Origin of the sequence: Pseudomonas sp. UMAB-40 (assembly GCF_900095275.1) — a bacterium.
In the GTDB taxonomy this organism is placed as follows: domain Bacteria; phylum Pseudomonadota; class Gammaproteobacteria; order Pseudomonadales; family Pseudomonadaceae; genus Aquipseudomonas; species Aquipseudomonas mandelii_B.
The window spans coordinates 168154-262058 of the sequence record NZ_LT607551.1; the positions used below are offsets into that span (position 1 = coordinate 168154).

85 protein-coding genes, 1 tRNA gene and 2 pseudogenes (1 of these 88 running past the window's edge) are annotated in these 93905 nt (G+C 60.1%); 44 read left to right on the forward strand and 44 right to left on the reverse strand.

The window, feature by feature from the left end:
• Positions 1-59: the 5' portion of an alpha/beta fold hydrolase gene (locus K0F88_RS00835; protein ID WP_219093287.1), read on the reverse strand. 916 nt of this gene lie to the left of the window's left edge; the window shows 59 of its 975 coding nt (coding positions 1-59); its start codon is at positions 57-59; the stop codon falls past the left edge of the window.
• Between the two features lie 71 nt (positions 60-130).
• The gene (locus K0F88_RS00840) at positions 131-1186 is read right to left on the reverse strand and encodes a YhcG family protein (RefSeq protein WP_219093290.1); all 1056 of its coding nucleotides are present in this window, start codon (positions 1184-1186) and stop codon (positions 131-133) included.
• A 262-nt stretch (positions 1187-1448) separates the two neighbouring features.
• On the opposite strand from K0F88_RS00840, the gene K0F88_RS00845 reads away from it, so the two are divergent.
• Positions 1449-1898 carry a carboxypeptidase regulatory-like domain-containing protein gene (locus tag K0F88_RS00845; protein ID WP_219093292.1) on the forward strand — a complete coding sequence of 150 codons (450 nt, stop codon included), beginning with the start codon at positions 1449-1451 and terminating at the stop codon, positions 1896-1898.
• Between the two features lie 37 nt (positions 1899-1935).
• Here K0F88_RS00845 and K0F88_RS00850 read toward each other — a convergent pair whose 3' ends face one another.
• From K0F88_RS00850 to K0F88_RS00875, 6 genes are all read right to left on the reverse strand, one after another.
• Entirely contained in the window at positions 1936-2397 is a 462-nt protein-coding gene (locus K0F88_RS00850; RefSeq protein ID WP_094469593.1) for a DUF4234 domain-containing protein, read from the reverse strand.
• Positions 2398-2730: 333 nt separating this feature from the next.
• Positions 2731-2806, reverse strand: a tRNA-Phe gene (locus K0F88_RS00855).
• A 103-nt stretch (positions 2807-2909) separates the two neighbouring features.
• Positions 2910-3182: an oxidative damage protection protein gene (locus K0F88_RS00860; protein ID WP_010464608.1), complete on the reverse strand. Its 273-nt coding sequence runs from the start codon at positions 3180-3182 to the stop codon at positions 2910-2912.
• A complete protein-coding gene (gene mutY / locus K0F88_RS00865) occupies positions 3179-4246 on the reverse strand; it encodes an A/G-specific adenine glycosylase (RefSeq protein ID WP_219093295.1) in 1068 nt (355 codons plus the stop codon). The genes K0F88_RS00860 and mutY overlap by 4 nt, the downstream gene beginning before the upstream one ends.
• Positions 4243-6474 carry an AsmA family protein gene (locus tag K0F88_RS00870; RefSeq protein WP_219093298.1) on the reverse strand — a complete coding sequence of 744 codons (2232 nt, stop codon included), beginning with the start codon at positions 6472-6474 and terminating at the stop codon, positions 4243-4245. The genes mutY and K0F88_RS00870 overlap by 4 nt, the downstream gene beginning before the upstream one ends.
• Positions 6475-6552: 78 nt before the next feature.
• Positions 6553-6957 carry an acetyl-CoA sensor PanZ family protein gene (locus K0F88_RS00875; protein ID WP_094469589.1) on the reverse strand — a complete coding sequence of 135 codons (405 nt, stop codon included), beginning with the start codon at positions 6955-6957 and terminating at the stop codon, positions 6553-6555.
• Positions 6958-7181: 224 nt separating this feature from the next.
• Between K0F88_RS00875 and K0F88_RS00880 the strand changes: the two genes are divergently transcribed.
• The 7 genes from K0F88_RS00880 to K0F88_RS00910 all read left to right on the forward strand — a co-directional run bounded on the left by K0F88_RS00880 (position 7182) and on the right by K0F88_RS00910 (position 13044).
• Positions 7182-8846, forward strand: coding sequence for an OFA family MFS transporter (locus K0F88_RS00880; RefSeq protein WP_219093300.1), 1665 nt, complete (start codon positions 7182-7184; stop codon positions 8844-8846).
• Positions 8847-9160: 314 nt separating this feature from the next.
• Positions 9161-9754, forward strand: a complete 594-nt coding sequence (gene hisB / locus K0F88_RS00885) for an imidazoleglycerol-phosphate dehydratase HisB (RefSeq protein ID WP_003218037.1) — start codon at positions 9161-9163, stop codon at positions 9752-9754.
• Positions 9754-10392 carry an imidazole glycerol phosphate synthase subunit HisH gene (gene hisH / locus K0F88_RS00890; RefSeq protein ID WP_090176778.1) on the forward strand — a complete coding sequence of 213 codons (639 nt, stop codon included), beginning with the start codon at positions 9754-9756 and terminating at the stop codon, positions 10390-10392. The genes hisB and hisH overlap by 1 nt, the downstream gene beginning before the upstream one ends.
• Complete coding sequence (locus tag K0F88_RS00895; protein ID WP_046045558.1) at positions 10393-10650, forward strand: DUF2164 domain-containing protein; 258 nt, start codon at positions 10393-10395, stop codon at positions 10648-10650.
• Between the two features lie 42 nt (positions 10651-10692).
• The gene (gene hisA, locus K0F88_RS00900) at positions 10693-11430 is read left to right on the forward strand and encodes a 1-(5-phosphoribosyl)-5-[(5-phosphoribosylamino)methylideneamino]imidazole-4-carboxamide isomerase (RefSeq protein WP_010464588.1); all 738 of its coding nucleotides are present in this window, start codon (positions 10693-10695) and stop codon (positions 11428-11430) included.
• A 9-nt stretch (positions 11431-11439) separates the two neighbouring features.
• A complete protein-coding gene (gene hisF, locus K0F88_RS00905; protein ID WP_007972752.1) occupies positions 11440-12210 on the forward strand; it encodes an imidazole glycerol phosphate synthase subunit HisF in 771 nt (256 codons plus the stop codon).
• Positions 12211-12288: 78 nt separating this feature from the next.
• Positions 12289-13044: an ABC transporter substrate-binding protein gene (locus tag K0F88_RS00910; RefSeq protein WP_094469586.1), complete on the forward strand. Its 756-nt coding sequence runs from the start codon at positions 12289-12291 to the stop codon at positions 13042-13044.
• A gap of 136 nt (positions 13045-13180) precedes the next feature.
• Here K0F88_RS00910 and K0F88_RS00915 read toward each other — a convergent pair whose 3' ends face one another.
• The 4 genes from K0F88_RS00915 to gpmI form a co-directional block, all read right to left on the reverse strand.
• Entirely contained in the window at positions 13181-13957 is a 777-nt protein-coding gene (locus K0F88_RS00915) for a divergent polysaccharide deacetylase family protein (RefSeq protein ID WP_219093301.1), read from the reverse strand.
• 1 nt (position 13958) lies between these two features.
• Positions 13959-15278: a S41 family peptidase gene (locus tag K0F88_RS00920; protein WP_219093304.1), complete on the reverse strand. Its 1320-nt coding sequence runs from the start codon at positions 15276-15278 to the stop codon at positions 13959-13961.
• A 34-nt stretch (positions 15279-15312) separates the two neighbouring features.
• Positions 15313-16611 (reverse strand): murein hydrolase activator EnvC, encoded by a 1299-nt coding sequence (locus K0F88_RS00925; protein WP_219093306.1) that lies wholly within the window; start codon positions 16609-16611, stop codon positions 15313-15315.
• Between the two features lie 253 nt (positions 16612-16864).
• The gene (gene gpmI, locus K0F88_RS00930) at positions 16865-18394 is read right to left on the reverse strand and encodes a 2,3-bisphosphoglycerate-independent phosphoglycerate mutase (RefSeq protein ID WP_219093309.1); all 1530 of its coding nucleotides are present in this window, start codon (positions 18392-18394) and stop codon (positions 16865-16867) included.
• A gap of 153 nt (positions 18395-18547) precedes the next feature.
• Between gpmI and K0F88_RS00935 the strand changes: the two genes are divergently transcribed.
• The 3 genes from K0F88_RS00935 to secB are packed head-to-tail and all read left to right on the forward strand — an operon-like array spanning position 18548 to position 19744.
• Positions 18548-18961, forward strand: coding sequence for a rhodanese-like domain-containing protein (locus K0F88_RS00935; RefSeq protein WP_219093311.1), 414 nt, complete (start codon positions 18548-18550; stop codon positions 18959-18961).
• A gap of 1 nt (position 18962) precedes the next feature.
• A complete protein-coding gene (grxC, locus tag K0F88_RS00940; protein WP_010464569.1) occupies positions 18963-19217 on the forward strand; it encodes a glutaredoxin 3 in 255 nt (84 codons plus the stop codon).
• A gap of 41 nt (positions 19218-19258) precedes the next feature.
• Positions 19259-19744, forward strand: coding sequence for a protein-export chaperone SecB (gene secB, locus K0F88_RS00945; RefSeq protein ID WP_131061261.1), 486 nt, complete (start codon positions 19259-19261; stop codon positions 19742-19744).
• A 130-nt stretch (positions 19745-19874) separates the two neighbouring features.
• Here secB and K0F88_RS00950 read toward each other — a convergent pair whose 3' ends face one another.
• The gene (locus K0F88_RS00950; RefSeq protein ID WP_219093312.1) at positions 19875-20330 is read right to left on the reverse strand and encodes a tRNA (cytidine(34)-2'-O)-methyltransferase; all 456 of its coding nucleotides are present in this window, start codon (positions 20328-20330) and stop codon (positions 19875-19877) included.
• Here K0F88_RS00950 and K0F88_RS00955 point away from each other — a divergent pair.
• Complete coding sequence (locus K0F88_RS00955) at positions 20329-20769, forward strand: hypothetical protein (RefSeq protein WP_094469578.1); 441 nt, start codon at positions 20329-20331, stop codon at positions 20767-20769. The genes K0F88_RS00950 and K0F88_RS00955 overlap by 2 nt on opposite strands.
• 633 nt (positions 20770-21402) lie before the next feature.
• On the opposite strand, the gene ntrC is transcribed toward K0F88_RS00955, so the two are convergent.
• The 5 genes from ntrC to glnA form a co-directional block, all read right to left on the reverse strand.
• Positions 21403-22839 (reverse strand): nitrogen regulation protein NR(I), encoded by a 1437-nt coding sequence (gene ntrC, locus K0F88_RS00960; protein WP_010464563.1) that lies wholly within the window; start codon positions 22837-22839, stop codon positions 21403-21405.
• Entirely contained in the window at positions 22836-23921 is a 1086-nt protein-coding gene (gene glnL / locus K0F88_RS00965; protein WP_010464561.1) for a nitrogen regulation protein NR(II), read from the reverse strand. Before glnL ends, ntrC begins: the two co-directional genes overlap by 4 nt.
• A gap of 231 nt (positions 23922-24152) precedes the next feature.
• Entirely contained in the window at positions 24153-24773 is a 621-nt protein-coding gene (locus K0F88_RS00970; protein ID WP_094469575.1) for a DUF4124 domain-containing protein, read from the reverse strand.
• Positions 24770-25279: a DUF4124 domain-containing protein gene (locus K0F88_RS00975; protein WP_094469574.1), complete on the reverse strand. Its 510-nt coding sequence runs from the start codon at positions 25277-25279 to the stop codon at positions 24770-24772. The genes K0F88_RS00970 and K0F88_RS00975 overlap by 4 nt, the downstream gene beginning before the upstream one ends.
• Before the next feature lie 300 nt (positions 25280-25579).
• On the reverse strand, positions 25580-26986 hold the full coding sequence (gene glnA / locus K0F88_RS00980; RefSeq protein ID WP_131061256.1) for a glutamate--ammonia ligase: 1407 nt from the start codon (positions 26984-26986) through the stop codon (positions 25580-25582).
• Positions 26987-27316: 330 nt separating this feature from the next.
• Here glnA and thiI point away from each other — a divergent pair, with 330 nt between their 5' ends.
• Both thiI and typA read left to right on the forward strand, forming a co-directional pair.
• Positions 27317-28771, forward strand: a complete 1455-nt coding sequence (thiI, locus tag K0F88_RS00985; protein ID WP_219093316.1) for a tRNA uracil 4-sulfurtransferase ThiI — start codon at positions 27317-27319, stop codon at positions 28769-28771.
• A gap of 139 nt (positions 28772-28910) precedes the next feature.
• A complete protein-coding gene (typA, locus tag K0F88_RS00990) occupies positions 28911-30731 on the forward strand; it encodes a translational GTPase TypA (protein WP_208670478.1) in 1821 nt (606 codons plus the stop codon).
• 214 nt (positions 30732-30945) lie between these two features.
• Here typA and K0F88_RS00995 read toward each other — a convergent pair whose 3' ends face one another.
• Positions 30946-31389, reverse strand: coding sequence for a YkgJ family cysteine cluster protein (locus tag K0F88_RS00995; protein ID WP_046045571.1), 444 nt, complete (start codon positions 31387-31389; stop codon positions 30946-30948).
• Positions 31390-31645: 256 nt separating this feature from the next.
• On the opposite strand from K0F88_RS00995, the gene K0F88_RS01000 reads away from it, so the two are divergent.
• The 5 genes from K0F88_RS01000 (at position 31646) to K0F88_RS01020 (ending at position 41234) form a co-directional block, all read left to right on the forward strand.
• Complete coding sequence (locus tag K0F88_RS01000) at positions 31646-34096, forward strand: glycogen/starch/alpha-glucan phosphorylase (protein WP_219093319.1); 2451 nt, start codon at positions 31646-31648, stop codon at positions 34094-34096.
• 271 nt (positions 34097-34367) lie between these two features.
• Positions 34368-37955 carry a DUF2339 domain-containing protein gene (locus K0F88_RS01005; protein WP_219093321.1) on the forward strand — a complete coding sequence of 1196 codons (3588 nt, stop codon included), beginning with the start codon at positions 34368-34370 and terminating at the stop codon, positions 37953-37955.
• Positions 37952-39325 carry a DUF3999 domain-containing protein gene (locus tag K0F88_RS01010; protein ID WP_219093324.1) on the forward strand — a complete coding sequence of 458 codons (1374 nt, stop codon included), beginning with the start codon at positions 37952-37954 and terminating at the stop codon, positions 39323-39325. Before K0F88_RS01005 ends, K0F88_RS01010 begins: the two co-directional genes overlap by 4 nt.
• 292 nt (positions 39326-39617) lie before the next feature.
• Positions 39618-40628, forward strand: a complete 1011-nt coding sequence (locus K0F88_RS01015) for a class 1 fructose-bisphosphatase (RefSeq protein WP_219093326.1) — start codon at positions 39618-39620, stop codon at positions 40626-40628.
• Between the two features lie 3 nt (positions 40629-40631).
• Positions 40632-41234 carry a DUF924 family protein gene (locus K0F88_RS01020; RefSeq protein WP_094469565.1) on the forward strand — a complete coding sequence of 201 codons (603 nt, stop codon included), beginning with the start codon at positions 40632-40634 and terminating at the stop codon, positions 41232-41234.
• Between the two features lie 133 nt (positions 41235-41367).
• On the opposite strand, the gene K0F88_RS32865 is transcribed toward K0F88_RS01020, so the two are convergent.
• The 3 genes and pseudogenes from K0F88_RS32865 to K0F88_RS01030 form a co-directional block, all read right to left on the reverse strand.
• Positions 41368-42132, reverse strand: a complete 765-nt coding sequence (locus tag K0F88_RS32865; protein WP_370694726.1) for a methyl-accepting chemotaxis protein — start codon at positions 42130-42132, stop codon at positions 41368-41370.
• Between the two features lie 93 nt (positions 42133-42225).
• Positions 42226-43260, reverse strand: a pseudogene (locus K0F88_RS32870) (cache domain-containing protein); the annotation flags it as partial.
• Positions 43261-43334: 74 nt separating this feature from the next.
• Complete coding sequence (locus K0F88_RS01030; protein ID WP_141213473.1) at positions 43335-43514, reverse strand: hypothetical protein; 180 nt, start codon at positions 43512-43514, stop codon at positions 43335-43337.
• Between the two features lie 31 nt (positions 43515-43545).
• Here K0F88_RS01030 and K0F88_RS01035 point away from each other — a divergent pair, with 31 nt between their 5' ends.
• Together K0F88_RS01035 and K0F88_RS01040 are read left to right on the forward strand one after the other, a co-directional pair.
• A complete protein-coding gene (locus K0F88_RS01035) occupies positions 43546-43800 on the forward strand; it encodes a hypothetical protein (protein ID WP_010464535.1) in 255 nt (84 codons plus the stop codon).
• A 31-nt stretch (positions 43801-43831) separates the two neighbouring features.
• Positions 43832-44401 carry a lipocalin family protein gene (locus K0F88_RS01040; protein ID WP_094469563.1) on the forward strand — a complete coding sequence of 190 codons (570 nt, stop codon included), beginning with the start codon at positions 43832-43834 and terminating at the stop codon, positions 44399-44401.
• 121 nt (positions 44402-44522) lie between these two features.
• Here the strand turns inward: K0F88_RS01040 and K0F88_RS01045 are convergent, their stop codons facing one another.
• Positions 44523-45887 (reverse strand): formimidoylglutamate deiminase, encoded by a 1365-nt coding sequence (locus tag K0F88_RS01045; RefSeq protein ID WP_219093331.1) that lies wholly within the window; start codon positions 45885-45887, stop codon positions 44523-44525.
• 146 nt (positions 45888-46033) lie between these two features.
• Here K0F88_RS01045 and hutC point away from each other — a divergent pair, with 146 nt between their 5' ends.
• The 20 genes from hutC to K0F88_RS01145 all read left to right on the forward strand — a co-directional run bounded on the left by hutC (position 46034) and on the right by K0F88_RS01145 (position 70612).
• Positions 46034-46744, forward strand: coding sequence for a histidine utilization repressor (gene hutC, locus K0F88_RS01050; protein ID WP_154505298.1), 711 nt, complete (start codon positions 46034-46036; stop codon positions 46742-46744).
• A complete protein-coding gene (locus K0F88_RS01055) occupies positions 46741-47310 on the forward strand; it encodes a HutD family protein (protein WP_219093333.1) in 570 nt (189 codons plus the stop codon). The genes hutC and K0F88_RS01055 overlap by 4 nt, the downstream gene beginning before the upstream one ends.
• Before the next feature lie 416 nt (positions 47311-47726).
• On the forward strand, positions 47727-49415 hold the full coding sequence (gene hutU, locus K0F88_RS01060) for a urocanate hydratase (RefSeq protein ID WP_219093335.1): 1689 nt from the start codon (positions 47727-47729) through the stop codon (positions 49413-49415).
• A 146-nt stretch (positions 49416-49561) separates the two neighbouring features.
• Entirely contained in the window at positions 49562-51034 is a 1473-nt protein-coding gene (locus K0F88_RS01065) for a cytosine permease (protein WP_219093338.1), read from the forward strand.
• A gap of 69 nt (positions 51035-51103) precedes the next feature.
• Positions 51104-52072: an ABC transporter substrate-binding protein gene (locus K0F88_RS01070; protein ID WP_219093340.1), complete on the forward strand. Its 969-nt coding sequence runs from the start codon at positions 51104-51106 to the stop codon at positions 52070-52072.
• A 70-nt stretch (positions 52073-52142) separates the two neighbouring features.
• A complete protein-coding gene (locus tag K0F88_RS01075) occupies positions 52143-52994 on the forward strand; it encodes a proline/glycine betaine ABC transporter permease (protein ID WP_010464518.1) in 852 nt (283 codons plus the stop codon).
• Positions 52991-53821, forward strand: a complete 831-nt coding sequence (locus K0F88_RS01080) for a glycine betaine/L-proline ABC transporter ATP-binding protein (protein WP_109627517.1) — start codon at positions 52991-52993, stop codon at positions 53819-53821. The genes K0F88_RS01075 and K0F88_RS01080 overlap by 4 nt, the downstream gene beginning before the upstream one ends.
• A 169-nt stretch (positions 53822-53990) precedes the next feature.
• Entirely contained in the window at positions 53991-55514 is a 1524-nt protein-coding gene (gene hutH, locus K0F88_RS01085) for a histidine ammonia-lyase (RefSeq protein ID WP_219093342.1), read from the forward strand.
• A 118-nt stretch (positions 55515-55632) separates the two neighbouring features.
• On the forward strand, positions 55633-57165 hold the full coding sequence (gene hutH, locus K0F88_RS01090) for a histidine ammonia-lyase (RefSeq protein ID WP_219093344.1): 1533 nt from the start codon (positions 55633-55635) through the stop codon (positions 57163-57165).
• 126 nt (positions 57166-57291) lie between these two features.
• Complete coding sequence (hutI, locus tag K0F88_RS01095) at positions 57292-58497, forward strand: imidazolonepropionase (RefSeq protein ID WP_219093346.1); 1206 nt, start codon at positions 57292-57294, stop codon at positions 58495-58497.
• Positions 58498-58507: 10 nt separating this feature from the next.
• Positions 58508-59311, forward strand: a complete 804-nt coding sequence (gene hutG / locus K0F88_RS01100) for an N-formylglutamate deformylase (protein WP_219093349.1) — start codon at positions 58508-58510, stop codon at positions 59309-59311.
• A gap of 265 nt (positions 59312-59576) precedes the next feature.
• Positions 59577-60533, forward strand: a complete 957-nt coding sequence (locus tag K0F88_RS01105) for a choline ABC transporter substrate-binding protein (RefSeq protein WP_219093351.1) — start codon at positions 59577-59579, stop codon at positions 60531-60533.
• A gap of 146 nt (positions 60534-60679) precedes the next feature.
• Positions 60680-61597: an alpha/beta hydrolase gene (locus K0F88_RS01110; RefSeq protein ID WP_219093353.1), complete on the forward strand. Its 918-nt coding sequence runs from the start codon at positions 60680-60682 to the stop codon at positions 61595-61597.
• A 105-nt stretch (positions 61598-61702) separates the two neighbouring features.
• Positions 61703-62674, forward strand: a complete 972-nt coding sequence (gene pip, locus K0F88_RS01115) for a prolyl aminopeptidase (RefSeq protein ID WP_219093355.1) — start codon at positions 61703-61705, stop codon at positions 62672-62674.
• Entirely contained in the window at positions 62671-63108 is a 438-nt protein-coding gene (gene dtd / locus K0F88_RS01120; RefSeq protein ID WP_094469548.1) for a D-aminoacyl-tRNA deacylase, read from the forward strand. Before pip ends, dtd begins: the two co-directional genes overlap by 4 nt.
• Before the next feature lie 276 nt (positions 63109-63384).
• The gene (locus tag K0F88_RS01125) at positions 63385-65208 is read left to right on the forward strand and encodes a glucan biosynthesis protein (RefSeq protein WP_219093357.1); all 1824 of its coding nucleotides are present in this window, start codon (positions 63385-63387) and stop codon (positions 65206-65208) included.
• Positions 65201-67771 carry a glucans biosynthesis glucosyltransferase MdoH gene (gene mdoH, locus K0F88_RS01130; protein WP_219093361.1) on the forward strand — a complete coding sequence of 857 codons (2571 nt, stop codon included), beginning with the start codon at positions 65201-65203 and terminating at the stop codon, positions 67769-67771. The genes K0F88_RS01125 and mdoH overlap by 8 nt, the downstream gene beginning before the upstream one ends.
• 192 nt (positions 67772-67963) lie before the next feature.
• The gene (locus K0F88_RS01135; RefSeq protein WP_219093363.1) at positions 67964-68761 is read left to right on the forward strand and encodes a transporter substrate-binding domain-containing protein; all 798 of its coding nucleotides are present in this window, start codon (positions 67964-67966) and stop codon (positions 68759-68761) included.
• A gap of 164 nt (positions 68762-68925) precedes the next feature.
• Positions 68926-69885: an amino acid ABC transporter permease gene (locus K0F88_RS01140; protein ID WP_219093365.1), complete on the forward strand. Its 960-nt coding sequence runs from the start codon at positions 68926-68928 to the stop codon at positions 69883-69885.
• Positions 69878-70612, forward strand: a complete 735-nt coding sequence (locus K0F88_RS01145; RefSeq protein WP_219093367.1) for an amino acid ABC transporter ATP-binding protein — start codon at positions 69878-69880, stop codon at positions 70610-70612. Before K0F88_RS01140 ends, K0F88_RS01145 begins: the two co-directional genes overlap by 8 nt.
• A 157-nt stretch (positions 70613-70769) precedes the next feature.
• On the opposite strand, the gene K0F88_RS32875 is transcribed toward K0F88_RS01145, so the two are convergent.
• The 11 genes and pseudogenes from K0F88_RS32875 to ubiE all read right to left on the reverse strand — a co-directional run bounded on the left by K0F88_RS32875 (position 70770) and on the right by ubiE (position 78961).
• Positions 70770-71642 carry a methyl-accepting chemotaxis protein gene (locus tag K0F88_RS32875; protein ID WP_374039696.1) on the reverse strand — a complete coding sequence of 291 codons (873 nt, stop codon included), beginning with the start codon at positions 71640-71642 and terminating at the stop codon, positions 70770-70772.
• A pseudogene (locus K0F88_RS32880) lies at positions 71628-72686 on the reverse strand (methyl-accepting chemotaxis protein); the annotation flags it as partial. The pseudogene K0F88_RS32880 and the gene K0F88_RS32875, both read right to left, overlap by 15 nt.
• Positions 72687-72887: 201 nt before the next feature.
• Positions 72888-73595: a 16S rRNA (uracil(1498)-N(3))-methyltransferase gene (locus K0F88_RS01155; RefSeq protein ID WP_219093372.1), complete on the reverse strand. Its 708-nt coding sequence runs from the start codon at positions 73593-73595 to the stop codon at positions 72888-72890.
• Positions 73592-74398, reverse strand: a complete 807-nt coding sequence (gene tatC, locus K0F88_RS01160; RefSeq protein ID WP_219093374.1) for a twin-arginine translocase subunit TatC — start codon at positions 74396-74398, stop codon at positions 73592-73594. Before tatC ends, K0F88_RS01155 begins: the two co-directional genes overlap by 4 nt.
• A complete protein-coding gene (gene tatB, locus K0F88_RS01165) occupies positions 74395-74844 on the reverse strand; it encodes a Sec-independent protein translocase protein TatB (protein ID WP_219093377.1) in 450 nt (149 codons plus the stop codon). The genes tatC and tatB overlap by 4 nt, the downstream gene beginning before the upstream one ends.
• Positions 74845-74854: 10 nt before the next feature.
• Positions 74855-75133, reverse strand: a complete 279-nt coding sequence (locus K0F88_RS01170) for a twin-arginine translocase TatA/TatE family subunit (RefSeq protein ID WP_010464483.1) — start codon at positions 75131-75133, stop codon at positions 74855-74857.
• 25 nt (positions 75134-75158) lie between these two features.
• Complete coding sequence (locus tag K0F88_RS01175) at positions 75159-75491, reverse strand: phosphoribosyl-ATP diphosphatase (RefSeq protein WP_008025232.1); 333 nt, start codon at positions 75489-75491, stop codon at positions 75159-75161.
• On the reverse strand, positions 75484-75885 hold the full coding sequence (gene hisI, locus K0F88_RS01180; protein WP_219093380.1) for a phosphoribosyl-AMP cyclohydrolase: 402 nt from the start codon (positions 75883-75885) through the stop codon (positions 75484-75486). The genes K0F88_RS01175 and hisI overlap by 8 nt, the downstream gene beginning before the upstream one ends.
• An 81-nt stretch (positions 75886-75966) precedes the next feature.
• The gene (gene ubiB / locus K0F88_RS01185; protein WP_219093382.1) at positions 75967-77571 is read right to left on the reverse strand and encodes a ubiquinone biosynthesis regulatory protein kinase UbiB; all 1605 of its coding nucleotides are present in this window, start codon (positions 77569-77571) and stop codon (positions 75967-75969) included.
• Complete coding sequence (locus K0F88_RS01190; RefSeq protein WP_090176626.1) at positions 77568-78191, reverse strand: SCP2 domain-containing protein; 624 nt, start codon at positions 78189-78191, stop codon at positions 77568-77570. The genes ubiB and K0F88_RS01190 overlap by 4 nt, the downstream gene beginning before the upstream one ends.
• Positions 78191-78961 (reverse strand): bifunctional demethylmenaquinone methyltransferase/2-methoxy-6-polyprenyl-1,4-benzoquinol methylase UbiE, encoded by a 771-nt coding sequence (gene ubiE, locus K0F88_RS01195; protein WP_007948968.1) that lies wholly within the window; start codon positions 78959-78961, stop codon positions 78191-78193. The genes K0F88_RS01190 and ubiE overlap by 1 nt, the downstream gene beginning before the upstream one ends.
• A 155-nt stretch (positions 78962-79116) precedes the next feature.
• Here ubiE and K0F88_RS01200 point away from each other — a divergent pair, with 155 nt between their 5' ends.
• The 3 genes from K0F88_RS01200 to K0F88_RS01210 all read left to right on the forward strand — a co-directional run bounded on the left by K0F88_RS01200 (position 79117) and on the right by K0F88_RS01210 (position 80959).
• Positions 79117-79392 carry a polyhydroxyalkanoic acid system family protein gene (locus K0F88_RS01200; protein ID WP_094469536.1) on the forward strand — a complete coding sequence of 92 codons (276 nt, stop codon included), beginning with the start codon at positions 79117-79119 and terminating at the stop codon, positions 79390-79392.
• Positions 79393-79641: 249 nt separating this feature from the next.
• Complete coding sequence (locus tag K0F88_RS01205; protein ID WP_219093384.1) at positions 79642-80064, forward strand: phasin family protein; 423 nt, start codon at positions 79642-79644, stop codon at positions 80062-80064.
• A 10-nt stretch (positions 80065-80074) separates the two neighbouring features.
• The gene (locus K0F88_RS01210; protein ID WP_219093387.1) at positions 80075-80959 is read left to right on the forward strand and encodes a phasin family protein; all 885 of its coding nucleotides are present in this window, start codon (positions 80075-80077) and stop codon (positions 80957-80959) included.
• 191 nt (positions 80960-81150) lie between these two features.
• Here K0F88_RS01210 and K0F88_RS01215 read toward each other — a convergent pair whose 3' ends face one another.
• From K0F88_RS01215 to K0F88_RS01260, 10 genes are all read right to left on the reverse strand, one after another.
• Positions 81151-81771 carry a TetR/AcrR family transcriptional regulator gene (locus K0F88_RS01215; protein ID WP_219093389.1) on the reverse strand — a complete coding sequence of 207 codons (621 nt, stop codon included), beginning with the start codon at positions 81769-81771 and terminating at the stop codon, positions 81151-81153.
• Positions 81772-81830: 59 nt separating this feature from the next.
• Positions 81831-83513 (reverse strand): class II poly(R)-hydroxyalkanoic acid synthase, encoded by a 1683-nt coding sequence (phaC, locus tag K0F88_RS01220; RefSeq protein ID WP_219093391.1) that lies wholly within the window; start codon positions 83511-83513, stop codon positions 81831-81833.
• A gap of 115 nt (positions 83514-83628) precedes the next feature.
• The gene (phaZ, locus tag K0F88_RS01225; RefSeq protein WP_219093393.1) at positions 83629-84483 is read right to left on the reverse strand and encodes a poly(3-hydroxyalkanoate) depolymerase; all 855 of its coding nucleotides are present in this window, start codon (positions 84481-84483) and stop codon (positions 83629-83631) included.
• Between the two features lie 147 nt (positions 84484-84630).
• On the reverse strand, positions 84631-86310 hold the full coding sequence (gene phaC, locus K0F88_RS01230; protein ID WP_219093396.1) for a class II poly(R)-hydroxyalkanoic acid synthase: 1680 nt from the start codon (positions 86308-86310) through the stop codon (positions 84631-84633).
• A 258-nt stretch (positions 86311-86568) separates the two neighbouring features.
• Positions 86569-86940, reverse strand: a complete 372-nt coding sequence (locus K0F88_RS01235; protein ID WP_219093399.1) for a gamma-butyrobetaine hydroxylase-like domain-containing protein — start codon at positions 86938-86940, stop codon at positions 86569-86571.
• 142 nt (positions 86941-87082) lie between these two features.
• The gene (hslU, locus tag K0F88_RS01240; RefSeq protein WP_219093401.1) at positions 87083-88420 is read right to left on the reverse strand and encodes an ATP-dependent protease ATPase subunit HslU; all 1338 of its coding nucleotides are present in this window, start codon (positions 88418-88420) and stop codon (positions 87083-87085) included.
• A gap of 55 nt (positions 88421-88475) precedes the next feature.
• The gene (hslV, locus tag K0F88_RS01245) at positions 88476-89006 is read right to left on the reverse strand and encodes an ATP-dependent protease subunit HslV (RefSeq protein WP_007899242.1); all 531 of its coding nucleotides are present in this window, start codon (positions 89004-89006) and stop codon (positions 88476-88478) included.
• A 220-nt stretch (positions 89007-89226) separates the two neighbouring features.
• A complete protein-coding gene (locus K0F88_RS01250) occupies positions 89227-89934 on the reverse strand; it encodes an SPOR domain-containing protein (RefSeq protein ID WP_219093402.1) in 708 nt (235 codons plus the stop codon).
• 1 nt (position 89935) lies between these two features.
• Positions 89936-91672, reverse strand: coding sequence for an arginine--tRNA ligase (argS, locus tag K0F88_RS01255; protein ID WP_219093404.1), 1737 nt, complete (start codon positions 91670-91672; stop codon positions 89936-89938).
• 238 nt (positions 91673-91910) lie between these two features.
• The coding region (locus tag K0F88_RS01260; protein ID WP_257605154.1) for a primosomal protein N' at positions 91911-93905 on the reverse strand (1995 nt) is incomplete at its 5' end.

Here is a 93905-nt window from a genome sequence, read left to right on the forward strand (position 1 = left end):
GTGGTCAGCGGCAATTCGATCTGAGTCGGTGACAGTGAAGGCATGTCCTGCAAATTCATCGGCTTTGGACCTTTGCGGGTAGTTGCCAACGATAGTCCTCACACCGCTTGTGAACAATGCGCCCGTCGTTTTACAACGTTCGATTGTGTTGTCGGTCCTCAAGCACGGCGCGTTCCCGATCCAGCTCCGCACGAAATTCCTCTTCGCTCGGCAATACCAGCTTGTACTTACTGGCGAACAGTTGCTCGTTGCCCTCCAGCACTGAATAGCGCACCACCGATTCATCTTTCTGAGCGCAGAGAATGATGCCGACGGTGGGGCCGTCCTCCGCTCCGCGTTTGAGGTCGTCGTACATCCGCACGTACATGTCCATCTGGCCGACATCCTGGTGGGTCAGTTCGCCGCGCTTTAGATCGAAGATAACGAAGCATTTGAGCAGGTAGTTGTAGAACACCAGGTCGATGTAGAAGTCTTTGCTGTCGGTGCTGATGCGTTGTTGGCGGGCGATGAAGGCAAAGCCTTTGCCCAGTTCAAGCAGGAAGGCTTGAAGCTGCTGGATCAGTGCTTGTTCGAGATCGGTTTCCTGGGTCAGGCCCGCGTCGGGCAGGCCCAGAAATTCCAGCATTACCGGATCCCTGATGAAATCTCTAGGGTGTGCGTTCATTTTCTGGATGTTGATTGCGGCTTCCTGTTTGACGGCGGGGCGGTCGCGACTTGCTAACAAACGTTCGTAGTACAGGGTGTTGATCTGGCGTTCCAGGGCGCGGGATGACCAGTTTTGTATGGCAGATTCGTACATGTACCAGTGACGGGCGTGTTCATTATCGACACGCAGTAGCCTGCGGTAGTGGGTCCAGCTCAATTCGGAACGCACTGCGTCCCAAATTGGAAAGGTCTGATAAAAGTCCCGCATATAGCGCAGGTTGCGTTCATCAAAACCTTTTCCAAATTGCGTAGTAAGAGTTTTGGCCAGTGTTGGAAGCAAGCGCTTGCCGTAGGCCGCCCGCCGAGCCCCTTCCTGCTCGAACTCGACAATATGCCGTCCAATCTGCCAGCACGTTTGCACCTGAACGGTATCGACCGCTCGCAGCACCTTCTGGCGTGCCTGACGTATCAATTCCCCAAGGTCTCCCACCAGAGAGGCGAGTTGGGGGTCTTTAGTGATTTCGGTTTTGACGATGCTCATGAAGTCTTCCGCAGCTGGAGGAACAGGCGAAAGAGGATGGCAAGAAAGTGCAGGGCGGCGATGCCGGGCGAAGCCCGGAAATCCGCAGGAAATACCGGATTCGTTTTGCAGGAGCAATCCGACTGGAATGCGTGCTTGAGGAATACAGCGTGTAGTCCGATTCGCAGTGAGCTCAAGTCCCAATCAATCTAAAACTTGAGCAATCAGCGAGAAATCTAAAAGGAGTAAAGATTGGGTTCTGTGGAGCCCGGGAGTCACCATCATGAAGTCCATCCATTCCCTAATGTTGCCTATCGCCACCGTCGGTGTGCTGATGTTTGCCGTCATGTCAGGGGCCGCGAGCCTTGAGCCCATCGACAGTTCAGGCGTACAGATTCAGCGGCAGGAACAGAACGGGATTACCTATTTGTCCGGCGGTATTGGCGAGGATGAAGCGAAGGCCATCCAGCAATCGAATGGCTATAACCTGCACATGACCTTCTCCATTGGAGCGGAGGGCAAATATGTACCGGATGTTGAATTGGTTATCCAGGGTGCTCAAGGTCAATCAGTACTGACACTCAGTCAGGCAGGGCCTCTGGTTTACGTCCAGTTACCGGCTGGCAAGTACACCGTGGTCGCCACCCGTAATGGTGAGGCAAAGCGCGACACGACAGATGTCGGCAGCGCTGGCGTGCGTAATCTGGTGTTCAACTGGAAGGGTGATGAGTGACGGTGGCAGTCCGTGGAGACTGCCCCTCGCCAGTTGATCAGGCTTGCGTCGTTTGGCCGCGCAGGATCAGTTGTTTACGCTGCTCTTCAGGCAAGTCGTTGATGCAGTAATTCACGTAAAAAATGTTCAGGAAGAAGGTGTAGAACCCGTTCATGCGCAGGTCGATTTTGTGCTCGTTGAGGGCGTATTCCGACAGCGCGTTTTTTGCCTTGAAGGCCCACACGATGTACAGCGCGTTCAATGCGATCAGCAGAATGCCGGAAAGTGAGTCGAACAACACGTCGCCCAGGTTCGACAACGCGCCGCTCCAGCCAAGGCAGACGGCGACCCAGATAATGTAAGTGTCGTCTGCCACTTTGATTTTCGTGGTTTCGTTGATCTTCTGGTTGCTCTTGTACAACCACAACAGCAAGTAGATCCCGGCGGTCGCAATCGACAGCAGGACCATGTTCAAGGTTTTGGTGTTGATCTTGTCTTTCAGTTCGTTGATGTCGGACATAACTGTTCCATGTTCAGGACTTTCGAGAAGGGAGCGTGCCTGGAAGGCTGGCTTCGTGTCGTCGAACAGGGAAGGGCAGTGTTTTGCGGGGAGGGGTGAAAAGCACGCACTCCTTGCGCTGTCTCTATCCTGTATCGACTGATTCGGATGCGGGGGCATCGGGATCAGTTGGCTTTATTCCATGCACGCGGAAAATCATAGCATGGTGCCATCATCAAGCCAGCGTACTAAAGAGTGATTGTTTTTCTGGCGTCTGTGCTGCGCTGGACCGTCGTTATCAAATCTCAGGCATAAAAAAAACCCTGAATCTTGCGATTCAGGGTTTTCGGTATTTGGTGCCCAGAGACGGAATCGAACCGCCGACACGGGGATTTTCAATCCCCTGCTCTACCGACTGAGCTATCTGGGCAACGGGGCGCATTAAACGGGTTTTTCAGGGGGTCGTCAAGCAAGTTTTCAAAAAAAATTTAACTATTACCGTCGCTTACGTTCCGACCCCCGATAAATCGGGATTATTCTGCCGGCGGAACGTAGCCGTCAGCCTTGGCGTATTCCTCGCCAGAGAAGTACTTGTCCATCTCGCCCTGAAGGTATTTGCGGTCTTCGGCGTTCATCATGTTCAGGCGCTTTTCGTTGATCAGCAGGGTCTGGTGTTTCTGCCAGTCGGCCCAGGCCTTGGCCGAGACGTGGTCAAAAATGTCCTGACCTTTGGCGCCCGGGAATGGAGCGCGCTCCAGGGCGGGCAATTCTTCTTTGTACTTGCGGCACATGATGGTGCGGGTCATGACAACTCTCCTGCGTTCAATACGGCGGCCGCGCGTTCGAGCAAGGTTTTGACCGGGGCGGCAAGGCCCAGGCGCGGCGGGGTGGCGAGGTTATACCAGAGCCAGTCGGCCTCGGCCACGTGATGGCCGGCCTCCTGGACCTGAACCAGCCAGGGTTCGATGGACAACTGAAAGTGGCTGAAGGTGTGGACCAGGCTCGGCAGCGCTTGTTGGCTGCCCAGTTCCAGCGAGTGTTGCGTGGCCAGATGTTGCAGGTCGTCGAGGTCATCGAGTTCCGGCAGGCTCCACAAACCGCCCCATAAGCCCGTAGAAGGCCGGCGATAAAGCAGAATCGCGCCTTGGCCGTTGGCGAGCATCGGCATCAACGTGCGCTTCTGTGGCACGGTCTTGCGCGGTTTGGGGATCGGGTAGCGGGTTTCCAGGCCGAGCATGTGCGCTTCGCAGCCCTTTTCCAGCGGGCACAGCAGGCAACTCGGTTTGCTGCGGGTGCAGAGCGTGGCGCCCAGATCCATCATCGCCTGGGTGTAGGCGTTGACCCGATCATGCGGCGTGAATCGCTCAGCGTTCGCCCACAGCTGTTTGGCGACCTTCGGCTCGCCCGGATATCCCTCTTGCGCGGTAAAGCGCGCCAGCACCCGTTTGACGTTGCCATCGAGGATCGGCGCCCGCAGGCCCATGCTCAGGCTGGCGATGGCGCCGGCCGTGGAAAGGCCGATGCCTGGCAGCTCGACAAGCTTTTCGACATCTCGGGGAAACTCGCCGCCGTACTCGGCCACGACAATCTTCGCGGTCTTCTGCAAATTGCGCGCGCGAGTGTAGTAACCGAGGCCGGTCCACAGGTGCAGCACTTCGTCTTCAGGCGCGGCGGCCAAGGCCTCGACCGTCGGCAACGAAGCCATGAAGCGGTCGAAGTAATTCAGCACGGTGCTGACCTGGGTTTGCTGCAGCATGATCTCCGAGACCCACACCCGATACGGCGTGATGCCTTGTTGCCAAGGCAAATCGTGACGGCCGTGGCGGTCGTACCAGTCCAGCACCGCCGTTGAAAACTGCTCGGCTTTCATCGCTTGAACAGCCCCTTCAACGCATTTTTCAGTTCAGGGCTGACCTTGTCGCCAAGCTTTTCGTCGATTTTTTCGCTGAGTTTGTCGCCCGCCAGTTTGCTCGCGACCTGGCCCATGCGTTCGTTATCGAGACGGCACGCCTTGGCGCCCAGTTCCAGCGGGCCACGGCAGCGCAGCGGCCACTCGATGCCGACGAACTTCTCGCCGACCTGGCAGGCCGGGTCTGGCATGTCGCTCTTGTCGCCTTCGACGACGATGCCCACGCGGTAATCCATGCCCAGCACCCGCAGGTCGACGTCGCCGTCACCCTTCACGGTCATGCCCGGGATGCGCACTTTCAGGTCCGGGTTGCTGGCCACGCCGTTGCGCAAGGTCAGGTTGCCCTTGAGCTCCTGGAACGGTGTGTCCTTGCCCCGTGGCTCGCCGCTCAGGGATTTGCGGTTCAGGGTGGCGATACCTTTGCACAGCTGTTGCTCAAGATTGGCATTGAGCAGCACGCCGTTATTGATGACGAAACTGGCGTTGCCGTTGAGGCTGTCGATCAGTGCTTGCTGGCTATTGCCGCTGCCGGTCAACGCGCTGTTGAGCGTCACCAGGCCTTTGACCGGCGGATTCTTCCCTTGGCTTTCGAGGATTTTTTCCACCGGCACTTTGGTGATACGCGTCTGCATGTTCAGCGCCGGCACTTCCTGGCGCACGTCCAGGGTGCCCTTGGCTTCGAAGTTGCCGCCGTACAGGTCGCCGCGCAGGTCCTCCAGGGTCAGCAGGCCGCCCTGGCCGGAAGCCTTGAGCGCTGCGTTCTGGATCGGCAGCTTATCGAGGGTCAACTGGCCGAAGGTCAGGTCGGCCTGCACGTCGAGCTTGCTCAAGCGTTCTACCGGCAACAGGCGTTCGGTGCTCCATGCGGTTTTGGTTGGTGCGTTCGGTAGCGGTGTGCTGCCGGCGCCTGCCATGGCATCGGCTTCGGTGCTGGCGACTTCGGCCTGACGCACTTGCGTCGCGCTACTGGCTTCGGCGGATTTCGGTGGCAGGTAACGGTCGACGTTGAAGGTGTCAGCCTTGAGGGCTGCGCGTAGCGATTGCTTGGCGAAGTCCTCGACAGCGATGCGGCCGCTGAAGGTGCTGTCGTCGACTTTCAGGTTGAGGTTGTCGAGCGACAGGCTGGAAGGCGTGCCCGCCAGGCGGCTGACCAGTTCGACTTTGCTCAGGCTGCCTTCGGCCATGGCCGGGAGTTTCTGGCCAATGCTGTCGACGAATTTCGCCAGGTCGAACTGGGCGATCGAAAGGCCGCCGCTGATTTGCGGCGTCTTGTCGAGGTCGTTGACCTTCAGTTCGCCCAGTGCGCGCAATTGGTTGGCAGAGATCTTGATGCCGGTCCATTCGGCGACGTTCGCGGCTTTATCCAGCAGCAACTGGCCTTGGGCAGCGAAGGTCATGGTCTTGCCTTGCAGCGGATCGCCGGCGACTTCGCCGGAGAGCTTCATGTCCTCGAATTTGTAGCGCTGCAAGGCGCGTTCGAAACGCAACTCGCCATTGAGCTCGGTGCGTACACGCAAGACCGGCTGATTGGTGCCGAGGAACGCGGTGAGTTTGACCGGAATGTTGGTCGAGTCGTGGACCGGGCCGGTACTCAGCTGAATGCTTTCGGCGCTGAACTGCTTGCCGGTCTTCTCGTCGTTGTATTCAACGCGCGCGTTGTTGACGGTCAGGCTGTCGATATCCAGGCGAATCGGCTGGGCCGGTTTTTCCGCCTGGGCGGTGGTGGCCGGCGCAGGTGCAGGTTCGCCAGCAGTGGCCGGTGGCGTGGCCGGGGTGGCTGGCGCCGGGGCCTTGCCGATGTCTTCCCAATTGCCGTGGCCGTCCTTGTCGCGGTTCAGGCGCAGGTTAAGGCCTTCGACGCGCACGTCACTCATCTGCACTTCGCGGCGCAGCAGCGGCAGCACGCGCACGGACAGGCCAAGCATCTGCAAGTCGGCAAACGGTTCGGTGGGTTTGGCCAGGGTCGCGACACTGGCTTCGTGCAATTCCAGGCCAAGCCACGGGAACAGGCTCCAACCGATATCGCCATTGAGCGTCAGCTCGATGTGGGCCTTGTCGCGGGCAATCTGGCGAATCTCGTCTTTATAGTCGTTGGGATCGAAGAGGTGGGTCAGGGCAAAGCCCAGCGCCACAATGATCAGCAACAGCCCGAGAAGTACCAGACCCAGGATTTTGCCGAACGCTTTCATGGGCGAGTCCTTGTAGTTAGTCGAATTCGAAATTTAGCCGGGGAGTATAGCGCTCCGAAGCGGACGACCGGTCAGCGATCACGCCGGCAGCACATCCAGCGGCACTTTCAGCTTGGCGGCCAGTGCCTGAGCTTCGAGATGCCCGGCGGGCGCCAGCAGACGCAATGTCACGCCCGATTGCGACGCCATTTTCTGCGCTTCTTTCACCAAGCGCTCGGCAACGCCACGACGACGGGTAATTTTTCGCACGCATAGTTGGGACAAGTGCCAAACATCAGTTTGCCTCTGCAAACGAGCCGCTCCGAGCAACCGGTCATTGAAGCGTCCAGCGATCAGCGAACCATCGCCCAGGCAGCCTTCGATCAGCTGCAACTCCCCTGAAAACGGGGCGAACAGCCATTCCGGGGCGTCGCGGTAAATTTTTTGCAGGTCTTGCTGATCCTGATAAGTGGCTTCGTGCAGCAGCTCGACTATGATCGGCATGGCGGTTCCTTCAGTGGTACGAGAACAGATGACTTACATAAAGGTGATATCACTTTGGTTTTTCTGTCACGTACAGATGGTAACCTCTGCCAGTTCGTCCGTCCTTCTGCGACGTGATGTCGCGCCAAAATGGAGCTTCACCCTGAAAAAGACAGTCATGCGTGCGCATAAGGCTGGGGGCGAAGAGTGGCTGGCGAACCATACTAATAATTGGGGGATACACAATGACCACGAGCATCACGGCGGACGGCTTCAAAGCCGATCAGCCCGGGTTCCTGTCCAAGGAACGCATCATCGCCAAGCCCGGTTTCAACCGTTGGCTGGTACCACCGGCCGCACTGGCCATCCACCTGTGCATCGGCATGGCCTACGGCTTTTCGGTGTTCTGGTTGCCACTGTCCAAGGCTTTGGGCGTGACCAAGGCGGTAGCCTGCGCGCCGGACATGAGCTTCATCTCGCAAGTGTTCTCGTCGCAATGTGACTGGCCGATCTCGATGCTCGGCTGGATCTACACCCTGTTCTTCATCTTCCTCGGCTGCTCGGCAGCGATCTGGGGCGGCTGGCTGGAACACGCCGGACCTCGCAAGGCTGGCGTTGTATCGGCGCTGTGCTGGTGTGGCGGTCTGCTGATCTCGGCGCTGGGGATTTACACCCACCAGATTTGGCTGATGTGGATCGGCTCCGGGGTCATTGGTGGTATCGGCCTGGGGTTGGGTTACATCTCGCCGGTGTCGACCTTGATCAAGTGGTTCCCGGACAAGCGCGGCATGGCGACCGGCATGGCGATCATGGGCTTTGGTGGTGGCGCGATGGTCGGTGCTCCGCTGGCCGCAGCCCTGATGGGCCACTTCGCTTCGGCAGACAGCGTCGGCGTATGGCAGAGCTTCCTGGTGATGGCCGCCATCTACTTCGTGTTCATGATCGGTGGCGCACTGTCCTACCGCGTGCCGCCAACCGGCTGGAAACCTGAAGGCTGGACCGCTCCGGCGAAAAAAGCTTCGAACGCGATGATCACTCACCGTCACGTTCACGTGAATGTGGCGTGGAAAACCCCGCAATTCCGTCTGGTGTGGCTGGTGCTGTGCCTGAACGTGTCGGCGGGTATCGGCATCCTGGGTATGGCTTCGCCGCTGTTGCAGGAAGTGTTCGGCGGTAAATTGATCGGTGTTGACCTGCCATTCGGTCAGCTGGACGCCGGGCAACTGGCTTCTATCGCGGCGATTGCGGCCGGTTTCACCGGTTTGCTGAGCCTGTTCAACATTGGTGGTCGGTTCTTCTGGGCTTCCTTCTCGGATTACCTGGGCCGTAAAAACACCTATTTCGTGTTCTTCGCCCTGGGCTTTGCCCTGTACGCGTTGATCCCGAACCTCGGTCACCTGGGCAACGTTGCGCTGTTCGTGGCGGCGTTCTGCATCATCCTGTCGATGTACGGCGGTGGTTTTGCGACCGTGCCGGCTTACCTCGCGGACCTGTTCGGTACGCAAATGGTCGGCGCGATCCACGGTCGTCTGCTGACGGCATGGGCGGCGGCGGGCGTGTTGGGTCCGGTGTTGGTGAACTACATTCGTGAGTATCAGTTGAGCATCGGCGTTGAACGCGCAGCGGCTTACGACATCACCTTGTACATCCTCGCGGGCCTGCTGGTGCTGGGTTTCCTGTGCAACCTGATGGTTCGCCCGGTGGCCGACAAGTACTTCATGACCGACGCCGAACTGGCCGCCGAACAGGCGCTGGGCCACGACAAGGGTGCTGATGCCAGCACCGTGCTGGAGTGGAAAGCGGCGCCGGGCACCAAGCCGTTGGCGATTGCTGCGTGGCTGGTGGTGGGTATTCCGTTGGCGTGGGGTGTTTGGGTGACCTTGCAGAAAACGGCAGTGTTGTTCCACTAAGGTGCAGGCATAGCTGATCTGAAGCCTTCAGATCAGCCAGTGACAACACCAAACCCTGTGGGAGCGGGCTTGCCCGCGAAGGCGTCAGGTCAAACAACATTGATGTTGTGTGTGCCGGCCTCTTCGCGGGCAAGCCCGCTCCCACATGGGCTCCACAAGACTTCAGATTTTCATTTTTCCGGCTTGTATGGACATGTCTATCCCCGACAACACTGGGTTCTGTCCGTCAGTCATATCACCTCCCGTGTTTCTGTTTCGCGCCCGCGCCCCTATAATGGCTGCCTTTTTCGCCCAATGATTTTGCGGAGCTGGTGATGGCCGAACGTAAGGCGTCAGTCGAGCGCGACACTCTGGAAACCCAGATCAAAGCCTCGATCAACCTGGATGGCACCGGAAAGGCCCGATTTGATATCGGTGTTCCTTTTCTTGAGCACATGCTGGACCAGATCGCCCGTCACGGGCTGATCGACCTGGATATTGTCAGCAAAGGCGACCTGCATATCGACGACCACCACACCGTGGAAGACGTCGGTATCACCTTGGGTCAGGCCTTCGCCAAAGCTATCGGCGACAAAAAAGGCATCCGTCGTTACGGTCACGCCTACGTGCCGCTGGATGAAGCGCTGTCGCGCGTGGTGATCGACTTCTCCGGCCGTCCTGGCCTGCAGATGCATGTTCCCTACACTCGCGCCACCGTTGGCGGCTTCGACGTTGACCTGTTCCAGGAATTCTTCCAGGGCTTCGTCAACCATGCGCTGGTCAGCCTGCACATCGACAACCTGCGTGGCACCAACACCCACCACCAGATCGAAACCGTGTTCAAGGCTTTCGGCCGCGCCCTGCGCATGGCTGTAGAGCTCGATGACCGGATGGCCGGTCAGATGCCGTCGACCAAAGGCGTTCTGTAATGCAGACGGTCGCGGTTATCGATTACGGCATGGGAAACCTGCACTCGGTGGCCAAGGCCCTCGAGCACGTCGGTGCCGGCAAGGTCCTGATCACCAGCGATGCCGATGTGATACGCGAGGCCGACCGGGTGGTTTTCCCCGGCGTCGGCGCGATTCGCGATTGCATGGCGGAGATCCGTCGCCTGGGCTTCGACTCGCTGGTGCGCGAAGTCAGCCAGGACCGTCCGTTCCTCGGCATCTGCGTCGGCATGCAAGCCTTGCTCGACAGCAGTGAAGAGAACGACGGCGTTGACTGCATCGGCCTGTTCCCGGGTGCGGTGAAGTTCTTCGGCAAAGACCTGCATGAAGACGGCGAACACCTGAAAGTCCCGCACATGGGCTGGAACGAAGTGAAGCAGACGGTGAGTCACCCGCTGTGGCACAACATTCCGGACCTGGCGCGTTTCTACTTCGTGCACAGCTACTACATCGCCGCCGGTAATGCGCGGCAGGTGGTCGGTGGCGGTCACTACGGTGTCGATTTCGCTGCGGCGCTGGCCGATGGCTCGCGTTTCGCCGTGCAGTTCCACCCGGAGAAGAGCCATACCCATGGCCTGCAATTGCTGCAGAACTTCGCTGCGTGGGATGGTCGCTGGTAAATGGCTGCCAAGAAAAAGCCGCCGATCCTGACCCTCACTCCCGAACAGGAGAACGAGGCCAATCACAAGATCAAACGCTTCATGGAAGATCGCTTCGAACTGGACCTGGGTTCGTTCGAAGCGGCTGAAATCCTTGAGCTGTTTACCCGCGAAATTGCGCCGCACTATTACAACAGGGCGATTTTCGATGTGCAGACGCACCTCAAAGAGAGGTTCGAGAGCATCGAAAGCGACCTGTGGGCGCTCGAGAAAAACTGATTTCCGAGCGAAGCTGAACACTCGAATTTGAAGGTTTGCCAGATGCTGATTATTCCCGCTATCGATCTTAAAGACGGTGCCTGTGTTCGTCTGCGCCAGGGCCGCATGGAAGATTCCACGGTGTTCTCCGATGACCCGGTGAGCATGGCTGCCAAGTGGGTGGAGGGCGGTTGCCGTCGTCTGCATCTGGTCGACCTGAACGGCGCCTTCGAAGGCCAGCCGGTCAACGGCGAAGTGGTCACCGCGATCGCCAAGCGCTACCCGAACCTGCCGATCCAGATCGGTGGCGGTATTCGTTCCCTGGAAACCATCGAGCACTACGTCAAAGCCGGCGTGAGCTACGTGATCATCGGCACCAAAGCCGTGAAAGATCCGGCCTTCGTCGCTGAAGCCTGCCGCGCGTTCCCGGGCAAAGTGATCGTCGGTCTGGATGCCAAAGACGGTTTCGTCGCCACCGACGGCTGGGCGGAAATCAGCACCATTCAGGTGATCGACCTGGCCAAGCAATTCGAAGCCGACGGCGTGTCCGCGATCGTTTATACCGACATCGCCAAAGACGGCATGATGCAGGGCTGCAACGTACCGTTCACCGCTGCCCTGGCCGCTGCCACGCGCATTCCGGTCATCGCTTCCGGCGGTATTCACAACCTCGGTGACATCAAGTCGCTGCTCGACGCCAAGGCGCCGGGCATCATCGGCGCGATCACCGGCCGGGCGATCTACGAAGGCACCCTTGATGTCGCTGAAGCGCAAGCTTTCTGCGATTCGTACAAAGGCTGAGGACTGACCATGGCGCTGGCCAAACGCATCATCCCTTGCCTGGACGTGGACAACGGCCGGGTGGTCAAGGGCGTCAAGTTCGAGAACATTCGTGATGCCGGCGATCCGGTGGAAATCGCCCGTCGCTACGACGAGCAAGGCGCCGACGAGATTACCTTTCTCGACATCACCGCCAGCGTCGACGGTCGCGACACCACGCTGCACACCGTCGAGCGCATGGCCAGCCAGGTGTTCATCCCGCTGACCGTGGGCGGTGGCGTGCGCACCGTGCAGGACATTCGCAACTTGCTGAATGCCGGCGCGGACAAGGTTTCGATCAACACTGCAGCCGTGTTCAACCCGGAATTCGTCGGCGAAGCGGCCCAGCATTTTGGCTCGCAGTGCATCGTCGTCGCTATCGACGCCAAGAAGGTTTCCGGCCCGGGCGAAACCCCGCGCTGGGAGATTTTCACCCACGGCGGTCGCAAACCGACCGGCCTCGACGCCGTTGAGTGGGCGAAGAAGATGGAAGGCCTGGGTGCCGGTGAAATCCTCCTGACCAGCATGGACCAGGACGGCATGAAGAACGGCTTCGACCTGGGCGTCACTCGCGCCATCAGCGATGCGCTGGGTATCCCGGTGATTGCCTCCGGCGGTGTCGGCAACCTGCAGCATTTGGCCGACGGCATCATCGAAGGTCACGCCAGCGCAGTATTGGCGGCGAGTATTTTCCACTTCGGCGAATACACCGTGCAGGAAGCCAAGGCCTACATGGCGCATCGCGGGATCGTGATGCGCTAAACAAATCCATGCAGGCCAGTGGACAGCATGGCGGGCTCAAGGCACTCTTGGGCACGCCATGGATTTCGGTAGCCCGACATGATCAAACGCCTTCTTCTTGTCCTCGCCAGCGCTTCTCTGTTGCTCATCAATGGAGTCCACGCTGAAGAAAGTCCCGACACCGACCTGGTGCTGCTCACGGAAAACTTCCCGCCATACAACATGGCGAAGAACGGCAAGAACTTCGCTCAGGACGAGAACATCAATGGCATCGCCGTGGACATCGTCCGTGAGATGTTCAAACGTGCCGACGTCACCTACAGCCTGACACTGCGCTTCCCTTGGGAGCGAATCTACAAACTCGCCCTCGAGAAACCCGGTTACGGCGTTTTCGTGATGGCGCGCTTGCCGGATCGCGAGAAGCTGTTCAAGTGGGTCGGTCCGATTGGCCCGGATGACTGGATCATGCTGGCCAAGGCTGACAGCAAGATCAGCCTGGAGACTCTGGATCAGGCGCGCAAATACAAGATTGGCGCGTACAAGGGCGATGCGATTGCCGAGACGCTGGCCAAACAAGGGTTGAAGCCCATTGTGGTGCTGCGCGATCAGGACAACGCAAAGAAGCTGGTGAATGGTCAGATTGATTTGTGGGCCACGGGCGATCCGGCCGGACGCTATCTGGCGCGTCAGGAAGGCGTGAACGGGCTGAAGACGGTGTTGCGGTTCAATAGCGCCGAACTCTATCTGGCCTTGAACAAAGATGTGCCGGATGAAGTGGTGGCCAAGCTACAAGCCGCGCTGGATCAGCTGCGCAAGGAAGGCGTGGTTGACGAGATCATGGCGCGGTATCTCTAGCCGCCCACCATGCCCGAGCTACCACCGCCCCCTGTAGGAACCGGCTTGCTGGCGAAGCGGTCTCAACTCTTGCATTGATCGCACTGCTGCCATCGCCAGCAAGCCGGCTCCTACAGGGGTTAGGTGGTGTCGCTGATTACCGGTACACGCCATCCTTACCGTGAGCAGCCGTTGCGCGATTGCTGCGCACGCTGATCATCTGCTTGATATCAATCCAGTCAATGCCCTGAGCTTTCAGCTTTGGCAACTCCCTCTCAAGCACCGCCAACGTCTGTGGATACGGATGCCCGATCATCACCGCCGAGCCCTGTTTGCGTGCCAGGCTGATCGCCGTCTGTAGCTGCGTAAAAATCGCCGCCTCAGTGCGCTCATCATCCAGAAACACATCCCGCGAAACGCTCGCCAAGCCAATCTTCTGCGCCTCGGCCGCTGCGACGGTCTGCGCGCTGGTGCGGCTGTCGACGAAGAGCTTGTGCCGGCGTTGCAAGTCCGCCATCAACCAGGCCATGGCCGGTTGTTGAGCGGTCATGCGACTGCCCATATGGTTGTTGATGCCGGCGGTATAAGGCACGACCTTGAACGCCGCGTTCAGGCGTTTCTCAAGTTCGTCGATGGGCAAGTCGGGATGCCAGGCGAACGGGCCGGTGGCCGGGTCCATGGGCATGTGCAGGATGACGATCTTGCCAGCGCGATGGGCTTCGCGGGCGAATTCGGTGGCGTGGGGCGTGTCGGGCATGATCGCCGCGGTCACCGGGCCGGGCAGGGCCAGCACGCGACGATCCCGGGGCAGGTTCTGCCCCAGGTCATCGATGATCAGCGTGAGATAGGCTTTCTGAGGCGCTGGCGTGGCGGGGGGCGCGTGAGCAACACCCGCCAGACCGCACAGCAGGCCGATCAAGAACCGCAGGCGCACCTCAGCGACCGGAGGTGATGCTCAGCCCTTTAAGCAGGCTCAGCGCCTGGGCCAGTTGGTAATCGTCATCCTGTGGCATTGCCTTGGCTTTGCCACTGGAGCCGGTCGGTTTGTCGGCGCCGCCGTTGCCATTGCCCAGGTGACCCTGCAGGTCGGCTTCCTTGAAGTATTCGCCGTCCTGCTCGTTGGTGATCTTGGCCTTGCGCACTTCGATGTCCGGGACGATGCCCTGGGCCTGGATCGAGCGGCCGTTCGGCGTGTAGTACAGCGCCGTGGTGATCTTCAGTGCGCGATCGTTGTTCAGTGGCAGCACGGTTTGTACCGAGCCTTTGCCGAAACTGGTGGTGCCCATGACCACTGCGCGTTTCTGATCCTGCAAGGCGCCGGCGACAATTTCCGAAGCCGAGGCGCTGCCGCCGTTGATCAGCACAACCATTGGCACGGCTTCGCTTTCGTCTTTGCCGGTGGCAGAGAAGCGCAGCTCGGAGTTGGCGATGCGGCCCTTGGTGTAAACGATCAGGCCCTTGGTGATGAAGTGGTCGACCACTTCCACCGCCGATTGCAACACGCCGCCCGGGTTGTTGCGCAGGTCGAGAATGATGCCGTTGAGCTTCTTGCCATTGTCCTTGCGCAACTTGGCCAGGGCCTTGGAGACTTCTTCGCCGGTCTTGACCTGGAACTGGGTGATGCGGATGTAGCCGTAGCCCGACTCCAGCAACTGCGCCTTGACGCTCTTCACTTGAATGATCGCGCGGGACAGGGTTACGTCGAACGGTGTACCGCCGTCGCGCACCAGGGTCAGGGTGATTTTCTGGCCGATCTTGCCGCGCATCTTGTCCACGGCTTCGGTCATGCTCTGGCCGCGAGTCGGCTGGCCGTTGATCTTGACGATGAAGTCGCCAGCCTGAATGCCAGCCTTGGAGGCCGGGGTGTCATCGATGGGCGACACCACTTTGATGAAACCGTCTTCGGCACCGACTTCGATGCCCAGGCCACCGAATTCGCCGCTGGTGCTTTCCTGCAATTCAGCGAAGTCTTCCGGGCCCAGGTAGGCGGAGTGCGGATCGAGGTTGCTGAGCATGCCCTTGATGGCGTTTTCCAGCAGGGTCTTGTCGTCCACCGGCTCGACATAGGCTGCCTTGATCCGATCCATGACCTCGGCAAAGGTGCGCAACTCTTCCAGAGGCAACGGCGCCTTGGTGGTCGCAGCAGTGCCCGCAGGCGCGACCGCCGGGGCCGGTTGAGCGGCGAACGCCAGAGGCGCGCCGATCACCAGGGCGATCGTCAGGGCCAGCGAGGTAAGGCGGGACAAATGCAGCATGTCGAACGAACTCCTAATGTAGGTGACTCAACGCCTATCCTTGCGCGCGGCACCATTGCGCCGGATCACTCGGGTGACCCTGCTGACGAATAGCGAAATACAGCGCTGGTGTGTCCTGCCCGCCACTGTTGCCAACAGTGGAGATGGACTCACCGGCTTTTACTACGTCACCCGCAGACTTGAGCAGCGTCTGGTTGTGACCATAAAGACTCAAAAAACCGTTGCCATGGTCAAGAATCACCAGCAGCCCGGCACCGCGCAACCAGTCGGCGAACACCACGCGACCGCCATGCACGGCGTGCACCTGGCTGCCGGCGGAGGCGCTGATCATCACGCCGTCCCACTTGGTACGGGCGTCGTCGCCACGGGATTCACCGAAGCGTGCCAGCAGTCGACCATCCACGGGCCACGGAAGTTTTCCCCGGCTTGAAGCAAAGGCGCCGCCAAAGGTCTCGCCTGAACTTGAAACCAGAGCGCCGGGTGTCGATTTAACCGGTTTGCGTGGGGCGTCGGTGGTCTCTGCGTCTGCAGCCGCCTGGGCCTCACGTAAACGCTTTTTTTCGGCTTCCTGCTGGGCGATGAGCGCTTTTTGTCGCGCCTCTTCAGCCTCTCGAGCCTGGCGGGCCAGGGTTTCTTCGATGGTTTTAAGGACTTTAGACAGGTCTGCCTGATCCTGCTCGCGGGCGGCCAGCTTCTGGTCGCGCGCCTTCACGTCGTCGCTTAACTTGGCCAGGACCTGCTGGCGCTCCTTGCGAACCTTGTCGAGTTCGTCGCGCTGGCTGTCGAGGCTGCTCTTCTGCACCAGCAATTGTGCCTGTTGCAGGGCGATGTCTTTTTCGACGTTGGCCAGTTGGCGCAGGGTTTCGTTGAAATTCTTCAGCTGCTCCAGGCGGGCCTGGCTCAGGTAGTCGTAATAGGTGAGGGTTCGGGCGAACTTTTCCGGATTCTGCTGGTTCAGCAGGAGCTTCAAGTACTCCTGACGGCCGTTCTGATAGGCCGCACGGGCCTGAATGGCGATCAGTCGTTGCTGTTCAGTGCGCGCGCTCTGGAGTTTTTTTTTCTCACCATCGAGTCGCTGCAGCTCGGATTCGCTTTTCTTCAGCTCTTTTTGCAGGGCTTCGACCTGCTTCTCGAGCTTGCCCATCTCGGTCTCGGTGCCCTTGAGGTCTTTCTGCACACCGGATTTTTCTTCCTGCAGCTTGCCCAGCAGTTTTTTCAGCTCGGCAATGTCCTGACGCGTGGCGTCCAACTGTTGTTGGGTTTGCGCGCGCTCGTCAGCGAAGGCCGGTTGGAGCAGGCAAGTCAGAGCAAGGGCTATCAGGACGCGAAGCATAGAGGCGGGCGACACCAGGGAAAGGGACGGCCTAGTATGCCCGCCAAGCGTCGCAAAAAAAACGCCCAATTGGGGTTGTGTGATAACCGGGCTGGGAAGCGAGGGTAATTAATCTTTGAAACCACCAAAAACCACTGTGGGAGCGAGCTTGCTCGCGATGGCGTCTTAACATTCAACATTAATGTTGGCTGTCAGATTGCTATCGCGAGCAAGCTCGCTCCCACAGGGTTTTGGCGGTGTTTGAACGGTCGGATTACACCAGAATCGACGTGCCGGTCATTTCAGAGGGTTTTTCCATCCCCAGCAACATCAGCATCGTCGGTGCCACATCCGCCAGCACGCCGCCATCACGCACCTTGTAATCACGCTTACCGACATAAATGAACGGCACCGGCTCGGTAGTGTGAGCGGTGTGCGCCTGACCGGTGGAGGCATCGGACATTTGCTCGACATTACCGTGGTCGGCGGTAATCAGCGCTTCGCCGCCGACCTTTTCCAGCGCTTCGACGATGCGGCCAACGCACAGGTCCAGGCATTCAACGGCTTTCACCGCCGCATCAAACACGCCGCTGTGGCCGACCATATCGCCGTTGGCGTAGTTGACCACGATCACGTCATAACGCTGGTTTTCAATGGCGTCGACGATGCGGTCGGTGACTTCCGGGGCACTCATCTCGGGCTGCAAGTCATAGGTGGCGACTTTCGGCGACGGGATCAGGATGCGTTCTTCGCCCGGGAACGGTTCTTCGCGACCGCCGGAGAAGAAGAAGGTCACGTGGGCGTATTTCTCGGTTTCGGCGATGCGCAGCTGGGTCTTGCCGTTTTTCGCCAGGTAATCGCCCAGCACGTTGTCCAGGCTGCCGGCGGCAAAGGCTGATGGCGCGGGAATGCTGGCGGCGTATTGGGTCAACATCACGAAACCGGCCAGTTTCGGCTGGCGCGCACGTTCGAATTCCTTGAAACCGTCTTCGACGAACACGCGGGTCAGTTCCCGGGCGCGGTCGGCGCGGAAGTTCATGAAGATCACGGCGTCGCCGTCTTCGACTTTCACGGGCTCGCCGATGGAAGTGGCTTTGACGAATTCGTCGCTCTCGCCACGCTCATAGGCCGCTTGCAGCCCTTCCTGTGCGGTGGCGGCGTTGAACTCGCCATTGCCGTCGACAATCAGGTTGTAGGCCTGGGACACGCGGTCCCAACGGTTGTCACGGTCCATGGCGAAATAACGGCCGACGATGCTGGCGATCCGGCCTTTGCCCAACGCCTGGAAAGTCGCGTCGAGCAGTTCGATGGACGACTGGGCGCTTTTCGGCGGTGTATCGCGGCCGTCGAGGAAAGCGTGCAGGTAGATTTTCTCAGCGCCGCGCTTGTAGGCCAGTTCAGCCATGGCGACCAGGTGATCCTGGTGGCTGTGAACGCCGCCATCGGACAGCAGACCCATGAAATGCACGGCCTTGCCGGCAGCCACCGCTTTATCCACCGCGGCGCAGATGGTCGGGTTCTCGAAAAACTCGCCGTCACGGATCGATTTGGTCACGCGAGTAAAGTCTTGATACACCACGCGACCGGCGCCCAGGTTCATGTGGCCGACTTCGGAGTTGCCCATCTGGCCGTCCGGCAGGCCGACGTCCATGCCGCTGCCCGAGATCAGGCCGTTCGGCACAGTGGCCCACAAGCGGTCCAGTACGGGCTTCTTCGCCGCAAACACGGCGTTGGATTCAGGGCTCTCACTGTGACCGAAGCCGTCGAGAATAATCAGGACCAAAGGTTTAGGCGTGGTAGTCATGGATTCCACTCGTGGCTGAATTAAAAGAGGGCGATGGAAAAGGGAGTGGCAGTTTAAAGCGAAGTTCCGGCCACGTCACCGCCGGACGGGGTTTGGCCCACCATAGTGGCTGTGTATACTGGCCGACATTTTAACGCCCTGGAACCTCCTTCGATGGTTGCTCACCTGATTGAATTTGCCACTAACCACTATCTGCTCGTCGGTATCTTCGTCGTACTGCTGGCGTTGCTGATCGCTTATCAGATGCAAGGCGGCGGCCGCAGCCTGAGCACCGGTGAACTGACCGGCCTGGTCAACAAGGACGCAGGCGTTGTGATCGACATCCGTCCGGTCAAGGATTTCGCCGCCGGTCACATTGTCGGCGCGTTGAATATCCCCCACGACAAGCTGACCGCTCGCATTGCCGAACTGGAAAAGCACAAGGCCAAGACCATCATTCTGGTCGATGCCATGGGCCAGACCGCCGGCACTCACGCCCGCGAACTGATGAAATCCGGCTTCACCGCCGCCAAGCTGTCCGGCGGTATTTCCAGCTGGAAAGGCGACAACCTGCCGCTGGTGAAGTGATATGAGCAACGTCGTCGTCTATTCCAGCGATTACTGCCCTTACTGTTCGCGAGCCAAGTACCTGCTCGAGAACAAAGGCGTGGCCTTCGAAGAGATCAAGGTCGATGGCAAGCCGCAGGTGCGTGCCGCCATGGCCCAGAAGGCCGGACGGACGTCCGTGCCGCAGATCTGGATCGGCGAGCGCCACATTGGTGGCTGTGATGATTTGTTTGCCCTTGAGCGCGCCGGCAAGCTCGACGCCATGCTCAAGGCCTGAATGCCTTCCCTATAAGACCCCAAGATCAGAAAGGATCTGAGATGACTGACCAACAGAACACTGCAGCTAGCGAAGAAGACACCGCACCGCAATTCTCCTTGCAGCGCATCTATGTACGTGACTTGTCGTTCGAAGCCCCGAAAAGCCCGGCGATCTTCCGCCAGCAGTGGGAGCCAAGCGTCGGTCTGGATCTGAACACTCGTCAAAAGGCGCTGGAAGGCGACTTCCACGAAGTCGTGCTGACCTTGTCCGTGACCGTGAAAAACGGTGACGAAGTGGCGTTCATCGCTGAAGTGCAACAGGCCGGGATCTTCCTGATCAAGAACCTGGACGACGCGTCGATGAGCCACACCCTCGGCGCGTTCTGCCCGAATATCCTGTTCCCTTACGCTCGCGAAACCCTGGACAGCCTGGTGACCCGCGGCTCGTTCCCGGCCCTGATGCTGGCTCCGGTGAACTTCGACGCGCTGTACGCACAAGAACTGCAACGCATGCAGGCGGCTGGCGAGACTCCAACCGTTCAATAAGCGGTCCTGAGTCAAAGCAAGTCCAATGTGGGAGCGGGCTTGCTCGCGAAAGCGGTGTAACAGTCAACGATGATGTTGAATGTTATGGCCTCTTCGCGAGCAAGCCCGCTCCCACATTTGTTATGCGGTGTTACTTGAAGCCGAGCTGGCGCCAGCCTTCGTAGACGGCGACCGCCACGGTGTTCGACAGGTTCAGGCTGCGGCAGCCTTCACGCATCGGCAAGCGCAGGCGTTGTTCGCCGGGCAGGGTATCGAGCACTTCCGCCGGCAAGCCGCGGCTTTCCGGGCCGAACAGGAACGCGTCGCCCTCGGCGAAACTGGCATCGTGGAACGGACGCGAGCCCTTGGTGGTGAACGCGAACAGCCGAGGATGGCCGAGGCTTTCCAGGCAGCTGGCGAGGTCCGCGTGGCGTTGCAGGGTGGCATACTCGTGGTAGTCGAGACCGGCCCGGCGCAGGCGCTTGTCGTCCATCTCGAAGCCCAGCGGTTCGATCAAATGCAGGTGGCAGCCACTGTTGGCGCACAGCCTGATAACGTTGCCGGTATTCGGCGGAATTTCTGGTTGAAAGAGGATGACGTGAAACATGCACGGCTCCGAAGGTAAAGATGAGCGGCATTCTACGCCGCCCATCGACCCACGTTCGAAACTATTACCGCGGGTAATGGGTTCGCTGGCGATTGTCGGACTGATGGTGGGGCTGATGATCGGTCGCCTGACCACGCCTGACCCCAGCGAATTGCAACAGGTCGAGGTGACGGACGATGGGCTGGTGGTGTGGTTCAACAACGAACCCAAATCCCATGGCGAATTCGTGGACGGCAGCCTCGCGCTGCTGTTCGAGGCGCAAGGCAAGGCGCAGAAAGGTCAGCTCAAGCTCAACGACAAGGTCGTGAACTGGCGGACGCGCTTGAGTGATGGGGGGTTGTTACTGACGGTAGTGGCGGCCCGGCCACTGCAGGGCGAGTGGACCGGTAGCGAGGTCGATGACCGCTGGCGACTGGAGATCCATCTCCGGGAGCAATAAAAGAGGGAATCCCCGGCCTGCCTGTACCAAGGTTCCCAAAACGGCAGGGCTCGCGCATGGCGTCGAGCCCGGTGTAAAGAAGGACCCCCTGACCTGCCTGTATCAAGGGCCCCAAAACTGGAGGGGCTCGTCGCGAGTGCGGTGTGAGCCCGATGTAAAGAGGGGAATCCCCGGCCTGCCTGTACCAAGGTCCCCGAAACCGGGTAGTGAACTGAATCACTGAATGGACTATTGCAGGGGGCGTGCCAGGTTTTAACAAGTTGAAACAGAAAGCTGCGCTGGAATGCCGAAAGCCCCGTATTACGGGGCTTTCGTGTTTTTTCGATCAGGGTTCGATTGTGAACTCGGGCGGGGGTTTGAAGCGGTTTGCGTGCGCGATTGCAGTTCACGATGCATTACGGCGGTGCACGGAGGGGCTCGCGGTGCATCCTGGAAATGGGACTGATCTTGAATCGACCCCTCACCCTAACCCTCTCCCTGAGGGAGAGGGGACTGACCGAGGTGTTCTTGGAGTTACATCGACCTGAACAATCAAGTCGAACTCAGGATATGAAAGGCCCCCGATTTGCTCCCTTTCCCCCTCTCCCCTGTGGGGAGAGGGCTGGGGTGAGGGGTGGTTCTCAAGGCAAACGATTAACCCTCTTCCCCCTCATCATCATCCCCGCCATCAACCTTCATCCCCAATTCCTTGATCTTGCGCGTCAGGGTATTACGCCCCCAACCCAGCAAGACCGCCGCATCGCGACGTCGCCCGGCGGTGTGTTTCAGGGCGGTTTCGATCATGATCCGCTCGAACGCCGGCACGGCGCTGTCGAGCAAACTTGATTGACCGCGGGCCAACGCCTGGTCCGCCCACTGACGCAACGCTTGCTCCCAATTGGTCACCGGCGCCGAATCCTGCGGCAGGCTCAGCAGTTCCGGCGGCAGGTCGCTGATGTGCACTTCGCGACCCGAAGCCATCACCGTAATCCAGCGGCAGGTGTTCTCCAGCTGACGGACGTTGCCGCCCCACGGCAGGTTCTTCAGGTATTCCTCGGTTTCGCTTTTCAGCAGCTTCGGTTCCACCGCCAGTTCTTGCGCGGCGCGGCTGAGAAAGTGCTTGGCCAGGGTCGGGATGTCTTCGCGACGGTCCGACAGCCGTGGAATGTGGATGCGGATCACGTTGAGGCGGTGGAACAAGTCCTCACGGAATTTCCCGGCGTGCACCAGGGTTTCCAGGTTCTGGTGCGTCGCAGCGATGATGCGCACATCGACCTTCACCGGCGTATGACCGCCGACGCGATAGAACTCGCCGTCGGCCAGTACGCGCAGCAAGCGGGTCTGGGTATCCGCTGGCATGTCGCCGATTTCATCGAGGAACAGCGTGCCGCCGTCCGCCTGCTCAAAGCGTCCGCGACGCAGGTTGGCTGCGCCGGTGAACGCGCCTTTCTCATGGCCGAACAGCTCGGATTCCATCAGGTCTTTTGGGATCGCCGCCATGTTCAGCGCGATGAACGGCGACGCTGCCCGTGGACTGTGGCGGTGCAGGGCGTGGGCCACCAATTCTTTACCGGTACCGGATTCGCCATTGATCAGCACGGTAATGTTGGAGTGGCTCAAGCGCCCGATGGCGCGAAACACTTCCTGCATCGCCGGCGCTTCGCCGATGATTTCCGGGGTGCGGGTCAAGGCGACCGGGACTTCCAGGCCTTGCTGTTCCTGAGCGTGCTGGTTCGCACGTTTGACCAGTGAAACGGCTTCGTCGACGTCGAACGGTTTTGGCAGGTATTCAAACGCGCCGCCCTGATAGGACGCGACAGCGCTGTCCAGATCGGAGTGCGCAGTCATGATGATCACTGGCAACCGTGGGTGTTGTTCGCGAATCCGCGCCAGAAGGTCCAGGCCGCTGGCACCCGGCATGCGGATGTCAGAGATGATCACATCCGGCTGCTGGCGCGCCAGGCGGCTCATCACGCCATCGGCGCTGTCGAAGCTTTGCGTGGTCATGCCTTCTTGCTGCAAGGCTTTTTCCAGGACCCAACGGATAGAACGGTCGTCATCGACGATCCACACGGTTTCACTACGGCTCATGTCGATGTGGCTCCTTGTTCCAGGGGCAGAAAGATCGAGAAAGTGGTGTGGCCTGGGTGGCTGTCACATTCGATCAGGCCCTGGTGCTGGCTGATGATGTTCTGGGTAATGGCCAAGCCGAGCCCGGTACCGTCCGGGCGGCCGCTGACCATGGGAAAGAAGATGGTTTCTTGCAGGTCCGCAGGAATGCCGGGGCCGTTGTCGATGATTTCGATCTTGGTCACCAGGCGATGGCGCACGTGGCCAATGGTGAACTGGCGCATGGCGCGGGTGCGCAGGCTGATGCGGCCCAGGCGCAGCTCGTTCTGGCTGCTGATGGCCTGCATCGCGTTGCGCACGATGTTCAGCACGGCCTGGATCATTTGTTCACGGTCGATCAAGACGTCGGGAATGCTCGGATCGTAGTCGCGCACCAAAGTAATGCAGCCCTGACTTTCGGCCTCGACCAGATGACAGACACGCTCCAGCACCTCGTGGACGTTGCACATGGCCAGCGACGGCAACTTGTTGGAGCCGAGCATGCGATCCACGAGGTTTCGCAGGCGGTCGGCTTCTTCAATGATGACGTTGGTGTAATCGCGCAGGCTTTCTTCCGGCAGTTCACGGGCGAGCAGTTGAGCCGCACCGCGAATCCCGCCCAGCGGATTCTTGATCTCGTGAGCGAGGCCGCGCACCAGCATTTTGCTGGTCTCCTGCTTCGACAGCTGCGCCTCTTCCTTGGTGATCCGCAGCAAGCGGTCACGGGGGTGGACTTCCAGCAGCAGCATCGTGGCGCCGTTGGCCAGGATTGGCGTCACCGCATAGTCGACGGTCAGCGTCTGGCCGGTGAGGGCGGTCAGCATCGCTTCGCGCTTGGTGAACGGGTGCGCCTGCTCGACCGCCTGGCGCAAGGAATTCAGCGCTTCGGTGGATTCGGTGAACAACTCGCTGATGAACTGCCCATGGCTACGCTGACCGCTGATGGCCAGGAGCATCTCCGCCGCCGGGTTCATGTACTCAAGGCGCAATTCGGCGTCGAGCAGAATGGTAGCGGTAGTCAGATTGTCGAGAAGCAGACGATGCAGTGCGTCACTGATGGTCATGTAGGACCTCTTTTGGAGCAGGGCATGCGCGTGAATAACGCGCCGATACGAGGAAAATGCAAAAACCAAACCAAGGCTCCGAAAAGAAGCGTTTAAAGCCTGAAACGGGCGTTTGACGCTCGTTTGCGTGGCGTTCTGCCAGCTTTCGCGGGTACTTTCGAACCAAAATGGGTTGAGATGTGGGAACGGTGCAACCGATTGCACCAATATAGTGCGCAAAGCTGAACGGCGTTAGAAGAAACGCAGGAAGGGATTTTTTTCTTCCTCGGGTTTGTCTTTGAGCGGACATTCCGGCCGTTGGCCGAAGTCGGTGAGGGCGCAGGGTTTGACTTTGCGCTTCTGCGCGAGGGAGATGCGCAGCATCTGGAAGGGTTGATTGGCCGTGCGTTCTACGATGCGGCCTTGTTCGTCGAGGATTTCCACGGACAGGTTGTGGCTGCCGCGGTCGATATTGCTCAGGGCAAACACCGGACTGAGGCCGGGCTCGGCGGTGGGTTGGCCGTCGAGCAGCAATCGGTAGCGGTGCCCTCGTTGCAGGCCGGGTTCATTGGTGACACTGACGATCAGCTCACCGGCATTGCTACGGACCGTAGCGTCCGGTTCCGGGACCAGCACGCGGAGCATGTCGTAATGGAACAATGGTTTGTCTTCGGTTATTTGCGAAGCAATCAATGGCGCCGCACTGGTGGGGTTGGCGGACATGCGATTGCTCGTCGCCAGCGGCACACGCTTGGCGTTGCCTGAGCCTGGCCGGTCGGTGTAAACCCGGTTGCCCTGAGCGTCGACGTAGGTGAACACCTCTGCTGTGACCGGCAGCGCGACGAGACAGGCGATCAGCAGCCACGTCCTCATCGCTTGTGCACCCGTTGCACGGTAAATGTCACCGTCGGGCTTTGCTGGACGATGTTCTCGCCATCGATCACCTGCACCGCCAGGCTGTGTTCGCCACGGTCGATGTTCACCAGTTGCAGGATCGGCACGTTGCTCGATTGCCCATAGGGTTGGCCATCAAGCAACAACCTGAGCAGATGCGGCGCGTGCAGGCGCGGTTTGATCATGACGCTGACCGTGAACGTGCCGTTGTTGGCGCGCAGGGCTTCGTCGGTGGGCAAACCGGTCAACTCCAGCACCTCATAGGCGCTACGCGGCTGCTCTCGGTGGCCGGCTTCGGCAGCGGGCGCAGGCGGTGCCTGGGGCGCAACGCTGTTGAGCGGTGGCAAATCGACCGGCTGCGCCTTGACGCCATCGGGCGGTTGATTGCTGTAGGCGGTGTTGCCGGAGGCGTCGGTGTACTTATAGATCTGCGCTGCGGCGGGCAGGGCGATCAGCAGCCACATCAAAAGAAATCCACGACCCATAAAATCAACCAGAAACGAAAGCGTTGGGGTGCAGCATAGGTCAGGGGCGGGGGTTGTCCCAAGTTGTAAACATTTGGGCATGATTTACAGAGATCCCCCAGACACCACAAAACCCTTGTGGGAGCGGGCTTGCTCGCGAAAGCGGAGTGTCAGCCACCATCAATGCAAGCTGACACACTGCATTCGCGAGCAAGCCCGCTCCCACATTGGTACTGCGTCGATTTCTGGATTGCAGGCACAAAAAAGGCCTCCCGAAGGAGGCCTCTTTTTTGTCACGCCGCGAACCGCAGCGCTACCGGATCAGCAGCTGTAGTACAGCTCATATTCCAGTGGGTGTACGAAGGTGCGGACCTTGATTTCTTCTTCGCTTTTCAGAGCGATGTAAGCGTCGATGAAGTCATCGGAGAACACGCCGCCTTTGGTCAGGAATGCGCGACCTTTGTCCAGCTCTTCCAGGGCTTCTTTCAGGCTGCCGCAAACTTGTGGGATCTCTTTCGCCTCTTCAGGCGGCAGGTCGTACAGGTTTTTGTCAGCTGCATCGCCAGGGTGGATCTTGTTCTGGATGCCGTCCAGGCCGGCCATTACCAGGGCAGCGAAGGCCAGGTACGGGTTGGCTGCTGGATCCGGGAAGCGGGCTTCGATACGGCGAGCGCGAGGGCTGGACACGTAAGGAATACGGATCGAAGCGGAACGGTTGCGAGCCGAGTAGGCCAGCATTACCGGAGCTTCGAAACCTGGGACCAGACGCTTGTAGGAGTTGGTCGACGGGTTGGTGAAGCCGTTCAGCGCCTTGCCGTGCTTGATGATGCCGCCGATGAAGTACAGGGCGGTGTCGGACAGGCCGGCATAGCCTTCGCCAGCGAAGGTGTTCTTGCCATCTTTGGCGATGGACAGGTGAACGTGCATACCCGAACCGTTATCGCCGTACAGTGGCTTAGGCATGAAGGTCGCGGTGCGGCCGTAAGCCACAGCGACGTTGTGTACGCAGTACTTCAGGGTCTGAACTTCGTCAGCCTTGGCAACCAGGGTGTTGAACTTCACACCGATTTCGTTCTGGCCGGCAGTTGCCACTTCGTGGTGGTGAACTTCGATGACCAGGCCCATTTCTTCCATGGCGTTGCACATGGAGGTACGGATTTCGTGGTCGTGGTCAAACGGTGGAACCGGGAAGTAGCCGCCTTTGATACCTGGACGGTGGCCGTGGTTGCCGCCTTCGATGTCCTGGTCGGACATCCACGAACCTTGTTCGGAGAAGATTTTGAACATCGAGCCGGAAATGTCGGACTTGAATTTCACTTGGTCGAAGATGAAGAACTCAGGCTCCGGGCCAACGAAAACGGTATCGCCGATACCGGTCGACTTCAGGTATTCCTCGGCACGCTTGGCGATCGCACGTGGGTCGCGATCGTAGCCTTGCATGGTCGAAGGCTCGATTACATCGCAAACGATGATCAGCGTTGGGTCTTCGGTGAACGGGTCGAGAACGGCAGTGCTGTCGTCCGGCAGCAGGATCATGTCGGAAGCTTCGATGCCTTTCCAGCCAGCAATGGAGGAACCGTCGAACATTTTGCCTTCTTCGAAGAAAGCTTCATCCAGCGCGTCGCGAGCCGGCATGGTCACGTGGTGCTGAGTGCCTTTGGTGTCCGTGAAGCGCAGATCAATCCACTTGACGTCATGATCTTTGATGAGTTGAACCGACTTCGACATAGTGTCCTCCGGGTGGCTTCGGGCTTAGTAGTGGATGCCCTTAGAATGTGGGTGATGCCGGCGCGAATACTCTGCCATGGCAACCTGCCTCACAAGGGAGCAAATTGCATGCCAGTGCCCCACCATGGGTTTTTTGCCCCAATATCACGCTTATAAAGGCACAAAGCATCTGTAAGCGGAAAATCTCGCCCTACAATGTAGCGTTAAAATCAACAAATGACCTGTTTTGGTGCGCGAAAAACCTTCTGCACATTAACTGGTTAAACCTTGAGCAATTTCCGCTATAATCCGCGCCCCCCTTTTTCGGCTGGCCCAGCGCGCGCTGTTTTCATGAAACTAATCGTAAAAGTCTTCCCCGAGATCACCATCAAGAGCCGCCCGGTACGGATGCGTTTCATCCGCCAGTTGGCCAAAAACATCCGTACCGTGCTCCGCGACCTGGACCCGGCTGTGGTGGTGAACGGTGTGTGGGACAATCTCGAGCTGGAAACCCGCGTCAGTGAGCCCAAAGCCCTGAAGGAGATGACCGAGCACCTGAGCTGCATGCCGGGCATCGCGCATTTCCTGCAAGTCGACGAATACCCGTTGGGCGATTTCGACGACATCGTCGCCAAGTGCAAGCAGCACTTCGGCGAGGCGCTGGCCGGGAAGATCTTTTCGGTGCGCTGCAAGCGGGCCGGCAAGCATGAATTCACCTCGATGGACGTCGAGAAATACGTCGGCAGCCAACTGCGTCGTCAGTGCGGTGCCGCCGGAATCTCGCTGAAAGAGCCGGAAATTGAAGTTCGCATCGAAATTCGCGACAAACGGTTGTTCGTGATCCACAGCCAGCACAACAGCATCGGCGGATATCCGCTGGGTGCCCTGGAACAGACGCTTGTGCTGATGTCCGGTGGCTTCGATTCCACCGTTGCTGCTTACCAGATCATGCGCCGCGGCCTGATGAGCCATTTCTGCTTCTTTAATCTGGGCGGACGGGCCCATGAACTGGGCGTCATGGAAGTCGCGCACTTCATCTGGAAGAAGTACGGCAGCTCCCAACGCGTGTTATTTGTCAGTGTGCCGTTCGAGGAAGTACTGGGAGAAATTCTCGGGAAAGTCGATAACAGTCATATGGGTGTAGTTTTGAAGCGTATGATGTTGCGCGCTGCTTCCCGTATTGCCGATCGGCTGGACATTGATGCGCTGGTTACCGGCGAGGCGATTTCCCAGGTGTCGAGCCAGACACTGCCGAACCTGTCCGTGATCGACTGCGTGACCGACAAGCTGGTCTTGCGTCCGCTGATCGCCAGTCACAAGCAGGACATCATCGACCTGGCCAACGAAATCGGTACGGCCGACTTCGCCAAGCACATGCCGGAATATTGCGGGGTCATCTCGGTGAACCCCAAGACCCACGCCAAGCGTCCGCGCGTGGAGTACGAAGAACAACAGTTCGACATGGCAGTACTTGAGCGTGCGCTCGAGAACGCCAAACTGGTGCCGATCGATCGCGTGATCGACGAATTGGGCCAGGACTTGCAGATCGAAGAAGTCAGCGAAGCGCTGGCTGGTCAGATCGTCATCGATATCCGTCACCCGGATGCCGCTGAAGACGACCCGCTGGGCCTTGCTGGCATTGAGGTACAAGCGATGCCGTTTTATGCATTGAACGCTCGTTTCAAGGAACTGGACCCTACTCGCCAGTACCTGCTGTATTGCGACAAAGGCGTGATGAGTCGCCTGCATGCCCACCATTTGCTCAGTGAGGGGCATGCCAATGTGCGCGTTTATCGACCGAGCTAAGAGCCCGGGGCTGTATGCCTGTGGCCTGCGTCACCGGCCCCCCGACTCTGCCGTCAAGCTGTAACGGCAAGGCCTGACTCTACTGTAAATCGCTGCCAAGACTTGTCAGCACACCGAATCCTCTGATCGAGATACACAAGTGATCGAAAATCTACGCAACATCGCCATCATTGCTCACGTTGACCATGGTAAGACCACCCTGGTAGACAAACTCTTGCGTCAATCCGGCACCCTGGAGCGCAACGAGCTCAACGACGAGCGCGTGATGGACTCCAACGACCAGGAGAAAGAGCGCGGTATTACCATTCTGGCGAAAAACACCGCCATCAACTGGAACGGCCACCACATCAACATCGTGGACACCCCGGGCCACGCCGACTTCGGTGGCGAAGTTGAACGCGTAATGTCGATGGTTGACTCCGTTCTGCTGCTGGTTGACGCTCAAGACGGCCCTATGCCGCAAACCCGTTTCGTGACCAAGAAGGCTTTCGAAGCCGGCCTGCGTCCAATCGTGGTCATCAACAAAGTTGACCGTCCAGGCGCGCGTCCGGACTGGGTTCTGGATCAGATCTTCGACCTGTTCGACAACCTGGGTGCTACCGAAGAGCAGCTGGACTTCAAAGTCGTCTACGCCTCGGCCCTGAACGGCATTGCCGGTCTGGAACACACCGACATGGCTGAAGACATGACCCCGCTGTACCAGGCGATCATTGACCACGTGCCGGCTCCAAAAGTCGACCGTGACGGTCCGTTCCAGATGCAAATCTCGGCACTGGACTACAACAGCTTCCTGGGTGTTATCGGCGTTGGCCGTATCGCCCGTGGTCGCGTCAAGCCGAACACTCAAGTTGTGGCGATCGACGCCGACGGCAAGCGCCGTAACGGTCGTATCCTGAAGCTGATGGGTCACCACGGTCTGCACCGTATCGACGTTGACGAAGCAGCTGCCGGCGACATCGTCTGCATCAGCGGCTTCGACCAGCTGTTCATCTCCGACACTCTGTGCGACCCACTGAACGTCGAAGCGATGAAGCCGCTGACCGTTGACGAACCAACCGTTTCCATGACCTTCCAGGTTAACGACTCGCCGTTCTGCGGTCGTGAAGGCAAGTTCGTCACCAGCCGGAACATCAAAGAGCGTCTGGACAAAGAACTGCTCTACAACGTTGCTCTGCGCGTTGAAGAAGGCGACTCCGCCGACAAGTTCAAAGTCTCCGGCCGTGGTGAGTTGCACCTCTCGGTACTGATCGAAACCATGCGTCGCGAAGGCTTCGAAATGGGTGTTGGTCGTCCGGAAGTGATCATCCGCATGGTTGACGGCGTGAAGCACGAACCGTACGAAAACGTGACCATCGACCTGCCAGAAGAATCGCAAGGTTCGATCATGGAACAGATCGGTATCCGTAAAGGCGACCTGACCAACATGGTTCCGGATGGCAAGGGCCGTGTGCGCCTTGAGTACAACATCCCGGCTCGTGGCTTGATCGGTTTCCGTAACGAGTTCCTGACCCTGACCTCCGGTGCAGGCATCCTGACCTCGATCTTCGACCGTTACGACGTGATGAAGTCCGGCGACATGTCCGGCCGTCAGAACGGCGTGCTGGTTTCGGTTGCTACTGGTAAGGCTCTGACTTACTCGCTGGAAACCCTGCAAGCTCGCGGCAAACTGTTCCTGGGTCACGGTGAAGACGTGTACGAAGGTCAAATCGTCGGCATCAACAGCCGCGACAACGACCTGGGCGTCAACCCAACCAAAGGCAAGAAGCTCGACAACATGCGTGCTTCGGGTAAAGACGAAACCATCGCTCTGGTTCCGCCTATCCGTTTCACCCTGGAGCAAGCTCTGGAATTCGTTCAAGAAGACGAATTGTGCGAAGTCACTCCTAAGTCCATCCGTCTTCGTAAGAAGATCCTGGGCGAAAGCGAGCGTACCCGCGCTGCCAAGAAAGCCGGTAACTGAGTCTCGACTTAGTTAGCTGCTAAAAAAACGCCCCCGACCGCAAGGTCGGGGGCGTTTTTGTTTGTCTGGGGTTTGATGTTGTCTGGGCCGGCGCCATCGCGGGCAAGCCCGCTCCCACAGTGTCCGAGTCGTGCTCGAATCTGGTGTCACCCACAATAAACTGTGGGAGCGGGCTTGCCCGCGATGGCGTCCTGTCAGCCAGCGAGATTGCGGATCAGAATTTTTCGAGGGTACGACGGCTCTCGCTGCTCTCACGTGCCACTTCTTTGGGCTTGTAAGCGCAATACCCCGGCCGTGGCCCGATTTTCGGGTGATTGCGGCAAGTGTCCGGGCGCTTTTCATAAATAGTGCACAGACGGCTCTTACGATCCAGGTACAGGCAATCGTTGTTGCTCATGCGCTGGAGGGTGAAGATCTCGGACTTCTGGTTGTAACGCTCGACGATCCCTTCCTTCTGCAAGCGCTTGGCGATGTTCTTCGGCGGCTCGCCGCGCTCGAACTCGTCGACGATGCCGATGCGGATCAAGTCCTTGATCTTGACCTCGACCGGCAGCGTGCAGCAGCTGGATACACACGAGCCGCACATCGGCGCAGAATATTTGGCCCAGGTATCGAGGCGATCGATCTCCGCGGCGGCGATCAGGTTGGACTTCATCATCGGTTGTTACCAGCGTGTGCATCAGGGCGCGCGATCATACCGGGACTGGTGGATTTTTGAACAACCTTTCGCCAGATTTTTTCTCCTTCGCCCAAATAACACCGTTAATCCGGCACGGCCCCTGCATTGATTCAGGTACATGACAATGTAATGCCGGCCTATCTCGCACTATCAGGAAAAACTGCCGAACCAGAGCCCCCACGGCCTGTCAGACCGTCTAGGCTCAACAACTCCACGCTCGCTCGAGGTCCTATCGATGACTCAAGAACCACTTGTTCGCGAAGCAGAGGTGGCCGCATTTCGCGATGCCGTCTTGACCAAGCTCACCTACGCGGTGGGTAAAGACCCGGATCACGCCTTCGACCATGACTGGTTTGAAGCCATTGCGTTGGCCGCGCGCGATCACATGGTCGAGCACTGGATGGATCACACCCGGCAGATTTACCGCAAAGGTCAGAAACGGGTTTACTACCTCTCCCTGGAATTTCTCATCGGCCGGCTGCTCTACGACAGCCTGAGCAATCTTGGACTGCTCGACGTCGCCCGCGAAGCGCTGACCGAACTCGGCGTCGACCTGGAGCGCATCCGCCTGCTGGAGCCCGACGCGGCGCTGGGCAACGGCGGCCTCGGTCGTCTGGCGGCGTGCTTCATGGAAAGCATGTCGACCCTCGGCATCGCTGGCCACGGCTACGGCATTCGTTATGAACACGGTTTGTTCCGCCAGGCCATCGTCGACGGCTGGCAGCAGGAACAGACCGAACACTGGCTGGATTTCGGCAACCCGTGGGAATTTGAACGGCCTGAAGTCGTTTACCCGATCGGCTTCGGCGGCAGTGTCGAAACCGTCACCGATGAAAACGGCAAGTCCAAGCAAGTCTGGTCCCCGGTGGAAACCGTGCGGGCCATTGCTTACGACACGCCGGTGGTCGGCTGGCGCGGGGCAAGCGTCAATACGCTGCGCCTGTGGCGTGCCCGGGCCATGGAAGATTTGCACCTGGAGCGCTTTAACGCCGGTGATCACTTGGGCGCCGTGGCCGAAGTCGCCCGGGCGGAAAGTATCTCCCGCGTGCTCTACCCGGCGGACAGCACCGAAGCCGGCCAGGAACTGCGCCTGCGCCAGGAATACTTCTTTGTCGCCGCGTCCTTGCAGGATTTGCTGCGCCGCCATCGCAACATGCACACTTCGGTCCTGACCCTGGGCGACCACGCGGCGATCCAGCTCAACGACACGCACCCCTCGATTGCGGTGGCCGAACTGATGCGTCAGCTCGTCGACGTCTACGACGTGGCATGGGATGCCGCGTGGCAAGTCACCGTCGACACGCTCTCGTACACCAACCACACGCTGTTGCCGGAAGCCCTGGAAACCTGGCCGGTCGGTCTGATGGAGCGGATGCTGCCGCGGCACATGCAGATCATTTATCAGATCAACGCCCAGCACATCGACTCGCTGCGCGCCAAAGGCATTCACGACTTCGACGTATTGCGCGCGGTGTCGCTGATCGAAGAGGACAACGGCCGTCGGGTGCGCATGGGCAACCTCGCATTCCTCGGTTCCCACAGCGTCAACGGTGTGTCCGCACTGCACACGCAACTGATGCGCAAAACCGTGTTCTCCGAACTGCACAAGCTCTATCCGGAGCGGATCAACAACAAGACCAACGGCATCACCTTCCGCCGCTGGCTTTACCAGGCCAACCCCGAGCTGACGTCGATGATGGTCGATGCCCTCGGCCCGGACCTGTTGGACAACGCTGAAGCACGCCTGAAGGAACTGGAGCCGTTTGCCGAGAAAGCTGCATTCCGCAAAGCCTTCGCCGAGCAGCGGCTGCACAGCAAGAAGGCCTTGGCGTACCTGATTCATGAACGACTGGGGATCGCAGTCAACCCGGCGGCGATGTTCGATGTGCAGGTCAAACGGATCCACGAATACAAACGCCAGTTGCTCAACCTGATGCACACCGTGGCGCTGTACCAGGCGATTCGCGCCGAGCCGGAAATCGATTGGGTGCCGCGGGTGAAAATCTTCGCCGGCAAGGCGGCGGCCAGTTATCACCAGGCCAAGTTGATCATCAAGTTGACCAACGACATCGCCCGGGTGGTGAACAACGACCCGACGGTGCGCGGTTTGCTCAAAGTGGTGTTCCTGCCCAACTACAACGTCAGCCTGGCGGAAAGCATCATTCCGGCGGCGGATTTGTCGGAGCAGATTTCCACCGCGGGCTTTGAAGCCTCGGGCACCAGCAACATGAAGTTCGGCCTCAACGGTGCGCTGACCATCGGCACCCTCGATGGCGCCAACGTCGAAATGTGCGAGTTCATCGGCCCCGAGCACATGTTCATCTTCGGCCTCAGTGCTCAGCAGGTTGAAGCGCGCAAGCAGAACCATGAGTTCAATGCCACGCCGGACATTGCCGCGTCCCATCGACTTAACGACGTGCTGCAAGCGATTCGCGGCGGGGTGTTCTCGCCGGATGATCCGTCCCGTTACGCAGGCTTGATCGACTCACTGATCGACTACGACCGCTTCCTGGTCTGCGCCGATTTCGATTCCTATTGGGACGCGCAGATGCGCGTGGAAGCCCATTGGCACGATTCGCAAGCCTGGTGGCGTTCGGCGGTGTTGAACACTTCCCGGATGGGCTGGTTCTCGTCCGACCGGACCATTCGCGAGTACGCCACGGATATCTGGAAGGCATTGGAGTAACTTTTAGCAATAATTGCGAGCAAGGCCCGACGGTTGTTGGGCCTGATCGATATACTAAGCCCCAGTTTCACCGGGCAGCAGGCACTGGCAATCCAATGTGGGAGCGAGCCTGCTCGCGAAAGCGGTCTGACATTCAACCTCGATGCTGAATGTCATGGCCCCTTCGCGAGCAGGCTCGCTCCCACAGGTTTGTGTGGTTTCACACTAGACTCAGCCAGAGGCTGCTTTACCCGGATTCGCCCCGCAGCGGGGCCGCTTAGGGATATCGACCATGCAATGGATGTTCATGCTGATTGGGCTGGTGCTGGGCTGGATACTCGACGAGTCATTCAGCGATGCGCTGTTGGGTGCGTTGCTCGGGTTGGGTATTGGCCAAGCCATTCGTATCGGCCGCCTGGATTCACAAGCGGCCGAGCAGCGTCGTCTGCTGGAGCAGGCTCAGGTTGCGCTGAATGGCGTGCAGCAACGCCTGGCATTGCTGGAGGTGCCTGGCGTCACAACGCCTGAAACCAGCGAGCCGGTTGCCAGCGAAGCCGCCCCGTCGCCTGACTTCACCCTCGATGACATTCCTGTCGAAACCCCGGAGCTGATCTGGGACCTCCCGCCCGAACTCGAGCCGATGGCCGCAACGGCAGCGCAAACCAGCCGTCCGCTGCCCGACGATGCCTGGAAACCTGAGCCGGTCACTCGCGAACCGCAACAACCCGCCGTCCCTCGCGGCCCGAATTTTATCGAGCGCGCCATCAGTGGTGCACGCAACTGGCTGTTCGGCGGCAACACCGTCCTGCGGGTCGGCGTGGTGTTGTTGTTCCTCGGTCTGGCGTTCTTGCTGCGTTATGCCACTGAAGGCATGGTGGTGCCGATCGAACTGCGGTACGCCGGGGTCGCGGCGGCTGCGTTGGGTTTGCTCGGTCTGGGTTGGTGGCTCAGGACACGCAACAGCAACTACGCGCTGATGCTGCAAGGCACCGGGATCGCCGTGTTGTACCTGACGGTGTTTGCCGCAATGCGCCTGCACCCGTTGCTCGATCCAGCCGCCGCGCTGGGCCTGCTGGTCGCGGTCACGGTGTTCTCGGCGATTCTCGCCATTACCCAGGATGCGTTGGGCCTGGCCGCTGCCGCTGCACTCGGTGGCTTCGCGGCGCCGATCCTGACCTCCACCGGTGCCGGCAACCACGTCGCGCTGTTCAGCTACTTCGCCTTGCTCAACGCCGGCATCCTCGCCATCGCCTGGTTCAAGGCCTGGCGACTGCTGAACCTGATCGGTTTCGTCGGCACCTTCGGCATCGGTTTCGCCTGGGGCTTGCGCTCCTACACGCCGGAATTGCTGTGGAGCACCGAGCCGTTCCTGATGCTGTTCTTCCTGATGTACCTGGCCATCGGCCTGCTGTTTGCCCGGCGCAAGCTCCTGGAAATGAGCGACGCCCCCGAGGACGACAGCCGCGAGGCGTTGCTGCGCTGGTCGGCGCGCAAGGGTGATTACGTCGACGGCACGATGCTGTTCGGACCGCCGCTGGTGGGCTTCGGATTGCAGTTCGCACTGGTTCAGCATCTGGAGTTCGCCGCTGCGTTCAGTGCCTTGGCGTTGGGCATGATCTACATGGGACTGGCCCGGTTGCTGATGGGCGGTCGTGCATTGCTGCTCGCCGAAACCTGCCTGGCGCTGGGCGTGATCTTCGCCAGCCTCGCGATTCCGCTGGGGCTCGACGCTCGCTGGACGGCCGCCGCCTGGGCCGTCGAGGGCGCGGGGATTTTCTGGCTCGGCCTGCGTCAGCAACGACCGCTGGCTCGTGCGTTTGCCTTGCTGCTGCAACTGGGCTCGGCCATCGCGTTTGTCAGCGAATTGCGCATCGGCGACGGCAGTTTGCTCGACGGCGCTCCGCTGGGCGCGTTGATGCTCGGCGTGGCGTTGTTGTTCAGCTTCTATCAATTGCGCAAAGCCTTGCCCGAACAGACATCGGAATGGGAGCGCAAAGGGCTGCCGGTATTGGCCTGCCTGGGCCTGACCTTCCTCTATCTGCTGGCGCCGTTGTTCTTCCTGACCCACGGCACCGCAATCAGTTGGGCGCTGGCGGGGTTGGCGACGTTGTTTGTCGGTCTGCGTCTGCAATCACGCACGTTCCTGTTCACCGCGTTCGCTGTGCAATTGCTTGGCGGTGCGTTGTTCCTGTTGCGGTTGCAAGGTTCGAGTGGTGAGTCCGGCGCGGTGTTCAGCGCGGGTTGGAGCGGCTTGCTCAGCGCCTCCCTGATCGGCTTGGCGCTAATTGCCGGCATGTTGCTCGCCGCGCGTGACGAGATGGTGCGCAGCGATGTTCGATTGTTGCGCGGCTTGTCGGTGGTGTTGCTCGCCGGTCTGGTGCTGATCAATCTGGCGGTGCTGTTCGTGCTGCCGTGGCAGACTGCGAGTGCGGTGTGGGCGGCCAGTGGCTTGTTCATCATTTGGTTGAGTCTGTATCTGAAGCAGCGCGTGAGTTTTGTCTTCGGCCTGTTGTTGCAGGTGATTGGCGGCGCAGCGTTCCTGTTCGCCGGGCCGGACCTGCTCGGACCACTGGCCAGCGAAGGGTTGAAGCCACTGGCCCACAGCGGCTTCTGGACGCCGCTGGTGTTAGGCCTGGCCGCGATGGTCGGGGCCTGGCGCTTGCAACTCGGCAACCATGCCTCGGCATTTGATGTGCTGAGCTTGCAGCGTTTGTCCGAAGTGCTGCTGGTGTGGGGCGCGGGATGGTGGGCGCTGGCGTGGATCAGTGAAATGCTGCGTTTTGCACCGTTGAATCTGCAAGCGACCTTGCTGCTGGCGGTTGCCGCAGTGAGCGTGGCGCTGTGGACAGTGTTGGCGTTGCGCCTGAAATGGCCGTTGCTCGGCCTGCTTTGCACCTTGCTGATTCCCGCTGCCGGTCTGGTCCTGCTCGCCGCATGGCACTCGCGTTATCACCCGGCCGCCGATTTCGGTTGGCTGGTCTGGGCAGCGGTGTTCGTCGTGCATTTCATCTCCCTGCGACGCCTGGCGCCGATGTTGCCGGCGCGTGCCCTGAGCACCGCCCATGTGCTCGGCTGCTGGCTGTTGATCGGTGTGCTGGCGCTGGAGCTGCGTTACGGTTTGCTGTTGTTGTCCGAGCAGTACAACGCCTGGCGCTGGCTGGGTTGGGCGATTCTGCCGAGTCTGTACCTGGTGCTGATGGCGGCGCCGCGCAACTGGCCGTGGCCCGTTTCGGCTTATCCACGCGAATACCGTTTCTTCGCGGCGGCACCGTTGGCGGTGCTGATGCTCGGATGGTTCTGGCTGGCGAATAGCGTCAGCGACGGCACGGCTGAGCCTTTGCCCTATGTGCCGCTGGTCAATCCGCTGGAGCTGGGGCTGCTGTTTGCGCTGTTCGGTGTCTACGTCTGGTCCCGCAGCGCCGTGACGCAACTGTCGATCCGCAAGGACTACGTCGCCCATGCCACGCAATTGATCGCCGGAGTCTCGCTGTTCGTCTTCTTCACCGCGCTGGTGATGCGCACCGCTCACCATTGGGGCGGCGTGCCGTTCGAGCTGGATGCGTTGCTTGAATCCATGCTCGTGCAGGCTGGCCTGTCCATCGTCTGGACCTTGATGGCGCTGAGTCTGATGATCGGCGGCCATCTGCGTCACCGTCGCGAGGTGTGGCTGATCGGCGCCGCGCTGATCGGCGTGGTGGTGGCCAAACTGTTCTTTGTCGAATTGAGTAACCGCGGCGGCCTTGCGCGGATCGTGTCGTTTATCGGCGTCGGCGTGTTGCTGCTGGTGGTGGGCTATTTCGCGCCGCTGCCACCAAAACGTGCCGAGGCTGCGCCGGATGCTGAAAGGCCGGCCCCTGAAACCGAAGGAGTGTCGTCTTGAGTCAGAAGTTGAATCTGGGCTGGTTGGGCGCGGTTGCGCTGGGCGTGGCGCTGTCCGCCAGCGCTCAGGAAAAACCGGCGGACTTCGCCACGCAGGTGCCGTTGTCGGTGAGCGGCGAGGGACCTTGGTATCGCCTCGATTTACCCTTGAGTGTGCAACTGAATGCCCGGCAAACGGACCTCAGCGATGTCCGTGTGTTCAACGCTGCCGGCGAGGCCCAGGCCTACGCCTTGGCGCGCGAGGCGGCGTCAACCCGGGAAAATCGCACGCTGACCGACGTGAAATGGTTCCCGCTGTACACCTCGGCGGACGCCACGGAGCGGGCGCCGGGTATCCGCGTGCAATCCAGCGCCAACGGCACCTTGGTCGAGGTGCAGCCGTCCACTCAGTTGGAGGCGGGCGAAGAATTACTCCGCGGCTGGTTGCTCGATGCCAGCGCCATCAAGGCGCCGTTGCAGCAGTTGATCCTCGACTGGACCAGCGAGCGCGATGGCTTTCAGCGTTTCACCATCGAGGCCAGCGACGACTTGCAGCATTGGCAGTCGTGGGGCGAAGGGCAGGTGGCGCGGCTGACGTTTGCCGATGAGCGGGTCGAGCAGCATGAAGTCGGCTTGCCGGGGCAATCGGCGCGTTATCTGCGCTTGCTGTGGAATTCACCGCAATCGGCGCCGGCGCTGACCTCTGCGCAGCTGCAAAGCGCGAACCCCCGCAGTCTGCCGCTGCCGTTGGTCTGGTCGCAGCCGCTGACGGGCAGCAGCGTGAAGGCGGGTGAATACACGTGGCAATTGCCGATGGGGCTGAATGTCGAGCGGGTGCAGGTTGAGCTGAGTCAGCCCAATAGCCTGGCGCCGGTGACGTTGTCCGGTCGTCGCGAAAGCAGCCTGCCGTGGCAGCCGCTCAGCAGCGGTTTGCTCTATCGCCTGACCCAGAGTGGCCAGGACGTGGTGCAGAACGAATTGCAGCTGTCGGGGCAGACCGTGCAGCAGTTGAAACTTGTCGTGGATGAGCGCGGCGGTGGCCTGGGCGCTGAAGCGCCGACGGTGAAGTTTGCTGTGCGCTCGACGCAATTGGTGTTCCTGGCGCGCGGGGCCGGGCCTTTTACGCTGGCGCTGGGGAGTGCGACGGTGAAGGCGGCGAACCTGCCGTTGTCGACGCTGATCCCGGATTACAGCGCGCAGAAGTGGGCGGCGCTTGGCAAGGCGTCGGTGGAAGGTGCGGCGGTGGTGAGCAACACTTCCACGGTGAAAACGGCCGCGACGACGGACACGAACTGGAAGAAGTTCGGGTTGTGGGGGGTGTTGTTGCTGAGTGTGCTGTTTCTGGCGGCGATGGCGTTCAGTTTGCTGCGCAAGCCCCCCATAAAACCCTGAGAATGGCTGGCGCTGCGCGCCATTCGCGAGCAAGCCCGCTCCCACATTCGACCGAGTATTTCTGATGAGACTCGGTCACCTGTGGGAGCGGGCTTGCTCGCGAAGGCTGACTATCAAGCGAAGAAAATCTCAAAACTGCCACTTATGCCCGGCCCACATCCGGCCGGTTTAGAACTACGCTCAACCCGGCGCATGAACTCTATTGGGCGTATCACGTCTGATAGGAGGAAATGCGCCTCGACTCGCGTTAAACTGCGCGGGTTTTTAGCCCCCAATTCCACCGGAGCCTTCCATGTCCCGCGTTACCCTGAGTCGCTATTTGATTGAGCAGACCCGTAGCAACAACACCCCTGCCGATCTGCGTTTCCTGATCGAAGTGGTGGCGCGTGCTTGCAAGGAAATCAGCCACGCCGTGTCCAAGGGCGCCCTCGGCGGCGTTCTGGGCAGCATGGGCACTGAAAACGTCCAAGGCGAAGTGCAGAAGAAGCTTGATGTGATGTCCAACGACATCCTGCTCGAAGCCAACGAATGGGGCGGTCACCTGGCCGGCATGGCGTCCGAAGAAATGGACAATGCCTACCAGATCCCGGGCAAATACCCGAAAGGCGCGTACCTGCTGGTATTCGACCCACTGGACGGTTCGTCGAACATCGACATCAACGCGCCGGTCGGTACGATCTTCTCGGTGCTGCGTTGCCCGAACGAATACCTGACCCAGAACGAGCCTTTGAACGAAAAGGCCTTCCTGCAGCCAGGCACTCAGCAGGTTGCCGCCGGTTATGCGATTTACGGTCCACAGACCATGCTGGTGCTGACCCTGGGCAATGGCGTAAAGGGCTTTACCCTGGACCGCGAAATGGGCAGCTTCGTGCTGACCCATGAAGACATCACGATCCCGGAGTCCACGCAGGAATTCGCGATCAACTCGTCCAACCAGCGTCACTGGGAAGCGCCGGTCCAACGTTACGTCGGCGAATTGCTGGCGGGCGATGAAGGCCCGCTGAAAAAGAACTACAACATGCGCTGGGTCGCCGCGATGGTTGCCGACGTACACCGTATCCTGACCCGTGGCGGTCTGTTCATGTACCCACGCGACAGCCGCGAACCGTCGAAGCCGGGCAAACTGCGTCTGATGTACGAAGCCAACCCGATGTCGTTTCTGGTTGAGCAGGCTGGCGGCGCTTCCACCGATGGCCATCAGCGCATCCTCGACATCAAGCCTGACGGCTTGCACCAGCGTGTCGCGGTGTTCCTTGGTTCAAAAGAAGAAGTCGAACGCGTCACGGCTTACCACAAGGAATAAACCATGACCGCGCCCTGGCAGCCGTTGCTCGAATGGTGGTTCGGAACCCTCGAATCCCCCCAAGACATAGCGGCTGACAAGGGCAAGTTATGGTTCGGCAAGCGCGACAGCCAGGACCTCGAAGCGCAGGCGCGTTTCGGGGACTGGGTCGAGCAGGCACTGGCCGGCGGATTGACTGACTGGGCGCAACGCCCCGAAGGTTGGCTGGCCCTGGTGCTGCTGCTCGATCAACTCCCGCGAATGATCTTTCGCGACACTCCCAAATCCTTTTCAGGTGATCTCAGGGCTCAGGCACTGGTGGCGCAAGGTATTGCGGCGGATTTCGATCGGCAGTTGCGGCCGATTCAGCGGGTGTTTATCTACCTGGTGTTTGAGCATTGCGAGCACCTGGCGGTGCAGAACGAGGCGGTTTCGCGCTATATCGATCTGGTTGCACAGCAGCCGGAGGCCGATCGGAAACTGTTTACCGACTATCTGAACTATGCCGAGAAGCACCAGCGGGTGATTGCGCGGTTTGGGCGGTTTCCGCACAGAAATGCGGTGTTGGGGCGGGCGTCTACGGCTGAGGAGTTGGCGTTTCTTTCTGGGCCTGGTTCAAGGTTCTAGTTCTAGGTTGCTGCTGATTGCCCCTTCGCGGGCAAGCCCGCTCCCACAGTGATCTCAGTCGTACACAAGATTTGTGTCCACCGAAGATCCCTGTGGGAACGGGCTTGCCCGCGATGAGGCCAGTGAAAGCAGCTTAGATCCGGAAGCTACCCACCAACTGTTTAAGCCGCGCCGCCTGCTGCTCAAGATCCGCACACGCACGCAACGTCGACTGCAAGTTCTCCACGCCTTCCTGGTTCAACGTGTTGATCTCGGTGATGTCGACGTTGATCGACTCCACCACCGCCGTTTGCTCTTCAGTCGCGGTCGCCACGGACTGGTTCATCCCGTCGATCTCACCAATACGCTGGGTCACGCTGCCCAGACGCTCACCGGCCTGGTTGGCGATGCCGACGCTGCTTTCGCTCTGGCGCTGGCTGTCGGTCATGGTGCTCACCGCTTCCCGGGCGCCGACTTGCAGTTCCTCGATCATCTTCTGCACTTGCTGCGCCGAATCCTGAGTCCGGTGGGCGAGGTTGCGCACCTCGTCCGCGACCACGGCAAAACCACGGCCGGCTTCACCGGCACGGGCCGCTTCGATGGCCGCGTTCAATGCCAGCAAATTGGTCTGCTGCGAGATGCTGGTGATCACTTCCAGAATCTGCCCGATGTTCACGGTGTTGCTGTTGAGCGTTTCGATGTTGCCGCACGAATCGCTGATCTTCGCCGAGAGCTGCTGCATCGCCGCGATGGTTTTATCCACCACTTGCTGACCGTCTTCGGCCAACGCGCGGGCGTCGCTCGAATGCTGGGAGGCGAGGGCGGCGTTCTGGGCGATTTCCTGGGCGGCGGCGCCCAGTTCGTTGATCGCCGCAGCCACGCTGCTGGTGCGCGAGGCTTGTTGATCTGAATTGAACATCGACGAGTTCGAGGCCGCCACTACACGCAGCGCCACTTCGTTGACCTGGCCGGTGGCCGAGGACACTTCGCGAATCGAGGTGTGAATACGCTCGACGAAGCGGTTGAACGAGGTGCCCAAGGCACCGAATTCATCGTGGCCGTGGATGGTCAGGCGTTTGGTCAGGTCACCTTCGCCTTCGGCGATGTCATGCATGGCGCGGCCCATGGTCAGCAGCGGCTGCATCAGGAAGCTGATCAACATGCCCAGCAGCGCGATGATGATGACCACGGCGATGACCATGGCGATGATCGCCGAGGTGCGGAATTCGCTGAGCATCGAGAACGCGGTGTCCTGGTCCAGCACCAGTGCCACGTACCAGTCGGCCGAAGGCACACCGTTGACGTGGGTAAAGGAGATGAACTGGGTCTTGCCGTCGAGCTCGACTTCTTTCATGCCCGGGCTGACTTTCGGTGCGCCGTTCGGGTAGGCCTCGGCGAGGCTCTTGAGCACCAGTTTGCTGTCCGGGTGGATCAGGATCTTGCCGTCGGCGCTGACGATGAACGCGTGGCCGTGACCGCCGAAGTTCAGCGAGTTGATGATTGCGCTGACGCTCGACAGGTCGATGTCCGCACCGGCGACGCCGATCATCTGGCTCTGATGCTGCACCGGCGTGGCCACGGTGATCACCAGTTTGCCGGACGAGGCGGCGATGTACGGTTCGGTGACGATGGTCTGTTGCGCGCTGTTGGCCGCCTTGTACCAGCCACGGGCGCGAGGATCGTAGTCTGCCGCGCGATTGCCCGCCGGGACCGAGAACATCACGCCGTCGGTGCCACCGAAGTAACTGAGCTGGAAGTTGCCGGTGTAGGCCGGCAAGTCGATGGCGCGCTTGAGGCTGGCGGGTGTGCTGCCGTCCACGGCGATCTGCTGGGACAACGATTGCAGCAACTGGATGCGGCTTTCCAGCCAGGTCTGAATGTTGCTGGTGGTCAGGCTGCCGAGTTCCTGCATCGAGGATTCGGTACTGCTGCGCAACGTCTGGCGCTGACGGTAGTCGTTGAACAGGATAAAGCAGGCGAACGCAACAGCGACCACGAGGGCGGCTGCCAGCAGGATCTTGTGGCTGAATTTCATGTTTCTGGTCATTAAATACACTACCGCGGAGGGGCTGGTCAGCGAGGGGGCGTCAATGTGCCACAGTCGAGGGCTTTGCGCTGCTTCTATGTCGACTGGCCAGCGCCAAAGATTAGGCGTGTTTTTACGAAAACCGATGAAATACTCAGCGGCGCAGGAAAGTCGCTGATTTTTCGAAAAAAGGCAGACGAGCGGCCTGATAAATAGCCGGGCAGTCGGGGAACCAGATAGGGGTTTTCTCTTCTAAGCTTCTGCTTGGCAGCCATGCCATTCCCCCTTCGCCCCAGGAGCTACACCATGTCGCTGCGTTCTATCGCCCTGCTCTCGTTCTGCGTGTTGTTGGCCGCATGCAGCAAGGTCAATCAGGAAAACTATTCGAAACTGTCGGCCGGCATGCCCAAGGCTGAGGTTGAAGCCTTGTTGGGTAAAGCCACTGATTGCTCGGGCGCGCTCGGCATGTCCAGTTGCACCTGGGGTGACAAGAACAGCTTTATCAGCGTGCAGTACGCCGGTGACAAAGTACTGATGTTTTCCGGCCAAGGCCTGAAGTAATCCGGGGCAATAAGCCCACGGGAGAAAAACAATGAAGCGGTTATTGATACTCCTTTTTGCCGGCCTGGTATTGGCCGGCTGCGCCACTTCTGGCACAGATCCGTTGGCGCCGAAAACCGTCAACAGCGTCAATCTCAAGAAATACCAGGGCACCTGGTACGAGTTGGCCCGCCTGCCGATGTATTTCCAACGCAACTGCGCACAATCCGAAGCCCATTACACGCTCAATCCTGACGGCAACGTGCAGGTGCTGAACCGCTGCCTGACGGCGGACTGGCAATGGGAAGAGGCCAAGGGCACGGCTTATCCACAAGTGCCGGGCAAGACCGACAAGTTGTGGGTCGAGTTCGATACCTGGTTCTCGCGCTTGCTGCCAGGTGTGGCGAAGGGGGAATACTGGGTGCTGTACGTCAGCGACGATTACAAGACCGCCATCGTCGGTGACCCGAGCCGCAAGTACCTGTGGCTGCTGTCGCGGACGCCGACGGTCAACGGTGTCGTGCGTGAAGAACTGCTGAGCAAGGCGCGTCAGCAGGGCTACGACACCACGCGGCTGATCTGGCGCGCGTCGGATACGCAGATGGCCAAGACCTCGAACTGACGGTTAGCGAAGATCCAATGTGGGAGCGGGCTTGCTCGCGAAGGCGGTTGTGCATTCAACATTGATGTTGACTGACACGACGCCTTCGCGAGCAAGCCCGCTCCCACAGTTGTTTCCGGTGTCAGCCCAGGAGGTCGCGCAGGACTTGGGTGAACGCGCGGTTACTTTCTTCTTCTGCGGCATGACGCCCGTCACGCACAACCCACTGGCCATTGACCAGCACATCGCGCACCTGGCGATCGCCACCGGCAAACAACCAACGATTGAGAATCCCGTCGCCACTGGCCGTTGCCAGGTATGGATCGTTGCCGTCCAGTACCAGCCAATCCGCGCGTTTGCCAACTTCCAATGCACCGATCGGCTGCCCCAGCGCCTGAGCGCCGCCATCCAGCGCGGCGTCATACAGCGTGCGGCCGACCATCGGCTGATCCGCGCCATACAGCCGATTACGCCGCTGATCGCGCAGACGCTGGCCGTATTCCAGCCAACGCAGTTCTTCCACCACGCTCAATGACACATGGCTGTCGGACCCGATACCCATGCGTCCACCCTGCGCGAGGAAATCCACTGCCGGGAAAATTCCGTCGCCGAGGTTGGCTTCGGTGGTCAGGCACAGACCGGCGATGGCGCGACTCTTGGCCATCAGCGTGACTTCTTCCGGGTTGGCGTGGGTCGCGTGGACCAGGCACCAGCGCTGATCGACCTCGGTGTTTTCGTACAGCCATTGCAGCGGGCGACGGCCACTCCAGCTCAGGCAGTCATCGACTTCCTTCTGCTGTTCGGCGATATGAATGTGCACCGGGCATTGCTTGTCGCTGGCCGCCAGCACTTCGCTGATCTGCTGCGGTGTGACCGCGCGCAACGAGTGGAAACACAGGCCCAGCGATTGCGCCGGTTGCTGCGCCAGGATCGGCTGCAAACGCGACTGAAGCGTGAGGTAGTTTTCGGTGCTGTTGATGAAGCGGCGCTGACCATCATTCGGCGCCTGGCCGCCGAAACCGGAATGGCTGTAAAGCACCGGAAGCAACGTCAGGCCGATACCGGCGGAACGGGCGGCCTGGCTGATGCGCAGCGCCAGTTCGGCAGGATCAGCGTAAGGCTGGCCATTGGTGTCGTGATGCACATAATGAAATTCCGCGACCGAGGTGTAACCGGCCTTGAGCATTTCGATGTACAGCTGACGAGCAATGACGCCGAGTTGGTCAGGGCTGATTTTTCCGACGAGGCGATACATCAAGTCGCGCCAGGTCCAGAAACTGTCATTCGGATTACCCGCCACTTCCGCCAGTCCGGCCATGGCCCGCTGGAAGGCGTGGGAGTGCAGATTCGGCATCCCCGGCAGCAGCGGACCGCTTAGCCGTTCGGCGCCATCTGCATTGGAATCGGCCTGGATATGGGTCAACACGCCCTCGGCGCTGACCTCAAGACGTACATTGTTGGCCCATCCACTAGGCAGCAGCGCGCGTTCGGCAAAGAAGGCGGACATGGTTCAGCACCCCATCGTGTGTTATTTGTATATACATATACAGACGTTTGCCTGCTCGGTAAACTCCGGCAAGCTAGCAACCTCTCTTCAACGAACAAGGATTAACCGTGCCGACTCCGCCTGCAGTGTCACCGTTGGCCGCGAACATGGGCGACAGTCCGGCGCCCTTGTACGCCCGCGTCAAACAGATGATTACCCAGCAAATCGACAGTGGAAACTGGCCGCCGCACTACCGCGTTCCGTCGGAAAGCGAGCTGGTCAGCCAGCTCGGTTTCAGCCGCATGACCATCAACCGCGCCCTGCGCGAGATGACCGCCGACGGTCTGCTGGTGCGCATGCAAGGCGTCGGTACTTTTGTCGCCGAGCCGAAGAGCCAGTCCGCGCTGTTTGAAGTGCACAACATCGCCGACGAAATCGCCTCCCGTGGCCATCGCCATACCTGCAAGGTGATCACCCTCGAAGAAGAGGCCGCCGGTTCCGAGCGCGCTTTGGCGCTGGACATGCGCGAGGGCCAGAGGGTTTTCCATTCGCTGATCGTGCATTTCGAAAACGATATTCCGGTGCAAATCGAAGACCGTTTTGTCAACGCGCTGGTGGCGCCGGACTACCTCAAGCAGGACTTCACCCTGCAAACGCCATACGCCTATCTGAACCAGGTCGCGCCGCTGACCGAAGGCGAGCACGTGGTCGAGGCGATTCTGGCCGAGGCCTCCGAATGCAAATTGCTGCAGATTGAAAAGGGCGAGCCGTGCCTGCTGATTCGTCGCCGCACCTGGTCCGGCCGTCAGCCGGTGACCGCCGCCCGTTTGATCCACCCTGGTTCCCGTCATCGTCTGGAAGGTCGGTTTCATAAATGAATCAAACGAAGGTTTTACGCGCCAAAGATTACCCGCGCATGCCGTGGAAAAACGGCGGCGGCAGCACTGAAGAAATTACCCGTGATGGAGGTGCCGGCCTTGAGGGTTTCGGCTGGCGCCTGTCGATTGCCGATATCGGCGAGTCTGGCGGCTTTTCAATGTTCGCCGGTTACGAGCGCGTGATTACCGTGCTGCAAGGTGACGGCATGACCTTGCGCGTTGACGGCCAGGACACCCATCCGTTGTTACCGTTGGAGCCGTTTGCTTTCAGCGGTGAGAGCCAGGTTGCGTGCACATTGCTCGGTGGGCCGATTCGCGACTTCAACCTGATTTATGCGCCGCAGCGTTACGACGCGCGGTTGCAGTGGCTGGACGGCGAACAGCGGTTTTTCAGCTCGGCAGGCACCGTGCTCGTATTTAGTGTCACCGACGAGCTTGAAGTGAAGGTCGGTAACAGCGCCTCACAACTCGGTCGCCATGATTGCCTGCAACTCGACGGTAACACCGGCCTGCTGGAAGTTTCCGTCAGTGGCCAATGCTGTGTGATCGAGCTGACCGCACGCTGATTAACTGCTGAAGAAATCTAATGTGGCGAGGGCATAAATCCCCTCGCCACAAAAGCAGCCTTCTACCCGTGTTCCCCATCGCGCACCACTTTGTTACCGAACGCCCCAGCCTGGCGCAAAACCTCGCTCAAGTAACAGCTGCCTCCCCTCCGCAAAATTCCCCTGCAAAAATTTCATCTTCGTCTAAACCCTTGATCCAAGGGCCTTCCAGCGTTCCAAAAACGTTTCTTGAACACCCATCCAACAAGTTGGCCGCTTGATTGCATATGCTTGTATGTACAAGTAAAGACGTATGCGTATGAGTCGACCGAGACTCCTCGCAACGTCCACTGATTCGCTTGTGGCGCAACAGTGCGCACAGGCTGGCTTACCCACCGCCAGGGTTGGTTTGGATTGATCGCTGAGGAGTCTTTTTCGTGACTGACAATACCCAGAAACCTACAAAGTATCGTGACGTTGAAATCCGCGCTGCCCGCGGTAACAAGCTGACCGCCAAGAGCTGGCTGACCGAAGCGCCGCTGCGCATGCTGATGAACAACCTCGACCCGGAAGTTGCCGAGAACCCCAAGGAACTGGTGGTTTACGGTGGTATCGGTCGTGCGGCACGTAACTGGGAATGCTACGACAAGATCGTCGAGAGCCTGACCAACCTGAACGACGACGAGACCCTGCTGGTGCAATCCGGCAAGCCGGTCGGCGTGTTCAAGACCCACACCAATGCCCCGCGCGTGCTGATTGCCAACTCCAACCTGGTGCCACACTGGGCGAGCTGGGAACACTTCAACGAACTCGACGCCAAAGGCCTGGCCATGTACGGCCAGATGACCGCCGGCAGCTGGATCTACATCGGCAGCCAGGGCATCGTCCAAGGCACTTACGAAACCTTCGTCGAAGCCGGTCGCCAACATTACAACGATGACCTGAAAGGTCGTTGGGTCCTGACCGCAGGCCTCGGCGGCATGGGTGGCGCTCAGCCTCTGGCCGCAACGTTGGCCGGCGCGTGCTCGCTGAACATCGAATGCCAGCAGGTCAGCATCGATTTCCGTCTGAACAGCCGTTATGTCGATGAGCAAGCCACCGACCTCGACGACGCGTTAGCCCGCATCGAAAAATACACCAAGGAAGGCAAGGCGATTTCCATCGCGCTGCTGGGCAACGCGGCAGAAATCCTGCCGGAACTGGTCAAGCGCGGCGTGCGCCCGGACATGGTCACCGACCAGACCAGTGCCCACGACCCGCTCAATGGTTACCTGCCGGCCGGCTGGACCTGGGAAGAGTACCGCGCTCGCGCCAAGACCGAGCCTGCTGCCGTGGTCAAAGCCGCCAAGCAATCGATGGCCGTGCACGTGAAAGCGATGCTGGATTTCCAGAAAATGGGCATCCCGACTTTCGACTACGGCAACAACATCCGTCAGATGGCGCAAGAAGAAGGCGTTGAAAACGCATTCGACTTCCCGGGTTTCGTACCGGCTTACATCCGTCCACTGTTCTGCCGTGGCATCGGTCCATTCCGTTGGGCTGCGCTGTCGGGTAACGCCGAAGACATCTACAAAACCGACGCCAAGGTCAAAGAACTGATCCCGGACGACGCCCACCTGCACAACTGGCTGGACATGGCCCGCGAGCGCATCAGCTTCCAGGGTCTGCCGGCACGTATCTGCTGGGTTGGCTTGGGCCTGCGCGCCAAGCTGGGCCTGGCGTTCAACGAAATGGTCCGCAGCGGCGAGTTGTCCGCGCCTATCGTGATCGGTCGCGACCACCTGGACTCCGGTTCGGTCGCCAGCCCGAACCGCGAAACCGAATCGATGCAGGATGGCTCCGACGCTGTGTCCGACTGGCCACTGCTCAACGCTCTGCTCAACACCGCGAGCGGCGCGACCTGGGTTTCCCTGCACCACGGCGGCGGCGTCGGCATGGGCTTCTCCCAGCACTCGGGCATGGTGATTGTCTGCGACGGTACGGACGAAGCGGCCGAGCGTATCGCTCGCGTCCTGCACAACGACCCGGGGACCGGTGTCATGCGTCACGCCGATGCGGGTTACCAGATCGCAATCGACTGCGCCAAGGAACAAGGGCTGAACCTGCCGATGATTACCGGTAAATAAACCAATACCCCGTAGGAGCCGGCTTGCTGGCAATTCAGGCACCCCGATGTGTCAGGCAAACCGCCATCGTCGGAGCGCCGCCCGCAGCAAGCCGGCTCCTACAGGGGTTGCACCAACCCAGAATAACAATCCACAGAGGTTGAATCATGGCTGTTAACAACGATCGTGCAGGCAGTAAACCGTTGATCGAGACACGTTCGATCGACTACATCCCGGAAGCGGAAAGACACGGTCGTCTGTTGAGCCAGTTCACCCTGTGGATGGGTGCCAACCTGCAAATCACCGCCATTGTGACCGGCGCCCTGGCCGTCGTACTGGGCGGTGATGTGTTCTGGTCGTTGATCGGTTTGCTGATCGGGCAACTGATCGGCGGTGGGGTGATGGCGCTGCATGCCGCACAAGGGCCCAAGCTTGGCCTGCCTCAGATGATCTCCAGCCGCGTGCAGTTCGGCGTGTATGGCGCGGCCATCCCGATCCTGCTGGTCTGCTTGATGTACCTCGGTTTCACGGCCACGGGAACCGTGCTTTCCGGCCAGGCGCTGGGCCAGTTGTTTGGCGTCAGCGACAGCGTCGGCATCCTGATTTTCGCCAGTGTCATCGTGCTGGTCACGGTGCTCGGTTATCGGGTGATCCATTGGATCGGCCGTGTCGCCAGCGTCATTGGTGTGATTGCCTTTGTTTACCTGTTCAGCCGTCTGATGAGCCAGGTTGATGTTGGCGCACTGTTGCAAATCCGCCATTTCAGCTGGAGCAGTTTCTTGCTCGCGGTTTCGCTCGCGGCGTCCTGGCAGATCGCTTTCGGCCCTTACGTGGCCGACTACTCTCGCTACCTGCCGAGCAAGATTTCCTCGGTGAAAACTTTTTTTGCCGCAGGCGCAGGTTCGGTCATCGGTGCGCAGGTAGCGATGGTCCTCGGCGTGTTCGCTGCGGCATCGGCCAACGGCCAATTCGCCGGCCACGAAGTGGCCTATATCGTAGGTTTGGGCGGTACCGGTGCCACCGCTGCGCTGCTGTATTTCAGCATCGCGTTCGGCAAGGTCACCATTTCCACGCTGAACTCCTACGGCAGCTTCATGTGCATTGCGACCATCATCAGCGGTTTCCGTGGTGAGCTGAAGGTCACGCGCTTGCAGCGTCTGGTCTTCGTGCTGGTCATCGTCGGTGCTGCGACCCTGATGGCGTTGCTCGGTCAGCACTCGTTCCTCGGTGCGTTCAAGTCCTTCATCTTGTTCTTGCTGGCGTTCTTTACGCCATGGAGCGCGATCAACCTGGTGGACTATTACTGCATCACGCGCGAACGCTATGACGTGCCGGCGCTGGCCGATCCGAACGGTCGCTACGGCCGCTGGAACGCCCTCGGTATCAGCGTCTATGTGTTTGGTGTGTTGGTGCAGCTGCCGTTCATCGCCACCAAGTTCTATACCGGTCCGCTAGTGGAAGCCCTGGGTGGTGTGGATATTTCCTGGATCATCGGTCTGGTGCTTCCCGCAGCCCTGTACTACGTCTGCGCGAAAAAATGGCACGGCTCGGTACCCGATCACCTGATTCTGCCGGTTGAGCAGGACAGCGTTGTACAACAAAAAACAAGTGGGGCTGGTCGCGCTGCGGCGCAGGCCTGATTGGACGTGGACAGGGCTGGATGCCTCTTGACTGCCGTAAGCCAATTCATGATTAGGAGCGTCACTACAATGAAATCGAACAAGACCCTGCTGACCACATTGCTTTCCGTGGGCCTGCTCGCCAGCGCCGGCGCCACTCAGGCTGCCGGTTGGTGCGAGTCGGGCAAACCGGTGAAGTTTGCCGGCCTGAACTGGGAAAGCGGCATGCTGCTGACCGACGTGATGCAAATCGTGTTGGAGAAGGGCTACGACTGCAAGACTGACAGCCTGCCGGGCAACTCCATCACCATGGAAAACGCCCTGAGCAGCAACGACATTCAAGTGTTCGCCGAAGAGTGGGTCGGCCGCAGCGAAGTCTGGAACAAGGCTGAGAAGGCCGGCAAGGTTGTCGGTGTCGGCGCTCCGGTGGTTGGCGCAATCGAAGGCTGGTACGTGCCGCGCTACGTGATCGAAGGCGACGCCAAGCGCAAGCTGGAGCCCAAGGCCCCGGACTTGAAAGCAATCGCCGATCTGGGCAAATACGCCGCCGTGTTCAAGGACCAGGAAGAACCCTCCAAGGGCCGTTTCTACAACTGCCCGGCCGGCTGGACCTGTGAACTCGACAACAGCGAAATGTTGAAAAGCTACGGCCTGGAAAGCACCTACACCAACTTCCGTCCGGGCACCGGTCCGGCGCTGGATGCCGCGGTGCTGTCGAGCTACAAGCGTGGCGAGCCGATCCTGTTCTACTACTGGTCGCCAACCCCGCTGATGGGCCAGGTCGACCTGGTCAAGCTTGAAGAAAAACCAGGCGTGGATAAAAGCGTGACCATCAAGGTCGGCCTGTCCAAGACGTTCCACGAGCAAGCCCCGGAACTGGTGGCGGTGCTGGAAAAGGTCAACCTGCCGATCGACCTGCTGAATCAGAACCTCGGGCGCATGGCCAAAGAGCGGATCGAGTCGCCAAAACTGGCCAAGATCTTCTTGAAGGAACATCCTGAAGTCTGGCACGCATGGGTGAGCGAAGACGCAGCCAAGAAAATCGACGCGGCCTTGTAGGTTGAGCCTCTCCGACTGCCGGCGACGGCAGTCGGACGCTTGATCGCAACCCCTTGATTGAGAGTCTCTTATGTTTCCCGAAAGCTTTACCTTTTCCATCGCCGACTGGGTCAACGGTTGGGTCGATTCGCTGGTCACCAACTACGGCGACGTGTTCCGGCATATCTCCGACACCCTGTTGTGGGCCATCGTCAATCTTGAAGGGCTGCTGCGTGCGGCGCCCTGGTGGCTGATGCTGGCCATCGTGGCGGGCGTTGCCTGGCACGCGACCCGCAAAGTGGTGACCACGGCAGTCATCGTCGGCCTGCTGTTCCTGGTGGGTGCGGTCGGCCTCTGGGACAAGCTGATGCAGACCCTGGCGCTGATGATGGTCGCGACGGTCATTTCGGTGCTGATCGGCATCCCGCTGGGCATTCTCTCGGCACGCAGCAATCGCCTGCGTTCGGTGCTGATGCCGTTGCTGGACATCATGCAGACCATGCCGAGTTTCGTGTACCTGATCCCGGTGCTGATGCTGTTCGGCCTGGGCAAGGTCCCAGCGATTTTCGCTACCGTGATCTACGCCGCACCACCGCTGATCCGCCTGACTGATCTAGGCATCCGCCAGGTCGACGGTGAAGTGATGGAAGCGATCAACGCCTTCGGTGCCAACCGCTGGCAGCAACTGTTTGGCGTACAACTGCCGCTGGCCCTGCCGAGCATCATGGCCGGGATCAACCAGACCACCATGATGGCCCTGTCGATGGTGGTTATCGCCTCGATGATTGGTGCCCGAGGCCTGGGTGAAGACGTGTTGGTGGGGATTCAGACCCTCAACGTCGGACGTGGCCTGGAAGCCGGTCTGGCGATCGTGATTCTGGCAGTGGTCATCGACCGCATTACTCAGGCGTATGGTCGGCCACGGCATGAGGTGAGCAAATGAACAACGAAGCCATCAGCAAAATCGAAGTCAAAAACGTCTTCAAGATTTTCGGCAACCGTTCCAAGGAAGCGCTGGGCATGATTGGCCAGGGCAAGACCAAGGATCAGGTGCTGGCCGAAACCGGCTGCGTGGTCGGCGTGAACGACCTGTCGTTGAGCATCGGCACCGGCGAGATCTTCGTGATCATGGGCCTGTCGGGTTCCGGAAAATCGACCCTGGTGCGCCACTTCAACCGCCTTATCGACCCGACCAGCGGCGCGATCCTGGTGGATGGCGTGGACATCCTGCAATACGACATGGAAGCCCTGCGCGAATTTCGCCGGCACAAGATCAGCATGGTGTTCCAGAGCTTCGGCCTGTTGCCACACAAGACCGTGGTGGACAACGTCGCCTACGGCTTGAAAGTGCGTGGCGAGAGCAAGCAAATGTGCTCCGAGCGCGCGCTGCACTGGATCAACACCGTGGGCCTCAAGGGCTACGAAAACAAATACCCGCACCAGCTCTCGGGCGGTATGCGTCAGCGTGTGGGCCTGGCCCGCGCCTTGGCGGCAGACACCGACATCATCTTGATGGACGAAGCGTTCAGCGCCCTCGACCCGCTGATCCGCGCCGAGATGCAGGACCAGTTGCTGGAACTGCAAAAGACCCTGCACAAGACCATCGTCTTCATTACCCACGACCTCGATGAGGCCGTGCGCATCGGCAACCGCATTGCGATCCTCAAGGATGGCCGCCTGATTCAAGTGGGCACGCCCAGAGAGATCCTGCATTCGCCGGCGGATGAGTATGTTGACCGGTTCGTGCAGCGGCGGGCGGCGGTGGTTTGAGAAATTTGCGGTGATCGAGCGGGCCTCATCGCGGGCAAGCCCGCTCCCACAGGGATTGGTTGTGTTGCACACATTTTCTTCACACAACAGAACACTGTGGGAGCGGGCTTGCCCGCGATGGCGCCGGTAAAGCTGCATCAATATTCAGGTTGTACGCACGAGGTTAATGATGTCCCAGGCTGAAAAAATCGTTATCGCCGATGCCCCGTTGCGTTGGCAGGATGTGGTTGCCGTCGCCCGTCATGGCGCTCAGCTTGAGCTGTCGGCCCAGGCCTGGGCGCGGATCGAGAATGCCCAGGCGATCGTTCAGCGCATCGTCGCCAGCGGCGAGCGCGCCTATGGCGTCAACACCGGCCTGGGTGCGTTGTGCAACGTCTCGCTCAAAGACGAACAACTGAGCCAACTGTCGCGCAACACCTTGCTCAGCCACGCCTGTGGCGTTGGCGCACCACTGGCCGACGAGCAAACCCGCGCAATTCTCTGTGCAGCGATCCTGAATTACAGCCAAGGCAAATCCGGCATTCATCGTCGGGTGGTCGAAGCCCTGCTGGTGCTGCTCAATCGCGGCATCACCCCGCAAGTGCCGTCCCAGGGTTCGGTCGGTTACCTGACCCACATGGCGCACATCAGCATCGCGCTGTTGGGCGTCGGTAATGTGAGTTATCGCGGGCAGATCGTTTCTGCACAGCAAGCCTTGGCTGAAGAAGGCCTGCAACCGGTTCAGCTGGGTGCTAAAGATGGCTTGTGCCTGGTCAACGGCACGCCGTGCATGTCCGGCCTCAGCTGTCTGGCGATTGCCGATGCGACGCGCCTGGTGCAATGGGCCGACGTGATCGGCGCCATGAGCTTCGAGGCCCAGCGTGGCCAGATCGCGGCGTTCGATGCCGAGATCATCGCGCTCAAGCCGCATCCGGGCATGCAGCAGGTCGGCATCAACCTGCGGGCGTTGCTGGATGGCAGTGAAGTGATTGCGTCGAGCAAAGGCATTCGCACGCAGGATGCGCTGAGCATCCGTTCGATCCCGCAAGTCCACGGCGCTGCACGGGATCAACTGACGCACGCGATCCAGCAGATCGAAACCGAGCTCAACGGCTGCACCGACAACCCGTTGCTGCTGGGCACGCCGGACAACTTCCGGGTCATGTCCCAGGCCAACCCGCACGGCCAATCGGTCGCGCTGGCGGCGGACTTGCTGGCCATCGCCATGGCCGAAATCGGCTCCATCGCCGAGCGTCGCCTGGACCGCCTGATCAACCCGCACGTCAGTGGCCTGCCGGCCTTTCTGGTGGCCAACCCCGGGGTCAATTCCGGGATGATGATCGTCCAGTACGTCGCCGCCTCGCTGTGCGCGGAAAATCGCCAGTTGGCGCAACCGGCCGTGCTCGACAACTACGTCACCTCGGGCCTGCAGGAAGACCACTTGAGCATGGGCACCAACGCGGCGCTGAAGCTGCATCGCGCCCTGGAAAACTGCACGCAGATCCTCGCCATCGAGTACCTGCTGGCGGCTCAGGCGTTTGAATTTCTTAAGGAACAACGTTTTGGCGCAGGCACCGATGCCGCGTGGCGCCTGCTGCGCGAACGCGTCCCGGCCTACGACCAGGACCGCTGGCTGGCGCCGGACATCGCCGCGGCTGCTGGCGTGTTGAAAGATCCGATGTTGCTGCACAAGGCTTTACCGAACCTGAACTGACTTCCAATAAAAACCAGCGTGCCAAGGCGCGGCTCTCCCATAAGGCGAGACGCGACGGACAACGGACATCTCCGGAGCGTCTGGTGAGTTAATAACAAACTCTCAAAAGGAGCATGAAATGACTGCGCTAAACCTGATTCCCGGCCAACTGAGCCTTGCCCAACTGCGTGATATCTATCAGCACCCGGTCAAAATCACCCTCGACAACAGCGCCTCGGCCCAGATCGAAGCCAGCGTTGCCTGCGTGGAACAGATCCTCGCCGAGAACCGCACCGCTTACGGCATCAATACCGGTTTTGGCCTGCTGGCCTCGACCCGCATCGCCAGCGAAGACCTGGAAAACCTCCAGCGTTCGCTGGTGTTGTCCCATGCCGCCGGTGTCGGCGAGCCGATCAGCGACGCGCTGGTGCGGTTGGTCATGGTGCTCAAGGTCAACAGCCTGAGCCGTGGATTCTCCGGCATTCGCCGCGTCGTGATTGACGCGTTGATCGCGCTGATCAACGCCGAGGTTTACCCGCACATTCCGTTGAAAGGTTCGGTCGGTGCTTCCGGCGACCTGGCGCCTCTGGCCCACATGTCTCTGGTGCTGCTGGGTGAAGGCAAGGCTCGCTACAAAGGCGAGTGGATGGAAGCGACTGAAGCACTGAAAGTCGCCGGTCTGGCCCCGCTGACCCTGGCGGCGAAAGAAGGCCTGGCGCTGCTCAACGGCACTCAGGTGTCGACCGCTTATGCGTTGCGCGGTCTGTTCGAAGGCGAAGATCTGTTCGCCGGTGCCGTGGCGATTGGTGCCCTGACGGTCGAAGCCGTACTGGGCTCGCGCTCGCCGTTCGATGCGCGCATCCACGCCGCGCGTGGCCAAAAAGGCCAGATCGATGCCGCTGCCGCTTACCGCGATCTGCTGGGCGAGCGCAGTGAAGTGTCTGACTCGCACCAGAACTGCGAAAAGGTCCAGGACCCGTACTCTCTGCGCTGCCAGCCACAAGTCATGGGCGCCTGCCTGACTCAGTTCCGCCAGGCGGCTGAAGTGCTGGCCGTCGAAGCCAACGCCGTTTCTGACAACCCGTTGGTCTTCGCTGCTGAAGGCGATGTGATCTCCGGCGGTAACTTCCACGCCGAACCGGTGGCCATGGCCGCTGACAACATGGCCCTGGCCATCGCTGAAATAGGTTCCCTGAGCGAACGCCGCATCTCGCTGATGATGGACAAGCACATGTCGCAACTGCCGCCGTTCCTGGTGGCCAATGGCGGCGTGAACTCCGGTTTCATGATCGCCCAGGTGACTGCGGCGGCACTGGCCAGCGAGAACAAGGCGTTGTCCCATCCCCATTCGGTGGACAGCCTGCCGACTTCGGCGAACCAGGAAGACCACGTGTCCATGGCGCCGGCTGCCGGCAAGCGCTTGTGGGAAATGGCCGAGAACACCCGTGGTGTTTTGGCGGTGGAATGGTTGGCGGCGGTTCAGGGGCTGGATTTGCGTGAAGGTCTGAAGACCTCGGCGAAGCTGGAAAAGGCTCGGGGGATTCTGCGTAACGAAGTGCCGTTCTATGAGAAAGACCGCTTCTTTGCGCCGGACATCAATGCGGCGACCGAGTTGTTGGCGACGCGTTGCCTGAATGACTTGGTCTCGGTCAAGTTGCTGCCGAGCCTGTAATGGCCCCATCGCGGGCAAGCCCGGCTCCCACAGGTTTTGTGTCGTGTGCATCTTATGTATCCAACACTACCCCTGTGGGAGCGGGCTTGCCCGCGATTCGATTTTGAACAAGACGAGGAACTCGGGATGAAAACTCTCTGGCAACACTGCCACGTCGCAACCATGGCGCAAGGCGTCTACTCGATCATCGAGGACGCGGCCATCGTGACGTCCGGTGCGCACATTGAGTGGGTCGGCCCGCGCAGTGAACTGCCGTCGGGTGAATACCCGGCGGTCAACGATTTGAAAGGGGCCTGGGTTACGCCGGGCCTGATCGACTGCCACACCCACACGGTGTTCGGCGGTAACCGCAGCGGTGAATTCGAACAGCGCCTGCAAGGCGTCAGCTATGCAGAAATCGCCGCGGCCGGTGGTGGCATCGCCAGCACCGTGCGCGCCACCCGTGCAGCGACCGAAGATGAGCTGTTCACCAGCGCCGCCAAGCGTCTGAAAAGCCTGATGCGTGACGGCGTGACCACGGTCGAAATGAAGTCCGGCTACGGCCTCGACCTGGCCAGTGAACGCAAGATCCTGCGAGTGATCCGTCGCCTCGGCGCCGAACTGCCGGTCAGCGTGCGCAGCACCTGCCTGGCCGCTCATGCATTGCCACCGGAATATGCGGATCGCGCCGACGACTATATCGATCACATCTGCGCTGAAATGCTCCCGGCCCTGGCCGCCGAAGGGCTGGTGGATGCGGTGGACGCGTTCTGCGAATACCTGGCGTTTTCGCCGGCACAGGTCGAGCGCGTGTTCATCACCGCACAAGAATTGGGTCTGCCGGTGAAGCTGCACGCCGAGCAATTGTCGTCGCTGCACGGTTCGAGCCTGGCGGCGCGTTACCACGCACTGTCGGCCGATCACCTGGAATTCATGACCGAAGACGACGCCATCGCCATGGCCAAATCCGGCACCGTCGCGGTGCTGCTGCCCGGCGCGTTCTACTTCCTGCGTGAAACCCAGTTGCCGCCGATGGATGCCCTGCGCAAACACGGCGTGAAAATCGCCATCGCCAGCGACCTCAACCCGGGCACGTCGCCGGCGTTGTCGTTGCGCTTGATGCTGAACATGGCCTGCACCTGTTTCCGCATGACCCCGGAAGAAGCCCTCGCCGGTGCAACCATTCATGCCGCCACCGCGTTGGGCATGGCCGACACCCACGGTTCGCTGGAAGCCGGCAAGTTCGCGGATTTCGTCGCCTGGCAAATCGATCGTCCCGCCGACCTGTCGTACTGGCTGGGCGGTGACCTGGAAAAACGCGTCGTGCGTCACGGCGTCGAAACGAGCGTTTAGGAGAGCAGTTGTGGATAAGGTTCTGAACTTCAAACAAGGCCGCGTGCCGCTGCTGATCAGCATGCCCCATGCCGGCCTGCGACTGACTCCGGCGGTGGAAGCCGGGTTGATCCCCGATGCACGCAGCCTGCCGGACACCGACTGGCACATCCCCCGACTTTATGAATTCGCAGCCGAACTGGGCGCCAGCACCTTGGCTGCCGAGTACTCGCGATTCGTCATCGACCTGAACCGCCCGTCTGACGACAAGCCACTGTATGTCGGCGCCACCACCGGTCTGTATCCAGCGACGCTGTTCGACGGCATTCCGTTGTTCCGTGAAGGGATGGAACCGTCGGCGGCTGAGCGTGCGACGTACCTGGAGCAGGTGTGGACGCCGTATCACACCACGCTGCAGAACGAACTGGCGCGACTCAAAGCCGAGTTCGGTTACGCGCTGCTGTTCGATGCGCATTCGATCCGCTCGATCATCCCGCACCTGTTCGACGGCAAGCTGCCGGACTTCAACCTCGGCACCTTCAACGGCGCCAGTTGCGATCCGCAGTTAGCCAGTCAGCTGGAAGCGATCTGCGCCAGGCACACCGATTACAGCCATGTGCTGAACGGTCGCTTCAAGGGTGGCCACATCACCCGGCATTACGGCAACCCGGCCGACAACATCCATGCGGTGCAACTGGAACTGGGTCAATGCACGTATATGGAAGAGTTTGAGCCGTTCCGCTATCGGCAGGACCTGGCTGAGCCAACGCAGGTTGTGCTCAAGGAATTGCTGCAAGGCCTGCTGGCCTGGGGCCAAAAGCACTACAAGCACTAGAACCTGTCGCATAACCCTGTGGGAGCGAGCTTGCTCGCGATGGCGGACTGACAGGCAACAATAATGTTGAATGTTATGGCCTCATCGCGAGCAAGCTCGCTCCCACAGGTTATGTGTTTACTTCATAGCGCATCACGACGGTCGCCACCGTGCAAATCTCGGTCGCTACAGTTCGCTTTTACCCTCTCGACGCTGCGTAATGTGCTGGTCACGGTGCACAAAGACACCGGCCCTCACAATAATCTGCCGCACGAGAACGCTCTCTATGACAAGCACCAAAGGTTTGTTCACCCGCTGTCTCTCAATACTCTGCGGCACCGCTCTTCTGAGCACCAGCGTCCTGGCCAGTGACGATGCGTCCTGCAAGGCCGTGCGCATGGGCGTGGTCAACTGGACCGACGTGATCGCCACCAGCGGCATGGCTGATGTGCTGCTCAACGGCCTCGGCTACGAAAGCAAGCAAACCAGCGCCGTGCAGCAAATCATCTTTGCCGGCATCCGCGACAAACGCCTCGATATCTTCCTCGGTTATTGGAAACCGGCGATGGACAAGAACATCGCGCCGTTCCTGGAAGCCAAACAAGTGAAGGTCCTGGAAAAACCGAGCCTGGCCGACGCCCAAGCGACGCTCGCGGTGCCTCAGTACGTTGCGGACGCCGGGCTGAAAACCTTCGCCGACATCGCCAAATTCAAAGACAAGCTTGGCGGCAAAATCTATGGCATCGAGCCCGGCAGTGGCGCCAACACCACGATCAAAACCATGATCGAGACCAATCACTTCGGCTTGAAAGACTTCAAGCTGATCGAGTCCGGTGAGGCCGGCATGCTCGCGGCCGTTCAGCGGGCCGTGAACCGCAAGGAGTTCGTGGTGTTCGTCGGCTGGACCCCGCACCCGATGAACATCAACATGAAGATCGCCTACCTAACCGGCAGCGAAGACGTTTATGGTCCCAATGAAGGCGCGGCAACGGTCTCGACCGTGACGTCCCCGGACTATGCCGAACGTTGCCCGAATGTGAATCGCCTGTTGGAAAACCTGACCTTCACCGCGGCCCAGGAAAGCCAGCTGATGGTGCCGATCATGGAGCGCAAGACGCCCCAGGACGTTGCCAAACAGTGGCTGCGCGATCACCCGGAAGACCTTCAGCGTTGGCTGGCCGGTGTCAGCAGTTTTGATGGCAAGGATGGCGCGGCGACCGTTCAGGCCAGTTTGAAGCCCTGACGGTAACCGCAAACCCTGTGGGAGCGAGCTTGCTCGCGATGAGGCCGTCACATTCAACAAAGATGTTGACTGTTCGGCCGCCATCGCGAGCAAGCTCGCTCCCGCAGGGTTGCGTCAGCCCCCCCAAAACCCTTGGCAGCAGGCCTATGGCTCCTTACCCGCTATCCGAACAAATGACGGCTTTCGTCGAGAAAACCGTCAGCTTCAACAGCACCGACAGCAGCCTCCACGGTTTGCGTCAGGCCTACAGCGCGATGTGCCGGGCGTTCACCCCGCCGCGTCCCGCCGGCCTCTACGTGGTCGATTTCGAGTTGGCCGGTGTGCCGGTGCGATCCTATCAACCGCCGGTTGCACCTGCGACCGGCGGTGTCCCGTGCATTGTGTATCTGCATGGCGGTGGTTGGGTGGTGGGCGATCTGGATTCCCACGATTTCATCTGCGCAGAACTGGCGTCGACACTCGGCGTGCTGGTGATCGCGGTCGATTACCGATTGGCGCCGGAGCATCCGTTTCCGGCGGCGTTCAATGATTGCTTGAGTGTCTGGCGCGCGCTGCGAACCGGACCTTTTCGGCTTGATCCCGAGCGCACGCTGGTGGCGGGAGACAGTGCCGGTGGCAATCTCGCCGCCGCGCTTTGTCTGGCGTTGCGGGATGCGGGCGAGCCATTGCCGGCGGCGCAGGTGCTGATCTACCCGGGGCTGGGCGGCAATCAGCCGTTGCCATCGCGCAGCGAATGCATCGACGCGCCGTTGCTCGCCAGCAGTGATGTGGATTGTTATCACGCCCTGTACTTGCGCAGCACCCGACAGCCGGGTGCCTACGCCATGCCGTTGCTCGCCGGACACTTCGGCGGGCTGCCGCCGGCATTGATCGCCGTGGCGCAATTCGACCCGCTGCGCGATGACGGCGTGCTCTACGCCGAGCAACTGCAGGCCGCCGGCGTGACCGCGACGCTTTATTACGGTGAGGGGCTGGTTCACGGCTGTTTGCGGGCCCGGGGCCAGGTCGCCGAGGTCGACTTGCTGTATGAAACGCTGCTCGGGTATTTGGCTGACAGACTATGACGCTGCAAGGGGCATGCTCATTGGCGTAATTCGGGTTTATGATGCCGGACGGCAGAATAATAGAAGTCCCCCCAGGGATGACCTCGACCCCTTACGGAGCGCGCAATGCAGACTTTGTACCCGCAGATCAAACCCCACGCCCGGCACGATCTGGCCGTCGACGCAACTCACACCCTGTATGTCGACGAAAGCGGTTCACCGGAAGGTTTGCCGGTGGTGTTCATCCACGGCGGCCCCGGTGCCGGGTGCGATGCCCAAAGCCGCCGATACTTCGATCCGAACCTGTACCGTATCGTGACCTTCGATCAGCGCGGTTGCGGTCGCTCCACGCCCCACGCCAGCCTTGAAAACAACACCACCTGGGATCTGGTCGCCGACCTTGAGCGGATTCGCAAACACCTGGGCATCGAAAAATGGGTGCTGTTTGGCGGCTCCTGGGGCTCGACCCTGGCACTGGCCTACGCACAAACCCACCCGGAGCGTGTACACGGTCTGATCCTGCGCGGGATTTTTCTCTGCCGTCCGCAGGAAATCGAGTGGTTCTACCAATGTGGCGCCAGCCGTCTGTTCCCCGATTACTGGCAGGACTACGTCGCGCCTATTCCATTGGATGAGCGCGGCGACTTGCTCAGCGCCTTCCACAAGCGCCTGACCGGCAACGATCAGATCGCCCAGATGCATGCGGCCAAGGCCTGGTCCACCTGGGAAGGCCGGACCGCGACCTTGCGTCCGAACCCGCTGGTGGTCGATCGCTTCTCCGAGCCGCAACGTGCGTTGTCCATCGCGCGTATCGAATGCCACTACTTCACCAACAATGCCTTCCTCGAACCGAACCAGCTGATTCGCGACATGGGCAAGATCGCCCATTTGCCAGGTGTGATCGTCCACGGTCGTTACGACGTGATCTGCCCGCTGGACAATGCCTGGGAACTGCATCAAGCCTGGCCGAACAGCGAACTCCAGGTGATCCGCGACGCCGGCCACGCCGCGTCCGAGCCGGGTATCACCGATGCGCTGGTACGTGCCGCCGGGCAGATGGCTCGCCGCTTGCTCGACCTGCCGCCCGAAGAAGCATGAAGGGCCTGCTGCAACGCGTGCGTGGCGCGCGAGTCGAGGTAGCGGGGGAGGTGGTGGGAGCGGTCGATCAAGGGTTATTGGTGCTGGTGGCGGTAGAACCCGAGGATACTCGTGCCAGCGCCGACAAACTTCTGCATAAACTGCTTAACTATCGAATATTCAGTGACGCCGAGGGCAAGATGAATCTGTCGTTGGCGGAGGTGGGCGGTGGGTTGCTGCTGGTCTCGCAGTTCACCCTGGCCGCAGACACCAAGAGCGGGTTGCGCCCGAGTTTTTCGACCGCTGCCCCTCCGGCCCTGGGCGAGGAGCTTTTCGACTATCTATTAAGCAAAGCGAAACAGGTGCATGGCACTGTGGCATCAGGTAGATTCGGCGCGGATATGCAGGTGCATCTGGTCAACGATGGCCCGGTCACCTTCCTGTTACAGACGTGAAAGCCCTTGAAACATGTTTTTCAGGGCTTTTCGACTGAAAACAGGGGTTTTTCGCGATAAATACTTTGTTACCCCTGATGCGTTGTAACGCGGCCTACTAGATAATCGCGCGCTACGGGGATCAGCGTTCGTTGGTCCATTTTGACTTAGGTAGAGACTTGTCCGAGACCTGTTGGGGAATCATTTAGCCCCATAGGAGTCGGAACAATGCTCGCCAACCTGGCATATAGATAGCTGGCCGTTGGTTTTTTGATCTGTTTTCGGCGAGGGTTGCTCGTGATTGTTAGTCCCTGTAATGCACCAAAATTGACTGCCAAACGGTTCCGAAGCGCTCTGGTAGCGGGCTCTGCACTGCTCTGCCTGCTCAGCGCCGGCCAGATTTGGGCATTCAATCTGGATGATGTATCGGTCAAGGCGAAAGAGCTGGCCGGACAAAAATACGAAGCCCCGCGCAGTAACCTGCCGAACGAATTCCGCGAAATGAAATTCGCGGACTATCAAAAAATTCGTTTCCTCACTGAAAAAGCCGAGTGGGCCGATCAGAAAACCCCGTTCAAGCTTTCGTTCTATCACCAGGGCATGCACTTCGATACGCCGGTGAAAATCAACGAAATCACGGCCAACACCGTCGAAGAGATCAAATACGACCCAAGTCGTTTCGATTTCGGCGATGTGAAGTTCGATCCTAAAGCCACCGAACAACTGGGTTATGCCGGTTTCCGTGTGCTTTACCCGATCAACAAGGCCGACAAGCAAGACGAAATCATGACCATGCTCGGCGCGAGCTACTTCCGCGTGGTCGGCAAGGGTCACACCTATGGCTTGTCCGCACGCGGCATGGCGATCGATACCGCATTGCCGTCCGGCGAAGAATTCCCGCGCTTCACCGAATTCTGGATTCAACAGCCAAAACCGGGTGACAAGCACCTGGTGATCTTCGCGCTGCTGGATTCGCCACGCGCCACCGGTGCTTATCGCCTGACCCTGCGTCCTGGCAGCGACACCATCGTCGACGTCAAAGCCCGCATGTTCCTGCGTGACAAGGTCACCAAGCTTGGCGTTGCGCCGCTGACCAGCATGTTCCTGTTCGGCGCCAACCAGCCGTCGAAAGTGCTGAACTACCGTCGTGAGCTGCACGACTCCAGCGGTCTGTCGATCCATGCCGGCAACGGCGAGTGGATCTGGCGTCCACTGAACAATCCAAAACACCTGGCCGTGAGCAACTTCTCGATCGAGAACCCGCGTGGTTTCGGCTTGCTGCAACGTGGCCGCGACTTCAGCCACTACGAAGACCTCGACGACCGCTACGACAAGCGCCCAAGTGCCTGGATCGAACCAAAAGGCGATTGGGGCAAGGGTTCCGTCGATCTGGTAGAGATTCCGACTGCCGACGAAACCAACGACAATATCGTTGCTTTCTGGAGTCCGGAAAAACTGCCTGAGCCTGGCCAGCCGCTGGACGTCGCTTATCGCATGCACTGGACCATCGACGAAGCCGCTCTTCACGCACCGGACAGCGCCTGGGTCCAACAGACCCTGCGTTCCACAGGTGACGTGAAGCAGTCGAACCTGATCCGTCAGCCGGATGGCAGCGTTGCCTACCTGGTGGACTTCGAAGGTCCGTCCCTGGCGGCACTGCCGGAAACCGCGGACGTTCGCAGCCAGGTCAGCGTTGGCGACAATGCCGAGCTGGTCGAGAACAGCGTGCGTTACAACCCTGAAACCAAGGGCTGGCGCTTGACCCTGCGGATGAAAATCAAGGATCCGGGCAAGCCTACCGAGATGCGTGCAGCACTGGTCGAGAACATCGTGCCTGGCGACCTTTCCAAGAATTCGCTGCCAGTCTCCAACTCTTCTGTTGCCAAGGCCGACAAGGTCGCCGCCAAGCAACAAGAGAAGGCTGACAAGGAAGCCAAGGACGCCAAGCAAGCTGAAGCCAAGCAGGCCGACGCCAAGCCAGTTGCCAATACCAAGGACAAGGACAACAAAGACGCCAAGCAGCCTGTTGCTGCGGACGCGGCCCCAGCCACACCGGAATCGGCAGCGACGGAAGAAGTCCTGACCGAGACCTGGAGCTACCAGTTGCCTGCCGATGAGTAATTCTCAAGTGATGCCAGAGACGCTTGCCGAGTATCTGGCGCATCTACCGATGACCGACCAGCAGCGCGCGGAACTCGCGGGCTGCCAGTCCTTCAGCGAACTGCACCAGCGTCTGTCGTCATCGACGTTCGACGCACCGACCGAGGCTGCCCAAGCCTCGGTGGGCCGTCGCTTGACCCTGAACACTGCGGAAGAACTGGAAGAAGCGGAAATGCTGGCGGTCGACGCCAGCGGTCGGGTTTGCCTCAAGGCAACCCCGCCGATCCGCCGGACCAAAGTCGTGCCAGAGCCATGGCGCACCAACATTCTGGTGCGTGGCTGGCGCCGTCTGACCGGTCGCACCAATCCGCCGGCCCCGCCGAAGGATGAGCGCGTGCTGCCGGCCGCTCGCTGGCGCACCGTCGGTTCGATCCGTCGCTACATTCTGCTGGTGCTGATGCTCGGCCAGACGATCGTCGCCGGCTGGTACATGAAAGGCATCATGCCGTACCAGGGCTGGTCGTTCGTTGACCTTAACGAAGTGCTGCATCAACCGCTGCTGCAGACGGCCACGCAAGTGCTGCCGTATGCGCTGCAAACCAGCATCCTGATTCTGTTCGGGATTCTGTTCTGCTGGGTGTCGGCCGGTTTCTGGACGGCGCTGATGGGCTTCCTCGAGTTGCTCACCGGCCACGACAAATACCGCATCTCCGGTAAAAGTGCCGGCAATGAGCCGATCGCCAAAGACGCGCGCACTGCACTGGTGATGCCGATCTGCAACGAAGACGTGCCGCGCGTATTTGCCGGTTTGCGGGCGACCTTCGAGTCGGTGGCGGCCACGGGTGACCTGGATCGTTTCGACTTCTTCGTCCTCAGTGACAGTAACGACGCGGACATCTGCGTGGCCGAGCAACAGGCCTGGCTGGACGTCTGCCGTGAAGCCAAGGGCTTCGGCAAGATTTTCTATCGCCGTCGTCGCCGTCGTGTGAAACGTAAAAGCGGCAACCTCGACGACTTCTGCCGTCGCTGGGGCGGTGATTACAAGTACATGGTCGTGCTCGACGCAGACTCCGTGATGAGCGGCGAATGCCTGACCAGTCTGGTGCGTCTGATGGAAGCTACGCCGGACGCCGGGATCATCCAGACCGCGCCGCGTGCGTCGGGCATGGACACCCTGTATGCGCGCATGCAGCAGTTCGCGACTCGCGTATACGGTCCGCTGTTCACCGCCGGCTTGCACTTCTGGCAGTTGGGTGAATCCCACTACTGGGGCCACAACGCGATCATCCGCATGAAGCCGTTCATCGAGCACTGCGCTTTGGCGCCGTTGCCGGGTAAAGGTGCTTTTGCCGGTGCGATTCTCTCTCACGACTTCGTCGAAGCCGCGCTGATGCGCCGTGCCGGCTGGGGCGTGTGGATTGCCTACGATTTGCCGGGCAGCTATGAAGAGCTGCCACCGAACCTACTGGACGAACTCAAGCGTGACCGTCGCTGGTGCCACGGCAACCTGATGAACTTCCGCCTGTTCCTGGTGAAGGGCATGCACCCGGTTCACCGCGCGGTGTTCCTGACCGGCGTGATGTCTTACCTTTCGGCGCCGCTGTGGTTCTTCTTCCTCGTGCTGTCGACCGCGCTGCTGGCGGTCAATACGCTGATGGAACCGCAGTACTTCATGGAGCCGCGACAGCTGTATCCGTTGTGGCCGCAATGGCACCCGGACAAGGCGGTCGCGCTGTTCTCGACCACGATCGTGCTGCTGTTCCTACCGAAGCTGTTGAGCATCCTCCTGATCTGGGCCAAAGGTGCGAAAGAGTTCGGTGGCAAGTTCAAGGTGACGATGTCGATGCTGCTGGAGGTACTGTTCTCCATGCTGCTGGCGCCGGTACGGATGATTTTCCACACCCGTTTCGTACTCGCCGCGTTCCTCGGCTGGGCCGCGACCTGGAATTCGCCACAACGTGACGACGACTCCACGCCGTGGAGCGAAGCGGTTAAGCGCCACGGCCCGCAAACCTTGCTGGGCTTCTTCTGGGCCCTGCTGGTGATCTGGCTGAACCCGAGCTTCCTGTGGTGGCTGGTGCCGATCGTCGGTTCGTTGATGCTGTCGATTCCGGTGTCGGTGATTTCCAGCCGTGTCGGCCTGGGCCTCAAGTCCCGTGACGAAAGCCTGTTCCTGATCCCTGAGGAATACAATCCGCCACAGGCGTTGTTGGCAACCGATCAGTACACCCACGAAAACCGTTGGCATGCACTGAACGACGGCTTCACCCGTGCGGTGGTCGATCCACAGCAGAACGCCTTGGCGTGCTCGCTGGCGACCTCGCGTCACGGTCAGGCCGAGCCGATCGAATGGTTGCGGATCGAGCGTGTGCGTCATGCATTGAAAGTCGGGCCTGACGGCCTGAACAACAATGAGCGTGTGCAGCTGCTGAGCGACCCGGTGGCATTGGCTCGCTTGCACGAGCAGATCTGGAATGAAGGCCACCCCGAGTGGCTGGCCGCCTGGCGCAAATCGGTGAAAGCCGATCCCCATGCGCCGCTGCTACCGCTCAAACCACTGAGTGCACAGCCTCAGTTGGCGTAACAAAGAGCCCCGCTAGCCAGCGGGGCTTTTTTTTGCCTGAACGTTGCCAAACCCTTGTGCAAACGGGCGAGTGCGTTAGCATCCGTCCCTGAATTGGTGCGCCCGGACATTTTTCTGTTCGTATCGGCCGGTTTCCTGAAGGAAATCCGCCGTTTGCGCGCCTCACAACGCAATGGGTTTGGGGACTTGATGATGAAGAAGTATCTGTCGATGCTGCTGGTCGGCGTCACGGCACTGGTTGCAGTCAGCGCGGCGCAGGCCGGTGCCATCGGTGAGGCGGTCAAGCGCGGCACGCTGAAAGTCGGCATGGACCCGACGTACATGCCGTTCGAAATGACCAACAAGCGCGGCGAGATCATCGGTTTCGAAGTCGACATCCTCAAAGCCATGACCAAGGCCATGGGCGTCAAGCTGGAGCTGGTTTCCACCGGCTACGACGGCATCATCCCGGCCCTGCTCACCGACAAGTTCGACATGATTGGCAGCGGCATGACCCTGACCCAGGAGCGCAACCTGCGCCTGAACTTCAGCGAACCGTTCATCGTGGTCGGTCAGACCCTGCTGATCCGCAAGGAGCTGGAAGGCACGATCAAGACCTATAAAGACTTGAACACCGCCGACTACCGCATCACTTCCAAGCTCGGCACCACCGGCGAGATGGTTGCCAAGAAGCTGATTTCCAAAGCCAAGTACCACGGCTACGACAACGAACAGGAAGCCGTGCTCGACGTGGTCAACGGCAAGGCAGACGCCTTCATCTACGACGCGCCGTACAACGTCGTGGCCGTGAACAAGGTCGGCGCCGGCAAGCTGGTGTTCCTCGACAAGCCGTTCACCTACGAGCCGCTGGCGTTCGGCCTGAAGAAGGGGGATTTCGACAGCCTCAACTTCATCAACAACTTCCTGCACCAGATCCACGAAGACGGCACCTACGATCGCATCCATGACAAGTGGTTCAAGGACACTGCTTGGCAGAAGGACATGGAATAACACTCGGTCAGACAGACCGAGTCGCCCCCAATCGCGGGCAAGCCCGCTCCCACAGGTTTTGCTGTGTGGCATAGATAGCAGTCACACCAGAGATCCCTGTGGGAGCGGGCTTGCCCGCGAAGGCGGCCTCCCCGGCGACACAGAATTCGGAATTTTCAGAGCAAATGAAACAGAAAAAAGCCCAATGGCCGTGGCACGTATTGACCGTGCTGCTGCTGATCGGCCTGGCCGGCGCGTTGTATTACGCCACCTCGCTGATGTCCTACGAATGGCGCTGGAACCGCGTGCCGCAATACTTCGCCTACCAGGCCGAAGAGTCCCAGCGCGCCGCCGACATCTCCACCGTCAGCGAACTGGTGCGCAAGGGCGATAAAGCCGAAGTCACCCTGCGCAATGACGCGGGCGATGAGCAACGCGTGACCGTCGACGACAACAGCCTGCAAGTCGCCCAAGGCGATGACGTAGCGGAAGGCGACGTGATCGGCGTGACTCGCCATTGGGCCGCCGGACCGCTGATGTGGGGCCTCTGGACCACCTTGTGGTTGTCCGTGGTGTCTGGCGTGCTCGGGCTGCTGATCGGCCTCGCCACCGGCCTGTGCCGTCTATCGAACAATCCGACGCTGCGCGATCTCTCGACCATCTATGTCGAACTGGTGCGCGGTACACCGTTGCTGGTGCAGATCTTCATTTTCTACTTCTTCATCGGCACCGTGATGAACCTCTCTCGGGAGTTCGCCGGGATTGCCGCGCTGTCGCTGTTCACCGGCGCCTATGTGGCTGAGATTATTCGCTCCGGCGTGCAGTCGATCGCTCGTGGCCAGAACGAAGCCGCGCGTTCCCTGGGCTTGAGCGCTGGCCAGTCGATGCGCCACGTGGTGCTGCCGCAAGCCTTGAAACGCGTGTTGCCGCCGCTGGCCGGGCAGTTCATCAGTCTGGTCAAGGACACCTCGCTGGTGTCGGTGATCGCGATTACCGAGCTGCTGAAAAGCGGCCGTGAAGTCATCACCACCTCGTTCTCGCCGTTCGAAATCCTGTTCTGCGTGGCCGGGTTGTACCTGTTGATCAACCTGCCGCTGTCGAAAATCGCCAGTCGGCTTGAGCGGAGGCTCGCGCAAAGTGATTGAAGTCCGCGATCTGGTAAAAGTCTTCGACACCCGTGGTCAGGTGGTGCGCGCGGTGGATAACGTCACCACGCACGTGGCCAGGGGTGAAGTGCTGGTGGTGATCGGCCCGTCCGGTTCCGGCAAGTCGACCTTCCTGCGCTGCCTCAACGGTCTGGAGGAATTCGATTCGGGTTCGGTGAGCATCGACGGCCTGCAACTGGCCGACCCGAAAACCGACGTGAACGCCTACCGCCGCGAAGTCGGCATGGTGTTCCAGCATTTCAACCTGTTCCCGCACATGACCGTGCTGGAAAACCTGTGCCTGGCGCAGAAAGTCGTGCGCAAGCGCGGCAAGAAGGAGCGCGAGGCCAAGGCCTTGGCATTGCTGGAGAAGGTCGGCATTGCGCAGAAGGCCAACGAGTTTCCATCGCGCTTGTCCGGGGGGCAGCAACAACGTGTGGCGATTGCCCGGGCCTTGGCCATGGAACCCAAGGTCATGCTGTTCGATGAGCCGACGTCGGCGCTTGATCCGGAAATGGTCGGCGAAGTGCTGGACGTGATGAAAACCCTGGCCGTGGAAGGCATGACCATGGTCTGCGTCACCCACGAGATGGGCTTTGCCCGGGAAGTGGCGGATCGGGTGCTGTTCTTCGATCACGGCAAACTGCTGGAAGATGCCTCACCGGCCGAGTTCTTCGATGCGCCAAAGGATCCCCGGGCTCAGGCATTCTTGCGGCAGGTTCTTTGACTTCAGTGCCTAACGAACCGCCATCGCGGGCAAGCCCGCTCCCACAGTGTTTTTCGGTGTACATGCTCTTTGCGTTACACCGCTGATCCCTGTGGGAGCGGGCTTGCCCGCGATAGCATCACCTCGGTCTCAAGCGAACCGAGGCATTCGCGTCACCTTAAACCTTGAACCGCCCAACCAGCATCTGCAGATGGGTCCCCAACCGCGCCAGCTCAACGCTGGAGGCCGCGGTCTCTTCACTGGCTGCCGAGGTCTGCTCGGACACATCGCGCACGTTCAGCACGCTCCGGTTGATCTCCTCGGCCACTGCGGTTTGCTGTTCGGCAGCGGCGGCAATCTGCTGGTTCATCGACTGAATCGCCGACACTGTGCGAGTGATGCTTTCCAGCGAGCTACCGGCGCGGCGGGTCAGTTCAACGCTGCTGTCGGTCAGGCTGCGGCTGTTGTCCATGATGGTGGCTACTTGCTGGGTGCCGGTTTGCAGGCCCACGATCAGCTCTTCGATTTCCTCGGTGGATTTCTGGGTGCGCTGGGCCAGGCTGCGGACTTCATCGGCGACCACCGCGAAACCGCGTCCGGCTTCACCGGCACGGGCGGCTTCAATCGCCGCGTTGAGCGCCAACAGGTTGGTTTGTTGGGCCACGGATTTGATCACGTCCAGCACGCTGCCGATCTTGTCACTCTCGCGTTTGAGGTCACCCATGGCGGCGGTGGAATTGCCGACCTCCAGGGCCAGGCGCTCGATCTGGGCGATGGCTTCGCCGACCACTTTGTCGCCTTCGCGGGCCTGCTGGTCGGCGGCGACGGCAGCTTCGGAGGCTTCTTCGGCGTTACGCGCGACTTCCTGCACGGTGGCGGTCATCTCGTTCATCGCCGTGGCGACCTGATCGGTCTCGACCTTCTGGCTGTTGACCCCGGCGCTGGTCTGCTCGGTGACGGCCGATAACTCTTCGGCGGCGCTGGCGATTTGCGCAACGCCATCGCTGATCCCGCCGATCAGTTCGCGCAAGCCCAGGGTCATGCTCTGCATGGAGCGCTGGAGCTGGCCCAATTCATCGCGACGTTCGGAAACAAGGTTTTGCGTCAGGTCGCCAGCGGCCACACGCTCGGCCACTTTGAGGGTCTGGTTCAGCGGGATGACGATCTGGCGAGTGATCGCCCATGCCGCCAGCAAGCCAAACGCCAGGGCCAGAACGGTGGCCATCAGCAACAGGTTCTTGGCGTGCGCGGCGTCGGTGTCACGGACGATGGTTTGCGAAACGGTGAGTTTTTTGCTGACGTTGAGCAAGATATCGCCTTGCCCGGCCATGAGCTTGAGGGCGGCGGCGCTGGCCACTTGCGAGTCGCGGAACTGGCTGACGGCGGCGCGGTAGGCTTTGAGCGAATCGGTAGCCTGTTGCAGGTTGGCGATGTGCTGTTCCGGCAGTTTGGATGGCAGGCTTTCGAGGTTCTTCAGGGCGTTGTCGATGGCGTCCAGCGCCGGTTTCTCGGCCTCGGTCTTGCCGCTGTAGGTGTAGCCGCGCACTTGGAAGCGTGCTTGCTGAATCAGTTTGCTCAGATCGATCACGCTGTTGAAGTCGGCGACGCTGTCGCCTTGCAGCATGGATTTTTCCACTTCCGCGACGCGGGCCACGGCATTGTCGGCGGTGGCGCCCAGTTTACTGCGGGCGTCTTCGCGGTTGGCGCCGGCCTGGGTCATCGCAATGAAGGCTTGTTTGTACTGGCTGACGGCGGCCAGTTGCTGGTCGATCATCGCCACGTCAGATGGCTGTTCGATCAATTTGCGCGCGGTTTGCAAACCGGCGTCGAGTTGGCTCAGCAGGTCGTTGACGGCGGCCGGGCCTTGTTCACCTCGGCGCATTTCGTAGTCCAGACGGGCCAGGCGCAGGTCTTTGGTCAGGTCGTTGAGGCTGGCAATGAACCCCAGCTTGTCGCCACGGCTCATCACGCTCGTCAGGCCGGTCCAGCCTGTGAAAGTGATCAGCAACGTTAGCAGCAGCACCAGACCGAAGCCGATCCCCAGTTTGCGATTGACGCTTACATTTCCCAGATTCTCGGCTAGCCAACGGTACATGCTGCTACTCCCTCGGACTACAAATTGGTTTTATGGGGTCTGTATCGGCGGGCGGCGGGGAATCTGTAGGCGTACACATTGGTTGGAACGACAAATTCCCCTGTGGGAGCGAGCTTGCTCGCGATGACGGTGGGCCAGTCAACACATGCGTTTCTGGCAGTCCGCTATCGCGAGCAAGCTCGCTCCCACAGGTTCTGTGTCTTAGAAGAGTCGTGCGAGCAGCGCGGTGACGGCGGTTTCAACGCGCAGGATGCGTTCGCCGAGTTGTACCGGTTGCAGGCCGGACTTGGCCAGCAGGTCGATTTCGTAAGGGATCCAGCCACCCTCGGGGCCGATGGCCAGAGTCACCGGTTGATCCAGGCCGCGAGGGCAGGGCGGGTAGTTGCCCGGGTGACCCACCAGGCCGAGCGTACCTTCGGAAATGGCCGGCAGCCGATCTTCGACGAACGGTTTGAAGCGTTTTTCGATGACAATTTCCGGCAGTACGCTGTCCCTGGCCTGTTCCAGGCCGAGGATCAATTGCTCGCGAATCGCTTCAGGTTCCAGAAACGGCGTCTGCCAGAAGCTCTTCTCGACGCGATAGCTGTTCACCAGAATGATTCGTGGCACACCCATAGCCGCCACGGTCTGAAACACCCTGCGCAGCATTTTCGGCCGTGGCAGGGCCAACACCAGTGTCAGTGGCAGCTTGGCCGGTGGCGGCTGGTCAAGGGTGACGCGCAGTTCGGTTTCATCAGCGTCCAGTCGCAGCACTTCGGCCGCACCCATAAGGCCGCCGATACGCCCGACGCGCATGCTGTCACCCACTTCGCAACGGTGGACATCCTGCATGTGCGTCAACCGGCGATCACGCAGGATCACCCGGTCGGCCGCAATGAAATCGGCCTCTTCGAGGAGCAGCAGGTTCACGGCTGGGTCGCTGGCGGCTGGTCGTTGTGATCGTCTGCCGGCTGGTTGTCCGGCTGATCGTTTGGATGGTCGCCGCGCTTGCTGATCAGACCACCGAACAGGATGCCGATCTCGAACAGCAGCCACATCGGTACAGCCAACAGCGTCTGCGAGAAGATGTCCGGCGGTGTCAGGATCATGCCGACCACGAAGCAGCCGATGATCACGTAGGGGCGGATTTTCTTCAGGTATTTGACGTCGACCACGCCGATCCACACCAGCAGCACCACGGCCACCGGGATCTCGAACGCCACGCCGAAGGCAAAGAACAGCGTCATGACGAAGTCGAGGTAGCTGCTGATATCAGTCATCATTTCCACGCCGGCCGGGGTGGCGGCGGCGAAGAATTTGAAGATCAGCGGGAACACCAGGTAATAGGCGAATGCCATGCCGGCGTAGAACAGCATGATGCTGGACACCAGCAACGGCACGGCGATGCGCTTCTCATGCTTGTACAGGCCCGGCGCGATAAAGCCCCAGATCTGATGCAGGATCACCGGGATCGCCAGGAACAGCGAGACCATCATGGTCAGCTTCAATGGCGTCAGGAACGGCGACGACACGTCGGTGGCGATCATCGTCGCGCCCACCGGCAGGTACTGACGCAGCGGCGTCGAGACGAAGGTGTAGATCTGCTGGGTGAACGCGAACAACCCGGCGAAGATGATGAAGATCGCCGCTACGCAACGCAGCAGGCGGGTACGCAACTCGGTGAGGTGCGAAACCAGCGGCATGTGCTGGTCGTTTTCAGGAAGATCGCTCATGGGGCTCGCGGCGGCAGTGTTGGGTCATGAGGGGCCGGCGCAACAGGCGCAGCCGCAGGCGTGGCAGGTTCAGCCGGTGGCATTGCAACAACAGGCGCAGGTGCTACAGCGGCGACAACAGGTGTTGGCTCGGCGGCGGGGGCATGAATCGTTTGCTCCGCGACCGGTTCAACAGGCTGAACGGGCGTGGCCTCCTGCTGGGTCGGCGTGAAAATCTTCCGCGCCTCCTGTTCCAGGGACAGGATGTGCTCGTTGTGCAGTTGCCGACGAATCTCGTCGGCACCAATTTCACGTTCAACTTCCTGTTTGATCGCGTTGAAGCTGCGCTTCAGACGACCGACCCACAGGCCGGCGGTGCGCGCAGCACCCGGCAGACGCTCGGGGCCCAGCACCAGCAGGGCCACAAGGCCGACGAGCAGCAGTTCAGAGAAGCTGATACCAAACATTAGTCAGTGCTCACACGTCTTTGCGGATCGGCTCTTCGACTTTTTGCGCCTGCACGTCAATGGTGTGCGGCTGGTTCACGGACTGAGTGGTCTGTGGCTGAACAGGTGGAACCGGTTGCGCCGGGGTAACGGTAGGGTCGGCCGGTTTTTCGTCATCGTTCATGGCTTTTTTGAAACCCTTGATCGACTCGCCCACGTCAGTGCCGAGGTTCTTCAGTTTCTTGGTGCCGAACACCAGCACGACAACAACCAGGATGACGATCCAGTGTTTCCAGTCAAAAATGCCCATGTTGCTGCTCCTCTCTAATAGTTGTTCAGGCGGACGGGCGCGAGGCTTTCTCTGCGTGTCCGGACAGACCGAAACGACGGTCCAGTTCATCGAGTACAGCCTGTGGATGCTGCCCCAGTTGGGCGAGCATGACCATGCTGTGGAACCACAAATCGGCGGTCTCGTAGATCACATCACTGCAGTCGCCGCTGATGGCGGCATCCTTGGCGGCAATGATGGTTTCGACCGACTCTTCGCCGACTTTTTCCAGAATCTTGTTCAAGCCCTTGTGGTACAGGCTGGCGACATACGAGCTGTCGGCGGCGGCGCCTTTGCGCGCTTCCAGCACCTCGGCCAGACGGGTCAGGGTGTCACTCATGGGTGTGTCCTGCGGAATAAATGGCGTGCGGGTCCTTGAGCACTGGATCGACGGTTTTCCAGTCGCCGTTCTCGAAGACGCGGTAAAAGCAGCTCTGGCGACCGGTATGGCAGGCGATGTCACCGATCTGCTCGACCATCAGGATGATCACGTCGGCGTCACAGTCCAGGCGCATCTCATGCAGCGTTTGCACGTGGCCGGACTCTTCGCCCTTGCGCCACAGCTTGCCACGGGAACGTGACCAGTAAATGGCACGGTTCTCGGCAGCGCTCAGTTCCAGTGATTCGCGGTTCATCCAGGCCATCATCAGGACGCGCCCGGTCTTGTGATCCTGGGCAATCGCCGGCACCAGGCCGTCTGCGTCCCACTTGATCTCGTCCAGCCAGTTTTTCATCTTCGACTCCGACAGCGGGTTCCACACTTCATGAGCAGAACCCAAGCGTTCAAACAGTGTGCCAGCGTGCGGGGGCGCTGGCTATCGGCGAACGACCAGATACAAACCGACGGCCACCATGATTCCGGCCGGCCAATGACCCATTTCGCTCAACGGCCCGCCGGCCAGCAGAATGGCGCCGCCCGCCAGGTGAGCGCAGCCGAGCAGGCGCAGGAACCAGTCGTCCTTGCGCTTGTGCCACGGTGGTGGCGGATCGTTGGCGTGGGGCTGGGACATGCGTTCGAGCAGGTCACGGGCCATGTTGGCCAAGTGCGGAATCTGCTCGAACTGGCTCTGCACGTTGCCGAGCAAGGCTTTGGGGCTGACGCGCTCACGCATCCAGCGTTCGAGGAACGGCTGGGCGGTGTTCCACAGATCGAGATCCGGGTACAGCTGACGGCCCAGGCCTTCGATGTTCAGCAAGGTTTTTTGCAGCAATACGAGTTGCGGCTGCACTTCCATGTTGAAGCGTCGTGCGGTCTGGAACAGGCGCATCAGCACCTGACCAAATGAAATATCTTTTAATGGTTTTTCGAAGATCGGCTCGCACACAGTGCGGATCGCTGCCTCGAATTCGTTGAGTTTGGTTTCCGCCGGTACCCAGCCTGAATCGATGTGCAACTGGGCGACCCGCCGGTAGTCACGCTTGAAGAACGCGAACAGGTTACGCGCCAGGTAATCCTGGTCTTCCGGGGTCAGGCTGCCGACGATGCCGCAGTCGATCGCAATGTACTGCGGGCTCCACGGGTTGACGGTGCTGACAAAGATGTTGCCGGGGTGCATGTCGGCGTGGAAAAAACTGTCGCGGAACACCTGGGTGAAGAAGATTTCCACACCGCGTTCGGCAAGCATCTTCATGTCGGTGCGCTGGTCGGCCAGGGTTGCGAGGTCGGTGACCTGAATCCCGTAGATACGCTCCATCACTAGCACTTTCGGCCGGCACCAGTCCCAGTAGACTTGCGGCACGTAGAGCAGCGGCGAGCCTTCGAAGTTGCGCTTCAACTGGCTGGCGTTGGCCGCTTCGCGCAGCAGATCGAGTTCGTCGTAGATGGTTTTTTCGTAGTCCTGGACCACGTCCACCGGGTGCAGCAAACGTGCATCCGCCGAAAGCCTTTCGGCGGCGCGGGCGAGGATGAACAGCCATGCCAGGTCCTGGGCAATGATCGGTTTCAGACCCGGGCGGATCACCTTCACCACGACTTCTTCGCCGGTCTTCAGTTGCGCGGCGTGCACCTGCGCCACCGAGGCTGAGGCCAGCGGTTCAACGTCGAAACGGCTGAACACTTCACTGATCTTTTTGCCGAGCTGCTCTTCGATCAGGTTGACCGACACCTGCGAGTCGAACGGCGGCACGCGGTCCTGAAGTTTCATCAGTTCATCTGCGATGTCTTCCGGCAGCAGGTCGCGGCGGGTGGACAGGATCTGCCCGAACTTGATGAATATCGGCCCCAAGTCCTGCAACGCCAGGCGCAATCGCGCACCGCGGCTCAGGTCCAGCGTCTTGCGCGGGAACCAGCGCCACGGCAACGCATAGCGCAGCGCCAAGAGGAACCATGGCAATGGCAGGGCGAATAACAGGTCATCGAGGCGGTAGCGAATCACAACGCGCTGGATGCGCAACAAACGGCGGACGGCAAGCAGCTTCATGCGTTATCGCTTGGGTCGAGGGATCGGGAAAGGCGCTCGAAACGCGCCTCGAGACGTTCCAGATCGAGTTTGATCTGGTCCAGTTCACTGAATCGGGCTTCGGCTTCGCGCTGACCGACGAGGGTGCGCGATTCTTCGGCCAGGTATTCGCCAAGATTCTGGTTCAGGCTGGCGAACCCTTGCTGATACCAGCGTGCGCGACTGCGCAGGTGACCGCCGACCAGTTGTGTGGCGACCGGGCCGAGCCAGCGCGAGAGTTCGTACTCCCAGTCCAGCTCAAGGTCCTGAAGGATCGCCGCCAGTTCCAGCAGCACGCCGCTGTCGCCGTCGAGCTCGACTTCCGGGCCGTGCAGCACCGAAGTCTTGTCCTTGCTCATCGCCAGTTTCAACAGGCTTGAGGCCGGTGCGCGCAACGTGCAGTCAGCGCCGGTTTCCCAATGGGAGGCGAGCATCAGGCCTTCGTCGCTGGGCAGGATGAACAGTTGCAGCGCCGGGCTGCGGCAGTCGACGGCAATCACCCTGCCGCTCAAATGCGCCAGCCGCGGCAGCGCCGTGCTGTCGAGACGCAGCACCCGGTTCAGACCGAGTTCAACGCTGGCGAGCAGGCCGGCCAGCAACATCAGGGTTTGATGCCGCGGTGCAGGGCGACGATGCCTGCGGTCATGTTGTGGTAGGTCACGCGGTCGAAACCGGCTTCGACCATCATCGACTTCAGGGTTTCCTGATTCGGGTGCATGCGGATCGATTCGGCCAGGTAGCGATAGCTTTCCGAGTCGTTGGTGATCAGCTTGCCCATCAACGGCATGAAGGCAAACGAGTAGGCGTCGTAGGCTTTGGACATCAGCGCGTTGGTCGGTTTGGAGAATTCCAGCACCAACAAACGGCCGCCTGGTTTCAGCACGCGCAGCATCGAACGCAGGGCGTCTTCTTTATGCGTGACGTTGCGCAGGCCGAAGGCGATGGTCACGCAGTCGAAATGGTTGTCCGGGAACGGCAGTTTTTCGGCGTCGGCCTGAACGAACTCGACGTTGCCGGCCACACCCAGATCCAGCAGGCGGTCACGACCGACCTTGAGCATGGATTCGTTGATGTCGGCCAACACGACCTGGCCGGTCGGGCCAACGAGGTGCGAGAACTTCTTGGTCAGGTCACCTGTGCCGCCGGCGATGTCCAGCACGCGGTTGCCGGTGCGAACACCCGACAGCTCGATCGCAAAACGCTTCCACAGACGGTGCATGCCGCCCGACAGAAGGTCGTTCATCAAGTCGTATTTGGCGGCTACCGAGTGAAAAACCTCAGCGACTTTTTCCGCTTTCTGGCTTTCCGGAACGTTTTTGAAGCCGAAGTGAGTGGTGGGTTCGGCATCGCTGCCTTTGCGCTGATCAGTCATATCGCTGTCACCAAAAGAGAATGCGGGACATTCTAATCCCGGTGGCCTGCTTTGTCTTGGCAAGGCTGAAGGTAAGATAGGCAACCACCGGGACGTTTTGCCGCAGCAGCGGTCAAGATGCTTCAGGAAAGCATTCATAAAGCAGGAGTCATTCGATGGCCCGTATTAGTGTTGAACGTGCCCACGGCCTGGGCAAGGAAGCGGCCCGTGAGAAGGCCGACCAGTTGGCGCAGAAACTGTCCGATCAATATGGCCTGGAGCCGCAGTGGTCCGGCGACACCCTGAACCTCAGACGCTCCGGCGTTAAAGGCGCGGTGCTTGTCAGCGAAGACTCGATCCGTGTCGATGTGGAGTTGGGTCTGATGATGTCGGCCATGAGCGGCATGATCAAATCGGAAATCGAGAAAGCGCTCGATAAAGCGTTGGTCTGACCCGATTCTTTCTGTGAGACGCAATCCCTGTGGGAGCGGGCTTGCCCGCGAAGGCGGTGTACCCGTCACAGAAGATGTGGTGGATGTACCGACCTCTTCGCGGGCAAGCCCGCTCCCACAGGTTCGGTGGTGTACCTACTTCTTTATGTCAGTTGTTAGGGTGCCGTTTCTAATTTTTCTCCCTACTTTGTGCCTGAGCCCGACACTTTCGCGGGCAGTTCCTCAAACCTTCTGCGCGTGAGGTGCACCATGGCCAAAGTTATTCTGAAGAAAAAAATCGACGCATCGACCACTGCTCTGGGCGACGTCAAATCCTATGCCCGCAAGATCTGGCTGGCAGGCCTGGGTGCCTACACCAAGGTTGGCCAAGAGGGCAGCGAGTACTTTCAAGAGTTGATCAAGGCGGGTCAAACTGTTGAAACCAAAGGCAAAAAAGTAGTTGCCGAGAAACTTGAAGCGGCTAACTCAGAGATCGACGAAGCCAAGAGTGAAGTGAGCACTTTCAAAGCCAAGGTCGAAGTTCAACTCGACAAGGTCGAGAAGGCTTTTGACTCACGTGTCGCAAGTGCCTTGAATCGTATCGGCATTCCGTCTAAACATGACGTTGAGACACTCTCTGCTAAGCTCGATGAGCTGACGGCATTGCTCGAACGCGTCGCGCGTAAATCTTAAGGAGAACGGGATGGCTGGTAAAAAGAACACCGAAAAAGAAGGCAGCTCGTGGATCGGGAAAGTTGAAGACTACTCCCGCAAAATCTGGCTGGCTGGTTTAGGCGTGTACTCGAAGATCGACACTGACGGCAGCAAACTCTTCGATACATTGGTTAAAGACGGCGAGAAAGCCGAGAAGCTCACCAAGAGCGCTGTCGGCAAGAAAGTCGATGACGTCAAGGATTCCGCTTCGTCGGCCAAGTCGCGTATCAGCGGCGTGAAAGATCGTGCGCTGGGCAAGTGGGATGAGCTGGAAGGGGCTTTCGACAAGCGCCTGAACAGCGCCATTTCGCGCCTGGGTGTACCAAGCCGCAATGAAGTGAAAGCGCTGCACAGCAAGGTCGATACCTTGACCAAGCAAATCGAAAAACTGACCGGCGCCAAGGTTGCGCCTGTTGCGGCGAAAACCGCAGCGGCCAAACCTGCGGCAGCTAAACCAGCAGCCAAAAGCGCAGCCAAGCCACTGGCCAAGGCCGCCGCTAAACCGGTCGCTAAAGCCGCGTCGAAAGTTGCGTCTGCAGCCAAGTCTGCTACCAAAACTGCGGCCGCCAAACCTGCAGCAGCCAAGGCAGCGGTCAAATCGGTTGCTGCCAAAGCCGCCGCCAAACCAGCGGCAAAACCGGCTGCTAAAACTGCAGCAGCCAAACCGGCAGCCAAGCCAGCGGCAAAACCTGCCGCAGCGAAGAAACCAGCAGTGAAAAAGCCGGCCGCGCCTAAGGCTGCCGCGCCAAAACCAGCAGTGGCTGCCGCCAAACCGGCAACCCCGGTCAGCACGTCGAACTCCGCTGCTGCACCGACCCCTGCTGTAACCCCGACTGTCGCGCCAGCTCCATCGACGCCAACCAGTCAGTCCTGATTTTCAGGGCTCAAGAAAACGCCCGGCCTGCAAAGGTCGGGCGTTTTTGTTTGTGCACGGTTTCCAAGGTGCCACTAGACCTGTGGGAGCGGGCTTGCCCGCGATGAGGCCATCACATTCACCATTGATATCGACTGGGAAATAGCTATTGCGGGCAAGCCCGCTCCCACAGGATTTAGCGGTGTGCAGAGTTAGTCGTGTTCTTCCAGGTATTGCAGCGCCAGGTGCTCGGTCGCCACTTTGATCGGCGGCAGCAAATGCGGCGCCACCAGCATCATGATCTGATACACCACCAACCTGACTTCACCCTCGCGATCAAGAATCCGCTGATAGTCCAGCGAGAACAGCAGCGTCATGGTGATCTGCTCCACCAACTGCCCCAGCGCTTGAGTGTCACTGACCAACTGCCCTTGCGCCTTCAAACGCGCCAACAATGAAGCCAGTGTGCGCTTCAGTGCATTGAGCAGATTGCGGATGCCCTTGGCCAGCTTCGGCAGGCGCCCGGCCAGGTTCGACAAGTCCTGGAACAGGAACCGATAGTGCGCCAGGCGCTCGACGATCAAGTGCAGGAACAGCCAGTAATCCTCCGGTGCCAGTTCCACATCGGCCGGAGGATCAAGCAGTGGCGCAAGCTCGGCCTGGAAACGCTCGAACAAGCCGAGAATCAACGGTTCCTTGCCGTGGAAGTGGTAGTAGAGGTTGCCCGGGCTGATGCCCATTTCGTTGGCAACTTCCATGGTGGAAACGTTCGGTTCACCCTTCTGATTGAACAATTGCAGGGCACATTCGAGGATCCGGTCGCGGGTTTTCATCCAGTCTTCTTAATGGTCGAGTCATGCCACGGCAGGCGTGTGCCGTGGTTCGTTGTCAGTCAGCGCACACGCACGTAAGTACCGGGTGCCGCCTCCATCGGTGGATAGTTCTGGTTGCCGAGGGCCATGTGGGTTTCTTTTTGCGCGCCCGAACGTTCCTGAATCCAGCTCAGCCATTGGGTCCACCAACTGCCGTCGACTTGCTTGGCGTCGTAATACCACGCCCGTGGATCGCTGCTCAGTTTCGCGCTCTCGACGAAGTTGGCTTTCGGGTTGCTAGGCGGGTTGAGGATGCTCTGCACATGACCGCTGTTGGACAGGACGAAGCGTCGCTCGCCACCCAGCAGCAGCGTTGAGCGATACACCGCGTCCCACGGCGTGATGTGGTCGTTGATGCCGGCCACGCTGAAGCTGTCGACCGTGACTTTCTGCAAGTCGATCGGCGTGCCGCACACTTCCAGGCCGCCCGGATGACTCAGCGGGTTGTGCTTGAAAAAGTCCAGCAGGTCGCCATGCAAGGCTGCCGGCAACCGGGTGTTGTCGTTGTTCCAGTAGAGGATGTCGAACGCTGGAGGCTCCTTGCCCAACAGGTAGTTATTGACGAAGTAACTCCAGATCAAATCGTTGGGACGCATCCAGGCAAAGACCTTGGCCATGTCGCGCCCGTCCAGCACACCCTTCTGATAGGAGCGACGCTTGGCCGCTTCCAGAGTCTGTTCGTCAGCGAAAAGAGTCGCTGGAGAGTCCATCTGACTGTCGAGCAGGCTCACCAGATACGTCGCGCTGGACACTCGCCGCAGTTGTCGCTTGGCCTGCAAGTGGCCTTGCAACGCGGCGATGGTCAGCCCACCGGCGCAAGCGCCCATCAAGTTCACTTCGCGAGCGCCGGTGATTGCCCGGCAAACGTTCATCGCTTCTTCCACCGCTTCGACGTAGGTCGACAGACCCCATTCACGGTGCCGCACATCCGGATTGCGCCAGCTGATCATGAACGTCTGCAGGCCGTTTTTCAGGGCGAACTGGACGAAGCTGTTGTGCGGGCTCAGGTCGAAAATGTAGTACTTGTTGATCTGTGGCGGCACCACCAGCAGCGGTTTTGAATACTGCTTTTCGCTCATCGGCTTGTACTGGATCAGTTCCAGCAGCTCGTTGCGAAACACCACGGAGCCCGTGGTGGTGGCGACTGTTTTACCGACCTCGAACGCTTGCTTGGTGACTTGTCTGGGCAGGCCGTCGTTGTGCAGGAAATCGTCGACCAGATGGCTGATGCCACGCACCAGACTGTTGCCGCCGGAGTTGAAGATCTCTTTGATCGCCAACGGATTGAGCAGGGTGTTGGACGGCGCCACGGCGTCATTGAGCAAAGCAAAGGCGAAGTGCGCGCGGGCACGATCGTCTGGGGGCATTCCGCTCTCGTCGATCCAGCTTTTGACCTGTTTCTGCCAGCTCAGGTAGGCCTGCAAGCTGCGGCGATAAAACGGGTTGAGGCTCCACGCCGGGTCGGAAAAGCGACTGTCTTGCGGATTGGTCGGATGCAGCGTTTCACCCAGCAGTACCCGGCCCAGCTGACCGCCCAGTTTCAAGGCGTGGCGGGCACTGTGCACCGGGTTGCGCAAGCCATGGGCGGCAACGCTGCGCAGGGTCGAAAACAGATCCCGGCCACGCAGGCCAGTGATCGCACTCTGCGCGTTGATGAACGCGGCGGGAGTGGGCAAAAAGTCCCTCGCTGGTTTGTCGCGCATGTGTCAACACTCCTTCGTCTTTCAGGCCAAATACAAACACACTGAACCAGAACACCATAGACGCTGTTACGGGTTGTTGCGCGGTGCGGCGTCCTGCCGACCGATAATGGGCCGGTTAACCGCCCAATGGCGCCGGATGCGGATGCATCACGGCGCGCTGACGTTCCTCCTCGAGGAATTTCATGATGATCGGTGCCACCGCTTCGGCGCGGGTAATCAGGAACAGATGCCCGTCATCGATGATGTGCAACTGTGCGTTGGGGATTCGCCAGGCCAGCACGCGCATGTTGATCAGCGGGATCAGGGGATCGTCGTCGCCGGCCAGTACCAGGGTCGGCTGGTTGATCTTGTGCAGCCAGTGAATGCTGGTCCAGCCAAGCCCGGCGAACAGCTGCCAGTAGTAACCGAGCTTGCCTGCCGAACGGACCTTTGCCGCATGGCTGGCAGCCAGGGTCGGATCGCGACGGAACGAGCCGCCGTAGATCATCGGCGCAATGCGGATCACGTGAGACGGCTGGATGTAGCGCCGTGGGCTGGCCATCATCCACAACACTTTCGGCTTGCCCGGCACCATCACTGCGCCGGCCGCCGTGGCCGCCAGCACGAGTTTCTTGCAGCGCTCGGGATAGTCGTAGGCGAACTGCTGGGCGAGGGCACCTCCCCAGGAAACGCCGATGACGTTGACTTGCCCGTAGTCGAGATAGTCGAGCATCCGCGCCGTGAGTTTCGCCAGGCCCGGAAAACGGTACGGCCGATTCGGCGTCGACGAACCGCCGACACCGGGGACGTCGAAGGCGATGACTTCCAAGTCCGGGTCCAGTGCTGCGACGAACGGAAACACCAGCTCCAGGTTGGCGCCGATGCCGTTGAAAATCAGCAAGGGCGTCAAGTGAGGCTTGCCGGGGCGTACCGCCGTGCGGAGGGTCTGGCCATCCAGGTCGACGGTACGGAATATGAACGGTTGCGGCATGCTTCAGGCCCTGTGGGTGAATTATCCCGGTCCCCTGTAGGAGCGAAGCTTGCTCGCGAAGGCGTCAAGTCAGTCGACATCCGTGTTGAATGAAAGACTGCTTTCGCGAGCAAGCTTCGCTCCTACAGAGGGCGCGAGGTGTGTCGGTTACCGCTCGTGTACGTAAGTGCCTGGCGCCGCCTCGCCTGCCGGGTAAGCTTTGTTGCCCAGGCTCGCCGGGGATTTCTTCAGCTTGCCCGAACGCTCGGCCTGCCAGGCCTGCCAGTGCAGCCACCAGGAGTCAGTGTGCTTGGTGGAGTTCTCTTGCCATTCTTCGGCTTTGACCGGCATTTCGGTGCTGGTCATGTAGCGCGATTTCGGGTTGCCCGGCGGGTTCAGAATGCTCTGGATATGCCCGCTGCTGGACAGCACGAACTCGACCTTGCCGCCAAACAACTGCGCCGACTTGTAGCAGGACTTCCACGGCGTGATGTGGTCGTTGGTGCCGGCCAGGGAAAAGATGTCGGCCGTGACCTGCTTCAGGTCGATCGGCGTGCCGCACACTTCCAGTGCATCGGCACGGATCAGTGGGTTGCTTTTGAACATTTCGATCAGGTCGCCGTGGAACGCAGCGGGCAACCGGGTGGTGTCGTTGTTCCAGAACAGGATGTCGAACACCGGCGGCTCGTTGCCGAGCAGGTAGTTGTTGACCCAGTAGTTCCAGATCAAATCGTTGGGGCGCATCCAGGCGAAGACTTTCGCCATGTCGCGGCCTTCCAGCACACCGGCCTGATAGGAATGGCGCTTGGCGGCTTCGAGGGTCTGCTCGTCGACGAATAGCGCGACGTCGCTGTCCAGGGTCGTATCCAGCACGCTGACCAGCAGGGTGAGGGCGTTGACCTTCTTCTCCCCGATCGCGGCGTAATGGCCCAGCAGCGCCGTGCAGGTGATGCCGCCGGAGCAAGCGCCGAGCATGTTGATGTCTTTGCTGCCGGTGATCGCGGTGACCACGTCGACCGCTTCCTTGAGCGCCTCGATGTAGGTCGACAGACCCCACTCACGCTGCTCCTTGGTCGGGTTGCGCCAACTGACGATGAAGGTTTGAACATGATTGCGCAGGCAGAACCGCGCCAGACTCTTGTCCGGGCTCAGGTCAAATACATAGAACTTGTTGATCTGCGGCGGCACCACCAGCAATGGGCGCTCGTGCACCTGCTCGGTGGTCGGGCGGTACTGGATCAATTCCAGCACGTCATTGCGGAACACCACCGCGCCTTCGGTCACGCCCAGGCTCTTGCCGACTTCGAACGCGCCCATGTTGACCTGGCTCGGCATGCCGCCGTTGTGTACCAGATCCTTGGCCAGGTGCGAGAGGCCGTCGAGCAGGCTTTTGCCGCCGGTCTCGAAGAAACGTTTGACCGCCGCCGGGTTGGCCGCACTGTTGGTCGGGGCCATGGCTTCGGTCATGAGGTTGATCACGAAATGCCCGCGACTGACGTCTTTGGGCGGCAGATTGCTGTCATCGATCCAGTCGTGGAGTTCCTTGCGCCACGCCAGGTAAGTTTGCAGATAACGTTTGTAGAGCGGGTTCTGGCTCCAGGCCGGATCGGCGAAGCGACGGTCATCGCTGGTCGGTTGAAGCTCGGATTTGCCGAACAACACGTTCTTCAATTCAAGGCCGAAATGGGCGACATGCCTGGCACTGTGGATCGGTTGTTTGATGGCCTGCCTGAGCACCATTCGAGCAGACGCCAGTAGATCCTTTCCACGCAGCCCAACGACAGGATTCAGCCCCAAGGTGTTTTCCGAGGCTTGATACTTCAAGTCATCGTTATTCTTGTTACTCATCTACGACGCTCCATTGTCCTGAGACGAGTACCGGGGTCCAGCCGTGTCATCACACAGCCAATGCCAGGTACTTCTGCTCGGGTGACCGTTAATTCTGCATCGCTGCTTTTTACGGCAGAGAGCACTGCAGGGAACTTGCCAGCTCCATTGGTTACCCGAGTTTAATTTTTTTCGCAAGCGGGCCAATCATTGACCCAGGAGCGGAGCATTCAAACAGATGGAATTAGAAAATGCCCTCTAAAGAGCAAGAGGGCTGACCTAGAGCATCAGCTTGACGATGGATTCGTTGGGATCGCGGGTTTTTCCGGCGGCTTTCAGTTCGGCAAGATAATCGTTCCAAAGGTCCTCCTGACGCACGCCCAGCTGGTACAGATATTCCCAGGTGAACAGGCCGCTGTCGTGGCCGTCGTCGAAGGTCAATTTCAGTGCGTACTGACCGGCCGGTTCTACCTTGGTCAGGCCTACGCCGATCTTGCCAAATTGCAGGATAGGTTTGCCGTGGCCCTGGACCTCGGCGGAAGGAGAGTGCACGCGAAGGAACTCGGCGGGCAGGTGATGTTCCTCGCCGGACGCGTATTTCAGCGACAGGGTTTTCGAGGCTTTGTGCAGTTTGATGTCGGTGGGGATCATGACCGGATGTCCGCTTTGTGGGAATCCTTGTGGGAGCGAGCTTGCTCGCGATAGCGGTATCACATTCAAATCAATATCGAATGAGATGGCCTCATCGCGAGCAAGCTCGCTCCCACAGGTTCTCCGTCACTGTAAGTATGGCCTACAGGATATAACGGGACAGGTCTTCGTTCTGCGCCAATTCACCGAGGTGGCTGTTGACGTACTCGGCGTCGATCAGGATCACCTTGTCGTCGTGGGCGCTGGCCAGGTCGCCGGCGCTGAACGACACCTCTTCAAGCAGACGTTCGAGCAAAGTGTGCAGGCGACGGGCACCGATGTTCTCGGTCTTCTCGTTGACCTGCCAGGCGATCTCGGCGATGCGCTTGATACCGTCCGGCTGGAACTCGATGACCAGGCCTTCGGTTTTCAGCAAGGCGCAATACTGCTCGGTGAGCGATGCGTGCGGCTCGCTGAGGATGCGTTCGAAGTCTTCCGGTGTCAGCGCCTTCAGCTCGACTCGAATCGGCAGACGACCTTGCAGCTCGGGCACCAGGTCGCTCGGCTTGCTCAGGTGGAACGCGCCGGAGGCGATGAACAGGATGTGGTCAGTCTTGACCATGCCCAACTTGGTGTTGACGGTGCAGCCTTCGATCAGCGGCAGCAAGTCGCGCTGCACGCCTTCACGGGACACGTCGACGCCGCCGGAGTTGCCGCGCTTGGCGACCTTGTCGATTTCGTCGATGAACACGATGCCGTGCTGCTCGACCGCTTCCAGCGCCTTGGCCTTCAACTCTTCATCGTTGACCAGGCGACCGGCTTCTTCGTCACGCACCAGTTTCAACGCTTCCTTGACCTTGATCTTGCGGCTTTTCTTTTTGCCCTTGCCCATGTTGGCGAACAGGCTTTGCAACTGGTTGGTCATTTCTTCCATGCCCGGTGGCGCGGAGATATCGACGCCGGCCATTTCGGCGACTTCGATTTCGATCTCCTTGTCATCCAACTGACCTTCGCGCAGTCGCTTGCGGAACAGCTGGCGGGTGTTGGAGTCGGCCGACGGGGCGTCGTCATTGTTGAAGCCCATGCGTGCCGGTGGCAGCAGGGCGTCGAGGATGCGTTCCTCGGCGGCGTCTTCGGCGCGGTGACGAACCTTGGTCATTTCCTGTTCGCGCAGCAGCTTGATCGCCGCGTCAGCCAGGTCACGAATGATCGATTCGACATCGCGACCGACGTAGCCGACCTCGGTGAACTTGGTCGCTTCAACTTTGATGAACGGCGCGTTGGCGAGTTTGGCCAGGCGACGGGCGATTTCGGTTTTACCGACACCGGTCGGGCCGATCATCAGGATGTTCTTTGGCGTTACTTCAACGCGCAGCTCTTCGGGCAGCTGCATCCGGCGCCAGCGGTTACGCAGCGCGATGGCGACGGCGCGCTTGGCATCGTCCTGGCCGATGATGTGGCGATTGAGTTCGTGGACGATTTCACGGGGAGTCATGGACATAGTAATTGGCGGTCCTCAAGCAAAAGTGAGCCGTGGCGCTAGGGCCGGAACAGGCTTACTCGGCGAGGTCCTGCTCCTCAATGGTGAAGGTGTGGTTGGTGAATACGCAGATGTCGCCGGCGATACCGAGTGCGGTTTCGACGATTTCCCGGGCCGACAGATCGGTTTTCTTCAGCAGCGCGCTGGCGGCGGCCTGGGCGTAACCGCCCCCGGAACCCATGGCGATCAGGCCTTCTTCGGGTTCGACCACGTCGCCGTTGCCGGTGATGATCAGGGAAGCGTCTTTGTTCGCGACGGCGAGCATGGCTTCGAGGCGGCTGAGGGAGCGGTCAGTGCGCCATTCTTTGGCGAGTTCGACAGCGGCGCGAACCAGGTGACCCTGATGTTTCTCAAGCTGGCCTTCAAAACGCTCGAAGAGGGTGAAGGCGTCAGCGGTGGCCCCGGCAAAACCGGCAATTACCTGGCCGTGGTACAGGCGACGAACTTTCTTCGCGTTGCCTTTCATCACGGTATTGCCGAGAGAAACCTGGCCGTCGCCGCCCATGACGACTTTGCCGTGGCGGCGAACTGAAACGATGGTGGTCAAGGGAGAGTCTCCACGCAGCGGGGCGAAAATGCCTTATGCCAACTCATATGGGGGTGGTGATGCGTTTTTCAACTGTAGGACGGGAGAGGGGACGAGCGGTGTTTAGCAGGGAAGGGGGGGTGTTTGATCTGACGCCATCGCCAGCAAGCCGGCTCCTACAGGATTTACGCGATCCCTTGTAGGAGCCGGCTTGCTGGCGATCAACCGCGAAGCGGTTGGTTTAACGGTTCTGGCGTTGTTGTAACAACAGGTTGCTGAAGCCAGCGCCGGAAAGTTGTTTCTGCGCGGTGGTCAGCTGTTCGCGGTTGCTGAACGGCCCGACCAGCACCCGATACCAGGTTTCGTCTTTGACTGTCCCGGATTCAACCGCCACCGCCTGACCCAGCAGGATGATCTGCGCCCGAACCTTGTCCGCATCAGCCTCCTTGCGGAACGAGCCGGCCTGGAGGAAGAACTTCGTCACCGGGGCCGCTTTGGACACCGGTGGCGCTGGCGGCGGCGTGATTCCGGCCAGTGCCGCCTGGGCTCGCGCAGTATCAATCTTCGCGGCTTGCTCTGGCGTGACCGGCGTGGTCGGAACGGCCGGCACTTGCGGCGTCGGCAGGGTTTTCTCCGGCACGGCATCCGGCGGCACGATCACTTCCGATTCAGGCAGCAGGGTGTAGAAGTCGTACTTCGGCTTCACCGGTTGCGTCGGGCTCGGCGGGGTCTTGTTGGCCTCGGCGATCTTGGTGGCTTTCTGCTGTTCGATCTTCTCGCGCTTGACGCTCTCGCTGCCCTTGCCCGGTTCCAGTTTCATCAGGAACACAATGAACGCGCCGACCGTCAGGCCGATGGCCATCCACAGCCAGCCCGGGATCGGTTGCTTTGCAGGAGCTTGGTAACGGCTGGCGCCACGCTTGGGTGCAGGTTTTTTCTTGGCAGCCAACTTACATACGCTCCAGAGTTTCCAGACCCAAGAGTTCCAGGCCTTGCTTGAGAGTGCGGCCGGTCAGCGCGGCGAGGCGCAGACGGCTCTGCATTTGCGCCGGGGTATCGGCGCTGAGGATCGGGCAGTTCTCGTAGAAGCTGGAGAACAGGCCGGCGACATCGTACAGGTAGGTGCACAGGATGTGCGGTGTGCCTTTTTCGCACACGTTGTTCAGCACTTCGCCGAATTGCGCGAGCTTGGCTGCCAATTCGTGTTCGTGCGCCGCTTCGAGAACGATCTGGCCTTCGACTTCGCTGAAATCCTTGCCGAGTTTGCGGAACACGCCGGCCACGCGGGTGTAGGCGTATAGCAGGTATGGCGCGGTGTTGCCTTCGAAATTCAGCATCTGGTCGAAGTTGAAGCTGTAGTCGCTGGTGCGGTGCTTGGACAGGTCGGCGTATTTCACCGCGCCAATGCCCACGACCCTGGCGATGTTGCGCAATTCGTCTTCGGCAAGCGTGGGGTTTTTGTCTTTCACCAGGGTGTAGGCGCGTTCCCGGGCTTCGGTCAGCAGGTCGATCAGCTTTACGGTGCCGCCATCACGGGTCTTGAACGGACGGCCGTCGGCGCCGTTCATGGTGCCGAAGCCCATGTGTTCCATTTCCATCGGGTGCGTCACGAAGCCGGCCTTGCGGGCGACCGCGAACACTTGCTGGAAGTGCAGCGCTTGACGCTGATCGACGAAATACAGCGCGCGGTCAGCCTTGAGTTTGCCGCTGCGATAGCGCACGGCCGCCAGGTCGGTGGTGGCGTAGAGGTAGCCGCCATCGGCCTTGACGATGATCACCGGCAGCGGGTCGCCGTCGGCGTTCTTGAATTCGTCGAGGAACACGCACTGCGCGCCATTACTCTCGACCAGCATGCCGGCGGCCTTGAGGTCGTTGACCACGTTGATCAAGTCGTCGTTATAGGCGCTTTCGCCCATCACGTCGGCCATGGTCAGTTTGACGTTCAGCAGCTCGTAGATTTTCTGGCAGTGCGACAGCGAGATGTCTTTGAACTTGGTCCACAGGGCCAGGCAGTCCGGGTCACCGGCTTGCAGCTTGACCACCAGGCCACGGGCGCGATCGGCGAACTCTTCGGATTCGTCGAAGCGTTGCTTGGCGGCGCGGTAGAAGTTTTCCAGGTCGGACAGTTCGTCGCTGGTGATCGGGTTTTCTTGCAGATAAGCCATCAGCATGCCGAACTGGGTGCCCCAGTCGCCGACGTGGTTCTGACGCACGACGTCGTCGCCGAGGAACTCCAGAACGCGTGCCACGCCGTCGCCGATGATGGTCGAACGCAAGTGGCCGACGTGCATCTCTTTGGCCAGGTTCGGGGCCGACAAGTCGACGACGGTGCGCTGCGCCGGGCCAGCCTTGCGCACGCCGATGCGGTCGTCGGCGAGGGCGGCGTCCAGGCGAGTGGCCAGGGCATCAGTGTTCTGGAAGAAATTCAGGAAGCCCGGGCCGGCGATTTCGGTCTTGCTGACGTTTTCATCGGCCGGCAGCGCGGCGATGATTTTCTCTGCCAGATCGCGCGGCTTCATGCCGGCCGGTTTGGCCAGCATCATGGCGATGTTGCTGGCGAAGTCGCCGTTCTTCTTGTCACGGGAGTTTTCCACCTGGATCGCCGGCGACAGGCCTTCAGGCAACACACCTTCGTTGACGAGTTGGGTGATGGCTTGTTGGATCAGCTGGCGAATGGTGTCTTTCATGGTGTTCTCTTTCGACCGCAAGCGCGGCGGCGCTTCGATGCGCTAGTGGAAAAACTGGGCATTATCCGTTGCGAAGACGGGCTTGCCAACTATAGCGGGCAGGTTATGGATATGTGGTGACAAATAGTCAGCCTTCGCGGGCAAGCCCGCTCCCACAGGGTCAGTGACAGGATGCGGTACGTGTAAGCAACGCAGATCCCTGTGGGAGCCGGGCTTGCCCGCGATAACGAGCTTGAATTCAATACAAGTCGACCGGGTCGACATCCAGCGACCAACGCACCGCCCGCCCACTCGGCATCTGCTCCAGCGCCAGTAACCAACTGCTCAGCAGCCGATGCAACGGCGCCCGAGCCGAGGCCTGCAACAACAACTGCGCACGATACCGCCCCGCGCGTCGTTCCATCGGAGCCGGCACTGGGCCGAGCAGTTCAATCCCGGTCAGATTCTGCTCAGCCAGCAAGCGCTCGGCCTCACTGCACGCCTCATCGAGAAAACCCTCGGCCTGCCCCGGTTTGTGCGCTTCGGCCCGCAGCAACGCCAAGTGCGCAAACGGCGGCAATCCCGCAGAACGACGCTCACTCAAGGCCTGTTCGGCAAAGGCGAAATAGCCTTGTTCGGTCAATTGCACCAGCAGCGGATGATCGGCCAGGTGCGTCTGGATAATCACCTTGCCCGGCTCTTCGGCTCGCCCGGCCCGGCCAGCAACCTGAACGATCAACTGCGCCATGCGCTCGCTGGCGCGGAAGTCGCCGGAGAACAACCCGCCGTCGGCATCGAGAATCGACACCAGCGTCACCCGTGGAAAGTGGTGCCCTTTGGCGAGCATTTGCGTGCCCACCAGAATGCACGGGTGGCCTTTCTGAATGGTCGCGAACAACTGATTCATCGCATCTTTACGCGACGTACTGTCACGGTCGACCCGCAGCACCGGGACGTCCGGGAACAGAATCGCCAGGCGTTCTTCTGCGCGCTCGGTGCCGGCACCCACCGGCCGCAAATCGACCTTGCCGCACTTCGGGCAATGCCGAGGCACGCGCTCCACGTAGCCGCAATGGTGGCAGCGCAACTCGCCGGAGCGCTGGTGCACGGTCATTCGCGCATCGCAGCGCTGACACTCGGACATCCAGCCGCAGTCATGACACAGCAGCGTCGGCGCAAAACCGCGACGGTTGAGGAACACCAATACTTGTTGGCCGGCCGCCAGGGTCTGGCCGATGGCTTGCTGCATCGGCCCGGAAATACCGCTGTCCAGCGGACGGCTTTTTACATCGAGGCGCAGGAATCGCGGTTGCTTGGCGCCGCCAGCACGCTCGTTCAGGCGTAGGAGGCCGTACCGACCGGTGTAGGCGTTGTGCAGGCTTTCCAGTGAAGGCGTCGCGGAGCCGAGGACAATCGGGATGTTTTCCTGCCGCGCGCGCACCAATGCCAGATCTCGGGCGTGATAGCGCAAGCCTTCCTGCTGTTTATAGGAGCCATCGTGCTCTTCGTCGATGATGATCAGGCCGGGGTTCTTCATCGGCGTGAACAGTGCCGAACGGGTGCCGATAATGATGTCAGCGTCGCCGTCCCGCGCGGCGAGCCAGGCTTCGAGGCGTTCGCGGTCGTTGACCGCCGAGTGAATCAGCGCGATGCGCGCATTGAAACGCTGCTCGAAGCGCGCCAGGGTTTGCGGGCCGAGGTTGATCTCCGGGATCAGCACCAGCGCCTGCTTGCCGGCTTCGAGGGTTTCGCGGATCAGCTGCAAGTAGACTTCAGTCTTGCCGCTGCCGGTAACGCCGGCCAGCAGGAACGCGTGATAACTGTCGAATCCGGCGCGAATCGCTTCATACGCGGCACGCTGCTCTGGGTTGAGCGGCAACTCCGGTTGCGCCAGCCAATGTTCGTGGCGGGCGCCGGGGGCGTGCTTGCGGATTTCCACCTGCACCAGATCCTTGGCCAGCAACAGATCCAGGCTGTCCTTGCTCAGCATCAGTTTGCTCAACAACTGATGGGCGACGCCGTGGGGGTGTTGGGCCAGCGTGGCCAGGGCTTCGCGCTGACGCGGCGCTCGGGCGATACGCGGGTCATCCAGGCTGGCGCCGGGCGCGGCGGACCAGAACCGTTCCTGGCGCGCCTCGGCCAGTTCGCCCTGGCGCAGCAACACCGGCAGCGCCCAGCTCAAGGTGTCACCGAGGCTGTGCTGGTAATACTGCGAGGTCCACAGACACAGCTTGAACAGTGCTGGCGGTAGCGG

Bases quoted from the DNA above. Each gene is read 5' to 3' on its own strand.
- K0F88_RS00840 (WP_219093290.1), bottom strand. From the start codon at position 1,186: ATGAGCATCGTCAAAACCGAAATCACTAAAGACCCCCAACTCGCCTCT.
- K0F88_RS00845 (WP_219093292.1), top strand. From the start codon at position 1,449: ATGAAGTCCATCCATTCCCTAATGTTGCCTATCGCCACCGTCGGTGTG.
- K0F88_RS00850 (WP_094469593.1), bottom strand. From the start codon at position 2,397: ATGTCCGACATCAACGAACTGAAAGACAAGATCAACACCAAAACCTTG.
- K0F88_RS00860 (WP_010464608.1), bottom strand. From the start codon at position 3,182: ATGACCCGCACCATCATGTGCCGCAAGTACAAAGAAGAATTGCCCGCC.
- mutY (WP_219093295.1), bottom strand. From the start codon at position 4,246: ATGAAAGCCGAGCAGTTTTCAACGGCGGTGCTGGACTGGTACGACCGC.
- K0F88_RS00870 (WP_219093298.1), bottom strand. From the start codon at position 6,474: ATGAAAGCGTTCGGCAAAATCCTGGGTCTGGTACTTCTCGGGCTGTTG.
- K0F88_RS00875 (WP_094469589.1), bottom strand. From the start codon at position 6,957: ATGCCGATCATAGTCGAGCTGCTGCACGAAGCCACTTATCAGGATCAG.
- K0F88_RS00880 (WP_219093300.1), top strand. From the start codon at position 7,182: ATGACCACGAGCATCACGGCGGACGGCTTCAAAGCCGATCAGCCCGGG.
- hisB (WP_003218037.1), top strand. From the start codon at position 9,161: ATGGCCGAACGTAAGGCGTCAGTCGAGCGCGACACTCTGGAAACCCAG.
- hisH (WP_090176778.1), top strand. From the start codon at position 9,754: ATGCAGACGGTCGCGGTTATCGATTACGGCATGGGAAACCTGCACTCG.
- K0F88_RS00895 (WP_046045558.1), top strand. From the start codon at position 10,393: ATGGCTGCCAAGAAAAAGCCGCCGATCCTGACCCTCACTCCCGAACAG.
- hisA (WP_010464588.1), top strand. From the start codon at position 10,693: ATGCTGATTATTCCCGCTATCGATCTTAAAGACGGTGCCTGTGTTCGT.
- hisF (WP_007972752.1), top strand. From the start codon at position 11,440: ATGGCGCTGGCCAAACGCATCATCCCTTGCCTGGACGTGGACAACGGC.
- K0F88_RS00910 (WP_094469586.1), top strand. From the start codon at position 12,289: ATGATCAAACGCCTTCTTCTTGTCCTCGCCAGCGCTTCTCTGTTGCTC.
- K0F88_RS00920 (WP_219093304.1), bottom strand. From the start codon at position 15,278: ATGCTGCATTTGTCCCGCCTTACCTCGCTGGCCCTGACGATCGCCCTG.
- K0F88_RS00925 (WP_219093306.1), bottom strand. From the start codon at position 16,611: ATGCTTCGCGTCCTGATAGCCCTTGCTCTGACTTGCCTGCTCCAACCG.
- gpmI (WP_219093309.1), bottom strand. From the start codon at position 18,394: ATGACTACCACGCCTAAACCTTTGGTCCTGATTATTCTCGACGGCTTC.
- K0F88_RS00935 (WP_219093311.1), top strand. From the start codon at position 18,548: ATGGTTGCTCACCTGATTGAATTTGCCACTAACCACTATCTGCTCGTC.
- grxC (WP_010464569.1), top strand. From the start codon at position 18,963: ATGAGCAACGTCGTCGTCTATTCCAGCGATTACTGCCCTTACTGTTCG.
- secB (WP_131061261.1), top strand. From the start codon at position 19,259: ATGACTGACCAACAGAACACTGCAGCTAGCGAAGAAGACACCGCACCG.
- K0F88_RS00955 (WP_094469578.1), top strand. From the start codon at position 20,329: ATGCACGGCTCCGAAGGTAAAGATGAGCGGCATTCTACGCCGCCCATC.
- K0F88_RS00950 (WP_219093312.1), bottom strand. From the start codon at position 20,330: ATGTTTCACGTCATCCTCTTTCAACCAGAAATTCCGCCGAATACCGGC.
- ntrC (WP_010464563.1), bottom strand. From the start codon at position 22,839: ATGAGCCGTAGTGAAACCGTGTGGATCGTCGATGACGACCGTTCTATC.
- glnL (WP_010464561.1), bottom strand. From the start codon at position 23,921: ATGACCATCAGTGACGCACTGCATCGTCTGCTTCTCGACAATCTGACT.
- K0F88_RS00970 (WP_094469575.1), bottom strand. From the start codon at position 24,773: ATGAGGACGTGGCTGCTGATCGCCTGTCTCGTCGCGCTGCCGGTCACA.
- K0F88_RS00975 (WP_094469574.1), bottom strand. From the start codon at position 25,279: ATGGGTCGTGGATTTCTTTTGATGTGGCTGCTGATCGCCCTGCCCGCC.
- glnA (WP_131061256.1), bottom strand. From the start codon at position 26,986: ATGTCGAAGTCGGTTCAACTCATCAAAGATCATGACGTCAAGTGGATT.
- thiI (WP_219093316.1), top strand. From the start codon at position 27,317: ATGAAACTAATCGTAAAAGTCTTCCCCGAGATCACCATCAAGAGCCGC.
- K0F88_RS00995 (WP_046045571.1), bottom strand. From the start codon at position 31,389: ATGATGAAGTCCAACCTGATCGCCGCCGCGGAGATCGATCGCCTCGAT.
- K0F88_RS01000 (WP_219093319.1), top strand. From the start codon at position 31,646: ATGACTCAAGAACCACTTGTTCGCGAAGCAGAGGTGGCCGCATTTCGC.
- K0F88_RS01005 (WP_219093321.1), top strand. From the start codon at position 34,368: ATGCAATGGATGTTCATGCTGATTGGGCTGGTGCTGGGCTGGATACTC.
- K0F88_RS01015 (WP_219093326.1), top strand. From the start codon at position 39,618: ATGTCCCGCGTTACCCTGAGTCGCTATTTGATTGAGCAGACCCGTAGC.
- K0F88_RS01020 (WP_094469565.1), top strand. From the start codon at position 40,632: ATGACCGCGCCCTGGCAGCCGTTGCTCGAATGGTGGTTCGGAACCCTC.
- K0F88_RS32865 (WP_370694726.1), bottom strand. From the start codon at position 42,132: ATGTTCAATTCAGATCAACAAGCCTCGCGCACCAGCAGCGTGGCTGCG.
- K0F88_RS01030 (WP_141213473.1), bottom strand. From the start codon at position 43,514: ATGGCTGCCAAGCAGAAGCTTAGAAGAGAAAACCCCTATCTGGTTCCC.
- K0F88_RS01035 (WP_010464535.1), top strand. From the start codon at position 43,546: ATGTCGCTGCGTTCTATCGCCCTGCTCTCGTTCTGCGTGTTGTTGGCC.
- K0F88_RS01040 (WP_094469563.1), top strand. From the start codon at position 43,832: ATGAAGCGGTTATTGATACTCCTTTTTGCCGGCCTGGTATTGGCCGGC.
- K0F88_RS01045 (WP_219093331.1), bottom strand. From the start codon at position 45,887: ATGTCCGCCTTCTTTGCCGAACGCGCGCTGCTGCCTAGTGGATGGGCC.
- hutC (WP_154505298.1), top strand. From the start codon at position 46,034: ATGGGCGACAGTCCGGCGCCCTTGTACGCCCGCGTCAAACAGATGATT.
- K0F88_RS01055 (WP_219093333.1), top strand. From the start codon at position 46,741: ATGAATCAAACGAAGGTTTTACGCGCCAAAGATTACCCGCGCATGCCG.
- K0F88_RS01065 (WP_219093338.1), top strand. From the start codon at position 49,562: ATGGCTGTTAACAACGATCGTGCAGGCAGTAAACCGTTGATCGAGACA.
- K0F88_RS01070 (WP_219093340.1), top strand. From the start codon at position 51,104: ATGAAATCGAACAAGACCCTGCTGACCACATTGCTTTCCGTGGGCCTG.
- K0F88_RS01075 (WP_010464518.1), top strand. From the start codon at position 52,143: ATGTTTCCCGAAAGCTTTACCTTTTCCATCGCCGACTGGGTCAACGGT.
- K0F88_RS01080 (WP_109627517.1), top strand. From the start codon at position 52,991: ATGAACAACGAAGCCATCAGCAAAATCGAAGTCAAAAACGTCTTCAAG.
- hutH (WP_219093342.1), top strand. From the start codon at position 53,991: ATGTCCCAGGCTGAAAAAATCGTTATCGCCGATGCCCCGTTGCGTTGG.
- hutH (WP_219093344.1), top strand. From the start codon at position 55,633: ATGACTGCGCTAAACCTGATTCCCGGCCAACTGAGCCTTGCCCAACTG.
- hutI (WP_219093346.1), top strand. From the start codon at position 57,292: ATGAAAACTCTCTGGCAACACTGCCACGTCGCAACCATGGCGCAAGGC.
- K0F88_RS01105 (WP_219093351.1), top strand. From the start codon at position 59,577: ATGACAAGCACCAAAGGTTTGTTCACCCGCTGTCTCTCAATACTCTGC.
- K0F88_RS01110 (WP_219093353.1), top strand. From the start codon at position 60,680: ATGGCTCCTTACCCGCTATCCGAACAAATGACGGCTTTCGTCGAGAAA.
- pip (WP_219093355.1), top strand. From the start codon at position 61,703: ATGCAGACTTTGTACCCGCAGATCAAACCCCACGCCCGGCACGATCTG.
- dtd (WP_094469548.1), top strand. From the start codon at position 62,671: ATGAAGGGCCTGCTGCAACGCGTGCGTGGCGCGCGAGTCGAGGTAGCG.
- mdoH (WP_219093361.1), top strand. From the start codon at position 65,201: ATGAGTAATTCTCAAGTGATGCCAGAGACGCTTGCCGAGTATCTGGCG.
- K0F88_RS01135 (WP_219093363.1), top strand. From the start codon at position 67,964: ATGAAGAAGTATCTGTCGATGCTGCTGGTCGGCGTCACGGCACTGGTT.
- K0F88_RS01140 (WP_219093365.1), top strand. From the start codon at position 68,926: ATGAAACAGAAAAAAGCCCAATGGCCGTGGCACGTATTGACCGTGCTG.
- K0F88_RS32875 (WP_374039696.1), bottom strand. From the start codon at position 71,642: ATGCAGAGCATGACCCTGGGCTTGCGCGAACTGATCGGCGGGATCAGC.
- tatC (WP_219093374.1), bottom strand. From the start codon at position 74,398: ATGAGCGATCTTCCTGAAAACGACCAGCACATGCCGCTGGTTTCGCAC.
- tatB (WP_219093377.1), bottom strand. From the start codon at position 74,844: ATGTTTGGTATCAGCTTCTCTGAACTGCTGCTCGTCGGCCTTGTGGCC.
- K0F88_RS01170 (WP_010464483.1), bottom strand. From the start codon at position 75,133: ATGGGCATTTTTGACTGGAAACACTGGATCGTCATCCTGGTTGTTGTC.
- K0F88_RS01175 (WP_008025232.1), bottom strand. From the start codon at position 75,491: ATGAGTGACACCCTGACCCGTCTGGCCGAGGTGCTGGAAGCGCGCAAA.
- hisI (WP_219093380.1), bottom strand. From the start codon at position 75,885: ATGAAAAACTGGCTGGACGAGATCAAGTGGGACGCAGACGGCCTGGTG.
- ubiB (WP_219093382.1), bottom strand. From the start codon at position 77,571: ATGAAGCTGCTTGCCGTCCGCCGTTTGTTGCGCATCCAGCGCGTTGTG.
- K0F88_RS01190 (WP_090176626.1), bottom strand. From the start codon at position 78,191: ATGTTGCTGGCCGGCCTGCTCGCCAGCGTTGAACTCGGTCTGAACCGG.
- ubiE (WP_007948968.1), bottom strand. From the start codon at position 78,961: ATGACTGATCAGCGCAAAGGCAGCGATGCCGAACCCACCACTCACTTC.
- K0F88_RS01200 (WP_094469536.1), top strand. From the start codon at position 79,117: ATGGCCCGTATTAGTGTTGAACGTGCCCACGGCCTGGGCAAGGAAGCG.
- K0F88_RS01205 (WP_219093384.1), top strand. From the start codon at position 79,642: ATGGCCAAAGTTATTCTGAAGAAAAAAATCGACGCATCGACCACTGCT.
- K0F88_RS01210 (WP_219093387.1), top strand. From the start codon at position 80,075: ATGGCTGGTAAAAAGAACACCGAAAAAGAAGGCAGCTCGTGGATCGGG.
- K0F88_RS01215 (WP_219093389.1), bottom strand. From the start codon at position 81,771: ATGAAAACCCGCGACCGGATCCTCGAATGTGCCCTGCAATTGTTCAAT.
- phaC (WP_219093391.1), bottom strand. From the start codon at position 83,513: ATGCGCGACAAACCAGCGAGGGACTTTTTGCCCACTCCCGCCGCGTTC.
- phaZ (WP_219093393.1), bottom strand. From the start codon at position 84,483: ATGCCGCAACCGTTCATATTCCGTACCGTCGACCTGGATGGCCAGACC.
- phaC (WP_219093396.1), bottom strand. From the start codon at position 86,310: ATGAGTAACAAGAATAACGATGACTTGAAGTATCAAGCCTCGGAAAAC.
- K0F88_RS01235 (WP_219093399.1), bottom strand. From the start codon at position 86,940: ATGATCCCCACCGACATCAAACTGCACAAAGCCTCGAAAACCCTGTCG.
- hslU (WP_219093401.1), bottom strand. From the start codon at position 88,420: ATGTCCATGACTCCCCGTGAAATCGTCCACGAACTCAATCGCCACATC.
- argS (WP_219093404.1), bottom strand. From the start codon at position 91,672: ATGAAAGACACCATTCGCCAGCTGATCCAACAAGCCATCACCCAACTC.